The following is a 97,644-nucleotide window of genomic DNA, read 5'->3' on the forward strand; positions in this document are numbered from 1 at the left end:
AGGATCTTCGCCGGGGACGGGACGTTCATCGTCACCGTCCAGTTGCCCGCCCCGCTCACCGACACGTTCAGGTTGTACCGGTCGCCCCACTGCTGACCCGCCGACACGGTCGCGGTGCACCCGGTGCCTCCGCCGCCTCCGCCGCCGCCACCCGAACCGGCGTCACCCAGCGTGATGTTGGAGCTGCCGCTGCTCTGGTATCCCTCCGTGCCGAGGATCATGTAGTTGAAGGTGCCCAGACTCATTCCCGCGCGGGCCCAGGCGTCGAAGTGGTTGCCCGTGGTGATGGTTCCGCCGGTCCGCTTGGACTGCCGGACGCTCCAGTACTGGTTGAAGGTGCGGGTGCCCTCGATGGAGGGGGCGTTGTACCGCGTGGTCTGGTAGATGTCGTACGTGCCGCCGTCGCTGGTGACGGTGCCCTTGAACGTTCCGGTGGGCCGGTAGGTGCCCCAGTTGTCGACGATGTAGTACTCGACGAGCGGATTGGTCGACCATCCGTACAGCGCGAGGTAGGCGTTGCCGGACGGGTTGAAGGTGCCGGAGTAGGTCACGGCCCTGCGGCCGCCGGTGCTCCAGCCCTTGCCGGCGACGAAGTTGCCGGTGTTGCTCCAGGACGTTCCGTAGGTGCCGCCGGAGCCCAGGTTCATGGACACGGTGCCGGGGCTGTCGGTCCAGAACGAGTAGTAGTAGCCGTTGTCGGTCCCGGTCTGGTTGGTCGTGACGACGGTGTCGGCGTGGGCCGAGACCGGCAGCAGCATCGTCACGACGACGGCCAGGGCGACGGCCCAGGCGCTGCGGACGAGCGTGCGGAACCGCCCGCGACTGCGGCTCTGCGGATGGATGAACGCGGTCATGTGCGCGCCTCCTCCTTCGGGGGACGGGGAATGGCGAAAGTGTTGAACTGTCCCCGTCAACAGTCAACTGTTTCGGTAATCATTTCGAAACGTTCGGAGTCCTGGCCGGACCGTTCACAGAGCCGTTCGGGCAGACCAATGACTCTCACCAGGGGAGTCGTCGCGCGTGAGAGAGCCAGAAGGGTCAGGTTGGAGATCCACAGCGGGCTGTGGTTGTGTCCGAAACATTCGACGTGCTTCCGGACATTCTGTCCGAGGTGCTTTTCGGCCGGTCACGGTGGGGAACCCGGCCTCCGCACACATCACCCAGGACGGGGAGGTCCACGTGACGGACGAGCAGCGCAGGCAGCAGGACCCCACCACCCAGCACCCGCGACCCGATTTCTCCTCCCAGGAACAGCCCCATCCCGGGTGGACCGGGGCGATGGATCCGCCGCCCGACCACGGCGAGGAGTCCTACCGCGGTTCCGGCCGACTGGAGGGCCGCAAGGCGGTCATCACGGGCGGGGACTCCGGGATCGGGCGGGCGGTGGCCCTCGCCTTCGCCCGCGAAGGTGCCGACGTGCTGTTCACCCACCTCGCCGAGGAGGAGGACGAGGCGCGCGAGACGTCCCGGCTGGTCGAGGACGCAGGGCGCAAGGCTGTGGCCGTCTCCTGCGACATCCGTGAGGAGAGCCGGTGCCGGGCGCTGATCGACCGGGCGGTGGCCGAGTTCGGGTCGATCGACGTCCTCGTGAACAACGCGGCTTACCAGATGTCCCAGCCGGACGGCATCGAGGCGATCACCACCGAGCAGTTCGACCGGGTTCTGCGGACCAACCTCTACGGCATGTTCTGGCTCACGAAGTTCGCACTGCCGCACATGCGGGCGGGCGCCTGCGTCATCAACTCGACCTCCGTGCAGGCGTACAAGCCCAGTCCGCATCTGCTGGACTACGCGATGACGAAGGGCGCGATCGTCACCTTCACACAGGGGCTGGCGCAGATGGTCGCGGAGCGCGGCATCCGCGTCAACGCGGTCGCGCCGGGCCCGGTGTGGACGCCCCTGATCCCGGCGACGATGCCCGACACGGCCGAGTTCGGCAAGCAGAGCCCTCTGGGCCGTCCGGCGCAGCCGGCCGAACTGGCGCCCGCGTACGTCTATCTCGCCTCGCAGGAAGCCAGTTTCATCACCGCCGAGATCCTCAACGCGACCGGGGGGACACCGCTGCCCTAGCCGGCGGTGGGGCGGGCCGGCCATGCCGCTCGGGTCCGTCGGCGGCCGACGGACTCCAGCCGCCGGGCGCTCAGTCGCGCAACGCCATGTGCAGTCGGACGGTCGTCCCCTCCTCGGGGGTGGAACGGATCTCCACGAGGTCGCAGAGATGGTGGGCCAGCCACAGTCCGCGGCCGCCGACCTGCACCGCATCCGGTCCGGTCCGCCCCGCGAGGAGGTCGTCCAGATAGCCGCGGTCGCGGAACTCGCAGATCATGCGGTCCTCCTCGGCCCAGGCCCTGAGCACTCCCCGTCCGCCGCCGTGCTTGATGCTGTTTCCCGCGATCTCCGTGGCGGCGAGGGTCAGTTCCCTCAGCCGTGAGCCGCCCAGTCCGTGCCGCCGGGCGCACTCGGCGATCCTCCCGCGTACCGCGGCCAGGTCTCCGCGGGCGTAGTGCATCTCCTCGTACGGATCACAGGGCCGGTCGAGGGGTTCGAACGGGTAGGCCGCTTCCGCGTCATACCCGTCGCTCGGCTGCGAGCGGCCGTCCCGACGCACCTCGGGGTGGCAGCGCGTCATCGCCTTCAGGTCGGCGTACGCGCCGTCCGCGTCGTACGGGCACAGCAGCCACCAGGCCGGGCTCCGGGCGAAGGCCTTGTTGAGCAGCCACTCGTAGTACTGCAGTTCGCGTACCTCGGCACGACTGCCGGCAGCCTCCCAGGGCGACTCGCCGATGCCGCGCACGGGCCGGCCCTCGGCGGTGTGCACCGCGATCCACTGCTGCCAGGCCGCGATGAGGCGCCCGGGATGGTGGGCGACGGCGCCGGTGTCGACGAAGCGGACCGCCGACAGCTCGGGAAGTTCCGCGCGCAGCAGCGTCACCTTGTCGTGAGGAACCGCCACGACGACGGCCTCGTCGCCGTCGAGCGCCTCCTGGATGAAGCCAAGGGTGCCGTCGAGGAACTCCTGGTGCCCCCGGTACGGATACAGCTCGTGCCGGTATCCCGTAGGGGCGTCGGACTCTCGCGGAGAAGACATGCTCATGGCACCATCACCACCGGCACCTCCGGTACGGCGAATCCCGAGAGCCCCCAGCTCAGGCGCACGGTCTCGTTGGCGCCCTCGATGATCACCCTGCGCTCCGGCAGGAACCTGGCGGCGTCGGCCAAGGCGCTCATGCCCGCCGCGTCGAAGAACTCCAGGTCGTGACAGATCAGGCGGAGGGTCGCGGAATGGGCGACCATGCTTCGAAGTACCGCGCCGAACGCCGCGGCGCCTTCGGAATCGATCACCCCGCTCACCGTCCAACGGCCCTCTCCGGTTCTGAACACCCGGAACTCAGGCGCTGCGGGTCGACTGCCCACGTGATGCGGATGAACACATCTGACTTGGTCGAGCGTCGGCGGGTCCCATTCCCCGGACCGATACGTGCAGAGCACCATGGCACCGCTGTCCGCTGCGAACTCCTCCAGGTCCAGCTCGCTCTGCAGCATGGTGTCGGGCCGGGAACCACGGTGGTCGGCCGTCACATGTCGCAGGATCCGCAGGGCCCGGAAGCCCTCGCGCCCGGCGCTCGCGGCCTCCCGGCGCACCGCGGCCAGCAGGGAACCATCCAGGCGGGCCGGATCCAGGACCACGCGGGCCGCCGCGTCGGCCAGCTCCGGAGTGGGCCGGCGGTCCGAACCGACGATCACCAGCTTGTCACCGAAGAGCGCACCGTCGGCCACGAAGGCGCGGCTGCGCTCCACGACGTTCTCGGCCGGCTCCAGGAACTGGCAGACGTGGTCGCCGCTCTCCACGTCGTCCAGCGTCGCCAGGCTACGTGCCGCTCTCACCGACGCTCCCCTCGTTCACCCCTTCACCCTACTGGCCGCTCCCGAGCCCGCGGCGGATCCCCGGTCAGGTGCCGAGTGGGCACCAGCGAGGCGCGGAGGCGCCGGAGCACCGGTCCCGCACCGCCCGCGGGCCGTCCCGTGTCCATCCGGTCGGCCGTCAGGACCGGGAGGTCTGCGGTACCCGCGTACACCGTCCGCAAGCCGACCCGGACGGGCCCGACGCGTCCGGCGCCGATACCCGTACGGCGGTCTTCGGCCCGCACCGCGGCCGACCAGGTGGTCGGATCGGTGACGCGGCGAGGTTCACATGCCTGTCGCACCGGGTGCGGGGCATCAGGGCACCGAACACCCCTGACCTGAAGGAGCTGCACAGATGGCGAAGGACCTGACTCCCAAGTACACCGTTCCGGGCATCGAGCGTGAGACGGCCGGCCGTCTCATCGGCGTACTGCGCCTGCGGCTGCATGCCCTCAACGATCTGCACCTCACCCTCAAGCACGTGCACTGGAACGTCGTGGGCCCCCACTTCATCGCCGTGCACGAGATGATCGACCCGCAGGTCGACCGGGTCCGCGAGATGGCGGACGACGTGGCCGAGCGCATCGCGGCCCTGGGCGGCGTCGCGCAGGGCACTCCCGGGGCCCTGGTCGAGGAACGGACGTGGCAGGACTACTCCATCGGCCGGGACGGCGCGATCGCGCACCTCGCGGCCCTGGACCTGGTCTACACCGGCCTGCTCGAGAGCGTACGGGGCGCGATCAAGGAGGTCGGTGACCTCGATCCCGCCACCGAGGACCTGCTGATCGAGCAGTTGCGGGATCTGGAGCAGTTCCAGTGGTTCGTCCGTGCCCATCTCGAGAGCGCGAACGGCACACTGGCGACGGCCGACGCCGGTACCGAGCGGGAGGCCGCGGCGCGCGGCGCCGAACTGGACTGATCCCGGACGGCCGGGACCCGCTCGTACGCCCGCCCGATGAGGCGGCGGCACGCGCACACGACGTCGCGCCGCGCCGCCGCCCAGCCGGACGGTGAGATGCGCCGGACCGGACTTCTCGACCCGCGGCGCGGCCGCAGGTCGAGCTTGTGGGCCGAAAGGTGTGCTGTCGGCCGGGGCGGAGACCGCCGCAACGACGTCTCCGCCGACGGCTCGAGGTGGTCTGACACACGTCCGGTCCGTCACTCGATGGAGTATCCACCGATCTTCGCCCCCCGCGACCCGCCATGCTCTGAGTGCCTGCACGGCGACGGCACCGGGAGATGGGGGAAGCGACATGGCGTATACGACACCGCGTGGTCCTGGGCGGGAGGAGCAGGCCTTGTTGCTGGCCGCGGGTCTGGCGGACCTGGCGGTGCATGCGGTCGGCTCCGCCTTCGGGACGCTGCGCGGGCTGCTGCGCCGGTCCGACACGGCCGACCTGGCGCAGAGCGCTCAGCAGGAGCTCCAGGCCCGCGGCAGACTCGCCCTGGACCGGTACACGAACGTGCCTCCGGCCCACCTGGAGGTACTCGCCCGGCACAAGCTCGCCCGCGAGAAGACCGATTCCGGCGATGTCTGACGACTGGGACGCCGCCGCCTTCCGGTCCCGCGTCGATTCCGTCCTGCGCGCCTGGCTGGCCGAGGAGGCCGACCTGCTGCTGGCGGTCGACGACGAGCTGGAGCCGGTGGCCGAACGGCTGCGGGACGCCGCCGGACACGGCAAACGCCTGCGGGCCGCGTTCTGCTACTGGGGCTGGCGGGCGTCCGGACAGCCCGACAGCGACGCCCTCGTACGGGCCGCCGCCTCCATGGAACTCGTGCACGCCGCCGCGATCGTCCATGACGACCTCATCGACGACAGCCCCCTGCGCCACGGAGGGCCCACCGTCCACCTCGCCTTCGCCACGGCCCTGCGCGGACGCCCCGACGCCCGCCCGGCCGGCCGGTCCCTGGCCATGCTCGTGGGCGACCTCCTGATGTCCCTGGCCGGGCAGCTGTTCGTCACCAGCGGCCTGCCCGCCGCCTACCTCGGCCGCGCCCGCGGCCTGTGGGCGGCGCTCGCCCGCGACCTCGTCGCGGGCGAATGCCTGGAGATCCTGCGCACCGGCGGCCGCCCCGACACCGCCGCCTCCCTCCAGGTGATCCGCCACAAGACCGCCAAGTACACCGTGGAACAGCCCCTGTCGATCGGCGGACTGCTCGGCGGTGCCTCGCCCGCGCTGCGCGAGGGCCTGTCCGCCTACGGGCTGCCGCTGGGCGAGGCCTTTCAGCTCCGCGACGACCTGCTGGGCCTGTTCGGCGACCCGGAGCGCACCGGCAAGGCCGGCCTGGACGACCTGCGCACGCACCGGCCCACCGCCCTGCTCGCCGAGACGTGGAACGCCGCCGACCCGGCGCAACGCGAACGCCTGCGGGGTGTCCTCGGGCGGCGCGACCTGAACGACGGCCACCTGGACGACGTACGGGCGCTGATGCGTGAACTGGGGGCGCCGCGACGGATCGAGCGGATGATCCACACGCGGGTGGAGCAGGCCACGCGCGCCCTGGACGACGCTCCCGTGCCGCCGCGGGCGCGGCGCGTCCTCGACGACCTCGCGCACCGGGCCACCGACCGCCTCCACTGACGCCGATCCGCCCTGCCGCCCTGCCGAGGAGACCTCATGACCTTCACCGAGACGTCGATGGCCGCCCTGCGCGGCAGTGGCGACGAACTGGCCGACGCCGTCGTGGCCACCCTGTTCGAGCGGGGGGAGGTGGGCACCTTCAACACCCTGATGCGCTATGTCTCCACCGCCGGCCAGGAGTTGCCCGACGGACTGCCCGAGGTGGCCCGCGAGTACCTCCACGCCACGAGCACGCCGCCGCACTGGGTGGACTGGGCGGAGATGGAGAAGGCCCGGCTGTTCTTCATCGACAACAACGTGCACATCTCCACGGCGCTGTCCTTCGCGTCCATGCCCGCCTGCTACCTCGTCCCGCACGTGGCCCAGCTCCTGTCCGCCACCCACGGACTGAGCTATCCGTCCAAGCGGATGGCGGAGACCGGCCAGTTCACCGTTCTCCTGATGCGCCCCGATGCCTTCGAGGCCGGCAGCCGGTTCATCCCCGCCGCGCAGAAGGTGCGGCTGCTGCACGCCTCCATCCGGCACCACCTGACGCGCGAGAACCGCTGGGACGCGCGGACGCTCGGGGTGCCGATCTGCCAGGAGGACATGATCGGCGGGCAGATGTTCTTCTCCCTGCTCGTCCTGGACTCCCTGCACCGCCTCGGCATCCACCTGTCCGAGGAGGGCGCGGAGGCGTACTTCTACGCCTGGCGCGTCGTCGGCGCCATGCTCGGCGTCGACCAGGACACCGTGCCCCGGTCCCTGCCGGAGGCCCGCCAGTTCCTCGACCTCTACATGACGCGTCACATGGGTCCGTCCGCCGAGGGCGCGCACCTCACGAGACAGCTCATCGACCTGTACGAGGACGTCGTCCCCGGCACCCTCTTCGACCCGGTCGTGTCCGCCCTGATCCGCTACCTCGTCGGCGACACCTGCGCCGACTGGCTCCAGGTCCCCCGCACCGCCTGGGACACCCTCGTGCGGGCCGTCCCCCACCTCCTGGGTGTCCTGGAGTCGATCGAGGACCGCTCACCGATGGGCGGCTGGGCCCTGGACCGCCTGGGCCACCTCACCACCGTCCTGGAGCTGTCCTCCCTGACCCGCGGCCGCGTCATGCACTACGCCATCCCCGAGCAGCTGAAGAAGGAGTACGGCGTCCCGGAAGGGCCGGCCGGGACGGGTCGCTGGACACCGCCGCCCGCCACCGTCTCCTGACCGCCCTCCGCAAGCCGGGGCGGGGGGGGCCGGGCAAGGAGGGGGCGGGGCGGTGCAGACCTCCCCAGGTGCACCGCCCCGCACCACACGAACCACGTGTGCCCGGGAAACGGCGCGGCACACCCCGCCGGACGTGCCTTGCTCCACGTCGACGCGGTGGACCTCGCCTCGCACGCCACGGTCGACCTCGCCTCGCACGCCACGGTCGGCCTCGCCGCGCTCGGCGCGGACACGCTGGTGTGCTCGCCGTACAAGTTCCTCGGGCCGCACCTGGGCGTCCTGACCGGCCGGGCGGGCCCTGCTGGAGTCGCTGCGCCCGGACGAGCTGCTGCCCTCCACCGACGCCGTGCCCGAGCGCTTCGAGCCGGGCACGCTGCCGTACGAGCTGCCGGCCGGGGTGCGGGCCGGGGTGCGGGCCGTGGTGGACTACCTCGCCGGGTTCGTGTCGGGGACGGGGAGCGACAGCCGCCGGGCGCGGCTGATCACGTCCTTCGCGGCGATCGAGGCGCACGAGGACGCGCTGCGCGAGCGCCTGGAGGCCGGGCTGTGGGAGACCGGCGGGGTGACGTTGTACTCACGGGCCGCCCGGCGCGCGCCGACCCTGCTGTTCACGGTGGCCGGTCACGGCCCGGCGGACGTCTCCCGGTATCTCGCCGGGCACGGGGTGGAAGCGCCGGCCGGTTCGTTCTACGCGCTGGAGGCGTCCCGCCACCTCGGGCTCGGGGACGGGGGCGGCGTACGGGTCGGGCTGGCGCCGTACAGCTCCGCCGAGGACGTCGACCGGCTCCTGGAGTCGCTCGCCGTCCTTGGACGAGACTTCCGCGGGGACGTGCCGAGCGTCCCGGATCGGCGTAGCGTCCTTGATGACAGTCGCGGCATGTCCTGCGGGGGCATGGCGCGCCGGGCGTGGAGCCGACAGCCGCCCGCGAGGCTCCCCCGCGACGCTGGAGGTGCCTCGTGACCGACACGGGTGATCCGGCCGTCGACGGAGACGGCCTGGACGCCGCGTTCGCCGAGACCGTACGCCGCACCGGCGCGTCGGTCGGCGCCCTCTACCTGCTCTCCACCGACGAGCAGGTGCTCTGTCTGGACGTGCTGAGCGGGGCGCCCGCCGAGCTGGCCGAACCGTGGGCGCGAGTGCCGGTGGCGGCTCCGGCGCCGGTGGCCGTCGCGGTCCGCGAGGAGCGCATGGTGTGGGTGGGCAGCCAGAGCGAGATGGCCCGCTCCTATCCCCGCACCGCGATGGCCCTCCCCTATCCGCTGGCGCTGGCCGCCGCGCCGGTCATCGGCGTCCGCCCCTGGGGAGCCCTGCTGCTGATGTGGCCGGCCACCCGTCCGCCGTACATGACGGGGCGTGAGCAGGGGAACATCGCCTCCAGCTGCCGGCGGCTGGCGCGGCTGATCGAGGAGGCCGTCGAGCGCGGCAGGCCGCCGGCCGGCGATGCCCTGCCACGGGTCCTGCCCGCCGGAGCCGGGCGCCGGGACGCCGGACCGGCGATGGCGGCGGCCGACTTCGTCGAACGGCTGCCCGGCGGGAGCTGCGCCCTCGACCTGGCGGGCCGCTTCACCTACCTCAGCTCCGGAGCCTGCACCCTGCTCGGGCGCGATGCGGGCGAGCTGCTGGGCACGCTGCCCTGGCAGTCCCTGCGCTGGCTCGACGACCCCGCCTACGAGGACCGGTACCGCTCCACGGTGCTCAGCCGCGAGCCCGTGTCCTTCACCGCCTGCCGGCCACCTGGCCAGTGGCTGGAGTTCCACCTGTACCCGGACGCCAGCGGCATCAGCGTCCGGATCGTTCCCAGCGGTGCACAGGCCCTGCTGCCGGTGGCCGCGCCCCGCCAGGTCGTGAGCGCTGCCGCGCCGTCCCGGATCGGGCAGCTGTACCAGCTCACGCATCTGGCCGCCGCGCTCACCGAGGTCGTCGGCGTCCAGGACGTCGTCGATCTGATCGCCGACCAGATCATGCCCGCCTTCGGCGCCCAGGGGCTGGTGCTGTCCACCGCCGAGGCGGGCCGGCTGCGGATCATCGGGTACCGCGGCTACTCGCCGCGGACCATCGAGCGCCTCGACGCGCTCCCGCTGGACACGGGGTTCACCCCGGCGGGGCACACCCTGGACAGTGGCATCCCGGGCTTCTTCTCGGACCGGGAGGAGATGCGGCGCATCTACCCCGAGGCCCCGCAGATCAGCGGCAAGCATGCCTGGGCCTTCCTCCCGCTGATCGTCTCGGGCCGCCCGGTCGGCATCTGCGTCCTGTCCTACGAGCATCCGCACGACTTCCCCGCCGCGGAACGCGCCGTCCTGACCTCGCTCGCCGGTCTCATCGCCCAGGCCCTGGACCGCGCCCGGCTGTACGACACCAAGCACGACCTCGCGCACGCCCTCCAGCAGGCGCTGCTGCCGCGCACGCTGCCCGCGATCGACGGACTGCGGGTCGCCGCCCGCTATCTGCCCGCCACCCGCGGCATGGACATCGGCGGGGACTTCTACGACCTGATCCGCCTCGACGACACCGCCGCGGCGGCGGTCATCGGTGACGTCCAGGGGCACAACGTCGCCGCCGCCGCGCTGATGGGGCAGGTCCGCACGGGTGTGCACGCCCACGCCACCTTCGGCACCACCCCGGACCGGGTCCTCGCCGGAACCAACCGGCTCCTCACGGACCTTGGCCTGGACCTGTTCACCAGCTGCCTCTACGCCCGCGTCGACTTCGCCGGGCGACGGGTCGCGCTGGCCAGCGCCGGCCATCCGCCGCCGCTGCTGCGGCTGCCGGGGCGCCCCGCCCGGCCGCTCGACATGCCGCCAGGGCCGCTCCTGGGGATCGACCCCGACGCCGAGTTCCCGGTCACGGAGATCCCGCTCGTACCGGGGCTGATGCTCGCCTTCTACACGGACGGGCTCATCGAGACGCCGGGCGTCGACCTCGACGACTCCATGAACCAGCTCGCCGAGGAGCTCGACCGCGCCGAGGACGGGGACCTGGACGCGCTCGTCGACACCCTGCTGCGGACGTCCGGTACGGCCGGGAAGCGCACCGACGACGTGGCCCTGCTGGTCATCCAGTACACGGACCGCTGAGCGGTCGAATCTTCCGGGTCTCATGGAGAACCGGTCAGAACAGGCGTTCCTGCTCGTGGCCGGTGGCATCGCGTCGGCGGGGCCGGGCGGCCGGGGGACGCCGGGCGGGCACCTCGTCGCCGAAGAGGGGCACCGTCCCGCACTCGTCCGGCTCGGCCGGGACTGCGGCGCCGCCGGTGCGGACGTTCAGCCGCAGCGGTGCGTCCCGGTCGAAGTCCCCCGGTGTCATGGCCGTCCACGCGCACCCCGGCTCCTCACTCACGCACCGCTCCCCTCCCCGGCTCCGCCGACCGGACGCCCCGGTACACATCCTGCCCGACCGGTCCGGCGCCGAGGTGCGCGCGGGCCGGGCCCGGTGGAGTCTGAGAAACGTGCCGCGCAAGGACGTACGGGGGAAGCAGGGGGCCGGGGAGGCCGGGGGCGAGGTGGAGGCGGCGCTCGACGAGCTGTACAGCACCCCGCCCGCCGGATTCGTCTCCCGGCGTGAGGAGCTGGCCCTGCGGGCCCGCACGGACGGGCGTGCGGAGGACGCCCGCCGTATCCACGCCGCCCGCCGGCCCTCCCTGGCGGCCTGGACGGCGAACCTGCTGCGGCGCTCCCTGCCGCAGGAGAGCCGACGGTTCCTGGAACTCGGCGAGGCGCTGCGCGAGGCGTACGGCGCGCTGGACCGGGCCGGGATCAAGGAGCTGTCCGTGCAGCGCCGCAGTGTCGTCGCGGCGCTGTCCGGGCAGGCCGCGCAGCTCGCCGCGGAGGCCGGGCAACGGTTGTCGGCCTCGGTGCGGCAGGAGGTCGAGGCGACGCTCCAGGCGGTGCTGGCCGACCCGGCCGCCGCCGAGCAGTGGGCCGCCGGTCGGCTGGAGACCGCCCTCACCCCGCCGTCGGACCTGCTCCCCGGCAGCGCCCCGCCGGGCAAGGCGGCCCGTACGGCACCCGCGCGACCGGCGACGCGCGCCCCGGCGAAGGACGAACTCGCCGAGCGGCGCCGCGAACGCGAGCGGCAGCTCGCACGGGCCAGAGAGGCGGCGGAGGCGGCCGAGGAGCGGCTGCGCGAGCGCCGTACGGAGTCGGCGGAAGCCGACAGCGAGTCGGGGCGGGCGGGCGAGCGTCTTGACCGGGCGGAGGAGGCGGTGGCCGCCGCGGAACGGCACCTGCACGCCGCGCGGGAGGAGCTCCAGCTCTCCCGGCAGGAGCGGCGGGCGGCCGAGGAGCGGCAGCGGGCGGCCGCCGACGCGCTCGCCCGCGCGGAGCGGGAGGCACGCGAGGCCGCCCGGGAGGCCGAGCGGGCCGAACGGCGCGGTCGCCGCTGAGCGGGGGCGGCGGCCGGGGCCTCGCCCCCTAAGCGTCGTCGCCCGTCGCGCCGAGGTCGACGTTCCAGGTGCGGTCGCCCGCCGCCCTGGCCCGGATCGGTGCGGGGGTGTCCGGCGACTCGGCGTCGAAGTCCGAGGTGAGGGTGTGGGTGACGATGCCGCTGGTCCACGCCGGGGCGTCGCGGTTGAAGGTGCCGGTGTTCCGGGCCACCTTCCAGCGGAAGCTGACGCTGTAGGAGGCCAGCCAGTATCCGGCGGTCAGCTTGGACGTGGTGGAGAAGCCCGGATCGTCGTTGAAGGTGATCGCGTTCCGGTCGCTGACGATGACGGCGTTGCTGTACGGCGGCTTGTACGGCCCGTCCTGCTGCCAGGCTCGCTCGCTGGGGACGCCCTCGGTGCTCCGGGCGGGGATGATCTGGACGTTGCTGTCGGTGACCTCCTGCCAGAAGTGGTAGTTGCTGGCCGGGGACAGCGGGGCGCCGTCGGGATTGTGCAGTGCCGCCGCCTGGGTGAAGCCGATGCTCTGGTCGGCGTCGAGGCGCTGGGTCGCCGGGCCGTCGTAGGCCGAGGTGAAGGTGAGGGTCGGCTTGTCGAGGTCGAAGACCTTCTTGCTGCCTCGGGTGGCGCGGCGGGGCGGCGGGCTGTCGCCGCGTTCGAGGCCGGCCGCGTCCCGGTCGCGTTTGGGGGGCATCCGCTGGACGGTGGTCCCGGCCGGCCCGGAGGCCTGCCAGGGCTGCCGTACCCGGCCGACCGCGCGGGCGACGGCGGCATTGCCCGCGGTCCGCTGGAGCGCCGCCGCGCTCTCGGGGGTGAGGCCCGCCGTGCCGGGGCGCGCCGCGTGTCCGACGGACGCGTGCGGCACGGGGAGGGGGGCGGGGCGTGCGGTCTTCGTGGGTTCCTCGTGCGCGTGCACCGTTCTCCCGTCCGAGCTGCTTGCGGTGGTGGCCCTCGGCCGTCCCGGAGGGCGCCGCACGGCTATCCGACCGAACCTAGTCGGGGCCGGGGAAGGCCCACAACCACCGGCGGGGGCAAGGTTGTCGGGACCGGAGGGCAATCGGGGTGCCCCGCAGGACGCGCCCGGCTCAGGCGCGGACCGGCGGCTGCCACTCGAGCAGAAGGATCGTGGCGTCGTCGCGGAGGCGCCCGGTCTGCGTGCCGAGGATGGAGTGGATGAGGCGCCGCAGGGTCTCGGACGCGAGTTCTCCGGCGGCCGTCGCACGGATGACGTAGTCGGCGAACCGTTCGAGGCCGAAGAGGCTGCCGTCGGGTGTCCGGGCCTCGATGACGCCGTCGGTGTAGAGCAGGACCCGGTCCCCCGGTTGCAGGGCGCACTCGTGGGTCTGGCGCGACCGTCCGGCGAGCAGGGACGGAAGGCCCATGGGCGGCTCCGGTTCGCGTTCCAGCGCGTCGACCATCAGTTGCTGGTCGCGGATGAGCAGCGGGGCGGGATGCCCGCAGTTGCTCCACCGCAGCATGCCGGAGGCGAGGTCCAGCTGTGCCAGTACGGCGGTGCAGAACTGGTCGGGCAGCCAGTCGGCGAGGGCCTGGTCCACACTGTCCACCAGCTCGGGGAGATCGGCGCCGGTGCGCCGGGCGTTGCGGCACGCGGCGAGGGAGACGGCGCTGGTCAGCCCGGAGGCGAGGTCGTGCCCCATGGCGTCGACGACGGTGGCGTGCAGCGTCGTGTCGGTGAGGCAGTGGTCGAAGGCGTCGCCGCCGAGGTCGTACGCGGGTTCCAGGACCGCCGTGGAGACGACGTGGCCGTTGCCGATCGTGCGGGGCGGCAGGAAGGCCCGCAGCAGTTCGGCCGGCAGTCGCATCGGCTCGGTGCGGGTCCGGCGCGCGAAGGAGTCCTTGTACGCCCGCTTGGACGTGATCATCATGCCGAGGAGGGCGACGAGGGCCCTGCCGCTGGTGAGGGACGCCGCGGTGAGAGCGGGGGTGTACACGGCGAGGACGCCCAGGCGTTCGGCCCCGTCCAGCAGCGGGAACCACGCGGTCACCCCGCCCGTGCCGGACTCCTCGACCCGCAGCGACTGCGTGCGGTACGTCCAGCCTGCCAGCGATTCGTCGATGGGCAGGATCGAAGCCACGTCGGTGAGCGGGACGAGGCAGCGCTGTTGCAGGTCGGCGAGGTAGACGACGGCGTGCGTGAGGCCGAGCGCCTTGGCGCAGCGGGCGACGGCGGCGGACAGCTCCAGGGTGGAGTTGACGGGGTCGGCGAGAAAGTCCCGCAGGTGCTCGTCGCTGGCCTCGGCCGACATGATGTCCTCACCCACCGCATGCTCGGGTCGATCGTCTTCGCCGCAAGTCTCACACCGCGCACCGGCCTCCGCAGTTCGGCGAGCGGCGGGACGCGCCTACCCGACGATGTCGGCCAGGTGCGGCACCACGCGGGTCAGCCGGAACACGCCCCACACGATCAGGAGGACTCCCGCGGCCTCGGGGACGAGCCACCAGCCGGTGCGGACGTGCTCGTCGAAGAGGGTGACGCCGAGCAGGAGGCTCACGGTGGCGTCGCCGATGGTCAGCGCGGGTTGCGAGGCGACCAGCGGGCCGGTCTGGAGGGCGTTCTCCAGCAGTAGGAGTGCGCAGACGCCGGCGAGCGCGAAGCCGTACGTCTGCCAGGCGGTCAGGAAGGCGGGGAGGCCTGCGTCGGCGAGGCGGCCGGTGGCGGACTTCATCAGGGCGGCGGTCAGGGCGTTGCCGATCGCGGCGGCCGTCGCCAGCGCCGCCGCCCGGAAGAGGGGTGAGCGGGTGGGGCGGGCGACAGCGACCGCGGCGGCCATCGCGCCCAGGCAGAGCGTCAGCACCGGGATCCAGTGCGTCATGGGCGCCTGGTCGCGGGCGCCGGAGGGAGCCGCCGCCAGCAGGACCAGGGCCAGGCCGGCCACCAGTGCCGCGACCGCCCGCCAGCCGTCGGCGGACAGGCGGCGGTGCAGCAGGGGCACGGCCAGCAGCAGTGCGAAGGGAAGCTCCAGGATGAAGATCGGCTGGACGAGGGCCAGGGGTCCGTTGACCAGGGCGAGGGCCTGGAAGATCGCGGCACCGACGACACCGACGACACCGACGACCCACGCGGGCCGCCTCACCAGGGCGCGCAACAGTCGTAGGCCGCCGCCGCGGGGCACGGTGGCGGCGGCCTTTCTCTGGAACGCCGTCCCCACGGCGTTGCTGGCGGCACCGAGAACGGCGAACAGGACGGCGAGCACGGTCATGTGATCACCATGCCGCGGTCGGCGGGCGGGGCGTGGGAGGCGGATATTGAGAGGAGGGTGTTCCCGTCCCGGGCGGGACGCCGACGGCCGGACACGGAGCGGGAGAGACGGTGGACGCGTCGAGAGAGCCGAGCGGGTCGTCCGCGGCGGGCGGGGAGGGCCGTACGGCCTCGCCGCTGCGCTGGTCGGTCGTCGTGTTCTGGCTCGTCTTCGTCACGGTGGTGCTGGCGGTCATCGGGGTGTTCCTGGGCCGCGAGACCAGGCTCGCCCCGTTTCTCGTGGTGCTGCCCGCGCTGATCGCCGGACGGGGCAGTGTGCGCCAGACCGCGGTCGCCTCCGCCTGGGTGACGGTGATGATCGCCGCCGCCCTGTTCGACACCGCGGAGGACACGATCGGCGCCGCGACGGCCACCGTCGTCTTCGCGGTCTTCTTCAACGGGCTCAGCGTCGCGCGGGCTGCCCAGCGGGTCCGCAGCGAGCACGAGATCGCCCGGCTGCGGTCCGCCGCGGCAGCGCTCCAGCGGCAGTTGCTGCGCCCGTTCCCGCTGATGACGGACCAGCTCATCGTGCACGGCCTCTACCAGCCGGTGGAGGAGGACAGCCGGGTGGGCGGCGACGTGTACGAGGTCGTGTCCTCTCCGTACGGCAGCCGGGTCTTCATAGCCGACGTCCAGGGCAAGGGGCTGCCCGCCATCAGCGCGGCCTTCTCGGTGCTCAGCGCCTTCCGTGAGGCAGCCGTCGCCGAGCCCACCCTGACCGCCGTCGTCGACGCCCTGGAGGACGCGGTGCTGCGGCACAACTCCTTCGCGGCACAGGCCGGCGAGAGCGAGCGGTTCGTGACGGCGCTGGTCCTCGGCATCGGCCCCGACACGGAGGTCCAGGCGATCAACTGCGGGCATGTCGCCCCACTGATGCTGCACGGTGACCGGGACGGTCCGGTGCTGAAGGACGAGCCGTGGGTTCCGCTGGGTCTCGACGCGCTCTCCCCGGAGCCCCGTAAGGTCGAGTGGTTCGCCTTCCCGCAGGGCAGCACGCTGCTGCTGTGCACCGACGGGGTCACCGAGGCACGGGATCCCGCGGGGACGTTCTACCCACTGGAGGAGCGCGCCGCGGCCTGGGACGACGTCCGCCCCGGCGACCTGCCGGCGACGGTCTACCGCGACCTGCGACGCCACGCGGCGGGCCCACCCGGCGACGACACGGCCCTGATGGTGCTGCGGAGACGGCCGCTCGGTGAGGTCGGTTGACGAGCCCCCGCCGTGCTCCCCGGCGGCCGGGACCGCCGCCGTCGCCCGACCGCGCGCCGCTCACACCGGTCAGCGACCACATGCCCGGTATGCGTAGAGTGGTATGTCCCGCGGCCTCACGCCATTCCTTTCCGGAGCCCTCATGCCCGCCCCGTCCGTCGCCCCGGACGGCGGGTCCGACGCACTGTTCGGACTCGACGCCCTTCAGCCACCCCCGTCCCCCGCCGGTCCGTCGTTCCGCGACTCCGACACGGCCCGTCGCCTGCTGCCCGTGCGGGAGATCCACGCCGAACCGGCGGCCGCCGCCTCGGCGCGCGGCCGCCAGATCATCGCCCGCTTCCCCGAGGCCCGGCTGGTCGAGGTCGACTCCCACTGGCGCGTTCCCGGACTGCACGGCAATGAGGGGAACGTCGAACGGTGGGTGCGCGTCAAGGGCGAGACACTCGTGCTGGGCGAGCGGAAGACGCTCGGCACACGCCCCAACGGGCGTTCGGCGGACTGGATCGCCCCCGGCCCCTCCAACGGCTGCGCCCTGGCGTGCGCCTACTGCTATGTGCCGCGCCGCAAGGGCTACGCCAACCCCATCACCGTGTTCACCAACATCGACCGGATCATCGCCCACCTCGGCCGGCACGTCGCGCGGCAGGGTCCCAAACAGCAGCCCAACCAGTGCGATCCGACGGCGTGGGTGTACGATATCGGGGAGAACGGCGACTGCTCGGTCGACGCCCTCGTCTGCGACAACACCGCCGACCTGGTGCGTGCCTTCCGCCACTGGCCGACGGCCAAGGCGTCCTTCGCGACGAAGTTCGTCAATCCCGACCTGCTCGCGCTGGAGCCGCGCGGGCGGACCCGGATCCGCTTCTCCCTGATGCCCGAGACCGACGCCCGTCTCCTGGACGTACGCACCTCACCGGTCGCCGCCCGTGTCGCCGCCGCGGCCGACTTCCTGGACGCCGGTTACGAGGTGCACTTCAACTTCTCCCCCGTCGTCCTGCGGCCGGGCTGGCGGGAGGCCTGGGGCGACCTGCTGCGACATCTGGACGACGTCCTGCCCGAGCGGGTCAAGCGGCAAGCGGCCGCCGAGGTGATCATGCTCACCCACAACCGGGAGCTGCACGAGGTGAACCTGGGCTGGCATCCCCGTGCCGAGCAGGTGCTGTGGCAGCCGGATCTCCAGCAGGCGAAACGTTCCGAGAACGGCGCGTCGAACGTCCGCTACCGCAACGCGATCAAGGCCGATGCGCTGAGCGCCCTGCGGGAGCTGGTCGGCGTCCACGCTCCGTGGCTGCGCATCCGCTACGCCTTCTGAACCGTTCCCGGCCCCGCACGCTCCGCAGGGGCCGGCCGGACGGGGTCAGGACAAGGGCCGGTCGGCCCGGCCTCCGGCCCCGAGCGGACCCGTGGGGCGGAGGGGCTGCTCCGCCTCCAGCCGCGGCAGTTCGCGACGGGACACGCGCAGCACCACAGGTGGCAGCGCGGTCCGGGCGAGCTGCGCGAAGCGCAGCCAGGCGGGCACGTAGACGGCGGTGCTGCGGCGTTCGACGGCGCGGGCGAGGGTCTCGGCGACGGTCTCGACGGGGTGGACCCGCCGGGCGGGCGGCGGCATGTGCGCGCGCAGCTCCCGCAGGACGGCGTGCTGGTCGCCGTCCCGGATCATGTCGGTGTCGATCCAGTTCAGATAGGCGATGCCGACCGCGACACCACGGTGCGCCTCCTCCGCCCCCAGTGCGTGCGCGAAGGCCTCCACACCGGCCTTGGCGGCGCAGTAGGCGCTCATCAGCGGGGCTGCGCCGAGGGAGGCCAGGGAGGCGATCTGGAGGTAGTAGCCCGCCGTCTCCCGCAGGTCGGGCAGGAACGTGTGGGCCGTGAGGGCGCTGCCGGTGAGGTTCACGTCGACGACGCGGCGCCAGGAGGCCATGTCCTCCGTTGAGAAGAGGCCGCCCTGGGCGATGCCGGCGTTGGCGACGACGGCCGACGGTGGGCCCAGTCGGGTGCGGACGGTCTCGGCGGCCTCCCGGAGGGCCCCTTCGTCGGTGACGTCGGTCTCGACGGCGAGGGCCGGGGTGGGCAGCGAGGCGGCGACGGCCTCCAGGGCGGTGCGCTCGTGGCCGAGCAGGGCCAGGCGGGCGCCGCGCCGGGCGAGGGCATGGGCCTGGGCGGCGCCCACCCCCCGGGCGGCGCCCGTGACGACGACGGTGCGGTTCTCCAGAGGGCTGTGCGCCTGCGCCATGCCTGGCTCCGATCGTCGGTCGGCTCCGTCGAGCTCAGGTGGGCCGGGCGTGGCCGGCGCGGTCCCGGTGGGTGAGGGCGCGCTGGAGGCCCGCCAGTCCTGGCGCCCGGTACCGGCGCAGCGCCGCGCGGGCCGCGTTGGCGCCCGGCGCGCCGTGCACGCCGCCACCCGGGTGGGCGCTCGCGGAGGCGAGGAACAGGCCGCGCAGCGGTGTCTCCGGCCGTCCGGTGCCGGGCAGCGGACGGAAGACGAGCTGCTGGTGGATGCCCGCGGTGCCGCCGTTGATGGCGCCCGCGCGGAGGTTGCCGTCGAGTGCCTGGAGGGTGGGCGGGGCGAGGACGCGGCGGGCGCGGATCAGCGCCCGGAAGCCGGGCGCGAACCGTTCGACCTGGCGTTCCACCCGGTCGGCCATGACTTCCTGCTCGTTGTGGTCCCATGCGCCGGTGAGGCCCTCGCCGCCCGCGTCGGAGGCGACCTCGTGCGGCACGTGGGTGTAGGCCCAGGCGGACTCGGTGCCGTGCGGCGAGCGGGACGCGTCGGCCGTCGTCATCTGGCCGAACAGGCAGAACGGGCGGTCGGGGATCTGCCGCATCGCGATCTGGGCGGCGAAGCGGGTGAGTTCGTCGAGGCCGTCGGCCAGGTGGACGGTGCCGGCCCGCGCGGCCGGTTCGGCCCGCCAGGGCACGGGGCCGTCGAGGGCCCAGTCGACCTTGAAGGTGGCGAAGTCCCACTCGAACCGCTTGAGATCGGCCAGGAGCTGGGACGGAAGGTGCTCGGGCTCGACCAGTTCGCCGTAGAGGGCGGGGACGGACACGTCCGCGAGGACGGCGCGGCGGGCGGTGAGCGTCCCGCCGTCGGCGGTGCGCACCCCGACCGCGCGTCCGTCGCGGACGACGACCCGGTCCACGCGCTGCCCGCAGCGCAGGGTGCCGCCGCGCGAGCGCAGCCGGCGGACCAGCGCGTCGGTGAGGGCGCCGGCACCGCCGGCCGGCACGGGGAAGCCGTACGTCTGTCCGAGCATGGACATCAGCCAGCCGAAGCCGCCGCTGCCGGCGGCTTCCGGGGCGAGGTCGGCGTGCAGCGCGTTCCCGGCGAGAAGGAGCCTGCCCCCCTCGCCGCCGAACTCCTCGGCGCCCATGCGGCGCACCGGCAGCAGGAGGGTGCGGGCCAGCCGCAGTCCGCCCGCCGCGCGCAGCCGGACGGCGAGCCGCCCGGTGGCCTTCACGGGCGGGAAGGGGGTGAACAGGGCGTCGACGATGTCGGGGCGCAGCCGTTCCCAGATCTCGTGCAGCCGACGCCAGGCCGCGCCGTCCCCGTCGTGGAAGGCGTCGAGGGAGGCGGCGGTGGTGTCGATCCGCCGGTCCAGGACCGCGCACCTGCCGTCGCTCAGCGGATGTGCGAGGACGTGGGGTGCGTGACTCCACCGCAGTCCGTGGTCCTCCAGGTGCAGGGCCGACACCACCGGGGAGGCGGCGGCCAGCGGGTAGAAGGAGCTGAAGAGGTCGTTGACGAAGTCCGGGTCCACCCCCCGGTCGTGACGCACCGCTCCGCCGGGTCCGGGCTGCTCCTCGAGAACCTCCACGCTCCAGCCGGCGTCGGCCAGCAGATTCGCGGCCACCAGGCCGTTCGGGCCGGCCCCGATCACCACGGCATCAGGCATCGGCGCCGCCGTGCGCCCGGACCGCCACCGGGCCCGGTCCGACGTCCTCGGCCCCGCCCTCGCACACCCCGGCCAGCCGGGCGAGCATCGTCCGGTGACGGAGCTGGATCAGCGCCTCCACGCCCGCGTTGTGCAGGGTTCCGCCCACCCCTTGCAGGGGATGCTCGTCCACGATCACCAGGCAGTGCTCGCCCCAGGGCCGCAGCTCGATGGCGACCCTCGCGGTGCCGAGCGCGCCCGCCCTCGCCTCCAGTTCCAGGGCGACGCCCTCCTCACAGCGCCGTACGACGGTCTCGTTGGTCAGCCGGACGGGCCCGATCCGGACCTCGTAGCCGATCTCCGCGCCGACCTGGGGCCACTGGCCCCGTACCGGGTGGGACTCCGCCGTGCCCACCACCCAGTCCGCGTACCGGTCGCCGTCCGCCAGGACGGCCCAGACACGCTGCGGGGATGTCTTGATCAGTCGATGCCGGACCGCCACGACGACCTCCTGTGCTCGCCTTTCGCTCACCGCCAAGTGCCCCTGTCGCCGATGGCGAACCGGGTGACGACGAACAATTTCCGATACGGCCGTGAAGCCCGCGGTCTCAGCCTTCGCCGGGCAGCTCCCACGGGCGGAGGCCGGTACCGGAGTCCCACGCGCGCAGTCCCTCGGCGTCCACGCACAGGATTCCGCACTGCGTCGCGTACTCGGTGGCGGGTGCCGTGAAGTCGCCGGTGGTGACGACCACGGCGACGTCGGCCTCGTGGACGGTGAAGCAGGTGCCGCCGAAACGCTGCAGATCCTGGGAGCCGACCTTGTGGCCGTCCCCGTAACGCTTGCACTGGAGGACGAGTCGGCGTCCGTCCGGTGCCACAGCGGTGACGTCGGCGCCGAGGTCCCCGGCGCCGCCCACGACTTCGACGTCCGTGCAGCCGTCGCGGGCACACAGGCCGGCTATCGCCTGTTCGAACTCGTCCGGCCCCAGGGACTCGTAGTCCGTGACGTCCGTGACGGCGGCCGTCTCGACGACGAGTGTCTCCTCCACGCTGTCGGCGACGGGCGTCCGGGCCGGGTCGACAACAGCCGCCGGGACGACGTCGACCGGCGTCTCGCCGAGTGCGTCGACCGCTGTCTCGGCCGCTTCCTCGAGGGCCTCGGTGGCGCACCGGACGAGTCTGCGCGCCGACCACCGGCGTCGGCCCCGACAGCAGGCGACGGTGAGGGCGAAGCCGACGACGAGCAGGGTCACGGCCCACGCGGGACGGCGTTCCGCCGCAGCCGCGGCGGTGCGGGCGACCAGTCCTGCGAGAGTCAGGAGGAGGGCGAGAAGAAGGAAGAAGAGGGCCGTCGTCCGCAGGTCGAAGCGACGGCGGCGGCGCACACGGCGGAGCGGGCGGGTGGGTGCGGTCACGGTGGTGGTTCCTCCCAAGCGGCCTTCGACGAAGATCACTTGGGGCGTGTGCCCCGGCTGGGGCGGTTCATCGTGACCGATTGCCCAGGCGTCAACGAGGTCGATCGGATGCGTTCCTCCCCGGCTCCGCGCGGTGGGCCCGGTCCTGCCGGGGTACGTCCCACCGCGCGTGCGCGGCGTCAGATGCGGCCGCCGGTGAGCCGGGTGATCGGGCCGTGGGTGAGACGGCCGGAGCGGCGGCCCGCCGCGTACGACGCGGCCGTCAGCGCGGTCACGCCCGCGCCGACCCCGGCGGCGACCAGCTTGCGGTGGGCGATCACCGTCCAGGCCGTCCTGGCCGTGGTGGCAACCTGCCCGCCGGCCGTTTTGGCGGTGGCCGCGACCTGTCCGGTGGCGGACTTGGCCGTGGCCGCGACCTGTTCGGTGGCGGACTTGGCCGTGGCCGCCACCTGCCCGGTCTTCGCGACAAGAGCCTGGCGGCCCGCCTCCACGCCGCGGGCCGCGCCGTGCGCCGTGTCGCCGATCTTCTCAGCGGAACGCTCGGCCTTGGAACCGGCGGCCGACGCGGTGTCACCCGCCTTGTCGGCGGCGCCCTTCGCCGCCCCTGCGGCGGGCGCGGTCGCCTTGTCGGCCGCGCGACGGGCCTTGGACGCGGTCGCGCGCTTGGCGGCGCGCTCTTCGTTCGTTTCCGTGTTCGGTTCAGTCATGGACTTCGCGTTGCCGCTCGCTCGGGCCGCAAACCCCCGCGGCGCACGCCTGTCATCTACGGTGACGTGAGGGGGCGTTGGGACGGATCGGCACCTGCGGGAGTGCGGCGCGCCGAGGTCGGGGCGTCGGTCCGACGACAGCGACTCCCCACGCGGCCCTTCGCGCACGATAGTTGTTCCGCCCGAAGGTGCCTGCCCTTCACCCGTACGCCCCTTGGCCGTTCGCCCGCACCACCAAGATCATCGGTGTTTTGTCATGCTCCCAATCGAAGGAAGGTCGACGTGGCCGGATCGCTTCCGAGGACTTTCGCCGTGTCCGTCCTCACGGCGTCGCTCGCTCTGACCGCCGCACTTCCCGCCTCCGCCGAGGACGACGGCGCCCTGCCGGCCGTCCTCCCCCGCGTCGAGACGCCTGCCCTGTACGACGACGAGGCGGGCGGCAACTCCGACGCGGACGACCCGGCGATCTGGCGCAACGCCGCCGACCCGGACGCCAGTCTGGTCGTCGCCACCGCGAAGGAGGGCGGCCTCCGGGTGTACGACCTCGGCGCCCGGCTCGTGCAGTCGCTCGCCGCGCCCGCCGGACCGGGTCCCGAGGACGCGCCCGGCCGCTTCAACAACGTGGACGTGGTGCAGGGTCTGAGACTGTCCACCGGGCGTGCCGACCTCGCGGTCACCACCGACCGGGGCAACGACCGGCTGCGGTTCTACCGCATCGACCCGACGTCGCCCGGCCGTCCCCTCTCGGACGTCACGGACCCGGCCGCCGCGCCGGTCTTCTCCGCCGACCAGTCGGAGATCAACGAGCAGCAGACCGCGTACGGCCTCGCCACCTGGACCGACAGGGCGAGCGGCCGCACCTACGCGCTCGTCAGCCGGCGCGAGCGTACGACGATCGCCCTGCTCGAACTGACGCCGACGGCCGACGGCAAGGTCGGCTACCGCAAGGTCCGCACCCTTGCCCTGCCGTCCTCCTTCCGCCTGCCCGACGGCACGTCCTGGTCGCCGTGCGCCGAGCCCGGTGAACTGCCCCAGGTCGAGGGCATGGTCGTCGACCCGGCGAACGGCACCCTGTACGCCGGCCAGGAGGACATCGGCATCTGGCGCGTGCCCGCCACCCTCCGGGGGACGCCGCAACTCGTGGACACCGTGCGGGAGTACGGGGTCCCCGGGACGTACGACGAGGTCACCGAGGAGTGCGTGAACGGCACCGACCCCGGTTACGGCGGGACGCGGATCGCCGCGGACGTCGAGGGCCTGACCCTGGTGGGCGAGGCGGACGGCGACGGCTATCTGCTGGCCTCCAGCCAGGGCGACAACACCTTCGCCGCCTACGACCGCGAGCAGGGCGACGACAACGAGTACGAGGGCGGCTTCCGGGTCGCCGCCACCGCGACGGGCCTCGACGGCTCGGAAGAGTGCGACGGCGCCGCGGCGCTCGAGGCGCCCTTGGGCCGCAGGTTCCCGGGCGGTCTGCTCGTCGTGCAGGACGGGCACGACGACGCCGGGCAGGCCGAGGACCGTACGGCGACGAACTTCAAGTTCGTCGACCTCCGCGAGGTCCTGACCGCGCTCGACGACTGAGGTGACGCGCGGGTGCGGCGGGGAGGACTCCCGCCGCACCCGGGCGGCTCACCGCGTGGCGGGTCCCTCGTGCGGCTCGGTCGGGCGCAGATCGGCGATCAGCCGGGCGCCGGTCACCGCCGCGTCGTCCTTGTGCGATTCCCAGCGTCCGAACGTCTCCGCGGCGGCCTCGGCGAAGCCGGTCGGCAGGCCGACCTGTGCGCAGGCGCGGGCGATCTCGCGCATCTCCGGCTCCCAGCGCCAGGCCTTGCCGCCGGCGCCGGCCAGGCGTTCGGGCGCGGCCAGCGGCGTGTGAGGCAGCGCCCCGGCCGCGAGGTCGGTCAGCTCGTCCAGGACTCCATGACCGTCGGCCAGCGCGCAGGCCTGGGCCGCGAGGGCGTAGGCGATCTTGTTGTAGGACGCGAAGGCCAGCTTCAGCGCCGACGCCCGGCCGATCGGGCCGTCCAGCGCAATGGGCGCGAGCGCGGTACCCGCGAAGAGGCCGGCGACCCGGGCGACGGCCGGGGCGTCACCGGAGAGGTACAGCCGGCTCGTGCCCGCCTCGCGGGGCGGCGGGCCGGTGATCCCGCCGTCCACCACGGTGGCGCCGCTGCCCGCGAGCACCTCGGCGATCCGCGCCATCCGCTCCGGGCTGACCGCGTTGGCGTCGACGTACACCCCGCGGAAGCCGGCCTGTGCCACCTCCTCGGCGACGTCGAGGGCGGCGGCCGGCGGGCACACGCTGAGGACGACCTCACAGCTCTCGGCCAGCTCCCCGAGGTCGGCGGCGGCCCGCAGACCGATCTCGGCCGCCCGCCGCCGGGTCGCCGCCGACCGTCCGAAGGGCAGCCACCAGACCTCGGCACCGCCCATCACGGCCTGCGCGGCCACCCGCGCGCCCATGTCACCGGGATGCAGGATCCCCACGTCTCCACGAACCATGAGCGGACCCTAACCCGGCGGCGGCGGCCACCTGCCCCGGAGTCCGTGGCTCTGGTTCTCACCCGCCCGGTGGCCCCGCTCCGTCGCCCTTGAGGCGTTCGAGGTCGGAGGGGCGGACCTGGATCACGACGACGGCGATCAGGGCGGCCATCAGCGTGCAGACGGCCGCGACCACGAAGCCCGCCGACACGCCCGCCGTGAGGATCTCGTCGGCCCAGGGCGCCGGGAGTTCACCGGTGCGCTGGAAGCGCAGGCGTTCCGCCGGGGTCGCCTGGGACAGGAACGCCGGGATCTGTTTGTCCGCCTCGTTGTTGCTGACCGTGCCGAACACCGTGACCAGGATGGACAGGCCGAGTGAACCACCCACCTGCTGGGTGGCGTTGAGCAGCCCCGAGGCCGCGCCGGTCTCCCGGACGGACACGTTGGACAGTGCCATCAGGGTCAGGGAGACGAACTCCATGCCCATGCCCAGGCTGAACACGAGCATCGGGCCTAGCACGCTGCCCGCGTAGGTGGAGTGGACGTCCGTCAGGGTCAGCCAGCCCAGCCCCGCGGCGGCCAGGACCCCTCCGACCACCATGAACGGTTTGGGACCGTACGTCGGCAGGAAGCGGGAGGCCAGGCCCGCGCCGACGGCGATGACCGCGCTCACCGGGAGGAAGGCGAGTCCGGCCTGGAGGGGGCTGAAGTCCAGCACGTTCTGCACGAACAGGGTGAGGAAGAAGAACATGCCGAACATGCCGGCGGCCAGGCAGAGCATGATGCCGTAGGTGCCCGCGCGGTTGCGGTCGGCGAACATGTGCAGCGGTGTGATCGGCTGCCGGGAGCGCCGCTCCACCAGGATGAACACCGCGAGCAGGACGACGGCCGCGGCGAAGGAGGCCATGGTGAGCGCGTCGCGCCAGCCGTCCTGGGCGGCCCGGATGAAGCCGTACACCAGCAGGACCATGCCCGCGGTGGAGGTCGCCGCGCCGGCGATGTCGAAGTGGCCGGGGTGGCGTTCGGACTCCTTGATCCAGCGGGGGGCCGCGAGGGCGATGAGCAGGCCGATGGGGACGTTGACGAAGAGGACCCAGCGCCAGTTCAGCCACTCGACGAGGATGCCGCCGGCGAGCAGTCCGATCGCGCCGCCGCCCGCCGAGACCGCGGCGAACACGCCGAACGCCCGGTTGCGCTCGGGTCCTTCGCGGAAGGTGGTGCTGATCAGGGCGAGGGAGGTCGGGGAGGCGATGGCCCCGCCGACGCCCTGGAGGGCGCGTGCGGCCAGGAGTTGGCCGGGCCCCTGGGCGAGGCCGCCGAGGAGCGAGGCGAAGACGAACAGCAGCACGCCGAAGACGAAGACCCGCCGCCGGCCGAGGATGTCCCCGGCCCGGCCGCCGAGCAGCAGCAGACCGCCGAAGGTGAGGGTGTAGGCGTTGACCACCCAGGACAGGTTGGCGGTGGAGAAGTCCAGGGAGCGCTGGATCTCGGGGAGAGCGATGTTCACGATGGTGATGTCCAGGACCACCATCAGCTGACATGAGGCGATGACGAACAGCGCCATCGGGTGTCCGCCGCCGCCCGGCGACCGGGCGGAGGTCTGGGACGCTGAAGTGGGCTGCGGAGATGTGCTCATGGCGTGTCGCCCGCACAGGGGCGGGCCCCTGGGAGATTCAGTGAACGGTCACGTCCACTGTCGTGTCACCGTTCGACCGTACGCCGCCGTCCGGACCGTCACCACTCGATCATCGGGGGCGTCGTCGCGGGCCCGTCGGCGGGACCGTCATCGCCCCGTCCTCGCGGGCCGGTCGGCCCGGCTGTCACCCGCTCCGGCGTCGCGGGCGCGTCCGCCGGGCATCGGCGTACCAGGACTCCCCCGTGGTCCTGGCACGCCGCCCGGGTTCCGGCGGTGTCCGCCGGAGGGTCACCAGGATGCGTCGGAGCCGGGGGGCGTGTCGTTGGCGAGGCGTCCACGGTCGGTTGGCGGAGCGTCTCCGGGGGCGTCGGGCCCGGGGTGTTCGCGGGCGCGCAGTTCGCTGGGCGGGAGGCCGTAGGCGGTGCGGAAGGCGCGGGTGAACTCGGCGGCCCGGGGGAAGCCCCAGCGCGCGGCGACGGCGTGGATCGGCGTCGCGCTCCCGGCGGGGTCGAGGAGTTCGCGCCGGGCGTGCTCCAGTCGCTGGTCGCGGATGTACGAGGCCACGGTGAGCCCTTCGGCCTGGAAGAGGCGGTACAGGTGGCTGCGGGAGATGTGGTGGGCGGCGGCGACGGTCGCGGGGGTCAGCCCGGGGTCGGCGAGGTGGCGGCGGACGAACGCCTTGACGCGCAGGGTGAGGGTCCGGTTGTGGCTCTCCGGAGGCAGGCTCAGGTCGGCGTCCAGGGCGTGCGCGAACGCCGCCGAGACCAGGTCGGCGACGACGGTGGCGAGGCGGGGGCCGTCGGAGGGCCGGTAGACGGAGGTGTCCGCGGCGACCTGCCGCAGGAACTGTGCCAGCAGGGCACCGATGCCGTCCGTGGCCGAGATACGCCGTCCCATCACCTGGTCGGCGTGCCGGCCGGGCAGCGGGACCTGGGCGCGGGGGATCTCCAGCCCGACGATGGTGACCGGGTCGGCTCCGGTGTGGATCTCGAAGGGGCGCGAGGAGCTGCTGATGTGGAAGTCGTTCATGGTGTAGACGGCCTGCCGGCTGCTGCCCCAACTGGCCGCGCCCTCTCCCTTGAGGAGCAGGGAGAGGTGGTGGACCTCGGGGTCGGAGGCGCGGATGAGCTTGGGGGTGCGGCGGAAGACGAGCGGGTCGAAGGTCGCCGGCCAGACGGTCACGTCGCCGAGAAGGATGGCGCGTTGGCAGCCGTCGTAGTCCGCCGCGCGCTCGCTGCTCAGCTGCATCGGCGCGTGGGTGCGCCCCATGCGCTGGACCCAGGCCTCGAACCGGTCGGCCGCCGGGAGGTCCTGGGTCCGGAAGACCGACTCGTGCACCACACAGGCAGTCAATCACACCGGTGATCGCGGTGAGTTGGGGGCGGGCACCGGGCCGTGACCGGCGGCGGGGCGGCCCGGAACACCGACCGCCATGTTACTGAACCGTAACCTACCGACCGCTACCCCGGGTAACCCAGTCGCCGTTACCTTCCTGACAGTTCGTCTAAGAACGCTTTCTGTACGGCATGCGGCGGTGGTGGGACGACCGGCGCCGCATGCCGGGCGGTCCGTCCTCACCGGACCGCGCGTCACCCGAGCCGCAGAGGAAGGCTCGGCCTCCCTTCTCCCCCCGGAGGTCCGCCATGCCCGCCCCCACCCGCCTGCCCGCCCCCGCCCGCCTGCTCGCCGCTGCCGTCACGGCCGCCGCCTGCCTCGGCACGACGGCCGTTCCGGCCGGCGCCGCGACACCCACGGAACCCGTGGTCTCCCGCGGGGTCACCATCCCCGCCTTCTACACCCCGCCCGCCTCGCTGCCGGCCGCCGACGGCGCGCTGATCCGCACCGAACGGCTCCCCCTCGCCCTGAGCCTGCCCGGCATCAACGGCCCGCTGCCCGGCCGGGCGACCCGCCTGATGTACCGGTCCACGGACTCGGCGGGCCGGCCGATGGCCGTCACCGGCGCCTACATCGAACCGACGGCCGCCTGGAAGGGCACCGGACCACGGCCGCTGGTCGCCGTGGCCCCGGGGACCATGGGACAGGGCGACCAGTGCGCCGCGTCCCTCGGCCTGGAGCGTCCGCTCCTGCTCAACGGGCAGACGGTGTCGGTCGGTTACGAGGACCTGGCCATCTACCGCCTGCTCGCCCGAGGTGTCGCCGTCGTCGTCACCGACTACACCGGCCTGGGCGCCACGGACCGGCTGCACACCTACGTCAACCGGGTCGACGAGGCCCACGCGGTGCTGGACGCCGTCCGCGCGGCCCGCTCCCTCGACGGGACCTCGCTCACGGACGGTTCGCGGGTGGCGCTGTTCGGCTACAGCCAGGGCGGCGGGGCCACCGCGGCCGCCGCCGAACTCCAGCCGACGTACGCCCCCGACGTGCCGCTCGCCGGCACCTACGCCGGAGCGCCGCCCGCGGACCTCGTCGCCGTCACCGCGGCCATCGACGGCAGTGACCTCGCCGGTGCGCTCGGCTGGTCGGTCAACGGCTTCCTGGAGTCCGACCCGGAGCTGAAGCCGATCGCCGACGCGCACCTCAACGCGGCCGGCCGGGCGGCCCTCAAGGATCTGTCCACCATGTGCGTCGGGGACGCCCTCCTCGCCTACAACTCGGCGCGCAGCACGACCTGGACCACCGACGGCCGCTCCCTCGGCGCCATCATCGAGGGTGAGCCCGCGCTCAAGGCGTTCCTGGCCGATCAGCGCATCGGCAGGCTCAGGCCCGCGTCCCCGGTGCGGGTGGCGACCGGCACCGCCGACAACCTCGTACCGCACGGACAGGCCCGGGACCTCGCCGTCGCGTGGTGCGCGAAGGGGGCGGACGTCACCTACAAGCCGGTCGTCCTGCTGCCGCTGGGCAACGCCCTGCTCAACCACTTCGCCCCGCTGCTCACCGACCAGGGCGACGCCATCTCCTGGCTGACCGACCGGCTCGACGGCAGGCCCGCCCGCTCCAACTGCGCGACCCTTCCCTACAAGCCCTGAGACGGGGGCATGACGACCGCCGTCCACCGTGGGCCGGACGCGACCTAGGGCATGTTTCGAAAGGAGCGTCGTCTGCCCGAAGGGCAGGCCGGGCGGCGTCTGGTGCGTGCGATCGCAAGGCGGAGGGTCGTCCCGATACTGGTTGTATCGGGACGACCCCGACAACGCGGCGAGCGTGCGTGTCAGACGCCGCCCGGCAGACGGGACTTTCGAAACACGCCCCAGGGTGGACGGCATGGTCGAGGTGGAGATCGTGCAGTTGCTGGTGTCGCCCGTGCACCGGTTCTCGGGGCGGCCCGCGGACGGACCGTCGGACGGGCCCGGCGACGAACTCGTGCCGTCGGTGCGGGTCCGCGCCGGTCTCGGGCTGGTCGGCGACCGCTACTTCGGCCGGCCCGCGCACCGGGACCGCCTCGGTGACGGTGATGGCGGCCGAGAGCCTCCCCCGGGACATCGCCCCCGCCGCCGATCTCCGGCACACCCGCCGCAACATCCTGCTGCGGGGCGTCGACATCGACGCCCTCGTCGGCTCGACGGTCGTCCTGGACTCCGGGGGCGGTGCGGTGACCTCTCCGTCAACCGTCCCGCACGGCCGTGCACGTGGCTGGACGTCACCGTCGGACCGGGCGCGCAGCGCGCCCTGCGCGGCAAGGGCGGCGTACGGTGCACTCCCCTGTCGGACGGGGTGCTGACCGTCGGCGGAGCGACGTTCCGCGTCCTCGGCGACGAGACCGCCACTCCGTCCGTCCGACCGCCGCCTACGGGCCGTCGAGCAGCCCCAGCCGGGCGACGATCCGCTTGCCGACCGGCTCCGGCACGACGGCGACGTCCTGGGCCACGGCCATCACGATCTCCAGGCCGTGCTGCCCCACCCTCGTCGGATCCGCCTCGCGCGGCACCGGCAGCGCCGGTTCGCTGTCCCAGACCGCGATCTCCACGGCGGCACCGGCGATGCGCAGATGCAGCAGGACCGGGCCGGGCGCGTGGCGCAGGGCGTTGGTGACGAGTTCACTCACCACGAGCTGCGAAAGATCCATCGTGCGGGCCGAGACCGGCACCCCGTGATCGCGCTGCACGCTCGTGAGGAAATCACCCGTCAGCTCCCGCGCCCCGGCGATGCAGCCGCTCTCCCCGTCCAGGGCCACCGTCGTCTCGACCCGGCGCCGCTCGGGACGCGGGGAACCCTCGTCAGGAGGGACAGGTTCCATGCGGACCGCCTTCGCTACCCCGTTCATGACCGCGCGCATACCCCCGAATCGGGCTCCTACGCCCCAGCCGCACCACTGTCGGAGGGCGCCGGAACGGGCGCCCGTTCCCGGCGTCCGGTGCCGTACCCCGTCCCGGCCGCCGACAGGGCGGTCCCCCGGCTGCGGCTCGGGAGGTGGTGCCGTCGTCGCGAACGCAGTCGAAGGCCGGCGCGGGGAGCAGGAGGAGCGGCAGTCCACGAGGTGCCGGACCGTCTCCCCGGAGCCCCGTCCCGGCAGGCGGGCGGCGGCCACGAGTCCGCGCCGGACCAGGCCTCGCGCAGGGAGGGCTGCACACTTTCGGCCGCCATGAAGTACAGGCCGCCGGCGGCGCGGCGGACCGGCGCAGCAGCCGCACACCCCGCACGGCGGTGCGTCACCTTCCGTCGGCCCCGCCGGTCCGGCGGCGTGGGGTCCGCCGACGCTGGTCGCGGCACCCTCCCACGGCCGGCTGTGACACGGGCCGCAGCCCGCGTCACAGCCATGCCACGGTGCGTCAGCCGATGTGGTAGCTGTCGCCGTACACCTTCCAGTCCAGGGGCGGTTGGAGGTCGAGGTTGCCCTTGCGGAGGAAGACGCGCTGGGCGGTGTCGACGCGGCTGGTGTCGCTGTGCGCCTCCTCCTGCTTCATGGCCCAGACACGTGCGTCGAGGAAGGCGTTGAGGTACGCCGTCTCGTCGCCGCCCTGGGCCGGGGTCTTCGCCCGGGACAGGGCGCGCCGGCGGATGCTGCCGAAGCTCGCGGAGTCGCCGCCGTCGCCGTGCATGACGATGGCGTCGTAGTACGCGAACTGGCCCAGGACGCGCAGGCCGTCGGCCTTGGCGCGGCGCACGGCCGGGTCGAAGTAGACGCGGTCGCGTTCGTCGTTCTGCGCCTGCTGGAACGCCGTGTCCTGGGCCGCCTTGCGCCAGTCCCGCGGGTAGTTCGGGTCGAGGCCCTGGTGGGAGTCGGTGCCGTCGACCGCGCGCAGGGCGGGGAGGTACTTCGCGAGGACGTTGCCGGGTTTGCGGGCGGCGTACAGCTCGACGAGGTCGAGCATGTCACCGGTGCCGGAGCAGAAGCCGATGATGCCGGCGGTGTAGCCGCGGCCGTCGCCTATGTCCTCGATGTACTTGTACTGGGCCTTCCAGTCGAGCGAGGAGTTCTCCGCGCTCGACACCAGCTTCATGGCGATCTCCTTCTTCGCCGGGTCGTCGAGGCCTGCCGCCACGAGGGGCTGGGGGGCCGCGGACGCCTGCGGGGAGGCGAGGAGCGGGACCGCCGTCAGGGCGGCGAAGAGAGCGAGGACCGTGCGGCGGGACGCGGCGTTCGGGTCCTGCGCGCCGGGGGACTTGTGCACCACAGTGACTCCAGTCGAGGAGTGGGGGGTGGATGGAGGTGGATCTGCGGGCGACTCGGCGAACAACTGACAGGAAGGTTTCCTATCAAGGCTGAAGGCAAGAGGTAACCCTTACGAACGCAGGTTCGTACGATCGAACAAGCCCGCCGCGCCCCCACCGCGCCCCTGCTGGGCCGTCAGGGGGTACCGGGCGCGTCTCCCCGCCAGTCGAAGCGGCCGGCGTCCCCGGGCCGCTCTTCGTACAGGGCCCAGCCGCCGGGGCCGTAGCGACCTATCTCGGTGGTCAGCGCCACCTCGCGCAGGTCGCCGCCGGGGCGGTCGGTGACGTCCAGCAGCAGCCCGTCCAGTGGGCCGCCCACCAGTTCCGCGTAATCGCGGTCCGGGCGGGGCGCCGCGTCCTCGTGGTCGGCGCCGTAGACCCGGCCCCGCATGAAGTCAGCCTCGTCCATGACCAGCAGCTTCGCACCCGCCACTGACAACGGCCCGTCGAGCCGCCGCCCACCCTGCCCCACTTCGGCCAAGCCGATGGCCGAAAAGTGCCGAGCAGGGGCATTTCATCACACTGCGGGTAGGTTTCCGTCCCTGGCACATCGCGGTGTACGGGGTGGGGGTGCCGGCTCTGGGGACACGCAGGGAGAAGCGAGCGTCGGCGGGCGGGTCCTGGCGTGCCCGGCGGCGCCGACCCGTGCGCGAGCCGCGCGCGGCGGGCCGGTACGGGCCGGGGCTGCGCGAGGTGCTGCCCGGCCTCGCCGCGCTGGCCCTGGTCGTGTGTGCCGCGACCGCGGCCCTGGCGCTGGCCGGACGCGCCGTCGGCCCATGGGTCCCGGCCCTGGTCCTGGTGACGCTCGGCGTGGTCGCCGTCGTCGCGCTGCGCCGGTCCCGGCGGCCCGCCCGGCGGCGTCAGGGCTACTACACCGCCGAGGAGTTGGCGGATCTCGACCCGTCGGCGCTGGTGGTCGCGGTGGCGCGGATGCTGCGGCGGGACGGCTGGCGGGTGCTGCCGCCGTCCGCCCACGACGCCGTCCATCTCGCCGCCCGCGACCGGCGGGGGCGGCTGCTCGACGTGGCGTTCCGGCCGGTGGCCGAGCCGCTGCCGGACGAGGACGGCGCCTGCTCGTGCCGGGCGCGGTGGCGGTCCGGACGCCCGGTGCGGCTGGTCGTGCACCGCGGCACGTTCTCGCACCGCGACGAGGTGTGGGCCGCGCGCCGGCCGGACACCCATCTGCTGGACGGCGCCCGCCTGTCGCTGTGGGCGGGCGGGACGCCGCTGACCGAGATCACGGCCCTGGGCTGCCCGGCTCCGCCCCGCCGCGCCTGAGTCAGCCGTCCGTCCGTACCGTCCGCAGATAGGCGCCGAGGCGGGCGATCGCCGCCGGGTTGCGGGGGCTCTCCACCAGGTCGACGTAGTCGAGCACGACGATCCGGCGGTGCTTGACGGCCGACACGTCGCGCAACGGGGCGTAGGACAGGAGGAAGTCCTTCTTCTGCTCGGCCCCGACGTCTCCGTAGTCGCAGATCACGATGACGTCCGGGTCGCGTGCGACGACGCTCTCCCAGCCGACGGTGGTCCAGGAATCGGCCACGTCGTGCATGAGGTTGGTGCCGCCGGCCTCGCTGATGATCTGGTCGGGGGCGGCGTACCGGCCGGAGGTGAAGGGCTGGTCCTGGCCGCTGTCGTAGAGGAAGACCGTGGGCCGGGCGCCGCCTGCGGGGATCCCGGCGCGGACGGCGGCGACCTGCTTCTTGAATCCGGCGATCAGGCCGGCCGCGCGCTTCTCGACGCCGAACAGCTTGCCCAGGTTGGTGAGGTCGGCGTAGAGGGCGTCCAGGGGCGGCATGATGCCGCGTGAGCTGTCCGTGCGGCCGTTGCGGCAGGACTCCGTGAGGATGTACGACGGGATGCCGAGCTTCTTCAGGGCGTCCGGGGTGAAGCCGCCTTCTTCGCGGAAGCCGTAGTTCCAGCCGGCGAAGACGAGGTCGGCGCGGGCGTCGAGGACGTTCTCCTTGGTGAGCTGGTCCTTGGACAGCCACTTCACCTTGTCGTAGCCGTCCTTCCAGGGGACACCGGTCAGGTCGCCCTTGTCGTCGGGCATGGCGAAACCGGCCATACGGTCCTCCAGCCCCAGGGCGAACATCAGCTCGGTGATGCCGACGTCGTTGGTGACGACGCGTTCGGGAACCTTGTCGTAGGTGACCTCGCGGCCGCAGTTGGTGAGGGTGACGGCCTTGGCGTCGGTGGTCGCCGTCGGTTCCACGGTGGCGCCGCAGCCGGTGACGGTCAGGGCGAGGGCGGCGGCCAGGACGAGGGGGCGCAGGGCGGGCACGGGATTCCTTACGGGAGGAGGTCGAACAGGAGCTGGACGGTGCCGGTGACGGGATGCCGTACGGGATGGGCGTGGACGCCGAACACGTCCGCGAGCAGGGCCGGTCGGAGCACCTCGGCCGGGGTGCCGGTGTCGACGATGCGGCCGTCGTCGATCACGTACAGCAGATCGCAGTGGGCGGCGGCGAGGTTGAGGTCGTGCAGGGCGGCCAGCGCGGTGAGGCCGCTGCCGCGGACCAGGGAGAGGATCTCCAACTGGTGGGCGATGTCGAGGTGGTTGGTGGGTTCGTCCAGGACGAGCACGCGGGGCTGCTGGGCCAGCGCGCGGGCGATGAGCACACGTTGCCTCTCGCCGCCGGACAGGGCGAGGAACCCGCGGTCGGCGAGGTGGGCCACGCCGGTGCTCTCCATGGCACGGGCGCAGATGTCCCGGTCGGTGCGCGCGGTGCGGTCGCGGTGGGGCAGCCGCCCCATGGCGACCACCTCGGTGACGCTGAAGTCGAACTCCGCGGAGGACTCCTGGGGCAGGGCCGCCAGGACGCGCGCGGCGGCCGCCGGCCGCAGGGTGCGTACGTCGTCCCCGTCGAGGCGGATCACGCCCGCGTCGGGGCGCAGGGCGCGATAGGCGCAGCGCAGGAGCGTCGATTTGCCGCTGCCGTTCGGGCCGACGAGTCCGACGAACGCGCCCTCGGGCACGGCGAGCCGGATGTCGTCGACGATGCGGGCACCCGCCGCCTCGACGGTGACGCCCTCCACATCAAGACGCACGTTCCCCTCCCCGGCCGGACACCATCAGCGGCCCTCCAACGTCTGACCGCCGCACCGCATCAGCGACACAACAGCCGGCACACCGACGGACAACTCGACCCCAATCCGGCAAGACGCCACCGACCACACCCGCCAACCCGACAACGACGCCCTCCACATCAAGACGCACGTTCCCCTCCCCGGCCGGACACCATCAGCGGCCCCCGAACGTGTGACCGCCGCGCCGCATCAGCAGCAGGAAGGCCGGTACTCCGACGACGGCGGTGACGACGCCTACCGGCAGTTCGGCCGGGGCGAGCAGGAGCCGGGACAGCAGGTCCGCCCAGACCAGCAGGACGGCTCCGGCGAGGGGGGCCAGGACCAGTACGCGGCGGTGGTCGGCGCCGACGACCATCCGCACGAGGTGGGGCACCATCAGGCCGACGAAGCCGATCGCGCCGCTCACCGCGACGACGGTCCCGGTCACGGCCGCCGTCACGAGGAACAGTTCCCGGCGCAGCGTGGCCGGTCCGACGCCGAGCGCGGCGGCGGTCTCGTCACCCATCGCGAGGGCGTTGAGTGCCTCGGCCCGCCGGCGCAGCCAGGCCCAGCCGAGGGTGACGGTGACGGCCGCGATCGGCACCTGTGCCCACGTCGCCCCGCCGAGGCTGCCCAGCAGCCACATCATGGCCGAGCGGGCCGCCTCGCCCCGGGCCGCGCCGAACACCATCACGGTCGTCAGGGCCTCGAAGCCGTACGCCAGGGCCGTCCCGGTCAGGATCAGCCGCAGCGGGGTGAGACCGCTCGGGGAGCGGGCCACGGCGTACACCAGTGCCATCGCGGCGAGCGCGGAGCCGAACGCGGACACGGACAGCGCCCACACGCCCAGACCCGCGAAAGCGCCGAGCAGGATGACGGCGTTGGCTCCCACGGCGGCGCCCGAGGAGATGCCCAGCACGAACGGGTCGGCGAGGGCGTTGCGGACCATCGCCTGCACGGCCACGCCGACCGAGGCGAGCCCGGCCCCCACGACGGCGCCGAGCACGACGCGCGGGAGCCTGATCTCCCAGACGATGGTGTACGCGGCGCCGTCCCGGGCGGGCACGGTCCCGCCGGTGAGGCCGGCCCACAGCAGCCGGACCACCTCGCCGCCCCCGAGGCCCGTGGCGCCCAGGGCGACCGCGCCCAGCAGGGAGAGGAGCAGGACGAGGCCCAGTGCGGCGGCCAGGGGCGCGAGGGGCGTACGGCTGCGGCTCGCCGTAGGTCTTCGGAGCACGGGCGGGGCGGTCCTTCACCTCAGGCCGCCTGCTGGACCGTGAGACAGCCCGTACGGCCCGCGGGCCGCGCGGTCCCCCTCTCGCAGTCCTCGGCGAGCAGTCAACGGGTCGCTGCCCACCACGGGCGATCGGGCTCACGTGACGGACCGTCAGGTCGTCGCGCACACCGTTGCGGGTCAGCGCCGGACTCTCACCGGACTTCCCCCGTGGAAAGGCCCCCGGAGCCTAGCAAACGCCCTGCGGCGGCTCCGCGGTGGCCTCAGCCGCGAGGGCTCCGCCGGCGCGGGCGGAACAGGTGGGAGTCGAAGAACTGGGCGGAAAGGGCCGCCAGGACCAGGCCCGCCGCGAGGAGCAGGCCGTGCGGCAGGACGACGCCGGCGATCAGCGCGGCGGTCGCGACGGTGAGCCCGCACCAGCCGCGGACGCGGCGGTACTCGCGGGGCGGGGCCGGCCGCCCCTCGTCCGGCGACCGGGCGCAGCGGGGGTCGTCACGGGCGGTGGAGGCTGCCAGGTCGGTCAGGCGTTCGTCGTCGGTCGCGGACATGACTGTTCCCCTTGGGTCCGGTCGTCGGATCGGGGCGACGGCGACGGCGACGGCGGTTCCGGAGCCGAGGGGTGCTTCCCGGTCACGAGCCGCAGGAGGAGCGAAACGCGGCCCGCGGCGACCGGGCCGAGGACGGCCAGGACGAGGACGTACCCGGCGATGAAGGGGGCGAGGCGCTCGTCGAGGCCCGCACCGGCGGCCATGGCGGCGAGGATCAGCGCGAACTCGCCGCGGGCCAGCAGGGTGGTGGCGATGTTCGCCGCGGGTTCGGGGCCGTAACCGTGCAGGCGGACGGCGATCAGGCCGGCCGCCACGTGCACCGGGGCGCGACTGTGGGCCGTTCGAGTGGTCGCCGTGGGCGCACCGTCGTACCGTCGGTACGGAACCTCCACGGGGCGCTGGGCACAACCCGGGTCCCGAGAACATGCGGGAGCGGTCATGCGCGGACACAGGACGACGAGGACGGCGGCACTGCTCTGTGCGGCGCTGGGACTCACCGCGGCGGTCGGAACGGCCTCGGCCGCACCCACCGCGTCGCCGCCCGCCGACCGGTCCACCGCGCGGCCGACCGCATCGCCCGTCCTGGTCGACTGCCTCTGGCACCCGAAGGTGCGGCCCTCCGCCTTCATCCTGGCCTGCGGCGACGGCAACAGCCGGCTCGCCTCACTGAAGTGGGACCACTGGAACGCCAAGTCTGCGGAGGCCAGGGGCACCAACGTCGTCAACGACTGCAAGCCCTACTGCGCGGCGGGCACCTTCCACTCGTATCCGGTGGTCGTACGGCTGGACAAGGCGCAGCCCTGGACGAAGGACCCGCAGACGCAGCGCTACGACCGGATCGTCCTCGAGTACCCGGCACAGCGGCCCGAGCAGTTCGAGAAGGTCATGACCTACCCCCTGTGGGACTGAGCGGGACACCGGGCGGGGTGGCGGTCTCCCAGCAGCTGTCCAGATCCCGCTGGGCGGGTGGCGCGCCGCCGTGACTCCCGCCATCGTCCGCGGCCTCCCGTGGTAGGCCGCGCCGGGGTCGTCGCCGATCAGGGGCAGGATCTTGTCCAGGTCCGCGATGCAGGCCCCGAGGATCGTGACGTCTTGGTCGTCGAGTCCGCCGTGGAGTTCCCTCTGCACGAGGCCGGCGACGTCCGCGTCGAGCAGGACCAGGTCCGCGCCGTCGAGTCCACAGCGCGGAAACCCGCGGGGAACGGCGCGCGCAGGTGCTCCTCCCACAGCTGAGGGAGCCGGCCGTCGTGGTGGCCTTCACTCACGTCCGTGATCGTCTCCTTCGTGGCGGGGCGGGGCTGGGCTGGGTGGCGGTGCGGCCGGTCACTCCATGAGGCCGGCGGCGGTCGTCGCGCCGAGTTCCCAGCAGGCCTCCACCTCCGCCTTGCCGGGTTCCCCGGTGACCGTGACGGGTTCGGCCGCGCGGCGCCAGCCGAGGCCGGTCGTGAGGGCCTCGATGCCGCGTACGGCGCCGGTGACGTCGTTGCCGCCGTGCACGTAGTAGGCGAAGGGGCGGCCACGGGTGGTGTCGAGGCAGGGATAGTACACCTGGTCGAAGAAGTGCTTGAGAGCACCTGACATGTAGCCGAGGTTGGCCGGTGTGCCCAGCAGGTAGCCGTCGGCGGCCAGGACGTCGGAGGCGGTGGCGGCGAGGGCGGCCCGGCGGACGACGCGGACGCCTTCGATCTCCGGCGCCGTCGCGCCCTGGACGACCGCTTCGAACATCGCCTGACAGTTCGGCGAGGGCGTGTGATGGACGATCAGCAAGGTGGCCACGGCATCGAACCCTGCCCGCTCGGACGGCCGACCGCAAGCGGCGGCGCCGGTGCCGACCGCCGCGCCGGTGGGGCGGCTGGGCGTGCCGGTGGGGCGGCTGGGCGTACCGGTGGGGCGGCTGGGCGTACCGGTGGTCGGCTACGAGTGCCTGATGGGTGACCGCGCGTACCGGTGGGGCGGCCGCGGCGCCGACGGGATTCGAACCCGCGGACGAGTACGGGCAGACCCGCCCGATCCCGTCGATCGTCACGGGGAGGGTCTCCCCCGCGACGGTGCGATGGGCCGCTCTGCCACGGCGCCACGACCTGCCGGGGCCGCGCGACCCCGGTGCACTCAGCCTATATCTGCCTCAACGCCACTCCTCGGAACGGCACTTGACCCGCCGCACGGTTCAGCTTCCGTACCCCGCGTGATCAAAGCGCGGCACTCGTCCACACGTACCGAAGCTCCTTGCGCCGCCAGTCCCGGAAGGTGTCACTCCGCCGAGCGCCCCCTCCGTACGGTTCGGGACGCGAACGGGGCCGGAGGAGCCCGGCCCCGTTCAACCCGCAGAAGGAAGGGGCGCTGGGCGCGGCCGTCGTCGGCCACACCAGCGGCAAGGCGCTCGGCACGCTGGGCGGCGGCAGCGGCAAGGACCTCGACCTGGCGGTCGTCGCCGCGGGCAACACCGACGTGATCCGCGCCAGCCTGCTCACCGGGGAGTCGCCGCACTGCTGGCGCGGCCCGCCGCATCCTGACCGGATGCCTGACCGAACTGATCGCCCTTCAGGACGACTTGCTGGCCGGGCTGCGCCAGCCGGACCCGCCGGTGCCGGCGCCCCACTGCCCTGACGGCCTTCCCGCACGCGCCGGGGCCCGGCCGCCGCGACCTTCGTCGTACGGCGTCCGGGCCCATGGGAGCTGTGTGGATCAGCCGCCGCTCAGTCGGGCGCGCAGAAGATCCTTGCCCATCTCCGCACCCTTGCGGCTGTCCGCCTGGGCCTTGCGGAACAGGTCCGCGACCTCGGTGTCCTTGTCGCGTTCGGCGTCCTGGATATAGGTCTCCAGCCGCAGCGCGTTGTTCAGGCACGCCTCGACGTACCAGATGAGGTTGTAGTCCTTGTCCCGCGTACCGGTCACATCGCCGGTCTCTGCTCCAGTGGCCATGTGGGCCTCCTCCCAGCGTGCTGTCGACGTGGTCGTTTCCGCTGCCGGGTACCCACGGGGGCCACGGGCACACCGGAATGGAGGGGGCGGGGCGCGGGACCCGCCGGGGGGGCGGGCCGTAGGGGGCGAGGCGGACGTCCGACGGGGGGTGGGGGGCGGGCATACGGCCGCCGCCGGCCGGGGGCGCGGGATCCGCCGGGGGGCGGCCCGGAGGGGGACGAGGCGGACGTCGACGCCGGACGGGGGGCGGGCATACGGCCGCCGCCGGATCGGGGGCGGACATCCGGCCGTCGCCGGGTGGCTCGGTCATCCCGGCGAGCGGTGCCGGGCGCTCGACCGACGTGACAGCCCAGCACACGACCGAACAGAGCCGGGCGGCCCTATCCGGCCGCGGCCTGCCGGGCATCCCGGCGACACACAGCCGCTCTGACGACGTGAGCGGCCCTCCGGCCCGCCCCCCTGGGCTCTCACTCCTCGGTGGGCCGAACAATGGCGCGAAGGTCGAACGAACCAGACCCAAACGCCACGGTTCGCCACCCCTTCCACCACTTAGAAATATCTACCAGCATGCATATGCCGAGTCGGCAGGCTGCCGGCCGGCCGGACCCCGGGTCCGGTGGCGCCCGTGTGCGCCCGCCGGTTCCGGGCGGACCTCAGACGGAGCCGGATGATGAGCTATGCGATGTGGGCGCGCGGCGTGGAGTGGCTCGCCGCCGCCGCGACGGACCCGCGGAACTGCAAGCGGGAGTGGGATCAGGGTCACGGCGTCACGCTGCTGGAGGCGGGCCGCTACTGGACCGTGCTGAGCGTGCCCGACCGGCTGGGCCTGCTCACCCTGGACCTGCTGTGGCAGCCGACGCTGCCCGTGCCGGGGCCGACCCTCGTGGACACGGCGGCCCAACGGGTGGGCTTCTTCCTGCCGCCCGATCCGGCGAGCCGTTGGATCGGGGACGGTCTGAGACAGGCGGGCCGGGGCTCCTGGGTCGCGGTTCCCCCGCCGTATCGCCCGGCCCGCTCCCTGGAATGGCTGATCCCGCCGGACGGGACGGGTGCACTGCACTCCCCCGGCACCCTGGAACTGGCGCTGCGCCAGGCCAACGGCACCCTGGCCGTTCTCACACCGCCGCGCGGCGCCTAGCGCCCCACGGGCCCGACGCCCTGGGTGAGCCCGGTGAGCGACACCCACTGCACGTCGGGACGGGCGGGAACGGTCCGGCCGCGGGCGCGCCACTCCGCGACGAGGCGGGCGTAGATGGGTGCGCGGCAGGAGGGGCCCACGGCGGGCTGGGCGTAGAGGAGGCCGGAAGTGCAGTCCCCGGCGGGCGGACGCGGCCGTGCGGGACAGGGTCGGCGGGAAGGTCGGTCCATGCCGGAGCAACGCGACGCCCGCGCCGGTGGTACGCGCCCGCTCCCGCGCTCACCGGGGAGGGTGAACACGGACCCCGTTCGGCGCACTCCACCGTCCGATGATCGGCCCGGCACGTGAGGCTCGACGGGAGCCGTCCGCAGGGAGAGAAGGTGTCCCTGCGGGACGCAAGTCTCATCGGGCCTGATGTCCCAATGAGACATCAGGTCTGCGGGCTACCCCGGCACTACCGACGCGGGCTCCCCCGGCACTGCCGAAGAGTGAGAGCACCATGAGCACCGCCCCCGTCCCCGCGCCCACCGCCGTCACCGACCACGCCTCCGAGTTCTCCGGGAAGACCGCCCTGGTGACGCGCGCCGCCTCCGGCATCGGCTGACGCCGGCGCGGGTGATCGCGCTGGACGTGAGCGAGGACAAGCCGCGGCTGGCGCGCCAAGTGGGCGCGCGCGAGGCGGTGTCGCCGGACGCCGCGGCGGCTGACGCGGTGCGGGCGCTCACCGGCGGCCCGGGGGCCGAGGCGGTCTTCGACTTCGTCGGTGCGGAGCCCACGGTGCGCATCGCGGGGGCCGTCGCGGCGGCGGAGGGTGAGGTGGCGATCGTCGGGATCGGCGGTGGCGTGCCGCCGGTCGGCTTCGGCAGCCTGCCCTTCGAGGTGTCGGTGTACGCCCCGTACCGGGGCAGCCGCAGTGAGCTGTCGGAGGCGCTCGCGCTGGCCCGCGCCGGAGCGGTGTCGGTGCACACCGAGACGTTCTCCCTCGACGAGGCGCCGCTGGCGTACGAGCGGTTGCACGCCGGCGAGACCGACGGGCGCGCGGTGATCCTACCGAACGGCTGACCGGACGGGAGGCGGCACCGGCCACTCGGTGGCCGGGGGTCAACTGGCTTGAGGCGTAAGGCAATTCCGACAGTCGGCGCAGAAGTGAACAGATACCGGGCACTTTCGGCTTGAAGTCTCGCTCGACCGTGCGAGATCGGTCGATGACGGTGTGTACTGTGCTGCGAGTGCCCGGTCCGCACCTCTCGGGCCCACCCCTGCCTCCCCCTTCCCCGGAACGCCGACCTCCCTGGAACCGAATCGATGATCGAACTACCGGACCTGGTGGCCGGTGGCCTCGCCGCCGGCACACTGTCCGCGCTCGCCCTCGGCGGCGGGCTGCTGCGATTACGACGGCAACGGACCAGGCAGCGGGCGGAGATATCCGCCCTGCGCACCCGACTCGACGGCTCCTTACGGGCGTTCACCGCCGAGGTCGAGCATCTCGCGGTACGACGGGTGCCCGCCGCCGCCCAGCAGGTGGCCCATCCGCATCTGGCGGTGCCCGGCCCCCTCCAGCCGCTGACGGTCGGCACCCCGCTCGGCATCGCCCTGGAGAACGTACTCCTGGCGCTCCAGTCCGAAGTCGCCTCGCAGCGCACCCGGGTCGACGCCGCCGCACAGGCCGGCATGCGCGGCGCCACGCGGGAGATCCAGGCGGCCCTCTACCGGCTCCAGGACGCTCTGCGACGACTGCAACAACGTTTCGACGATCCGGAGTTGGCGCAGACCCTGTTCCAGCTCGACCACGAGAACGAGCAGTCGCTGCGGCGCGCCCAGGTCGCCGCCGTGGTGTGCGGGGCCTGGGTGGGGCTCGCGCGCGAGGAGTCACACCTGGTGGACGCGGTCACCGGCGGCCAGGCCCGGCTCGCGGGCTACCAGCGCGTCAAGATCCACAACCACCTGGAGCCCGGCACGGCCCTGGTCTCGCACGCCGTGGAACCGGTCGCCATCATCGTCGCCGAACTCCTCGACAACGCGCTGCGGCACTCCGCGCCCGACACCGACGTCGTGGTGAGCCTGGAACACGTCCACCACGGGGTGTGCGTCACCGTCGACGACGCGGGCCTCGGGATGACCCGCGACGAACGCGACCGCGCCCAGCGGCTGGTGGCCGGCGACGCCCCCATCCTCCTGACCGACCTGGGTGATCCACCGCGCATGGGCCTGGCCGCGATCGGCCGTCTGACCCGCCAGTTCGACCTGGGCGTCGACGTCTCCTCGGCCTCCCCCTACGGCGGGGTGCGCGCGGTACTGCGGGTGGACAGCCACCTGCTGAGCCGCCTCGACCCCGCCGACCGGCCGCCGGCCCCGAGCGCCCCGCGCACCACCCGCAAGTCCGTCCCCGCCGCGCCGGCCCCGTCGCACGCCTACGGCACGGAGGACGCCGTACCGGACGTCCCTGGGCACCACACGCCCACGGACGAGGACCGGGACGGGGACGGGGACGGACTGCCGCAGCGCCGTCGTCGCCGTACCCGACCCGCCGCAGCCGTAGCCGCCGTGCCCGAGACGTCCGCACCGCCCGCGCCACGCCCGGCCCGGCGGCCGGAGGAGGCCGCGGCGGCGCTCGGCGCACTCCAGTCCGGCACCGCGGCGGCGCGCTCGGGGGCCGCACCCGCGGGCAGCACGCGGACGGCGGCGCACGACACCGACCACACCGACGACGAAGAGGGAGCGGCCCGATGACCAGCCGCAACACGGGCGACACGGCATGGGTGCTGGAGCCGATCCTCCAGGTGCCGCACGTGGTGGCCGCCGTCATGCTGACCCGCGACGGCCTCGTGACGGGGTACACCGACGCGCTGTCGCAGCCGTCGGCGGAGCGGGTGGCCGCCATCAGCAGCACCGTGCAGGGGGCGTGCCGCACGGCGGCGGCCGCGTTCGCCGACCGGGACAAGGCCGAGGTGCGCCAGGTCGTCATCGAGTCCGACCACGGCTATGTGCTGATCGTGCCGACGGACCACGGCACCTGCGTCGCCGCGTACGGCGACGGGGAGGTGCGTCTGGACCTGCTGGCGCACCGGGTGCACTCGCAGGTGGCGCGGCTGGGCGAGAAGGCCATGGCGGCCGCGCCCCGAGGAGCCGACGACAACGCCTCCGCATGACCGCTCGTCCGGCCGGCCGTCCCCTGGTTCCCGCGTACCTGTCGACCGGCGGGGTGGCCCGGCCGAGCCGTCCCCACCTGGAGCGGCTGTCCGTGCTCGCCCGCACCGAGAAACGCGTGCCGCCCGGACTGCCCGCCGCCCAACACGCCCTGCTGGACGCCCTGGAGGGCGGCTCGCTGGCGGTGGTGGAGGCGGCGGCACTGCTCGGGCTGCCGGTCTCCGCGCTGTGTGTGCTGGCGGCCGGGCTCGCCGACCGGGACCTGATCCACACCCGCGCGCCGATCCCGCCGGCCGACCGCTTCGACCCCGACCTGCTGAAGAGAGTGGCCGATGGCCTCCGCGCCCTCAAGCACGCCTAGCGCCTGTCGTCACGCCGGCGAACCCGGCGCGATCCACCAGCCCGACACCGCCCGCGACCTGGTGAAGATCCTGGTCGCGGGGCCGTTCGGGGTGGGCAAGACGACCCTGATCGACTCGGTGTCCGAGATCCGGCCGCTGCACACCGAGGAGCACCTCAGCGAGGCGTCCACGCAGGTGGACGACCTGGACGGGGTGCGGGACAAGGCCACGACGACCGTCGCCATCGACTTCGGCCGGATCAGCCTGCCCGGCGGAGTGGTCCTCTACCTGTTCGGCACCCCGGGACAGGAGCGGTTCCGGTCCCTGTGGGACGACATCGCCTACGGGGCGCTCGGCGCGCTCGTCCTGGTGGACAGCCGCCGGCTCGACGCCTCCTTCGACGTGCTGGGCCTGGTGGAGGACAGCGGACTGCCGTACGCCGTCGCCCTGAACGCCTTCCCGGACGCGCCCACGCACCACGGCGAGGAACGGCTGCGGCGGGCCCTGGACCTGGAGCCGTCCACGCCGCTGGTGACCTGCGACGCACGGGACGCGAACTCCTCCGTCGACGCGCTGCTCGCGCTCGTCGACCATCTGATCACCCGCGACCCGGCGGAGGCCCGGTGACCACCCATCCCCCGGACCGGCACGACTTCTCACGCACGGCTCCCGTCCGGCTGTGGGAGGACGGCTTCGCGTCGGACCCGCACCGCTACTACGCCGCTCTCGGCGCCCAAGGACCCATCGGCTGGGCGGAGTTGGCGCCCGGTGTGCCGGCGTACCTGGTCACCGACCGGCGGGCGGCGCTGGACGTGCTGCACGACGAGGAGACGTTCTCGCACGACCCGCGCGCCTGGGAGGGGACCGTCCCGGCCGACTCCCCCGTGCTCGGCATGATGCGGTGGCGGCCCAACGCCCTGTTCGCCGACGGCGCCGCCCACGTCCGCTACCGCACCACCCTCATCGACGTGTTCGACCTGGTGGAGCCGCACGACCTGCGGGCCCGGGTGCACCGCGCGGTACGGCTGCTGGTGGACCGGATCGGGCCGCACGGCGGGGCCGACCTCGTCGCAGACTTCTCCCGGCCGCTGATGGCGCTGGTCTTCAACGACCTGTTCGGGCTGCCGGACAGCGCCGGCGACCGGCTCGAGGCGGGCCTCGGCAAGATGATGGAGGGCGGCGCGCAGGCCGCCGAGGGCGAGGCCGAGTACGGCCGGTACGTCCTGGAACTGATCGCGGCCAAGGCCGAGCGGCCCGGCGACGACCTGCCCAGCCGGCTCCTCGGCCACCCCGCCGGCCTCACCGGCGAGGAGGTCACCTGGCAGGTCTTCCTCACCCTCGGCGCCGGCTACGAACCGACCGCGAACCTGCTGTCCAACACCTTGTCGCGGATCCTGGGCAACCCGCTCTACTACTCCACCCTCACCAGCGGCGCCCGCCCCGTCATGGACGCGGTGGTCGAGGTGCTGCACCACGAGACGCCCCTGTCCAACTACGGCATCTACTACGCCCGCCGGCCCGTCTCCTTCCACGGGGTGTGGCTGCGGGACGCGGTACCCGTGGTGGTGTCGTACGGGGCGCTCGGCCTCCTCGCCGAGCGGGAGGTGACGGCCGGCCGGCATCCGAACGACGCCTCGCACCTGTCGTGGGGCGCCGGACCGCACGCCTGCCCGGTGAAACAGCACACGCTGCTGATCGTCACCGAGGCGATCGAACGGCTCACCCAGTGGCTGCCCGACCTCGACCCGGTGCTGCCCCGCGAGCGGCTCACCTGGCGGCCGGGGCCCTTCCACCGCTCCCTGACCGCGCTGCCCGTCCGCTTCAGCCCTCGTGCCGCCGACCGACCAGGAGTCCCCTCGTGACCACGACCGACCGCATCGTCCTCGACCCGTTCGGCTCCGACCTGCACGCCGAGAGCGCCCGGCTGCGCGCGCTCGGCCCGGTCGTGCCCATCGAGCTGCCCGGCGGCATCCCGGCCTGGGCACCCACCGGGTACGACACCCTGAAGGAGCTGATCCTCGACCCGCAGGTCAGCAAGGACCCGCGCAGACACTGGCGGCTGTGGCCGGAACTCGGCGACCACCCCACCTGGGGCTGGATCCTCGGCTGGGTCGGCGTGGTCAACATGCTCTCCACGTACGGCACCGACCACGCCCGGCTGCGGCGTCTGGTCGCACCGAGCTTCACGCACCGGCGCACCGAGTCGCTGCGGCAGCGGGTGGAGGCGATCACGGCGGAGCTGCTGGACGCCCTCGACCGGGGCGGGGACACGGTCGATCTGAAGGCCGCGTTCGCCCACCCCCTGCCGATGCGGATCATCTGCGAACTGTTCGGCGTGCCCGACGACATGCGGGAGGACCACGTCCGGCTGGTCGCCTCGATCATGGACACCACCGACCCCACCCCGGAGCACGCCGCGCGCGTCCAGGAACGGATCGGCTCGGTCCTCGGCGGGCTCATCGCGTACAAGAGCGAGCACCCCGGCGACGACATGACCACCGAACTGATCCGGGTGCGCGACGAGGAGGGCGACCGGCTCAGCGGCGAGGAGCTGCTGTACACGCTGCTCCTCGTCATCGGCGCCGGGTTCGAGACCACCGTGAACCTCGTCGGGAACGCCGTGGTGGCGCTGCTGGGCGCGCCCGAGCAGCTGGCGGCCGTACGGCGCGGGGACATCGGCTGGGACGCGGTGATCGACGAGACGCTGCGGCTGCACCCGTCGATCGCCACGCTTCCGCTGCGGTTCGCCGTCAGCGACCTGAAGGTGGGCGACGTGACGATCCCGGCCGGGGACGCCATCGTCACGACGTACGCGGCGGCGGGCGTCGACCCGGCCCACTACGGCCCCGACGCGGAGGTCTTCGACGCGGCGCGCCGGGCGGACGACCATCTGTCCTTCGGCATCGGCGTGCACCGGTGCATCGGCGCTCCGCTGGCCCGGATGGAGGCGCTCACCGCGCTGCCCGCGCTGTTCGACCGGTTCCCGGAGCTGCGGCTGGACACGGGCGCCGGGGAGCTGGAGCAGGTGCCGTCGTTCATCGCGAGCGGCTGGCGGACGATCCCGGTCCGGCTGCGCGGCTGACCGCGGTCCAGGTCGCGGTCGCTGTTACGGGGAGGGCTGGCATCGCGGGGGTGCGACCGGTCCCCCGTTCCGGTCGAACCCCCGCGGCTCCTCGAACCTACGTGCCGGGCGGACCGGCTGTGAATCGTGCCGGTGCCCGCTCGCGGGCCGGGAGGACTCACCTGTGCACAGGTGAGTCCGGATGGCCCGATTACGCCTGGCGGACGTCGGGCCGGCCGTCGAGGTGCAGGTCGGGCGGGTCGAGAGCGCCGGTCGCGAGGTGGGCGAGAACCACCTCGTAGAGGTCGCTGCCGGCGGCGAGGAGCCGGCGTTCGAGGACGGGTTCGGCGCCTCGGACGTGCTCGCGGACGGTCTGGGCGTGCACGCCGAGAAGCTGGGCGGCCCGTTCGGCGTTGCCGCCGGCGGCGATCCAGGCGCGCAGGGTGCCGCGCAGGTCGCGGCCGTCGGTGTCGAGGCGGGCGAGCAGGCCGTGCGCCCAGGTGCGCAGGGCGGGCCCGGTGAGCAGGTCGCCGAAGCGGGCGGGGGCCGCGACCGCGGCCGCGCGGATACGGTCCTCCGTGAGGCCGGCCTCGGTGTTCAGGGCGAGATGTACGGCGGCGCGGACGGCCAGGTCGGAGAAGTCCGCGGCGAGGAGGTTCTCGACGCGTTCCATCCGGGCGCGGACGGTGTTGCGGCTGACGCCGAGCACCTTCGCCGCGCTGACGGCGGTGAACTCCAGGCCCAGCCGGGTGGTGGCGAGGAGTTCGGCGCGGGTGTGGTGGGCGAGGGTGTCCAGGGGACGCAGCAGGTGGGTCGCCCAGGCGCGCAGGACGGCGGGGTCCATCAGCCGCTCGGGGTGGGTGCGTTCGGCGTAGACGGCCGTCTTGTCGGGGCGGAAGTGGGCGACGGCGAGGGCGCTGACGGCCTGTCCGTAGGCGGCGGCGGTATGGGCGAGGCTCTGGCGGGCGCTGCCGCCGAGGAAGGTGTCGGGGTGCCGGCGGCACACGTCGCGCAGGTCGGCGCCCGCGGTGTCGCGCGGAGTCACCACGATGACGTGGGCGTCCACGGCCGGGCAGCGCACGACCAGACTCTGTTCGCGGGTGGCCTCGATGCAGGCCTCGGCGAGCCGGTCGCGCTCCTCGGGGGTGCTCTCGACGACGTAGACGCAGGCGGTATCGGTGTCGAGGAGGCCGGGCCAGAGGCCGGCGGCGACCCTGCGGGCCGCGCTGGTGTCCTCGACCATGAGCAGTTGCAGGATGGCGAGGCGCAGGTCGGAGGTGGCGCGGGCGAGCCGGTGTCCGGTGGCGGCGGTGCGCTGGGCGCGCAGCAGGAGTTCGAGGGCGGCGGCCGTATGCGTCACGATGTCGGCGGCGCGCCGGTCGAAGGGCGCGGTCCGCACGACGGCGAGCACGCCCGCCGCTGCGGGTGGCGGCAGTTCCACGCGGATCAGCCGCAGATGGCGGCCGTCGCCCTGCCAGGAGGCGGAGGCGAGGCGGCCGGTCACGATGTCCGTCACCAGGCCCTCGTCGAGCGGTGTCGGCGAACCGGCGAGGGGGGTGCCGTTCTCGTCGCGCAGGGAGACGGCCGCCCCGACGGTGTCGCCGAGCCAGTCGACGACCCTGGCGATGTCCCGTCCGGTGGGCCGCAGATGGTCGAGGAGTTCCTGAGCCCACGCCGAGTCGGCATGGCCCGTCACCGCCACGTCCGTGCGACGCCGCTCGTCGTCCCGGCCGGTCATGTCGGCCCACACTCCTCGTCCCTCACGGCCCTGTCCGGCCGAACCAGTCATATCGGTCGGGGACGTTACCTCACGGACGCCGTCAGGGGTCCGATCCGCGTCCGACGACCGCCGGACCGGGCTGGGCGGACGGGGCCCGGACGGACGCCGACGGCGTCCAGGCCCGACGTGCGTCCTGACCACGCACGCTGACGGCACCGTCCTGAGCGGGGCGCTCAGGACGGTGCCGTTCCGGTGACGGTGATGGCGCACTCGCGCCAGCGGGGGGGGCGAGGCGGGCGATTGGAGGTGGCGGCGCGCTCGGGTCCGTCCCGCCCGTGCGGTACAGGGGGTGGCGGGGCGAGCGGCCGGTGTCAGTGCGCCGAGGCCGGTGGGCAGCCAACACCGCGCCGCCCAGCCAGAACAGACCCGTGGCCACGGAGGCCGCGTGCAGCCCGTTCACGAACGCCCGGCCACTGCCCTCGACGACAGCCCCCACAACTGCGCGGGCATCCTCCCGAAGACGAAGGCGCTCAGACGATCACGCCCCGCTCACATCCGCCCCGCGCGGAGCCGCCGAGACCCGACTGCCAAGCCCGGCCGCAGCCAGCACCGCACCCACCAGGCAGAGCAGGCCCGTCACCACCGAAGCCGCGTGCAGGCCGTTCATGAAGGCCTGGGCACTGCCCTCGACGACGGCCGCCCGGAGCTGCTCGGGCATGCTGCCGGAGACGGGGGCGACGCCCATGGCGACCGCGTCCTTGGCCTCGCCGAGCCCGGCGGCCGTCGCCGCGGGGACTCCGGCCCGGGTCAGTTCGCCGCCGAGCGTGGAGCCGACCCTGGCGCTGATCACGGAGACCAGGACGGAGGTGCCGAGGGCGCCGCCGATCTGGAGTGTGGTGGCCTGGAGGCCGCCCGCGACCCCGCCGTCCTGGACCGGGGCGTTGCCGACGATGGCGTCCGAGGAGGCGGCGAGCACCATGCCGACGCCGAGGCCGAGCGCGACGAACGGCGGCCACATGGTGGCGTAGGAGGAGTCGGTGGACCAGGTGAGCAGGCCGAAGCAGGCGACGCCCTGGAGGACCATGCCGAGCGGCATGCACAGGCGGGCGCCGAACCGGCCGGTGAGGGCCGCGCCGAGCGGGGAGGCGACGAGCGAGGCGAGGCTGAGCGGGAGGGTGCGCACACCGGCCTCGACGGGGGTGTAGCCGCGCACGTTCTGCAGGTACAGCATGATGAAGAAGATCGCCCCGAGCAGCACGAAGAAGTTGAGCGCGGTGATGATCGCGCCGACGGTCAGCGAGCGGTTGCGGAACAGGCGCATCGGCAGCAGCGGGTGCTCGACGCGGGTCTCGTACCAGCCGAAGACGGCGAGGACGAGGAGTCCGGCGAGGACGGCGGCCCAGGTTCCCGCGGAGGTCCAGCCCCAGGTCTCGCCCTTGACGACGCCGAGGACGAGGCTGAGCAGGCCGGCGGCGAGCAGCAGGACCCCGGGGACGTCGAAGCGGCGGTGTCCGGTGGAGTTCCGCGACTGCGGCAGCACGAGCGCGCTGAACGCGAACGCGACGACGCCGATGGGGAGGTTGATGTAGAACACCGACTCCCAGTTGACGTGCTGGACGAGGAGCCCGCCCACGATCGGGCCGAGCGCGGTGGACACGGCGGAGACCATGGCCCAGATGCCGACGGCCATGCCGAACTTCTTCGGCGGGAACACCGCCCGCAGCAGCCCCAGGGTGTTGGGCATGAGCAGGCCGCCGAAGACGCCCTGGAGGGCGCGGAAGACGATGACGCCGGTGATGGAGCCGGACAGTCCGATGGCGACCGAGGAGACGGCGAATCCGACGACGCCGACCAGGTAGAACGTGCGCCGGCCGAAGCGGTCGCCGAGCTTGCCGCCGAGGATGAGGGTGGCGGCCAGGGCCAGCAGGTAGGAGTTGGTGACCCACTGGAGGTCGGCGGTGGAGGCCTTGAGGTCGCGGCCGATCTCGGGGTTGGCGATGGCGACGACGGACGCGTCGAGCTGGACCATGAACAGGCCGAAGGCGACCGCGCAGAGGGTGAGCCAGGCGTTGGAGCGGAAGCGGCCGGTGGCCGGTGGCCGCTCCGCGGTGGACGCGGGCACGGCGGAGTGATCCACGGTGGTGGATGGCATGGAGGAGCCTTGTCTGTGACGTGGTTCTGCGAAGAGGTGACGGCGGCATCCGAGGGCGCGGCACGGCAGGTCCCGGGCAGGGTGAGTCCCGCCGGGGAGCAGGCGGAGAAGGGCCTGCCCCGGTCAGGCCGAGAAAGGTCCCGCCCCGGTCAGGCCGAGAAGGTCCTGCCCCGGTTCAGTGCGCCGCGGCGTGCAGGTGACGCGTGAGGGAGATGAGCGCGCCGACCGCGGAGCCGAGGGCGTCCATCTCGCCGTCGGTGAGGGACAGCAGTGCCTCGGAGAGGTAGCCGGTCTCCAGGTCACGCACCTCGGCGAGGCGCCGTCGGGAGGTCGCCGTCGGATACAGGTGGGCGACGCGCTTGTCGGTGCTGTCCTGTCGGCGCTCCAGCATGCCCCGCTCGGTCATCTGGGAGACCAGGGCGCTGACGTTGTTGGGCTTCATCAGCAGGGCGTCGGCGGCCTCGCGCACGGTGGCGCCCTCTTGCTGCGCGACGAACCTCAGCAGCAGGAGCTGCCCCTCGGGCGGCTTGGGGTGCGGATAGGTGGAACCCACGCGTCGGTCCAGGGCCCGGTGCAGCGCGGGGAGGCAGGCCGCGAGCTCGGAGGCCACGCGGTCGGTGCCCCGGGAGGGCGCGCTGGTGTCGGACATGACAGCCACGATAGGTATCCGTACATACCTATGTCAAAAGCGGTCGGCCGTCCGGCGCCGGACCCACGGGCCGTCCATGGCGACCCGGACCCCGCCGCACGGCATAAGCTCCCCCAATGGCGAAGTACTACGACGTTCACCCCGACAACCCGCAGCCGCGCACCATCGCCCAGGTCGCGGCGGCCATCCGGGCAGACGCGCTGATCGCGTACCCGACGGACTCCTGCTACGCGCTCGGCTGCCGGATCGGCAGCCGCGAGGGCGTCGACCGGATCCGGTCGATCCGCGAGCTGGACGACAAGCACCACTTCACCCTCGTCTGCCAGGACTTCGCGCAGCTCGGCCAGTTCGTGCACGTCGACAACGACGTGTTCCGCGCGATCAAGGCCACGACGCCCGGCAGCTACACCTTCATCCTCCCGGCGACGAAGGAGGTGCCGCGCATGCTCCAGCACCCGAAGAAGAAGACGGTGGGCGTGCGCATCCCCGACCACGTCGTCACCCAGGCACTGCTCGCCGAACTCGGTGAGCCCCTGCTGTCGAGCACGCTGCTGCTGCCGGGCGAGGAGGAGCCGATGACCCAGGGCTGGGAGATCAAGGACCTGCTCGACAACGCGGTGGACGGGGTGCTCGACTCCGGGGACTGCGGCACCGAGCCGACCACGGTCATCGATTTCTCGGAGGGCGAGGCGCAGATCATCCGGTACGGAGCGGGCGACGCCTCACGCTTCGAGTAGGCCGGGGCGAAGGGGGAGCGACAGGCGACAGGTCACCGGGCCCCGCCACCCCCGGCTCGATGGTGCATGCAACGATATCGACGGCCCGGCCTCGCCGCCGGGCCGGTCGACCGCTCGTCGTGTACCGCGCAGAGAGGCACCCCCTCATGATCTCCGTTCAGGGAACAGCCGTGGACGTCCCCACCGAGGACGGCGTCGCGGACGCCCATCTCTCCCACCCCGCCGACGGCGCGCCCCGTCCGGGCGTGCTGCTCTACCAGGACGCGTTCGGTCTGCGGCCGCATCTGCGCGCGATGGCCGACCGGCTGGCCGGCGCCGGGTACACCGTGCTGGTGCCGAACGTCTTCTACCGTCACGGGCGCAGTCCCGTCGTGGAGCTGCCCGGGTTCATCGACCCGGAGGTCCGCCCGGACATCTTCGAGAGGCTGCTCCCGGTGATGCGGTCGCTGACCAACGACCTGGTGACGCGGGACGCCGACGCGTATCTGCGCTGGATGGCGCGGAGCCCACTGGTCGTGGACGGTCCGGTCGCGGTGACCGGGTACTGCATGGGCGCCCGCCTCTCCCTGCTGACCGCGGGCGCCCATCCCGAGCGGGTCGCGGCGGCGGCCGGTTTCCACGGCGGGCGGCTGGCGACCGAGGCGCCGGACAGCCCGCATCTGGTGGCCGACAGGGTCACGGCCGAGCTGTACTTCGGCCACGCCGACGACGACCCCGCACTGCCGCCCGAGGAGCAGGAGCGGCTGGAGGAGGCCCTGACCGCGGCCGGCGTCCGGCACCGCTGCGAGGTCTACCGGGGCGCCCCCCACGGCTTCACCCAGGCCGACACCGCCGCCTACCAGGAGGCCGCCTCCGAGCGACACTGGGCGGCACTGCTGGACCTGCTGGAGCGCACCTTCTGATTCCGGCGCGAGCATCGGCACCCGCACAGGCACGCGCACAGCAGGCGCACAGCACGCGCACCGGCACGCATACCGGTGCACACACCGGCCCACGGCTCCCGCGGTCAGCACCCCGCGGGAGCCTCTTCGTGCACAGTCATTGACATGCTCACACCCTGATGCGACGTTGAGAGCGCTCTCAACAGGTACGGACCAACCCCACAGGCCTACCCGCACGGAGGTGGAGAGTGTTCCGCACACTCAGGTCCCGGCTGACGGCAGCGGCAGGAGCCGCCGCGCTCGTCGGCACATTGCTCACCCTGGGGCCACCGGCCCAGGCCGCCGTCCCCGCCACCGTTCCCCTCAAGATCACCAACAACTCGGGGCGCGGCGAACCCCTCTACGTCTACAACCTCGGCACCCTCCTGACGACGGGTCAGCAGGGCTGGGCCGACGCCAACGGCACCTTCCACGCCTGGCCCGCGGGCGGCAACCCGCCCACACCGGCGCCGGACGCCTCGATCACGGGCCCGGCGGCCGGCCGGTCGGCGACCATCCGGATCCCCAAGTTCTCGGGCCGCATCTACTTCTCGTACGGTCAGAAGCTGGTGTTCAGGCTGACCACGGGCGGGCTCGTGCAGCCGGCCGTGCAGAACCCCAGCGACCCCAACCGGAACATCCTGTTCAACTGGTCGGAGTACACGCTCAACGACTCGGGCCTGTGGCTCAACAGCACCCAGGTCGACATGTTCTCGGCGCCGTACGCGGTCGGGGTGCAGCGCTCCGACGGGACCACGGTCAGCACCGGCCGGCTCAAGGCGGGCGGCTACACCGGCTTCTTCAACGCCCTGCGCGGGCAGCCCGGCGGCTGGGCGAACCTGATCCAGACCCGCTCGGACGGCACCGTCCTGCGGGCGCTGTCCCCGCTGTACGGCGTGGAGACCGGGGCACTGCCCCGTACCGTGCTGGACGACTACATCAACCGCGTGTGGCAGAAGTACGCGACCTCGACGCTGACGGTGACGCCGTTCGCGGACCAGCCGGGCACCAAGTACTACGGCCGGGTCTCCGGCGGCGTCATGAACTTCACCAACAGTTCGGGCGCCGTGGTCACCAGCTTCCAGAAGCCGGACGCGGACAGCGTGTTCGGCTGCCACCGGCTGCTGGACGCCCCCAACGACGCCGTACGCGGGCCGATCTCGCGCACGCTGTGCGCCGGGTTCAACCGGTCCACCCTCCTGACCAATCCCAACCAGCCGGACACCACCTCGGCGGGCTTCTACCAGGACACGGTGACCAACCACTACGCCCGAAAGATCCACGCTCAGATGGCCGACGGGAAGGCGTACGCGTTCGCGTTCGACGACGTCGGCCACCACGAGTCGCTCGTGCACGACGGGTCGCCGCTCCAGGCGTACCTGACGCTCGACCCGCTGAACTGAGAGCGGCGACGTCCCGCACGCGGAGAAGCTCCCGTGCGGGACGTCCGCGCGAGAGGAGCCGGGCGGCCCGCCTGGTCCTGGCCCGGCGTGCCGCGACGAAACACGGCAAAGGCTTGCTTCCCCGACGCATGCGCCGTAGACCTGCTCTCACAACAACCGTCACTCTGGGGGGAGTTCGGTGATGGACGGCACGGTCGACGGGTTCCGGTACGGGTGGGTGACACCCGTCGCGGCGTATGTGATGGCCTGTCTCGGAGGGGCTCTGGGCCTGCGCTGCATCGTGCGCTCGCTGCTCGACGGGCAGTCGTGGCGGCCCGGCTGGCTGGCGCTCGGGGCGGCGTCGATCGGCTGCGGGATCTGGACGATGCACTTCGTCGCCATGATCGGCTTCCAGGTGGAGGAGGCCCGGATCGGCTACGACGCCGGCCTGACCGTCGTCAGTCTCGTGGTCGCCGTCGTCGTGGTGGGGATCGGCGTGTTCATCGTGGGGTATCGCGGAGCCGGCGCCGCGGCACTGTGCCTCGCGGGAGGCGTCACCGGACTCGGTGTCGCGGCCATGCACTACCTGGGCATGGCCGCGATGCACCTCGACGGCAGCATCCGCTACGACCCGTTCACGGTCGCGCTCTCCGTGCTGATCGCGGTCGTCGCCGCGACGGCGGCCCTGTGGGCGGCCGTCACGATCCGCGGGTTCGCGACGAGCCTCGGAGCGAGCCTGGTGATGGGGGTGGCGGTGTCCGGGATGCACTACACGGGCATGGCGGCCGTCAGCGTCCATGTGCACGGCACGGCCCCGTCCTGGGCGGGCGACGCCCCGACCTCACTGCTGCTGCCGATGCTGATCGGACCCGTGATCTTCCTACTGCTGGCCGCGGTGGTGGTGATGTTCGATCCGCTGCTGGTGCTCGGCGAGGGGGACTGGAACCGGAACTCCCGGACCGGGCGGGCCGTCGCCGCCGAGGAGGAGCCGGTGGCCGGCCGATCCGGCCCCCGCCGCTCGTGGAGCGACGGGTGAGCGGTTCGCGCAGGGCCGGCCCGGTGAGCGCCGTGCGGTAGGGCCGCCGGGCCGGACGCGCGCGGGGGAAGCCGTTCCCGCGCACATTGCAGGCTTGTGAAATCCGGTGTCCGGCGCGGCGGACGCGGATGAGACTCGCCGTCCCGGTGGTTGCACCCGGCGTCCGCCAGTCCGCCAGGGACACCGTCCGAGGGAGCGCACATGACCGTCCAGGACATCGACCGCACCGGCTTCGTCCGGGAGTGGGAGCAGTGGCACCGCCGGAAGGAGGAGGTTCTCGCCGGCCCGCACGGTTTCCTCGCGATCACCGGCCTGCACTGGCTGAGCCCCGAGCCGACCCGCTTCGAGGACGCGCCCGGCGCCTGGTCCGGCACGGCCGAGGGAGTCGTCGTCGACCTCTCCGAGGACGAGGAACTGACCGTGGACGGCACGGTGGTGCGCGGCCGGTACGCGTTCGGGGTGATCGCCGAACGCGACAGCGTGTACGTCGCCGCCGGGGACGCGCTGATCGAGGTCGCCAAGCGCGGCGGCCACGACATCCTGCGCCCGCGCCACCCCGGCAACGCCCTGCGCACCGCCTTCTCCCACACCCCCGCCTACGCCCCCGATCCGCGCTGGGTGCGCGAGGGCCGCTTCCTGCCCCACGCGCGGCCCCGGCCGGTGACCGTCGGCGCCGCCGTCGAGGGCCTGGAGCACGTCTACGACTCCCCGGGGCAGGTCGAGTTCGAGCTGGACGGCACGACGTACCGCCTCACCGCGTTCAACGGCGATGCGCCGGGCAGCCTGACGGTGCTGTTCACGGACGCCACCTCGGGGGTGACGACGTACGCCGCGAACCGCTCCCTCCAACTCGCCGCACCGGACGACGAGGGCCGGGTGACGCTGGACTTCAACCGGGCCGGCAATCTGCCCTGCGCCTACACGGACCTGGCGACCTGCCCGCTGCCCCCGGCGGAGAACCGGCTGCCCGTGGCCATCGAGGCCGGCGAGCGGATCCCCCTGGAACGGGGTGGACGGGACTGAACCAGGTCACCCCTCCCCGCCGTCCGGTTCTGGACCGTTGTTACGGTGCACCGGTGTCTGACTCCTCACGCGATACCGCCGAAGGCGCCGGCTGGGGCGCCAACGACCCCGGCACCTACGGGCAGTTGATGTCCGCCGAGGTGGAGAAGATCTCGTGGCTGGACCCCAGGATGCTGTGGGCCGCGCGCAACGGCGTGCTGGCGTCCTGGTTCGGGGACCCCACCGGCCGTACGCGCGGCCGGTGGGTGGACCAGCGGGCGGCGGCCGGGGCACCCGCGGACAAGGTGATCCGGCGCCCGGAACCGGACCGCTTCTCCTTCATGGTGATCGGCGACACGGGCGAGGGCGACGACCCCCAGTACGCCGTCGTGCCAGGCTTCCTGAAGGTGGGTCAGGACACCAGCTTCGCCGTACTGGCGAGCGACGTGATCTATCCCGCGGGCAGCGCGGACGACTACGACGGCAAGTTCTTCCGCCCGTACCGCGACTACCGGGCCCCGATGTACGCGATACCCGGCAACCACGACTGGTACGAGGACCTCGGCGCGTTCATGCGGGTCTTCTGCGACGCCCCGCCGCTCCCGGAGGAGCCCGAGCCCCGGCCGTCCGGCCGGGCCTGGCTACGCTCCCGGCTGTGGCACCGGCCACGCCAGGGAGACGGCCGACGCCTCGACGAGGCACGGGCGTTGCGTTCGCACCCGTCCCAACAGGCCGTGCAGCCGGGCCCGTACTGGGCGATCGACTCCGGACCGGTGCGGATCATCGGCATAGACACCGGCCTGCTGGGCACCCTGGACGCCGAACAGGGCGCCTGGCTGCGGGAGGTGGCGCGGGGGCCGCGCCCGAAGATACTGATCACCGGCTCACCTCTGTACGTGGACGGCGAGCACCAGCCCTGCCCGATCGAGGGCGGCGGCACGGTCGACGAGATCGTGCGCGACCCCGGGCACCGCTTCGTCGCGGCGATCGGCGGCGACATCCACAACTACCAGCGCTATCCGGTGCCTCTGCCGGACGGCCGTACCCTCCAGTACGTCGTCGCGGGCGGCGGCGGGGCCTTCATGCACGCCACGCACACCATCCCGCGCGTCTCCGTGGGCGGGGTCGCGGAGGCCGACTTCCGCTGCTATCCGCTGCGCGGCGACTCCCTCGCCTTCTACAGCCGCCTGTACGGCCGGCGGCTGCGGCTGCGGCGTTTCTTCAGGCTCACCGAGGCCGAGGCGACCGCGGTGATCGCCGAGCGGCTGGGCATCCCGCCGACCCGCGGTCCGGGCGCTCCCGTGCGGATCACCCGGCGGGTCCGGCTGGTCGCCACCCTGCTCGGCACCGCCCGCCGGCCCGACCGCGGGGCGCGGTTCCGGCTGCCCGTGCGCAAGATCTACACGTCGCTGTTCTCGCCGAGTTCGGCGACGTACAGCCCGCCCTTCTTCAAGTGCTTCCTGCGTCTGGACGTCAGCCCGGAGAGCGTGCGGCTGCGCTGTTACGCGGCCACCGGCAACCGCGCACAGGAACTGGACCCGCCGGTCGAGGACGAGGTCACCATCCCGCTGGCCTGACCCGGCCCCCGACCCGACCATGGAAATACCGGTGTACGGCGGTGCCCGCCGTCGACGATGGAGGAACCGATGCCGTCCACCCCACGCCCGCTGCGCAAACTGGGCTTCCTCACCATCGGCCTGTTCGACGAGGCCGACCCGCGCCGCGGGCACGAGACCACGCTGGAGATCATCGAGCTGGGCGAGCGGCTGGGCTTCGACAGCGCCTGGCTGCGCCACCGGCACCTCCAGTACGGCATCTCCTCCCCCGTCGCCGTCCTCGCGGCGGCCTCCCAGCGCACCAGCCGGATCGAGCTGGGCACCGCGGTGATCCCGCTGGGCTGGGAGAACCCGCTGCGGCTGGCGGAGGACCTGGCGACCGTCGACGTGCTGTCCGGGGGCCGGCTCAATCCGGGGGTGAGCGTCGGCCCGCCGATGCACTACGACCGGGTCAGACAGACGCTGTACCCGGACACCGCGGACGCCGAGGACTTCGGATACGGCAGGGCGCGACGGCTGCTCGACCTGGTGCGCGGCGAGCCCGCCACCGGCTTCAGCGGCACCGAGGGCTTCGAGGTGTTCTCCGACCGTGTGCAGCCCCACTCCCCCGGCCTGGGCAGCCGCCTGTGGTACGGCGGCGGCAGCCTCGGCTCGGCGCGCTGGGCCGGGGAGAACGGCATGAACTTCCTGACCAGCAGCGTCGTGAAGGCCGAAGGTCCCGACGGCGCACGGGACTTCGCCGACATCCAGCTCGCCCTGGTGCGTGCCTTCCGCGCCGCGCACCCCGACGGCGACGCGGCCCGCGTCTCCCAGGGCCTCGTCGTCATCCCCACCGACTCCGCCACCCCCGGACAGCGCGCGAAGTACGAGGAGTTCGCCGCCCGGCGCCTGGCCCGCACCACGTCCCCGCAGGGCCCCGGTCGGCTCCTGTTCGCCCCCGACCTGGTCGGCACCTCCGCCGAGCTGGCCGAACGCCTGCGCGCCCATGCCGCGTTCCGCGAGATCGACGAGGTCGCCTTCGCCCTCCCCTTCACCTTCGCCCCCGAGGACTACGTACAGATCCTCACCGACATGGCGACGAGGCTGGGACCGGCGCTGGGGTGGCAGCCGGGGATCTGAGTCGGGCCGGCGTGTCGGCATGACGGCTCGCCTGCGGCCCGTGCAGGCGGCGGGGGCGTGCCAGGCGTCCGCCGCCGGGCGGCCTCACCAGCGGCCGGGCTCGACTCCCGTGACCGGCTCCGACGGCCTGCCGTCCACCCCGACCGGGATGTCTCCCGTGAGCATCACGCGGTGCATGGTGCGGGGGAAGCCGAGGTGGGTGTTGTCGCTGGGGGCGAGGTGGATGGTGGCGCGGTTGTCCCAGAAGGCGACGCTGCCCGGTTCCCAGCGGAAGCGGACCGTGTACTCGGGGCGGGTCGCCTCCTCCAGCAGCAGTTCCAGGATCGCCGCGCTCTCCGCGCGCGAGAGGTCGGTGATCTGCTCGACGTAGTAGCCGTTGACGTACAGGACCCGCTCGCCCGTCTCGGGGTGGACCCGTACCAGCGGGTGCACGGAGGCCACCTGGTGGTCGAGGAGGTGACGGACGTAGGCGTCGTCGCCGGCGCGGGGCTGGTAGCCGACGCCGAGGCGGTGTTCGGCGCGCAGTCCGTCGACGAACCGCCGCAGCGGCGCGGACAGTCCGGCGTACGCGGCGGCCAGGTTGGACCAGGTGGTGTCGCCGCCGTACGGGGGGACGGTCTCGGCGCGCAGGATCGTCGCGGCGGGCGGGTCGACGCGCGCGCCGTGGTCGCAGTGCCAGCCGCGCAGCAGGGTGTGCCGGCGGCGCCTGAGCCACTCCTCGTGGTCCATGCCGAACCGGCCGCCGAGTTCCAGCCGGTCGGCGGTGGTCTCGATCTCGGGGAAGTCCGCCGGGGAGGCGCTGCCGCGCTTGCGCAGGACGACCGGTTCGCCGAACCGGCGGGCGAACGCCACATGCCCGGCGTGGTCCAGCCGCTGCCCGCGGAAGAAGACCACCTTCCAGCGCAGCACCGCCGCCCGGATCGCGGCGACCTGCGCGTCGTCGAGTCCGGCGGCCAGGTCGACGCCCTCGATGTCGGCGCCGATGTGCCCGGCGGCCGGCCGGAGCGTCAGTCCCGCGGCCCGCACACTGTCCTCCACCGCCGCATCCGTCGCCATGTCCCTCGCCTCGCTGTCGAACTCGGTCGTCATGCGCGCTCCGCTCGTCCTCGTCACCGGTACGGCTCCCCGAAGATCGTGTCAGCGAATCGCCGACGTGACGACAGCGCCTCCGCCCTCGTCCCCGCCGCTCCGGTTGATCGATCCCCGGCCTGTCGGTGAGGCTGGAGGGACGACACAGCCGAGGGAAGGCCCGATGGTGAACCACATCCCCGCCCACACGCTCAACGACGGAACGACGCTCCCGGCCGTCGGTCTCGGCACCTGGCCGATGGACGACGCGCAGGCGGAGGAGGCGGTGGCCGGGGCGCTCGGCCGGGGCTACCGCCTGATCGACACGGCGACGAACTACCGCAACGAGACCGGCGTGGGCCGCGGGATCGCCCGCGCGGACGTGCCGCGCGAGGAGATCGTGGTGACCACGAAGCTCCCGGGCCGCCACCACGGCTACGACGAGACCCTGGCCTCCTTCGAGGAGTCCCGCCGGCGGCTCGGCGTCGACCGGGTGGACCTGTACCTGATCCACTGGCCGCTGCCCCGCGTCGACAAGTACGTCGACTCCTGGCGGGCCATGATCAAGCTCCGGGAGGAGGGGCTGGTCCGGTCGATCGGCGTCTCCAACTTCACCGCCGGTCACATCGAGCGGCTGGAGAAGGAGACGGGCGTCCTGCCCGCCGTCAACCAGATCGAGGTGCACCCGCTCTTCCCGCAGGACGCGCTGCGCGCCTTCCACGAGTCGAAGGGCATCGTCACGGAGAGCTGGAGCCCGCTGGGGCGCGGCTCGGCCCTGCTGGACGATCCGGCCGTGATCTCCGTCGCCGAGGCCCACGGCGTCACCCCCGGCCAGGCCGTCCTGCGCTGGCACCTCCAGCTCGGCGCGGTGCCCGTTCCGAAGTCGGCGGACCCGGAGCGGCAGCGGGCCAACCTGGACGTGTTCGGCTTCGAGCTGGGCGCGGCACAGATGGCGGCGATCGCGGACCGTGTGCCCCGGCGGCTGGGCGGTGATCCGGAGGTTCACGAGGAGTTCTGAGCCGGGCCGAGTTCCGTGCCGGGGCCGCGGGTACCCGGCACATCCCGGAAGAAGGACCGGACGGAGGACCGGAAGGGACCGGATGGAGGACCGGATGGAGGACCGAATGGACGAGCGGGCACGGCTCAGCGACTACCGCGGGAAGCGCGACTTCGACCGGACCGGCGAGCCGTCCGGAGACCGGGCGCCCGCCAGGCGCGGGAGGCCCCGGTTCGTCGTGCAGATCCATGACGCGAGCACGCTGCACTTCGACTTCCGGCTCCAGGTGGGTGACGTCCTGAAGTCCTGGTCGGTGCCGAGGGGCCCGTCCGCGCGGCCGAAGGACAAGCGGCTCGCCGTGCCGACGGAGGACCATCCGCTGGACTACGAGGACTTCGAAGGGGTGATCGCGCAGGGCGAGTACGGGGGCGGGACCGTCATCGTGTGGGACCACGGGACGTACGAGCCGCTCGGCCCCGACGCCGACTTCGAGGAGGGCCTGCGCCGAGGGCATGTGTCGTTCCGGCTGCACGGTGCGAAACTGCGGGGCACCTACGCCCTCACCCGGTTCAAGGGCGAGGACGACTGGCTGCTGGTCAAGGCGGGCGGCGGCACCGGACACGGGCACGGCACGCCGAACCCGCGCCGGGCCCGGTCGGTCCGCACCGGGCGGACCCTGGCCCAGGTGGCCGCCGGGGCCTGAGCGGGGGCGTCTTCGGGCAGCGCCGTGCCGTCCGCTCAGAACGACGGCGTCAGCGTCTGCTCGCACCAGATGGTCTTGCCGCGGCCCGTCTGCCGGCTGCCCCAGCGCTGGGTGAGCTGGGCGACCAGCAGCAGGCCGCGTCCTCCCTCGTCGAAGGCGTGGGCGCGGCGCAGGTGCGGGGAGGTGGAACTGCCGTCGGACACCTCGCAGATGAGGGTGCGGTCGCGGATCAGCCGTAGCTGGATGGGGGGTTCGCCGTAGCGGATGGCGTTGGTGACGAGTTCGCTGACGACGAGTTCGGTGACGAACGCCGTCTCCTCCAGTCCCCACGCGGCGAGTTGTTCGGTGGCGGCCTGCCGGGTGGCGGCCACCTGGGCGGGGTCCGGGTCCACGTCCCAGGTGGCGACCTGCTCGGCACCGAGCGCGCGGGTGCGGGCCACCAGCAGGGCCACGTCGTCGCTGGGCTCCTCCGGCAGAACCGCTTTGAGCACCGTGTCGCAGAGGGCGTCGAGGGAGGCGGCGGGCGCGGTCAGCGCGTTGCACAGCTCGGTGGTGGAGCGGTCGATGTCGCGGTCTCGGTCCTCTATCAGACCGTCGGTGTAGAGCGCGACGACGGTGCCCTCGGCCAGTTCCAGCTCGACCGCCTCGAAGGGCAGCCCGCCGACGCCGAGCGGCGGGCCGGGGGACATCCGGACCAGGCCGGCCGTGCCGTCGGGCAGGACGAGGGCGGGTGCGGGATGGCCGGCGGAAGCCAGGGTGAGCCGGCGGGTGACCGGGTCGTAGACGGCGTACAGACAGGTGGCGCCCAGTTCCGCGACGTCCTCGCCGCCGTCGTAGGCCGCGAGGTGGGTGACGAGGTCGTCGAGGTGGGTGAGGAGTTCGTCGGGCGGGAGGTCGACGTCGGCGAGGGTGCGGACGGCCATGCAGAGGCGGCCCATGGTCGCGGCGGACGGGATACCGTGCCCGACGACGTCGCCGACGACGAGGGCGACCCGGCTGCCGGAGAGCGGGATCACGTCGAACCAGTCGCCGCCGATGCCCGCGGTGGAGCCGCTCGGCAGATAGCGGTGGGCGACCTCGACGGCCACCTGGCCGGGCAGGCCGCGCGGGAGCAGGCTGTGCTGGAGGGCGAGGGCGGTGGTGCGTTCGCGGGCGAAGCGGCGGGCGTTGTCGACGCAGACGGCGGCGCGGCTGGCGAGTTCCTCGGCGAAGACGGCGTCGTCGGCCGCGTAGTCGTCCGGCTGGGCGACGCGTACGGCGACGGCGACGCCCAGGGTGGTGCCGCGGGCTCGCAGCGGCACCGCCATCATCGAGTGGACGCCCTCGCGGTGGGGGCGTCCCTTCGGTGCTCGGGCGTTGCGGTCCTCGACCCACCGCATGAACGGCGGCTCGCCCGCCTGACTGACGACCGCACGGCCCTCCCGCAACGCCCGCGCGACCGGGGAGAACACCGGGTAGAGGTCCGCCTCTCCCAGGTGTACGGCCGCTTCCGGGGTGCCCTCGGTGACGGAGCCGTGGGCGACGCGCCGCAGCTCCACCCCCTCGCCGGGCGGCACCGGCGGCGGTTCGTCGGCGCCCAGCACCCAGTCGAACAGGTCCACGCTGGCGAAGTCGGCGAACCGCGGCACCACGACGCCGATCAGTTCCTCGGCCGTGCGCACCACGTCCAGGGTGGTGCCGATGGCGGCCGCGGCCTCGTTCAGGAGCGCCAGCCGCTCCCGCGCCCAGTACTGCTCGGTGCTGTCGAGCGCGGCCAGGGCGGTGCCGAGGATGTTGCCCGCCGCGTCCCGGACCGGCCACATCTCGATGCTCCAGGCGTGTTCCCGGTTCAGGGCCGGGGCGCCGGTGAAGCTCTCGTAGCGGACCGGCCGGCCCGTCTCGCAGACATGGCGCAGGTGCCAGTTGAAGCCGCGGCTGTGCTCGGCGTCCTCCACGGTATCCGGGAAGGGGCGGCCGAGCAGGGCCTCCTCGGGCACGCCCATCACATGGCAGGCGGCGTCGTTGACCCGCAGATAGTGCTGGCCGGGGTCGAAGACCGACATCGACATGGAGGCCTGCTGGAAGGCGCGCTCCCCGACGGTCGGTTCCGGGTCCGGGTCCGGGTCCGGGGACGGCGGTACGGCGGTGAGGGCCAGGCCCGCGGGCTCGCCGCCGGGGCCGAGGACCGGGCAGGCGGTCACGGTGACGGTGACCGGGTGGCCGTCGCGGTGCCGTACGACGACGGGGCCGGTCCAGGCCCCGTCCCCGCGCGCCGGAAGGGCCTCGGCGAGCAGGTCGGCCGCCGGCCGGCCCACCGCGTCCTGGGCCGTGCGGCCGGTCAGCCGGCGGGCTCCCTCGCTCCAGCCCGTCACGATGCCCCGTACATCGACGACAGCCGCAGCGGCGACTTGCTCCATGCCGTCCAGAATGGTCCCTTTGGCCCGCCGCATCAACCGCGGCGGGCCGGGCCCTCCCGTTCTCAGGAGCTGTGGGCGCGCAGCACCTCCAGGGCGCGGTCGGCATGGGTGTTCATGCGCAGCTCGCTGCGCACGGCCGCCAGGACGGTGCGGTCCTGGCCTATCACGAAGGTGACGCGCCTGGTGGGGGCCAGGGAGAAGCCGCGCCTCACGCCGAACCGTTCCCGCACGGTGCCGTCGGCGTCGGACAGCAGGGGCATGCCGAGCGTGTGCCGGCCGGCGAACTCCTGCTGCCGGTCGACGGAGTCGCCGCTGATGCCGACGGGACGCGCGCCCACGGCCGCGAACTCGGCGGCCAGGTCGCGGAAGTGACAGGCCTCCGCGGTGCAGCCGGGGGTGAGGGCGGCGGGATAGAAGAAGAGGACGACGGGTCCTTCGGCGAGCAGCTCGGTGAGCTTGCGGACCGTCCCGGTCTCGTCCGGCAGTGCGAAGTCTTCGACCAGGTCACCGGTCTCGGGTGCCTTGCTCACGAGGCTCCCTCCGTCTTCCGCGCGTTCCGTGCGACGTTGCGGGCCCACAGCACGAGGGGCACCTGAAGGGGCAGCCGGCCTACGGCGGCGGCCCTGAGCGGGGCGGGGTGGTGGCGCCAGTCCGCGGCCATCTTGACGTTGGCGGGGAAGACGCCGACGAAGAACGCGGCCGTCGCCAGCGCTGTCCTCCTGCGGGTCGCGGGAAGGGCGAGACCTGCGGCCAGGGCCAGCTCGACGGCACCGCTCGCGTACGTCCAGTTCCGCGGGGAGCCCGGCAGGGCGCGCGGCACGATCGCGTCGAAGGTGCGCGGCGCGGCGAAGTGGGCGATGCCCGCGGAGGCCAGGAGGCCCGCGAGCAACAGGGGTGAACGGTGGGACCGGGACACGGCTCTCTCCTCTGACGGCCTGGCGCGCGATATTACGGGAGAGTAGGAAACGCTCCGCGGGTGGGGTCCCGGCGGCTCGGCGGGTCCGGGCGGGACCGGCATCGGGGGCCCGGCGCGGTCAGGCGCCGCCCGTCCGTGCTCCGGTCGGCTGCTCGGTGTCCTCGTCGACGGCGTGGGTGAGGAAGTCGTCGACCATGCGGTGGAAGAGGGTGGAGAGCTGGCGCAGTTCCTCCGGGGACCACTCGGCCAGGGCCAGCTGCATGCCGCGGGCGCCCGCGTCACGGACCCGGTCGACCGCCTCGCGGCCGGCGTCGGTGAGCTGGATCCGCTGGGCCCGGCCGTCGTCGGGGTCGGGGACCCGGGTCACGTAGCCGGACTTCTGGAGCTGCTGCACCGTGCGGGTCACGTGCGAGGCCTCCACACCCAGGCGCTGGGCCAGCTCGCCCGGCCGCAGCGGCTCGGAGTCGGCGACCTGCCGCAGCAGGGCGACGGCGGCGCGGTCCAGGGGAACGCCGGCCAGCGCCATCAGCCGGTCGTGCTGACGGGCGCGCGTGCTCAGGTAGGTGATGCGAGTGAGCGCGCGCTCGATCTCGATCACTTCCGGAGAGGCGGGGGCGATGGGAAGCGGTTCGGTGGACATGGGACACACTTTACCATCTTGTTGCGTAACTCAAGTAAATTACTGCGCACGTTTACCGTCAAGTAAATCTGCCACGAACCGGCCGCCTTCGGCGGCACCCTCCGCCAAGCACTCACTTGCTTGACTCAAGTAACCGAGATATGTTTGCCTAACTCAAGCAATAACGGATGGACCTTGCGAGGGACGACCGCACCGACCGGGAGCCCTTTGAGCGGAGGCGGCTCCCCCCGCGCCGGAACCCGTGGGGACGGGGACCCGGCGCGACCCGCGGGCCCGGCCGCCGGCTCACTCCCCCGACCGGCACCGGGCCCGGCGGACACCTCACACCCGCAGTGCCAAGAGAAAGGCTCGCCATGAGCACCATGAAGTCCGTCCGGACCGGCGGCGTCGGCACGATCGACGTCGTGGACACCGAGCGCCCCGTGCCGGGCCCCAAGGACGTCCTGGTCCGCGTCCGCGCCTGCGGCATCTGCGGCACCGACGTCACCCTCCTGCACATGGGCGGCATGCCCGCCCGTGCGCACCTCGGCGGCGACATGGTCCCGGTACCCCTCGGCCACGAGCCGGCCGGCGAGATCGTCGAGGTGGGCGCCGAGGTCGACGGCCTCAAGGCGGGCGACCGCGTCGTCGTCAACCCGCAGGACGCGCCGACCGGCATCATCGGCTGCGGCGGCGTCCACGGCGGGATGAGCGAGTACCTGCTCATCGAGAACGCCGAGGTCGGCAGGAGCGTCGCCGTCTTCCCCGACACCGTGCCGTTCGCCGTCGCCTCGCTGAACGAGCCGATGGCCGTGGCCCGGCACTGCGTCAACCGTTCCGAGGCGAAGCCCGGCGACAAGGTCGTCGTCTTCGGTGCCGGGCCCATCGGCCTCGGTGCCGCGATCTGGCTGAAGCTGCGCGGCGTGGAGCACGTGGTCGTCGCCGACGTCATCCCCTCCCGGCTGGAGAAGGCACTGGCCGTCGGCGCGGACGCCGTCATCGACTCCGCCGGGGAGGACGTGGCCGCGCGGCTCACCGAACTGCACGGGCAGAGCGCCAACGCCCTCGGCCAGCCCCGTCCCGGCACCGACATCTTCATCGACGCCGCCGGTGTCCCGATCGTCTTCAACACCGTGGTCGACTCCGCCAAGTGGGGCGCGAAGCTGGTCATGGTGGCGGTGCAGAAGAAGGGCTCCGAGATCGACCTCGGCGGCATGCTCCGCAGCGAGCTGACCCTCATCGCCTCCCAGGGCTACCCCACCGAGATCTTCGAGGTCACCCCGGAGCTGGTCGAGCACCAGGAGCGCTTCGCCAAGCTGATCAGCCACCGCGTCCCGTTCGCCGAGGCCGAGCGGGCATTCCGGCTCGCCCTCACGCCCGGCGCCGCGGAGAAGGTCGTCGTGACACTGGGCGACGAGGACTGACCCCGCACCGCCGGCCGGGGCGGGCGGCACCCCGCCCATCCCACCCCGTTCCCCTCCCCCGCCCCTCACGAGAGGTACGGCACCCCATGCGTGCGACGCTGCGACAGGCTGCGCGGGCCACGGCTCACCTCGTCCTCGCGGCCGCCATGGCCTTCGGGGCGTACATCTACATCACCGTCCTGCTCATCACCGCCACCGGCGCGCTCGCCGTGGTCGGGATCTGGCTGGTGCCCGAGACCGTGCTGCTCACCCGCCGGATCGCCGGGGCCAAGCGGCGGCTGACCGACTCCTGGACGGGCCGGGACATCCCCGAGGCCTACCAGCCGATCACCGGCACCCTCCGCGAGCGGCTGCGCACCTCGGTCAAGGACCCCGGGACCCTCACCGACCTGCGCTGGCTGTTCGCGTACTTCGCCTACGGCTGGCTGACGGTGCTGGTGCTGCCGCTGTGGCCGGCCGCTCTGCTCGTCGACGGGCCCTGGGCCGGGTTGCTGCGCCGCGCCCCGGTCGTCCTGCCGCTGATCGTCAGGCTCGCCGATCTGGAGGCCCGCTGGTCGGCCGCCCTGCTGCGGCCCTCCCCCGAGGCCCTGCTGGCCGGCCGGGTCGAGCAGCTCACCGCGACCCGCGCCGACGCCGTCGCCGCGCACGGTGCCGAACTGCGCCGCATCGAACGGGACCTGCACGACGGCACGCAGGCCCACCTCGTCGCCCTGTCCATGCGGATCGGGCTGGCCCAGCGGGCGTACCGGGGCGACCCGGAGGCGGCGCGCAAGCTGCTCTCCGACGCGCAGGAGCAGGCCGAGGACGCACTGCTGGAGCTGCGGCACGTGGTGCGCGGCATCCATCCGCCGATCCTCACCGACCGGGGGCTCGTCGGAGCCGCCCGAGCCCTCGCCGCGAGCAGCGGGCTGCGGGTCGGCGTACGGGCCGAAGGTCTCGACGACGGGCCCCGGCCGCCCGCCGCGGTGGAGGCCGCCGCCTACTTCGTGGTCGCGGAGGCCCTCACCAACGCCGCCAAGTACAGCGGCTCGGACCAGGCCGAGGTGCACCTCGCCCGCACCCGCTCGGGGCTCGGCGTGCGGATACGCGACGAGGGCCGCGGGGGCGCCGACGAGAGCGCCGGAACGGGCCTCCTGGGCATGCGCCGCCGGGTCGCCGCGCTCGACGGGACCATGGGGGTGACCAGCCCCGCCGGCGGTCCGACGGTCGTCGAGGTGGACCTGCCCTGCGTGTGGTGACCCTGCCGGAGTCCCCCTCGCGACGGACGGGCGCGGCGGACCGTACTGCCAGGCGAGTACGGCGGATGTGCGGCAACCGCACGACGACACGGGGACGTGACGTCCGGGAGCCTGGAGCGGTACCCGCGTTCCGCCGAGGGAGAGGCCTCCGTTCCATGGCCGTATGCCGCCGCCCCCCCCCCCGGCCGGGGGGGCCGGACCGGACGCGACGGGCCGCCCCCACCACCCGTTCCGCCGTCCGTCACCATGGGACCAGCCCAGTCCCGGACCCTCGGCCATGCCGCCGGCCGGCCCGCGGCACGGGCCCGGCCGGAGACGCCCCTGCGCATCCCCTGGCAGCGCTGCGTGGGCGGCGCCCTCCGGGCCGGACACCCCACCGAGAGCGGCCTCCGGGTCACCGGCCGCCTCCCCCTCCCGCCCCGCGCACCCCGAGAACGGACGCCATGACCATCCGCGTACTGCTCGCCGACGACCAGGCCCTGCTGCGGGCCACCTTCCGGATCCTCATCGACTCCTGCGACGACATGGAGGTCGTCGCCGAGGCCACCGACGGCGCCGATGCGGTCGAGCTGACCCGCCGGCACCGGCCGGACGTCGTCCTGATGGACATCCGCATGCCCGGCACCGACGGTCTCACCGCCACCTCCGCCGTCTGCGCCGACCCGGGCCTGTCGGACACGCGCGTGCTGATCCTGACGACCTTCGAGATCGACGAGTACGTCGCCGCCGCGCTGCGTTCCGGTGCGAGCGGCTTCCTCGGCAAGGACGTCACCGCCGACGCCCTCCTCGACGGCATCCGCGTCGTGGCCGCGGGCGAGTCCCTTCTGTCACCGCTGGCCACCCGGGCCCTGATCACCCGGTTCCTCACCTCCCCCGCCGAGGGTGCCCGGCTGGCCGCACCCGACGACCTGTCCGGGCTCACCGCGCGCGAACGGGAGGTGATGGCCTGGGTGGCCGAGGGCCACTCCAACGGCGAGATCGCCGAGAAGCTGTTCGTGAGCCCGCTGACCGTGCGCACCCACGTCCACCGGGCCATGACCAAGCTGGGCGCCCGCGACCGCGCCCAACTGGTCGTCATCGCCTACCAGACGGGCCTCGTCCAGGCCCCGCCGCTGCCGCCCGGCGCCCCCTTCTGACCGCCGGGTGCGCGCGGCCGCACGGGCCGCTGCCTCCGATCAGGGGAACCCCACCGGCGGCGGGCGTGCCGTGGCGCGGGCCCGGCGACAAGTCACCCGTGACCCTGCCGCTGATCGCCCCCATGCTCGCCACCCCCGGCACCCTGCCGCCCCTGGCCCAGGACGCGCGCTGGGCGTACGAGACCAAGCAGGACGGGCAGCGGGCGGTGGTCTACGTTCCCGGTGACGGCTCCCTCGTGCTGCGCGCCCGCTCCGGCGAGGACATCACCGCGGCCTACCCCGAACTGCGCGCGCTGGGCGCCGCGCTCGGTGCCACCCCCGCCGTGCTCGACGGGGAGATCCTCGCCCTGGACCGGCAGGGCCGTGCCGACTTCCAGCTGCTCCAGTCCCGGATGGGCCTCGCCCAGGCGCCCGCGAAGGCGGCCCGGCTCGCCGCGACCGCCCCCGTCCACCTGGTGCTGTTCGACGTGCTGCACCTGGCGGACGAGTCCCTCCTGCGGGTTCCGTACGCCCGGCGCCGGTCCCGGCTGGAGGAACTCGCCCTGGAGGGGCCCACCTGGTCGACGCCGGGCGCGCTCGTCGGGCACGGCCGCGAGGCCCTGGAAGCGACCCGCGCCCACGGCCTGGAGGGGCTGGTCTGCAAACGGCTGGACTCGCCGTACGAGCCCGGCCTGCGGTCCCGGGCCTGGATCAAGATCCGCAACATGCGTACGGCGGACGTCCTCGTCGGCGGCTGGCTGCCCGGCAAGGGCCGGCTCACCGGTCTGCCGGGCGCGGTCCTGGTCGGCCAGCGCGCCGGGACCGGCCTGCGGTACGTCGGCAGCGTGGGCACCGGCTGGAGCGAGGCCGAGCGCACCGAACTGGCGGCGCTGCTGCGGGACGCCGCGACCGAGGTGTGCCCCTTCGACACCGTTCCGGCGGCGCCGGGCGCCCGCTGGGTCCGGCCCCACCTGGTCGGCGAGGTCCGCTACAGCACCCGGACCCGGGCGGGGATACTGCGCCAGCCGTCCTGGCTCCGGCTGCGCACCGACCTGACGCCCGAGGAGTCGGCGGCCGACCTCCCCGCCCCGCCCATCTCCTGACCCGGTATCAGAAACCGTTTATTGGGCTGCGCTTCACCACCGGGACGCCCGCGACCCCTTGGCGCGGAAGTGAAGATCGGGGAAGCTGAACCCCCCATTCCCCCACAGCCGTTCGGCTGCGCCCGGTCCTGAGGAGGACGCAGTGTCGTCACCCACGTTCAAGAAACACCGCAGGAGATGGCTCACCGGACTCGCCGGTGCCGCCGCGCTCGTCGTCGCCGTCCCCACGGTCGCGTACGCCGCTCCGCCCACCGCCCTTCCGGCCAACGCCGAAGCGGGCGAGCGCACTTATCTGCCGGCGTTCGACTACGACACGGACGGCTGCTACTCCACCCCCGCGATCGGCCCCGACGGGACGGTCAACGGCGGCCTCAACCCGACCGGCGCCCTCAACGGCAACTGCCGGGACGCCTCGGACCTGGACAACACCAACAGCTACTCGCGCTACAAGTGCAACAACGGCTGGTGCGCCTACCTGTACGGCCTGTACTTCGAGAAGGACCAGGCGATAGCGGGCAGCAGCATCGGCGGGCACCGCAACGACTGGGAGCACGTCGTGGTGTGGGTGCAGGACAACGCGGTGAAGTACGTCTCGACGTCCAACCACGGCTCCTTCACCGTCACCGCCGCCTCCGGCGTCCGCTTCGACGGCACGCACGCGAAGGTCGTCTACCACAAGGACGGCATCAGCACGCACTGCTTCCGGCTCGCCAACTCCAACGACGAGCCGCCGGAGAACCACAAGGGCACCTGGCAGTACCCGCCGCTGGTCGGCTGGAACGGCTACCCGGCGGGCGTGCGCGACAAGCTGAGCGCCTACAACTTCGGCAGCGCCAGCTTCGGCCTGAAGGACGCCAACTTCGGCAACCACCTCAACTCGGCGAAGCCGTCCGGCGTCACCTTCGACGCGTACGCGTGACCCGGTGACCGGGGTCGGTCCCGGGAAGTCGTACCCGAGCGCGACGCGGGTCCGGCCCCCGGGACCGACCCCAGGGCCGGTCCGCCCCTGGTGTGATCAGGCCCCGGCGTCCGATGATGACCGTATGGATCTTGCGAAGGAACTGCCGTCCGCCGTCGACACCGAGGGCCTGCTCGCCCTGGCCGAGGGCCACCACGACCGTGCGGCAAGGCCGTTGGGGACCCGGGAGGTGGCCGGCCACCTCGTGAAGGCGTACGCGCTGGAGGCGCCGGGCCGCACGGTCGCCGAGCAGGACGCGGAGGCGGCGCTGCGGATCACCGCGGGCCATCTCGCGCTCGGCCGGGAGCGGGGCTCGCTCGGCCTGTCGGTGCTGCTCGTGCACGCGGGCGGCGACGGCGACTACGTGCTGCTGCACACCTGGATCGAGGGCCACATGGCCGACCTCGCGATCTTCGTGGGCCCGGCGGGACGGCCCGAGGCGCTGCGCCCCGGCCGTGCGGGACTCGCGCCCTGTGTGTGGGAGGCGGTGCTGCTCGCGCACGAGCGGGACGCGTTCGCCCGGCACGTCCTGTCAGGGACCGGCCCGCTGCCCGCCCGTCTCACCGCGTGGAGCGCGGACACCTACGCCGGTGCCGCGCGATGAGCGACGCGCCCGTGGTGCGCCACGCCCGCCCCGACGACCTGCCCCGGGTGGCCGAACTGGCCCGCCTGCACGCCGAGTACGAGCGCGCCGCACCCCCGGCGGCCGACCTCGCCGCACGCCTCGACGCACTGCTGTTCGGCACCTCGGCCCTCCGGTTGCGCTGCCTGGTCGCCGAGGCGCCCGGCGGAGAGGTCGTCGGCTACGCGACCTGCGTGCCCGCGCTGTCCACCTGGGACGGCGTCGAATACCTGCACATGGACTGCCTGTTCCTCGTCCCCGGACAGCGCGGCCTGGGACTCGGCGCGCTCCTGATGGACGCGGTGACCGCCGAGGCCCGCACCCTCGGCCTCACCGAGATCCAGTGGCAGACACCCACCTGGAACGAGGGCGCCGTCCGCTTCTACGACCGTCTCGGCGCCCGCGCCCAGGAGAAGACGCGCTTCACTCTGACTGTGGAACAGTGACCCTCCCGAGGGTCTATCGTGTCCCGCATGTCCGTTCCGGAACTGATCCGCATCGTCTCCCGTGACTCGCCCATGGCCCTCGCCCAGGTGGAGCGCGTCCGCGCGGAGTTGGCCACCCTGCGTCCCGGTCTGCGCACCGAGGTCGTCCCCGTGAGGACGACCGGCGACAAGTGGATGGGGGACCTGTCCCAGGTCGAGGGGAAGGGCGCGTTCACCAAGGAGGTCGACGCGGCGCTGCTGGCCGGCCAGGCCGACCTGGCGGTGCACTGCGTCAAGGACGTCCCGGCGGACCGGCCCCTCCCGGCCGGCACCGTGTTCGCGGCGTTCCTGAAGCGCGACGACATCCGGGACGCCCTCGTCCACCCCGGCGGGCTGACCCTCGACGAACTCCCGGCGGGGACACGGATCGGCACCTCCTCGGTGCGCCGGGTCGCCCAACTGGCCGCGACCCACCCGCACCTGGAGTGCGTGCCGTTCCGCGGCAACGCCAACCGCCGGCTGGCGAAGCTCGCGGCGGGCGAGGCGGACGCGCTGCTGCTCGCGGTGTCGGGCCTGGAGCGCATCGGCCGGACCGACGTGATCAGTGAGGTCCTGTCGCCGGAGACGATGATGCCGCCGATCGGCGCGGGCATCCTCGCCCTCCAGTGCCGTGAGGGCGACAGCGAGCTGATCGACGTCGTCAGCGGGCTCGGTGACCCGGCCACCCATCGGGAGGCCACCGCCGAGCGGATGTTCCTGCACGTCCTGCAGGGTCACTGCAACAGCCCCATCGCCGGGTTCGCCCGGGTGGACCGCGGCGGCGAACTCTCCCTGCGCGCCTGCGTGTTCACTCCGGACGGCAAGACCCGGCTGAACGCCCACGAGTGGGCGGGCCGCCTCGACCCGGCCACGCTCGGCACCTCGGTGGCCGTCGCATTGCTGCGTCAGGGCGCCCGCGAGATCATCGACCGCATCCCGCACTGAGCGGGGCGGGGCGCCGGGCCACACGTCAGGCGGGGCCGGTGCCCTCTTCGGCCTGGTCGCGCAGGAACTTGCTCACCTGGCGGGCCAGGCTGTCGCGGACCGCGGCGGGGGCCCCGGCGGGTCCCTCGGGCAGGCCGACGCCGCCGACCCACATCCGCCGCCCGGCCCACTCCTCGTCGACACGCAGCTGGATCTGCACATCGACCTGGCCGAGCGCGGCCTCGGGTCCGGCGGCGTACAGGACGGCGGTGGCGCGGCGCAGCGGGTAGACGTCGAAGCCCTCGATGAACTGCGAGTTGCGCCAGTCGATGAAGGCGCTCTCGCCTTCGGACCCGATCCGCACGTCGATCTGCCCGTCCTCCAGGTGAACTTCGACGCTCTCCCCGCCACGGTTCTCGACGGTCACCCGGAGGGTGAAGTACGTCAGCCCCTCGGCGGCGTCGTCGCGTCCCCGGGGCGGCTCCGCCTGCTCCAGACGGTGGACGCGGACGCGCAGGCCGGCATGCTCGTCGTACTCGTGCCAGTCCCCGACCACGTTCGGCTCGTACACAGTCCACCTCTCGACTTCTACCGGCTGCTTCCTATCCGTGGGCTCAGCACGCTGTCAAATGAGCGGAATGCGCTGTGGCCAGGGGCTTCATCCCATTTGATCGGCGATCAAGCCGTGCGCAGGAGGAATCCCGATCCGGGCCGGGCGGGCGGCCCGGCGGGCGTGCCGCACATCACGTGGTCGGCAAGATCGGCGGACGTCAGCGGGCGAGCCGGCCGAGCAGTGCGGAGGCGGCCGTGATGCCGAGCCCGGCGGCCAGGACGAGCACCCCGCAGTCGAGCGCCAGGTGCGCGGGCGTACCGACGAGGAGTCCGCGCAGCGCGTCCACCTCGTAGCTGAGGGGGTTGGCCTTGCTGACCGCCTGGAGCCAGCCGGGCATGATCTCCACCGGGTAGAGGGCGTTCGAGGCGAAGAACAGCGGCATGGTGATCGCCTGCCCGAAGCCCATCAGGCGGTCGCGGCTGAGGACGATGCCCGCGATGGTCATCGACAGGCAGGCGAAGAAGGCCGATCCGAGGACGACGATCGCGGCGACGCCGAGCAGTTTCAGCGGGTTCCAGGCGAGGGCGACGCCGAGCACGGCGGCGATGACGATCACGACGACGGCCTGGATCACCGACTTCACCCCGGCCGCGAACGCCTTGCCGGTGATGAGGGCGGCGCGTGGAGTGGGCGTCACCAGCAGCTTGTTGAGGACGCCCGCGTCCCGCTCCCAGATGATGTGGATGCCGTAGAAGATGGCGATGAACATCGCGGACTGGGCGATGATGCCGGGCGCCAGATAGTCGATGTAGGGCACGCCGTCGGTGGGGATGGCCTTGAGGCGGGTGAAGGTCTGACCGAAGATCAGCAGCCACAGGGCGGGCTGGACCGCGCGGGTGTACAGCTCGGTGCGGTCGTGGCGCAGCTTCTGGAGTTCGACGGCGCACATCGCGGTGACGCGGGCCGGGACCAGCCGCCAGCCGGCGCGCGGCGCGGGCGGTCGCAGCAGCAGGTCGATGCCGGGAGCGCGGCCACGGTCAGCCGACGCGGTGGGCGGTGCGGCGGGTGCTTCGGACATCGCGGAAATCTCCTGACCGGTCGTCGAGGCCGCTGCCGGCGACGTCCCGGAAGACGTCCTCCAGGGTGGGCAGCGGGTCGGTGGCCGCCGCGCCCCGGCGTGCGCCGAGTCCCCGGCGCAGCTCCTCGGGGGTACCGAGGGCGCGGATACGGCCGTGGTGCATCAGGCCGACCCGGTCGCAGTACCGGTCGGCCTCGTCCATGGAGTGCGTGGTGACCAGGACGGTCATGCCGGTGGCCGCGCGCACGGCGGTGATGTGCTCCCAGACACTCGTCCGGGCGATCGGGTCGAGTCCGATCGTCGGCTCGTCGAGGATGAGCAGCCGGGGCGCGCTGACCAGCGCCTGGGCGACTTCCAGGCGGCGGATCATGCCGCCGGAGTAGGTGCCGGCGAGCCGGTCGGCGACGTCCCCGAGGTCGACGGCCCCGAGGGCCTGGGCGACGCGTTCGGCGCGTTCCCGGCGGGGGACGTCGAAGACGCGGGCGAAGAGGGAGACGTTCTCCCGGCCGGTGAGGCCGGCGTCGGCGGACAGTTGCTGCGGGACGTATCCGAGGAGCCTGCGGACGCCCATGCGGTCCTTCGCGGCGTCGTGGCCGAAGACGTGGACCGTGCCGGGCGGGACCGGCAGCAGGGTGGTGACGCAGCGGATCGCCGTGGTCTTGCCGGCGCCGTTCGGGCCGAGCAGGCCGAAGACCTCGCCCTCCCGGACGGTCAGGTCGAGCCCGTCGACGGCCTTGGTGTCGCCGAAGGCGTGGGCGAGGTCCGTGCAGGCGACGGCGTCGCCGGTGGTGGTCATGAGTCCTCGGCCTCCTCGTGCAGATGGACGGCGAGCGCGCGCAGGGCCGGGAGTGCGGCGCGCAGCGCCTCCCGGTCGGCGGGGTCGAGCCGTGCGAGGTGACGGCCGACGAGTTCCGCGCGCCGCCGCTTCCAGTCCCCCAGCCGGTCCTCGGCCGCCCCGGTCAGCAGCAGGCGGACGGCACGCCGGTCGGCGGGGTCGGTCTCGCGGACCAGGTAGCCGTCCTTGACCAGGTGGTTGACCAGCGTGGACACGGAGTTGCCCGCGAGGTGCAGCTCCTTGGCGGCGTCGGACACGCCGATGCCGGGGCGGGCCTCGACGAGGCGGAGCAGTTCGACCTCGGCGCCGCGCAGCCGGGGCACGGTCAGCCCGGCCCGCAGCCGCCGCCTGAGCAGCCGCTGGACGCCGACGAGCGCGTCGGCCAGATCCTCCGGGAACGTCTCCTGGTCCACAGGGCCGAGATTAGCTCTGTAACAGAGACATCTGCACCCAAGAGAGAGTCAAGTCGCCCCGGAGCGGAGCTGAGCAGGGGATAAAATGCCCCTAACAGCTTAAATAGGGCTTAAATAGGACTAACTGTTTCAGAAGGGTGCAGAGCGGGAATCTGCTCACAAGTGCTTCGGACAGGAGGCACCTCCGTGGGAACCCGCCGAACGGGCCGGCCCCGGGTACTCCGACAGGTCCGATCGCGCGCTTCCCACGGTGTCCGTCCATCCACCGCACCTGCCTGAGGGAGGCGCGCGCGATGCGTACCACCGTCAGAACGAAGCAACACCCCCACGACGACGCCCCGGACACCGCCGAGTCCTTCGCCCGGCTCGCCGAGCTGCCCGACAGCCCCGAGCGCCAGGCGCTCCGCGACGAACTGGTCCGGCTCTGGCTGCCCATGGCCGAACGCATCGCCGTCCGCTTCCGCGGGCGTGGCGAGTCCCTCGAAGACCTCTACCAGGTGGCGGCCCTCGGGCTGGTGAAGGCCGTCGACCACTACGATCCGGACCGCGGCCGCGCCTTCGAGGCGTACGCGGTGCCGACGATCACCGGCGAGATCAAGCGCCACTTCCGCGACCACATGTGGACGCTGCACGTCCCGCGCCGGGTCCAGGACCTGCGCAACCGGGTACGGCACGCCACGAAGGACCTCTCCCAGACCACGTCGGGGCGCGCCCCGACCCTCGCCGAGATCGCGGAGTACGCGCACCTGACCGAGGACGAGGTCCGCACCGGCATGGAGGCGCTCGAGTGCTTCTCGGCGCTGTCGCTGGAGGCCGAGATGCCCGGCACCGACGGCTACGCGCTGGAGGACGCGCTGGGCGACCCCGACCCCGGATACGACACCGTCGTCGACCGGGTGGCCGTCGCACCGTGCCTGCGGGCCCTGCCGGAACGCGAGCGGACCATCCTGTACCTGCGCTTCTTCGGCGGTATGACGCAGAGCAGCATCGCCGAGCAGCTCGGCATCTCGCAGATGCACGTCTCCCGGCTGCTGAGCAGCTGCTTCGAGCGGCTCCGCGAGGAGATCGGCGCCGGAACGCACTGACACGGGGGGGCGGCGGTCGTCACCCCGTCGGGCGTCACTCAAGCGGCGGCGCGCCGGGAATCTGCGGGGGGCTGTGGCGGTCCACCGCGTCCTCCAGCTCCGCGCGGATCTCCTCGGGGATCCGCCCGCTGCGGCCCCAGAAGAGGATCAGCTCCGCGACGTTGCGGAGTTTGATGTTCGTGTGCTGGGAGACCTCTCTCAGCACCGTCCATCCCTCGTCCGGCGTCATCCGTCCCAGGGCGACGACCACCCCGATCGCCTGGTCCACGACAGCGTGGGAGGCCACGGCGTCCTTGAGCTGACCGACCTCCTGCTGGAGTTCGACGATCCGGTCCGTTTCGTCGCGGGATTCGCGCGGTACTCGTGGCACCCCTCCATCGTGCCACCGGGTCGCTCGGCAGGCGCCGGGGCAGGGTCCGGCAGGACACTGGTGCCAGAGCCACCGGCCGCCGCCGATCGACCAGGAACGCGAGTGCCATGAACCATCACCGCTCTTACGCCGCCTCCGCCGCGAAGGAGGTCGTCTCCACGCACTCCGTGTTCGGGGCGCCCTGCTGGGTGAGCCTCACCAGCCGGGACATGGAGGCCACGCAGAGGTTCTACGGTGCCGTCCTCGGCTGGGAGTGGCGTCGGGGCAGCCTCGGCGACCACTTCCGTACGGCTCTGGTGAACGACGTCCCGGTGGCCGGCATCGCCGCCGTCGCCTCGGTGTGGCAGATGGCGGTGGCCTGGACGCCGTACTTCGCCGTGCCCAGCGCGGACGAGGCGGCCTCCCGCGCGCGAGAGCGCGGCGGCACGGTCGCCGTCGGACCGATCTCGCTGCCGCCCGGCCGGGCGGCGCTGCTGGCCGACCGCGACGGCGCGACCTTCGGCGTCTGGGAGGGCGCGCTGATCGGCAACTGGGAGGCCTGGCGGACGGCCGCTCCCGCCTTCATCCGGCTGCACACCCGCAACGCCTTCGACTCCGCCATCTTCTACGGCGAGATCCTCGACTGGGCGAGCGACCGGCCGGGCTGCTGCGAGGTGCACTACGAGGGCGGCGAGGTCGTGCTGCGCAGCCGGGGCGATGTGGTGGCCAGGATCGAGTCGGGCGCCCTGGAGGCGGCCCCCGATCCGACCATCCGGCCGCACTGGCAGGTCCACTTCGCGGTGCCGGACGTGGCGGCCTGCGCACGGGACGCCGAGCGGCACGGCGGCAGCGTGCTGGTCAAGGGCGCCGACGAGGCCGTACTGCGTGACCCCGACGGCGCCCAGTTCACGGTGACCTCGCGGCCCGCCCGCTGAGCCGCGCCTACTCGGAGCGCCGCGGCGGACGGGTGAGCACGATGAGGCTGCGGGCCTCCACCGTCACCTCGGCGCCCGCCTTGTACTCCGTCTCGTCCGGCCCGCCGTCCGGCTCCACCGTGTCGACGCGGACCGCCCAGCGCTCCCCGTACTCGGCGCCCGGCAACCGGAATACGACGGGCTCCCAGTAGCTGTTGAGCAGCAGCAGGAACGAGTCGTCGACGACGGGCCGGCCCCGCGGATCGGGTTCGGCGATGGCGTCGCCGTTGAGGAACACACCCACGCAGTGCGCGTCGGAGCGCTGCCAGTTGCGGTCGGTCATCTCGCGGGCGTCCGGCAGCAGCCACACCAGGTCGGGCAGCGGCTGACCGGCGTGGGTGACGGTCTCGCCGCGGAAGAAGCGGCGCCGCCGCAGCACGGGGTGGGCCGAGCGCAGCGCGATGAGCCGCCGGGTGAAGTCGACGAGGTCGCGCCGCCCCCGGGTCGGCCGCCAGTCGATCCAGGAGACCTCGTTGTCCTGGCAGTAGGCGTTGTTGTTGCCGCGCTGGGTGCGGCCGAGTTCGTCGCCGTGGCAGATCATCGGGATGCCCTGGGACAGCAGCAGGGTGGCGAGGAGGTTGCGCTGCTGGCGGGCGCGCAGTTCGAGCACGGCCGGGTCGTCGGTGTCGCCCTCTGCCCCGCAGTTCCAGGACCGGTTGCTGCTCTCGCCGTCCCGGTTGCCCTCGCCGTTGGCCTCGTTGTGCTTGTCGTTGTAGGAGACGAGGTCGCGCAGGGTGAACCCGTCGTGCGCGGTGACGAAGTTGACGCTGGCGCGGGGGCGGCGCCGACTGTGGGCGTACAGGTCGGAGGAGCCGGTCAGGCGGGAGGCGAACTCGCCGAGCGAGCCGGGTTCGGTCCGCCAGAAGTCCCGTACGGTGTCGCGGTAGCGGCCGTTCCACTCCGACCACAGGGGCGGGAAGTTGCCCACCTGGTAGCCGCCCTCGCCGACGTCCCACGGCTCGGCGATCAGCTTCACGCGGCTGATCACCGGGTCCTGCTGGATCAGGTCGAAGAACGCCGACAGCCGGGACACCTCGTGGAACTGGCGGGCCAGAGTGGCCGCGAGGTCGAAGCGGAAGCCGTCGACGTGCATCTCGGTCACCCAGTACCGCAGCGAGTCCATGATCAGCTGAAGGACGTAGGGGTGGCGCATCAGCAGGCTGTTGCCGGTGCCGGTGGTGTCGTAGTAATGCGACCAGTCCCCGTCGACCAGGCGGTAGTACGAGGAGTTGTCGATGCCCCGGAAGGAGAGGGTGGGGCCCTTCTCGTTGCCCTCGGCGGTGTGGTTGTAGACGACGTCGAGGATCACTTCGAGACCGGCCGCGTGCAGCTCCTTCACCATCGCCTTGAACTCGGTGACCTGCTGGCCGCGGGTGCCGTGGGCGGCGTAGGCGTTGTGCGGGGCGAAGAAGCCGATGGTGTTGTAGCCCCAGTAGTTGGACAGGCCCCGGTCCGTCAGGACGCCGTCCTGCACGAACTGGTGCACGGGCATCAGCTCGATCGCGGTCACGCCCAGCGAGGTGAGGTGCCCGGTCACCGCGGGGTGGGCGAGGCCGGCGTAGGTGCCGCGCAGCTCGGGCGGGACGTCGGGGTGGGTGCGGGTCATGCCCCGCACATGGGCCTCGTAGATCACCGTGTCGGCGTAGGAGCGCTGCGGCGGCCGGTCCTCGCCCCAGTCGAAGGCCGGGTCGGTGACCACGCCGAGCAGGGTGTGCCCGGCGCTGTCCGCGGGGTCGGGGCGTCCCCCGGCCCGCTCGAACAGCGAGGCGTGGTTGTCGATCTGCCCCTCGACGGCGCGCGCGTAGGGGTCGAGGAGCAGTTTGGCCGGGTTGCAGCGGTGGCCGGCGGCCGGGTCCCAGGGGCCGTGCACCCGGTAGCCGTAGCGCTGTCCGGGGCCGACGCCCGGCAGGTAGGCGTGCCAGACGAAGCCGTCGACCTCGGTCAGGGGCACGCTGCGGCTGCCGCCGTCGTCGTCGAAGAGGATGAGGTCGACGCGGTGCGCGACCTCGCTGAACAGGGCGAAGTTGGTGCCGTTCCCGTCGAAGTCGGCGCCCAACGGGTAGGGGCGCCCGCTCCAGGCGGGCACCCCTGCGTTCCGGTACGTCCGGGAGGTCACCGGGCGCCCTCCAGGACGCCGTGTGTCTGTTCCGCGGCGGCCAGGGCCGCGACGGGCAGTTCGCGCGGCACCTGGAGCATCTCGCTCAGGTCGCCCTCCGGGAGGGTCGGCACGAGCGGGACGCGCTCGCCGGCGCGGGCCCGCTGCGAGAACCAGATGACCTTGCTGCCGGTGTCGGTGGCGCAGCAGCCCCATCCGTCGCTCATGGCGGCGATGCGCTCCAGACAGCTGCGCAGGTCCTGGTCCGGGCGCAGGTCCCGGTCGTCGCCGCCGACTGCCGTGATCAGGTGCTGGCCGTTCCACCACAGCTCGATCGAGGTGTGCTTGTCCGTGGCGTGCTCGTCGATGGCCCTGAGCAGCATCTCGGTTCCGCCGCACACGGGTTCGACGAGTGTTTCGAGGTCCCAGAACTTCAGGTGTGCGGCCAGGATGCGCCTGACCTGTCCGACCCGGTCCGGGCTCACGTCCACGTCGATGTGGTAGTAGCAGGGCACTGCGGTCTTCATCTCGTTCGTCTCCTCACCGGCGAGGCTCCGCTCCTTCTCGGCCCGACGGGCCGAGCCCCGAACACGAAGCGTGAGCGTTGATCGCTCCTGAGTCACAACCACAGTGAGGCTGCTACGCCATTCGTGCAACACGAGGGCACCACAATCAAGATCCAACAGGACGTTGGGTTGTCGGCCGTGCACCATAAGTGAAGGCCTCGGGAGGTTTGACGGTTTCGCACCTCTGCTTACAGGGCCGACCCGCTCGCCGCGGGGCGACGTACCTCTCGACTCCCGGAAGGTGAACAGCGCCATGCTGCTACCAGCGAAGACCGAAGTCGCCAGACGTCTGCGCAGTTACCGGGCCTGGGAACGCGTCATGCTCGCGCGTCCGGGCGACCGCGCGGTGCGGGCCACCTTCGAGGACTGCGGCTACACCCTGTGCGTGCTGATGGGCAAGCGCTGCGCGCGGGAGGCCGCGGACGCCGCCGAGCAGTACCTGCGCGCGGGCGCGGACACCCGTCTGCTGCGCGGCGGGGCGACCCGGAAGAGCCGCGTCGCGCGACTGGCGGCGACCCGGCCGACGCTGCGCATGGCCGCGGAGCGGTAGCGCCCCGGCCGCTTCGGCCGGGGCATCCAACAGCGGGCGACAGAAACCTTTTTCGGTAAGCGGAGGTGCAGCGTGAGGTCCACCAGAGCGATCGGCCGAATCCCGGTGCGGGACGTCCATCCGCGCGTGGAGTGCGGCCGGCGGCCGGCCAAGTCCGTGAGCGGTGAGACGTTCGAGATCACCGCGACGGTGTTTCGCGAGGGCCATGACGCCATCGGCGCGAACGTGGTCCTCAAGAGCCCGGACGGCCGCCGTGGACCTTGGACGCCGATGCGGGAACTCGCGCCGGGCACCGACCGCTGGGGTGCCGAGGTGACGCTCGACGAGGTGGGCCGCTGGACGTACACCGTGGAGGCCTGGAGCGATCCGGTCACCACCTGGCGCCGGCACGCGGAGATCAAGATCCCCGCGGACATCGACACGGGTCTGGTCCTGGAGGAGGGCGGGCACCTGTACGAGCGGGCGGCGGCCCGTGTGCCGCGCGGTCCGGCGCGGGCCGTGGTGCGGGAGGCGGCGCGGCGGCTGCTCGACGACGCGCTGCCGGTGGCCGAGCGGTATGCGGCGGCACTGGCGCCCGAGGTGGACGAGGTCCTGACCCGCCATCCCTTCCGGGAGTTCGTCTCCGCCAGTGCCGCCATGCCGCTCCTGGTGGAGCGGGAGCGGGCGCTGTACGGCTCCTGGTACGAGTTCTTCCCCCGCTCGGAGGGGACACCGGAGCGTCCGCACGGCACGTTCCGCACGGCCGCCCGCCGGCTGCCGGCCATCGCCGCGATGGGCTTCGACGTCGTCTACCTCCCCCCGATCCATCCGATCGGTACGACCTTCCGCAAGGGCCGCAACAACAGCCTCACCCCGGACCGGGACGATGTCGGTGTGCCGTGGGCGATCGGCTCGCCGGAGGGCGGTCACGACGCCGTGCACCCGGAGTTGGGAACCCTGGAGGACTTCGGCTGGTTCGTCGAGCGGGCCCGGGAGGAGGGCCTGGAGGTCGCGCTCGACTTCGCGCTCCAGTGCTCGCCCGACCACCCCTGGGTGCACAAGCATCCCGAGTGGTTCCATCACCGGCCGGACGGGACGATCGCGTACGCCGAGAACCCGCCGAAGAAGTACCAGGACATCTACCCCATCGCCTTCGACGCCGACATGAACGGCATCGTCAAGGAGACGGTCCGGGTGCTGCGGCACTGGATGTCGTACGGCGTGCGGATCTTCCGGGTGGACAACCCGCACACCAAGCCGGTCGTGTTCTGGGAGCGGGTCATCGGGGAGATCAACCGGACCGACCCGGACGTGATCTTCCTGGCCGAGGCGTTCACCCGGCCCGCGATGATGCACACCCTCGGCCAGATCGGTTTCCAGCAGTCGTACACGTACTTCACCTGGCGCAACACCAAGGAGGAGCTGACCGAGTACCTGACGGAGCTGTCCGGTGAGGCGGCCTCCTACATGCGGCCGAACTTCTTCCCCAACACCCCCGACATCCTGCACGCCTACCTCCAGCACGGCGGACGCCCCGCCTTCGAGGCACGGGCCGTGCTCGCCGCGACCCTCTCCCCCAGCTGGGGCATCTACAGCGGCTACGAGCTGTGCGAGAACACCCCGGTGAAGGAAGGCAGCGAGGAGTACCTCGACTCGGAGAAGTACCAGCTCAGGCCGCGGGACTGGGAGGCCGCCGAACGCGAGGGCCGCACCATCGCCCCGCTCGTCACCCGGCTCAACGAGATCCGGCGGGCCCATCCCGCCCTGCACCGGCTCAGGAACCTCCGCTTCCACGGCACGGACAACGACTCCGTCATCGCCTACAGCAAGCGCGCGGGTGAGGACACGGTGCTCGTCGTGGTCAACCTCGACCCGCACCACGCCCAGGAGGCCACCGTCTTCCTGCACATGCCGCATCTCGGCCGGAACCAGGGCGCGGCCCTGACCGTGCACGACGAACTGACAGGCAGGACCTACGCCTGGAGCAGCGACAACTACGTGCGCCTGGAGCCCGGCCGGACGCCGGCCCACGTGTTCCACGTCCGGTGACCCACAGCGCAGATCGGAGACTCCAGAGCGTCATGACCGTCAACTCCCCCGTCCCGGACACCTTCGAGGACACGCCGGCCAAGGACCGCGATCCCGACTGGTTCAAACGAGCCGTCTTCTACGAGGTCCTCGTCCGCTCCTTCCAGGACAGCAACGGCGACGGCGTAGGCGACCTCAAGGGCCTCACCGCCAAACTCGACTACCTCCAGTGGCTGGGCGTCGACTGCCTGTGGCTGCCGCCCTTCTTCAAGTCACCGCTCAAGGACGGCGGCTACGACGTCTCCGACTACACCGCCGTACTGCCCGAGTTCGGCGACCTCGCCGACTTCGTGGAGTTCGCCGACGCCGCCCACCAGCGCGGCATGCGCGTCATCATCGACTTCGTCATGAACCACACCAGCGACCAGCACCCGTGGTTCCAGGAATCCCGGACTGATCCCGACGGGCCGTACGGCGACTACTACATGTGGGCCGACGACGACAAACAGTACGCCGACGCCCGGATCATCTTCGTCGACACCGAGGTCTCCAACTGGACCTACGACCCGGTGCGCAAGCAGTACTTCTTCCACCGCTTCTTCTCCCACCAGCCCGACCTCAACTACGAGAACCCGGCCGTCCAGGAAGAGATCCTGGCCGCCCTCCGCTTCTGGCTCGACCTCGGCATCGACGGCTTCCGTCTCGACGCGGTGCCCTACCTCTACGCCAAGGAAGGGACGAACTGCGAAAACCTTCCGGCGTCCCACGCCTTCCTCAAGCGGGTCCGGAAAGAGATCGACGCGATGTACCCGGACACCGTGCTCCTCGCGGAGGCCAACCAGTGGCCCGAGGACGTCGTCGACTACTTCGGCGACTACGCCTCCGGCGGCGACGAATGCCACATGGCCTTCCACTTCCCCGTCATGCCCCGCATCTTCATGGCCGTCCGGCGGGAATCCCGCTACCCGGTGTCGGAGATCCTCGCCAAGACGCCCGCCATCCCGACGAACTGCCAGTGGGGCATCTTCCTGCGCAACCACGACGAGCTGACCCTCGAGATGGTCACCGACGAAGAGCGCGACTACATGTACGCGGAGTACGCCAAGGACCCGCGCATGCGCGCCAACATCGGCATCCGCCGCCGGCTCGCACCCCTCCTGGACAACGACCGCAACCAGATCGAACTCTTCACCGCGCTGCTGCTGTCGCTGCCCGGCTCGCCGATCCTGTACTACGGCGACGAGATCGGCATGGGCGACAACATCTGGCTCGGCGACCGCGACGCGGTGCGCACCCCCATGCAGTGGACACCGGACCGCAACGCGGGCTTCTCCTCCTCCGATCCGGGACGCCTGTACCTCCCCACGATCATGGACCCCGTCTACGGCTACCAGGTCACCAACGTCGAGGCGTCCATGGCGTCGCCCTCCTCGCTGCTGCACTGGACCCGCCGCATGATCGAGATCCGCAAGCAGAACCCCGCCTTCGGCCTCGGCACCTACACCGAACTGTCCTCCTCCAACCCGGCCGTCCTCGCCTTCCTGCGCGAGTACGAGGACGACCTGGTCCTGTGCGTCCACAACTTCTCCCGCTTCGCCCAGCCCACCGAGCTGGACCTGCGTCGCTTCGACGGCCGCCACCCCGTCGAACTGTTCGGCGGGGTCCGCTTCCCCGCGATCGGTGAACTGCCTTACCTGCTCACCCTCGCGGGACACGGTTTCTACTGGTTCCGGCTCGCCCGAGCCGCATCCCGCGTCGGCCGGCGCCTGTGAGCGTGCGCCGAGGGAAGGACGCGTCACCATGCAGAAGACCGCACCTCTGAGCCCGGGCAGTGTCGTCGGCGTCCGCTCCACCGGGACGCTCGGGGCACTGCTGCGCGAGTGGCTGCCCCGGCAGCGCTGGTTCGCGGGCAAGGACCGGCCCCTCAACGACCTGCGTCTGCTGTCCATGACGGAGCTGTATCCGGGCTGTCTGCATCTGCTGGTACAGACCGGCCAGTCGGGCGTGCCGTCCCCGGGCGGCACTCCCCCGCCCGGCGACTGCTACCAGCTGCTCCTCGGCATCCAGGAGCATCTGTCGCCCCGGCTGGGCCGGGCCCTGATCGGCAGGGTCGAGGAAGGGCCGCTGGCCGGACTCACCGTGCACGACGCGTTGCAGGACCCACGGTCGGCGCATCTGCTGCTGGAGCGCATGCGGCATCCGGGACCGCTCGGCCCGCTGTCCTTCGAGTCCGACCCGTCGGTCCACGTACCGTCCGGGCTGGCTCCCCGGCTGCTGGAGGCCGAGCAGTCGAACACGTCGCTGGTCTACGGGGACGCGTTCATCCTGAAGGTGTTCCGGCGCATCCAGCCCGGGGTGAACCCGGACCTGGAGGTGCCGGTCGCGCTGGCGGGGCAGGGGTGCGGCCGGGTGCCGGCCCCGGTGGCCTGGTACCGCACGACCCATCCGCAGGAGGCGACACTCGGTGTCCTCCAGCCGTTCCTTCCCGACGCCTCCGACGGCTGGACGCTGGCGCTGGACGCCCTGGCCCGCGGGGAGGACTTCACCCCGCAGGCCCACGCACTCGGCGGGGCCACCGCGGAGGTGCACCTCGCGCTGGCCGCGGCCTTCCCGGCCGGACCGCTCGGCGACAACGCCCGGACGGCGGCCGGGATGACCGAGCGGCTGGAGGCCGCCGCCCACCACGTACCGGCGCTGCGCCCGTACGTCCCCGGGCTCACCACCGCCTTCGGCGCGCTCGCCGCCTGCGATCCGGGCCCGCCGGCCCAGCGCATCCACGGCGATCTGCACCTGGGGCAGGTACTGCACGCCGGACGCGAGTGGTTCGTCATCGACTTCGAGGGCGAACCGTCCCGGCCGCTGGCCGAGCGGCGCAGCGCGCAGTCCCCGGTCCGCGACATCGCGGGCATGCTGCGCTCGTTCGACTACGCCGCCCGGCAGCGCCGTCCCTGGCGTCCCGAGTGGGCCCGCCGCTGCCGGGAGGCGTTCTGCGCGGGCTACGCGGACCGGGCCGGCTGGGACCCCCGCAAGAAGCACGCCCTGCTGCGTGCCTACGAAACCGACCGTGCCGTGTACGAGGTGCTGTACGAGGCGCGGCACCGTCCCGACTGGCTACCCGTACCCATGGCGGCGATCGAACGACTCGCCGTCCGAGGAGGCTGACCGATGGCTCTGCGTAACACTTCTCGGCCCGAGTCGGCCGGCCCGCGCCCGCCGGTGGCGCCCGCGCTCGACCCCGCCGACCGGGGCCGCCTGCTGGCGGGCGCGCACCACGACCCGCACGCCCTGCTGGGCGCGCACCCGGTGCCCGGCGGCGTCCTGTTCCGGGCGCTGCGCCCCTTCGCGCGCTCGGTCGCCGTCCTGGTGGACGGCCGGCGCACCCCGCTGGTGTCGGAGGGCGACGGTCTCTTCGCCGCGGTCCTGCCGCTGGCCGAGGTCCCGTCGTACACGCTGCTGGTGGCGTACGAGGGCGACGAGTCCGAGGTGCACGATCCCTACCGTTTCCTGCCGGCGCTGGGCGATCTCGATCTGCACCTCATCCGGGAGGGCCGGCACGAGCAGTTGTGGAAGGCGCTCGGTGCCGAGCCGATGACCCACCAGGGCGTGGCCGGCACCAGGTTCACGGTGTGGGCGCCGAACGCCCAGGGGGTGCGGGTCGCCGCGGACTTCACGTACTGGGACGGCACCGCGTTCCCGATGCGCTCCCTCGGCTCGTCCGGGGTGTGGGAGCTGTTCCTGCCCGGGGTCGGCGAGGGCACCCGGTACAAGTTCGAGATCACCTCGCGCCACGGGCACCGCTTCCTCAAGGCCGACCCGATGGCCCGGTGTGCGGAGGTCCCGCCGGACACCGCGTCGATCGTGCACGCCTCGCACCACGAGTGGGACGACGCCGAGTGGATGGCGCACCGGGGGGACGTGCCGGTGCATGTGGCGCCGTTCTCGGTGTACGAGGTGCATCTGCCCTCCTGGCGACCGGGACTGACGTTTCGTCAGCTGGCCGATGAGCTGCCGGCGTACGTCAACGACCTCGGGTTCACGCATGTGGAGTTCATGCCGGTCGCCCAGCACCCGTTCTCCGGTTCCTGGGGTTACCAGATCACCGGCTTCTACGCCCCGGCCGCGCGGCTCGGCACGCCCGACGACTTCAAGTACCTCGTCGACGCGCTGCACCGGGCGGGCATCGGCGTCATCGTGGACTGGGTGCCGGCGCACTTCCCCAAGGACGACTGGGCGCTGGCCCGATTCGACGGGGACCCGCTGTACGAGCCCGGGAACGCCCAGCGGGCCGAGCACCCGGACTGGGGGACGTTCGAGTTCGACTTCGGGCGCACCGAGGTGCGCAACTTCCTCGTCGCCAACGCCGTGTACTGGTGCGAGGAGTTCCACATCGACGGGCTCCGGGTGGACGCCGTCGCCTCCATGCTCTACCTCGACTACTCGCGGGACTCCGGACAGTGGACGCCGAACGTGTTCGGCGGCCGGGAGGACCTGGACGCGAAGGCGTTCCTCCAGGAGATGAACGCGACGGTCTACCGCCGCAACCCGGGCGTCGTGACCATCGCGGAGGAGTCCACCGCCTGGGAGGGGGTGACCCGGCCGACCGAGAGCGGCGGCCTGGGGTTCGGGCTGAAGTGGAACATGGGCTGGATGCACGACTCGCTGGAGTACATCGCCAAGGAGCCGGTGCACCGCAAGTACCACCACCACGAGATGACCTTCTCCATGGTGTACGCCTACAGCGAGAACTACGTCCTGCCCATCTCGCACGACGAGGTCGTGCACGGCAAGCAGGCCCTGGTGTCGAAGATGCCCGGCGACTGGTGGCAGCGGCGGGCCAACCATCGCGCCTACCTCGCCTTCATGTGGGCCCACCCGGGCAAGCAACTCCTCTTCATGGGGCAGGAGTTCGCCCAGGGCGCGGAGTGGTCCGAGGCGCACGGCCCGGAGTGGTGGCTGCTCGACGAGGGGTACGCCTCCGAGGCCGACCACCGCGGCGTACGGGACCTGGTCCGCGACCTCAACTCGCGCTACCGTGCGACCCCGGCGCTGTGGCAGCGGGACACCGACCCGGGCGGCTTCCGCTGGGTGCTCTGCGACGCGGCCGAGGACAACGTCTTCGCGTTCCTGCGCTACGACGCCGAGGGCGTCCCCCTGCTCGCGGTCAGCAACTTCTCCCCCGTCGTCCGGCACGACTACCGGATGGCCGTACCGGACGACATCCCCGTCTGGTACGAGACCCTCAACACCGACGACATGCGGTACGGCGGCAGCGATGTGCGTCTGCTCGACGGGATCAAGCCGGAGAACGGGGAGATCACGCTCACCCTGCCGCCTCTCGCGACGATGTGGCTGACGCCCACGTCGGTGTGAACCGGTCCCGACGGGGCAGTCGGGTGCGTACCACCTGCCAGAGAAGGGCTGCATCACGTGCGCACCGTCGGAGTGGAGGAGGAACTCCTCCTGGTCGACCCGGAGACCGGAGAACCGCAGGCGCGCTCCGCCGCCGTTCTCGCCCGCGCCGCACGGGACGGGGCGGATGAGCAGGTCTTCGAGAAGGAACTGCACAACCAGATGCTGGAGTTCGCCACCCATCCGCAGTCGGGCATGGACGAACTCGCCGAGGAGATCGTCCGCATACGCGGGGAGGCGGCACGGCACGCCGGGGAGATCGGGTGCACGGTGGCGGCGCTGGCGACGTCGCCGCTGCCGGTGCGCCCCTCCGTCGGCATGAACCGGCGCTACCAGTGGATGGCGGAGCAGTACGGCATCGCCACCCGTGAGCAGCTCGTCTGCGGCTGCCATGTCCATGTGTCGGTGGAGTCGGACGAGGAGGGCGTCGCCGTCGTCGACCGGATCCGGCCGTGGCTGTCGGTGCTGGCGGCGCTGAGTGCCAACTCGCCGTTCTGGCAGGGCAAGGAGACGGGCTACAGCAGTTATCGCAGCCGGGTGTGGCAGCGCTGGCCGTCGGCCGGTCCGACCGAGCTGTTCGGTTCGGCGGAGCGCTACCACCGGCGGGTGGCGGACATGGTGGCCACCGGCACGATCCTCGACGAGGCGATGGTCTACTTCGACGCGCGGCTGTCGGCGCGCTATCCGACGGTGGAGATCCGGGTCGCGGACGTCTGTCTGCACGCGGACACGGCCGTGCTGGTGGCCACGCTGGTGCGCGGGCTCGTGGAGACGGCGGCCCGCGAGTGGAAGGCCGGCGAGGAGCCGGTGGACCACAGTGTGAGTCTGCTACGGCTGGCCGACTGGCGGGCGGCCAAGTCGGGGCTGACCGCCGATCTGCTGCACCCGGCGACCATGCGGCACGCGCCCGCCGAGACGGTGGTGCGGGCCCTGCTCGATCATGTGGCGGAGGCGCTGGCCGACAGCGGGGACCTGGAGCGGGTCCGGGCGGCCTGCTCCGGTCTGCTGCGGCACGGCAACGGTGCCATGGTGCAGCGGGAGACGTGGGAGCGCACGGGGAGCCTGCGCGAGGTCGTCACCGCGTGCGTGCGGCACACGCAGAGCTGACCGGCCCGCGGTCGCCCCGCCCGCGGGCCCCTGGTCAGAAGATGAGGATCAGGGCGTAGGCCAGGAAGAAGGCCGCGACCAGCACGGCGAGGACGAGGATCAGGGTGAGCGGGCCCTTGGCCCAGCCCTTGGGGGGATTGTGGGTCTCCCGGGGTCCGGCCTCGGGCATGCTGCTCTCGGCGGGCGGGGTCTCGCCCGGCGGTACGCCGCCGCCCGGTTCCAGTCCGGTGGTGCGTTCAGGTTCGGGGTCGGGATTGATGTGAGTCATGTTCTCCGAGTCCCCCGAACAGAGGGTTGACCAACAGTCCGCCGCCGAGATCATCAACCCGGAATAGTTATCCGTTCCCGGCCACAAGCGGTCCCGCCTGAGCTACATTCGACCACCGTCGATAACTGTCCTCATCGGCGGAGTCACACCCCGTACCTGTCAGGAGCAGCGCATGCGCGACGTCGCCCTCGCTCCCCCAGCCGCCTCGCCCCTGACCGGAGGGCTCGCCGACAGCGTTTTCGAGACAGCCGCACGCACTCCGACACTGCCGGTGCTCGCGCGCCGGTCCACTCCTTCCGGTCCGTGGCAGGAGGTGACGGCCGTCGAACTGCGCGACGAGGTCGTGGACCTGGCCAAGGGCATGATCGCGTCGGGGATATCGCCGGGCCACCGGGTGGCGGTCATGGCGCGCACCCGCTACGAGTGGACGGTGCTCAGCTACGCCCTCTGGGCGGTGGGCGCCGAGGTCGTACCCGTCTATCCGACGTCCTCCCGCGACCAGGTCGAGTGGATCCTGCGCGACGCGCGCTGCGTGGGTGTGGTCGTGGAGGACGAGCAGAGCGTCATGACGGTGGGCTCGGTGTGCGCGACCCTGCCCGCCCTGCGGCACGTCTGGCAGCTCGACGCTGGGGCGCTCGAACAGCTCGCGCAGCGCGGTGAGGTGATCCCGCAGACCACCGTGGACTCGCTGCGCCGGATCGTGCTGCCGGACTCCACCGCGGTGATCGCGTACACCTCCGGCACCTCGGGCCGCCCCCTGGGCTGCGCGCTCACCCACCGCAGTCTGGCCTCGCCCTGCGACACCCTGCTGGCCGGCTGGGGGAACACCACGGCCCCGCCCGGACAACAGCCGTCGGTCCTCGCCTTCCTGCCGTTCTCCCATGTGTACGGGCTGATGATCCAGGGGCTGTGCCTGCGCGGCGGCATCCTGATGGGCCACGAACCGGACCTGAGCGCGGAGGCCCTCTCCGCGGCGCTGCGGACCTTCCGTCCGACCTATCTGTACGGGGTCCCGTCGGTCTTCGAGAAGATCTACAAGAACTTCCTGCGCGCGGCCCAGGAGGCGGGCCGCGGTGCGCTGTTCGAGCGGGCCGCCGAGACCGCCCGGGACTTCGCGGCGGCCGTCGAACGGCAGCGGCTCGGCCGCGGCTCGGGCCCCGGCTTCGACCTGCGACTCCAGCACGCCGTGTTCGAGCGGACGGTGTACCGCAGACTCCGCGCCGCCCTCGGCGGCCGAGTGCACCGCGGGACCTCGGGCGGCTCACCGCTCCACCCCGACCTGTCCCTCTTCTACGAGGGCATCGGCATCTACATCCACGACGGCTACGGACTGACGGAGACCAGCGGCGGCATCACCATGCAGCCGCTCGGCCGGGAGAAGACGGGGACCGTCGGGCAGGCCCTGCCGGGCACCGAGATCCAGGTGGCCGACGACGGGGAGATCCTGGTCCGCGGCCCGTCGCTGTTCCAGGGCTACGTCAACGACGACGCCTCCACCCGGGCCACGCTGTGGGGCGGCTGGCTGGCCACCGGAGACCTCGGGCACCTGGACCGCGACGGCTATCTGACCATCACCGGCCGCAAGAAGGACGTGATCATCACCAGCGGCGGCAAGAGCGTGGCCCCGACCGCGCTGGAGCAGCGGCTGCGGCTGCACCCGCTCGTCCATCAGGCCGTGGTCGTCGGCGACAACCGGCCCTGTGTCGGCGCGCTCATCACGCTGGACCCGGAGTTCCTGGCGCACTGGCGGCGCAACCTGCCGTCGCTGCACGGGGGCGACAGCTCCAGCCGGGAGGCGCGGGAGGAGAACGCCCTGCGGGAGGAGATCGGGCGGGCGGTGGCCACGGCCAACAGCTCGGTGTCCCGCTCGGAGTCGATCCGGGTCTTCCGGGTGCTGTCGGAGCCGTTCAACCAGTCCAACGGCCTGCTGACGCCGTCGATGAAGCTGCGTCGCGACACGATCGTGCGGCACTACGCGGCCGAGATCGAGGCCATGTACCAGGCCCGCGCGCGGGTGCCCCGGGAGACCGCCACTGCCGAGGTGCTGAGCTGGGACGACTCGGACGACGTGTTCCGCTGACGGGCCGCCGGGTCGCGCACGCCGGGTGGGCGCCCGGTCGCCCCGCGTGGCCGGGCTCGGCCTGCGGGGGCCGGACGCGTAGGCCGCGCCGCCCAGGGAACCCTGTGGAGTGGCAACGAGAGAGCCGCACGAGAAAGGACGACGGTCCCGGCGACAGAGGGCCGCACGACGACATGGCAACCGAGCCCCGTGGTAACGACTCACCGGCCTCCTGGGCGGTCCCGAGCCGCACCGCCCGTTTCGCGGGTGAACCGCAGGACGTGACGGGTGCGCGGCTGGCCGCGGAGGAGTTCCTCCGCGCGCTGACCCGCGCGACCCCGCCCGCGGCGCCCGAGTGCTGGCACGACATCGTGCTGATCGTCACCGAGCTGGCCTCCAACGCGGTCCAGTACGCGCCGGGTCCTTTCGTTCTGCATCTGCGCCCCACCTTCGACGGGGTGCATGTGACGCTGCACGACACCAACCCCACGGCGCCGGCTCCGCGGCCCTTCCACCCCGACGCCGGCGGCGGCGGCATCGGCTGGCATCTGATACACACGCTGTGCAGCCAGGTGAGCGTGGTGTCGGCGGACGAGGGGAAGGACGTGCACGTCTTTCTCCCCTGGTGACCCCGAGGGTGCCGTTGCCGGTCCGGGGGTCCGGGTCAGGGCGCCTCGGTCCTGCCAGGAGACGGTGATCGTCTTCCCGCCCGGGGGCGTCGGCCGATGCAGATACCGCGGGCCCGTCGGACGATCAGCGGCCGGCCGTAGCCGCTGCCGGGCCGGCCTGCCGGGAGGGTGCCGGGGCCGCACGCCGCGTCAGGGGCCACGTCGCGGTGGTCGTGCACCGCCGGCCGGACCCCGTCGCGCGCCGGTGCCGCCTCGAAGCCGGCCGGGCCGCCGTGCCGGACGGCGTCGGCGGCCAGCTCCGAGAGGACGAGCAGCAGATCGGCGACGTCCGTCGACCATCCCGCGGACGTAGGCCCGTGCGGCGGCGGTCGTCACGCGGTCGTGGTCCCGCGCGCGGTGAGCCGCCGGTAGTAGTCGGCGACGGCCGTCAGATAGGCGGGGTCCATGGTCTCGCTGTCGGTCAGGAAGCGGGGCGCGTCCTTGACCTCGTCCACCGTGCAGGAGAGGGATATCCTCCGGCCGGTCCCGTCGACGGAGGTGACGACGCCCACCGGGACGACGGCGCTTCTGCCGAACAGCCAGACGCCCGTGTCGACGACCAGGTGCCACATCCCGTGGTGGCCGTCCTCGCGTTCGACGTGCCCCAGGGTGCCGTCGGTCGCGATCACCCCGTACCCCGTGAGGTCCTGTCCCACGGCATGCCCGCTGCCGGCCGGGTAGGACCAGATTGTGTCGATGGTCACGCTGCTCCCTTCTCGGGTTTTCCCAGCACCTGATACCCGGCCGCCGCGCCCGCATTCGGGGTGCTTCGTGCCGTCGTGGGCCGTGGCTCGTTCACGCCACCGGAATACAGTGGTGCGTCCGTCGCGGCATGAGTCGGGGAAGCGGGGGCAGACGGACTGCGTCATCGAACGGCTCGACGACCCCCGGCAGTTCGGCGGGCCCCGACGAACGGAGTACACGCAATGAAGGCCGTGACGGCTCAGGAACGAACGGCCACTGCAGGGCAGCAGGCCACCGGCGACCTGCTGGAAGGGGTTCCGGTCGTCGAGGTACCCACCGCGGTCAGTCCGCGGGACGCGCGGGAACTGTCCCGCCCCTTCTTCGACCGGCTCGCCGTCCTCGAAGAGGGCACGCACGAGCACCAGTACGTGCGCAACACGCTGATCGAGATGAACCTCTCGCTGGTGCGGTACGCGGCCTCCCGGTTCCGCGGCCGGGGCGACTCGATGGAGGACATCGTCCAGGTCGGCACGATCGGGCTGATCAAGGCGATCGACCGGTTCGAACTGGCCCGTGAGGTCGAGTTCACCTCGTTCGCCGTGCCGTACATCGTGGGCGAGATCAAGCGGTTCTTCCGCGACACCAGCTGGGCGGTCCATGTGCCGCGCCGGCTTCAGGAGGCGCGGGTCGAACTGGCCCGCGCGACCGACGAGTTGCAGACGCGGCTGGGCCGGATGCCCACCACGCGGGAGCTGTCGCAGCTGATGTCGCTGTCGGAGGAAGAGGTCATCGAGGCGCGCAAGGCCTCCAACTGCTACACCTCCGCCTCGCTCGACGCGGCCCTCACCTCCGACGGCGGCCCGGACGGCGAGTCGGTGCTGGCCGACTTCATCGGCGCGGAGGAGCCGGCCCTCGAACTCGTCGAGGACTTCAACTCGTTGGCGCCTCTGATCGCCCAACTGGACGCGCGGGAGCGGCGGATCCTGCATCTGCGGTTCGTCGAGGAGCGGACGCAGGCCGAGATCGGCAAGGAGCTGGGCATCTCACAGATGCATGTCTCACGGCTCATCAGCCGCATGGTGGCGCGGCTGCGGCTGGGTCTGCTGGGCTCCGAAGTCGCCTGAGGGGCGTTTCCTCACAGCGGAGAAAACACTCCGAGTACCCCGTTTCCGACCGTGTATGCACGGTGCGCACCCCGTGAATCTCCTGTGCGCACCACGTGACGCGACACTTTGTTCCGCCGCAGGTTCATGGGTTAGCCTGCGGCGGATTCTCTCATCGCGCACATCCGTGAACTGCGGAAATGCACGCACGACAGGTGGCGCCGTCTCCTCGGGGGCGGCCCGGTTCCGAGCCCCAGCCGGGGGCTCCTGGGGAGCGGAACGAGGGTACGCATGACCAGCAACGTCACCGAGGCCGCCGAAACGGTGCCGGGCGATCAGGAGCTGAGGCAGCTCCTGGCCGGATTGACCGCCGTACGGGACGGCGACTTCGGCACCCGGTTGCCCGCCGACGGCGAAGGCCTCATGGGCGACATCGCGACCGTGTTCAACGGCATGGTCGACCAGTTGTCCGTCTTCACCTCCGAGGTCACGCGCGTGGCTCGCGAGGTGGGCACCGAGGGGACCCTCGGTGGGCAGGCCGAGGTGCCCGGGGTGTCGGGCACCTGGGCCGACCTGACGGACTCCGTGAACGCCATGGCGGGCAACCTGACGACTCAGGTCCGCGACATCGCACAGGTGGCGACGGCGGTGGCCAAGGGCGATCTCTCACAGAAGATCGACGTGCCGGCGCGCGGCGAGATCCTTCAGCTGAAGGAGACCGTCAACACGATGGTCGACCAGCTCTCCGCCTTCGCCGACGAGGTCACCCGCGTCGCCCGCGAAGTGGGCACCGAGGGACGCCTCGGCGGGCAGGCGCAGGTGCCCGGCGTGGCCGGTGTCTGGCGGGACCTCACCGATTCGGTCAATTTCATGGCCGGAAACCTCACCGCTCAGGTGCGCAACGTCGCTCAGGTGACCACGGCGGTCGCCAAGGGCGACCTGTCGCAGAAGATCACCGTCGACGCCCGCGGCGAGATCCTCGAACTCAAGAACACCATCAACACGATGGTCGACCAGCTCTCCGCCTTCGCCGACGAGGTCACCCGCGTCGCCCGCGAAGTGGGCACCGAGGGACGCCTCGGCGGGCAGGCCGACGTCAAGGGCGTCAAGGGCACCTGGCGGGACCTCACCGACTCGGTGAACTTCATGGCGGGCAATCTGACGGCTCAGGTGCGCAACGTCGCCCAGGTGGCCACAGCGGTGGCCGAGGGCGACCTGTCGCAGAAGATCACCGTCGACGCCCGCGGCGAGATCCTCGAACTCAAGAACACCATCAACACGATGGTCGACCAGCTCTCCGCCTT

General features: G+C 72.7%; 92 protein-coding genes, 1 tRNA gene, 3 pseudogenes and 1 riboswitch. Of the genes and pseudogenes, 52 read left to right on the forward strand and 44 right to left on the reverse strand.

Annotation, left to right across the window (positions count from 1 at the left end):
- Nucleotides 1-854 (reverse strand): glycoside hydrolase family 11 protein (locus ACFWJX_RS09740; protein ID WP_383239410.1); only part of this gene is annotated, 854 nt, incomplete at its 3' end.
- 325 nt (nucleotides 855-1,179) lie between these two features.
- On the opposite strand from ACFWJX_RS09740, the gene ACFWJX_RS09745 reads away from it, so the two are divergent.
- A complete protein-coding gene (locus ACFWJX_RS09745; protein WP_383239413.1) occupies nucleotides 1,180-2,070 on the forward strand; it encodes an SDR family oxidoreductase in 891 nt (296 codons plus the stop codon).
- A 70-nt stretch (nucleotides 2,071-2,140) separates the two neighbouring features.
- Here the strand turns inward: ACFWJX_RS09745 and ACFWJX_RS09750 are convergent, their stop codons facing one another.
- Both ACFWJX_RS09750 and ACFWJX_RS09755 read right to left on the reverse strand, forming a co-directional pair.
- Nucleotides 2,141-3,094, reverse strand: a complete 954-nt coding sequence (locus ACFWJX_RS09750; protein WP_383239416.1) for an anti-sigma factor RsbA family regulatory protein — start codon at nucleotides 3,092-3,094, stop codon at nucleotides 2,141-2,143.
- The gene (locus tag ACFWJX_RS09755; protein ID WP_383239419.1) at nucleotides 3,091-3,849 is read right to left on the reverse strand and encodes an MEDS domain-containing protein; all 759 of its coding nucleotides are present in this window, start codon (nucleotides 3,847-3,849) and stop codon (nucleotides 3,091-3,093) included. Before ACFWJX_RS09755 ends, ACFWJX_RS09750 begins: the two co-directional genes overlap by 4 nt.
- 409 nt (nucleotides 3,850-4,258) lie before the next feature.
- Here ACFWJX_RS09755 and ACFWJX_RS09760 point away from each other — a divergent pair, with 409 nt between their 5' ends.
- From ACFWJX_RS09760 to ACFWJX_RS09785, 6 genes and pseudogenes are all read left to right on the forward strand, one after another.
- Complete coding sequence (locus tag ACFWJX_RS09760; protein WP_383239422.1) at nucleotides 4,259-4,822, forward strand: Dps family protein; 564 nt, start codon at nucleotides 4,259-4,261, stop codon at nucleotides 4,820-4,822.
- Between the two features lie 334 nt (nucleotides 4,823-5,156).
- Nucleotides 5,157-5,441, forward strand: coding sequence for a polyprenyl synthetase (locus ACFWJX_RS09765; protein WP_383239425.1), 285 nt, complete (start codon nucleotides 5,157-5,159; stop codon nucleotides 5,439-5,441).
- The gene (locus ACFWJX_RS09770) at nucleotides 5,434-6,486 is read left to right on the forward strand and encodes a polyprenyl synthetase family protein (protein ID WP_383239427.1); all 1,053 of its coding nucleotides are present in this window, start codon (nucleotides 5,434-5,436) and stop codon (nucleotides 6,484-6,486) included. Before ACFWJX_RS09765 ends, ACFWJX_RS09770 begins: the two co-directional genes overlap by 8 nt.
- Nucleotides 6,487-6,522: 36 nt before the next feature.
- Nucleotides 6,523-7,683, forward strand: coding sequence for an oxygenase MpaB family protein (locus ACFWJX_RS09775; protein WP_383239430.1), 1,161 nt, complete (start codon nucleotides 6,523-6,525; stop codon nucleotides 7,681-7,683).
- A gap of 120 nt (nucleotides 7,684-7,803) precedes the next feature.
- Nucleotides 7,804-8,497 (forward strand): annotated as a pseudogene (locus ACFWJX_RS09780) (aminotransferase class V-fold PLP-dependent enzyme); the annotation flags it as partial.
- Nucleotides 8,498-8,640: 143 nt separating this feature from the next.
- Nucleotides 8,641-10,761 carry a SpoIIE family protein phosphatase gene (locus tag ACFWJX_RS09785; RefSeq protein WP_383239433.1) on the forward strand — a complete coding sequence of 707 codons (2,121 nt, stop codon included), beginning with the start codon at nucleotides 8,641-8,643 and terminating at the stop codon, nucleotides 10,759-10,761.
- A 34-nt stretch (nucleotides 10,762-10,795) separates the two neighbouring features.
- Here ACFWJX_RS09785 and ACFWJX_RS09790 read toward each other — a convergent pair whose 3' ends face one another.
- On the reverse strand, nucleotides 10,796-11,023 hold the full coding sequence (locus tag ACFWJX_RS09790) for a hypothetical protein (RefSeq protein WP_383239436.1): 228 nt from the start codon (nucleotides 11,021-11,023) through the stop codon (nucleotides 10,796-10,798).
- Between the two features lie 109 nt (nucleotides 11,024-11,132).
- Here ACFWJX_RS09790 and ACFWJX_RS09795 point away from each other — a divergent pair, with 109 nt between their 5' ends.
- Complete coding sequence (locus ACFWJX_RS09795; RefSeq protein WP_383239439.1) at nucleotides 11,133-12,068, forward strand: hypothetical protein; 936 nt, start codon at nucleotides 11,133-11,135, stop codon at nucleotides 12,066-12,068.
- Nucleotides 12,069-12,096: 28 nt separating this feature from the next.
- Here ACFWJX_RS09795 and ACFWJX_RS09800 read toward each other — a convergent pair whose 3' ends face one another.
- From ACFWJX_RS09800 to ACFWJX_RS09810, 3 genes are all read right to left on the reverse strand, one after another.
- Entirely contained in the window at nucleotides 12,097-12,981 is an 885-nt protein-coding gene (locus tag ACFWJX_RS09800) for a hypothetical protein (RefSeq protein WP_383239441.1), read from the reverse strand.
- A 169-nt stretch (nucleotides 12,982-13,150) separates the two neighbouring features.
- Nucleotides 13,151-14,332, reverse strand: a complete 1,182-nt coding sequence (locus tag ACFWJX_RS09805) for a PP2C family protein-serine/threonine phosphatase (protein ID WP_383239707.1) — start codon at nucleotides 14,330-14,332, stop codon at nucleotides 13,151-13,153.
- 96 nt (nucleotides 14,333-14,428) lie between these two features.
- Entirely contained in the window at nucleotides 14,429-15,286 is an 858-nt protein-coding gene (locus tag ACFWJX_RS09810) for a DMT family transporter (RefSeq protein ID WP_383239444.1), read from the reverse strand.
- Between the two features lie 110 nt (nucleotides 15,287-15,396).
- Here ACFWJX_RS09810 and ACFWJX_RS09815 point away from each other — a divergent pair, with 110 nt between their 5' ends.
- Together ACFWJX_RS09815 and ACFWJX_RS09820 are read left to right on the forward strand one after the other, a co-directional pair.
- On the forward strand, nucleotides 15,397-16,533 hold the full coding sequence (locus ACFWJX_RS09815) for a PP2C family protein-serine/threonine phosphatase (protein WP_383239447.1): 1,137 nt from the start codon (nucleotides 15,397-15,399) through the stop codon (nucleotides 16,531-16,533).
- Between the two features lie 142 nt (nucleotides 16,534-16,675).
- Nucleotides 16,676-17,845, forward strand: a complete 1,170-nt coding sequence (locus ACFWJX_RS09820; protein WP_383239449.1) for a spore photoproduct lyase family protein — start codon at nucleotides 16,676-16,678, stop codon at nucleotides 17,843-17,845.
- Nucleotides 17,846-17,890: 45 nt separating this feature from the next.
- On the opposite strand, the gene ACFWJX_RS09825 is transcribed toward ACFWJX_RS09820, so the two are convergent.
- The 5 genes from ACFWJX_RS09825 to ACFWJX_RS09845 all read right to left on the reverse strand — a co-directional run bounded on the left by ACFWJX_RS09825 (nucleotide 17,891) and on the right by ACFWJX_RS09845 (nucleotide 22,527).
- Nucleotides 17,891-18,766, reverse strand: coding sequence for an SDR family oxidoreductase (locus ACFWJX_RS09825; RefSeq protein ID WP_383239452.1), 876 nt, complete (start codon nucleotides 18,764-18,766; stop codon nucleotides 17,891-17,893).
- A 34-nt stretch (nucleotides 18,767-18,800) separates the two neighbouring features.
- Nucleotides 18,801-20,426, reverse strand: coding sequence for a phytoene desaturase family protein (locus ACFWJX_RS09830; protein WP_383239455.1), 1,626 nt, complete (start codon nucleotides 20,424-20,426; stop codon nucleotides 18,801-18,803).
- Nucleotides 20,419-20,907 (reverse strand): SRPBCC family protein, encoded by a 489-nt coding sequence (locus tag ACFWJX_RS09835; RefSeq protein ID WP_383239458.1) that lies wholly within the window; start codon nucleotides 20,905-20,907, stop codon nucleotides 20,419-20,421. The genes ACFWJX_RS09830 and ACFWJX_RS09835 overlap by 8 nt, the downstream gene beginning before the upstream one ends.
- Nucleotides 20,908-21,013: 106 nt before the next feature.
- Nucleotides 21,014-21,820 (reverse strand): restriction endonuclease, encoded by an 807-nt coding sequence (locus tag ACFWJX_RS09840; RefSeq protein ID WP_383239461.1) that lies wholly within the window; start codon nucleotides 21,818-21,820, stop codon nucleotides 21,014-21,016.
- A 179-nt stretch (nucleotides 21,821-21,999) separates the two neighbouring features.
- Complete coding sequence (locus tag ACFWJX_RS09845; protein ID WP_383239463.1) at nucleotides 22,000-22,527, reverse strand: hypothetical protein; 528 nt, start codon at nucleotides 22,525-22,527, stop codon at nucleotides 22,000-22,002.
- 282 nt (nucleotides 22,528-22,809) lie between these two features.
- On the opposite strand from ACFWJX_RS09845, the gene ACFWJX_RS09850 reads away from it, so the two are divergent.
- The gene (locus ACFWJX_RS09850; RefSeq protein WP_383239466.1) at nucleotides 22,810-24,111 is read left to right on the forward strand and encodes a phytase; all 1,302 of its coding nucleotides are present in this window, start codon (nucleotides 22,810-22,812) and stop codon (nucleotides 24,109-24,111) included.
- Between the two features lie 48 nt (nucleotides 24,112-24,159).
- On the opposite strand, the gene ACFWJX_RS09855 is transcribed toward ACFWJX_RS09850, so the two are convergent.
- The 3 genes from ACFWJX_RS09855 to ACFWJX_RS09865 all read right to left on the reverse strand — a co-directional run bounded on the left by ACFWJX_RS09855 (nucleotide 24,160) and on the right by ACFWJX_RS09865 (nucleotide 27,988).
- Nucleotides 24,160-25,032 carry a DUF1932 domain-containing protein gene (locus ACFWJX_RS09855; RefSeq protein WP_383239469.1) on the reverse strand — a complete coding sequence of 291 codons (873 nt, stop codon included), beginning with the start codon at nucleotides 25,030-25,032 and terminating at the stop codon, nucleotides 24,160-24,162.
- Nucleotides 25,033-25,090: 58 nt separating this feature from the next.
- Nucleotides 25,091-26,647, reverse strand: a complete 1,557-nt coding sequence (locus ACFWJX_RS09860; RefSeq protein ID WP_383239472.1) for an MFS transporter — start codon at nucleotides 26,645-26,647, stop codon at nucleotides 25,091-25,093.
- 288 nt (nucleotides 26,648-26,935) lie between these two features.
- Nucleotides 26,936-27,988 (reverse strand): helix-turn-helix domain-containing protein, encoded by a 1,053-nt coding sequence (locus tag ACFWJX_RS09865; RefSeq protein ID WP_383239475.1) that lies wholly within the window; start codon nucleotides 27,986-27,988, stop codon nucleotides 26,936-26,938.
- A gap of 302 nt (nucleotides 27,989-28,290) precedes the next feature.
- On the opposite strand from ACFWJX_RS09865, the gene ACFWJX_RS09870 reads away from it, so the two are divergent.
- Nucleotides 28,291-29,634, forward strand: coding sequence for a lipase family protein (locus ACFWJX_RS09870; RefSeq protein WP_383239478.1), 1,344 nt, complete (start codon nucleotides 28,291-28,293; stop codon nucleotides 29,632-29,634).
- 758 nt (nucleotides 29,635-30,392) lie between these two features.
- On the opposite strand, the gene ACFWJX_RS09875 is transcribed toward ACFWJX_RS09870, so the two are convergent.
- The 3 genes from ACFWJX_RS09875 to ACFWJX_RS09885 form a co-directional block, all read right to left on the reverse strand.
- Nucleotides 30,393-30,842: an ATP-binding protein gene (locus ACFWJX_RS09875; protein WP_383239481.1), complete on the reverse strand. Its 450-nt coding sequence runs from the start codon at nucleotides 30,840-30,842 to the stop codon at nucleotides 30,393-30,395.
- 532 nt (nucleotides 30,843-31,374) lie between these two features.
- On the reverse strand, nucleotides 31,375-32,217 hold the full coding sequence (locus ACFWJX_RS09880) for a chitosanase (RefSeq protein ID WP_383239484.1): 843 nt from the start codon (nucleotides 32,215-32,217) through the stop codon (nucleotides 31,375-31,377).
- Between the two features lie 176 nt (nucleotides 32,218-32,393).
- Complete coding sequence (locus ACFWJX_RS09885) at nucleotides 32,394-32,666, reverse strand: hypothetical protein (protein WP_383239487.1); 273 nt, start codon at nucleotides 32,664-32,666, stop codon at nucleotides 32,394-32,396.
- A gap of 236 nt (nucleotides 32,667-32,902) precedes the next feature.
- Here ACFWJX_RS09885 and ACFWJX_RS09890 point away from each other — a divergent pair, with 236 nt between their 5' ends.
- Nucleotides 32,903-33,535, forward strand: a complete 633-nt coding sequence (locus ACFWJX_RS09890; RefSeq protein WP_383239490.1) for a hypothetical protein — start codon at nucleotides 32,903-32,905, stop codon at nucleotides 33,533-33,535.
- Between the two features lies 1 nt (nucleotide 33,536).
- Here the strand turns inward: ACFWJX_RS09890 and ACFWJX_RS09895 are convergent, their stop codons facing one another.
- From ACFWJX_RS09895 to ACFWJX_RS09915, 5 genes and pseudogenes are all read right to left on the reverse strand, one after another.
- Entirely contained in the window at nucleotides 33,537-34,532 is a 996-nt protein-coding gene (locus ACFWJX_RS09895) for an ABC transporter substrate-binding protein (RefSeq protein ID WP_383239710.1), read from the reverse strand.
- A 17-nt stretch (nucleotides 34,533-34,549) separates the two neighbouring features.
- Nucleotides 34,550-35,308, reverse strand: coding sequence for an ABC transporter ATP-binding protein (locus ACFWJX_RS09900; protein ID WP_383239492.1), 759 nt, complete (start codon nucleotides 35,306-35,308; stop codon nucleotides 34,550-34,552).
- 193 nt (nucleotides 35,309-35,501) lie between these two features.
- Nucleotides 35,502-36,515: a FecCD family ABC transporter permease gene (locus ACFWJX_RS09905; protein WP_383239712.1), complete on the reverse strand. Its 1,014-nt coding sequence runs from the start codon at nucleotides 36,513-36,515 to the stop codon at nucleotides 35,502-35,504.
- Nucleotides 36,516-36,686: 171 nt separating this feature from the next.
- A riboswitch (cobalamin riboswitch) is annotated at nucleotides 36,687-36,769 on the reverse strand.
- Between the two features lie 54 nt (nucleotides 36,770-36,823).
- Nucleotides 36,824-37,108 (reverse strand): DUF3040 domain-containing protein, encoded by a 285-nt coding sequence (locus ACFWJX_RS09910; protein WP_383239495.1) that lies wholly within the window; start codon nucleotides 37,106-37,108, stop codon nucleotides 36,824-36,826.
- Nucleotides 37,081-37,428: pseudogene (locus tag ACFWJX_RS09915) on the reverse strand (cation/H(+) antiporter); the annotation flags it as partial. The pseudogene ACFWJX_RS09915 and the gene ACFWJX_RS09910, both read right to left, overlap by 28 nt.
- A 118-nt stretch (nucleotides 37,429-37,546) precedes the next feature.
- Between ACFWJX_RS09915 and ACFWJX_RS09920 the strand changes: the two are divergent.
- A complete protein-coding gene (locus tag ACFWJX_RS09920) occupies nucleotides 37,547-38,017 on the forward strand; it encodes a hypothetical protein (RefSeq protein ID WP_383239498.1) in 471 nt (156 codons plus the stop codon).
- 183 nt (nucleotides 38,018-38,200) lie between these two features.
- Nucleotides 38,201-38,341 carry a hypothetical protein gene (locus ACFWJX_RS09925; protein WP_383239501.1) on the forward strand — a complete coding sequence of 47 codons (141 nt, stop codon included), beginning with the start codon at nucleotides 38,201-38,203 and terminating at the stop codon, nucleotides 38,339-38,341.
- A gap of 90 nt (nucleotides 38,342-38,431) precedes the next feature.
- Here the strand turns inward: ACFWJX_RS09925 and ACFWJX_RS09930 are convergent, their stop codons facing one another.
- The 3 genes from ACFWJX_RS09930 to ACFWJX_RS09940 all read right to left on the reverse strand — a co-directional run bounded on the left by ACFWJX_RS09930 (nucleotide 38,432) and on the right by ACFWJX_RS09940 (nucleotide 40,030).
- Nucleotides 38,432-38,884: a flavodoxin family protein gene (locus tag ACFWJX_RS09930; RefSeq protein WP_383239504.1), complete on the reverse strand. Its 453-nt coding sequence runs from the start codon at nucleotides 38,882-38,884 to the stop codon at nucleotides 38,432-38,434.
- 183 nt (nucleotides 38,885-39,067) lie between these two features.
- Nucleotides 39,068-39,184 (reverse strand) — tRNA-Arg (locus ACFWJX_RS09935).
- Between the two features lie 609 nt (nucleotides 39,185-39,793).
- On the reverse strand, nucleotides 39,794-40,030 hold the full coding sequence (locus tag ACFWJX_RS09940) for a hypothetical protein (protein WP_383239506.1): 237 nt from the start codon (nucleotides 40,028-40,030) through the stop codon (nucleotides 39,794-39,796).
- A 670-nt stretch (nucleotides 40,031-40,700) separates the two neighbouring features.
- On the opposite strand from ACFWJX_RS09940, the gene ACFWJX_RS09945 reads away from it, so the two are divergent.
- Nucleotides 40,701-41,168 (forward strand): hypothetical protein, encoded by a 468-nt coding sequence (locus ACFWJX_RS09945; RefSeq protein WP_383239509.1) that lies wholly within the window; start codon nucleotides 40,701-40,703, stop codon nucleotides 41,166-41,168.
- Here ACFWJX_RS09945 and ACFWJX_RS09950 read toward each other — a convergent pair.
- Nucleotides 41,165-41,398, reverse strand: coding sequence for a hypothetical protein (locus ACFWJX_RS09950; RefSeq protein WP_383239512.1), 234 nt, complete (start codon nucleotides 41,396-41,398; stop codon nucleotides 41,165-41,167). The genes ACFWJX_RS09945 and ACFWJX_RS09950 overlap by 4 nt on opposite strands.
- 367 nt (nucleotides 41,399-41,765) lie before the next feature.
- On the opposite strand from ACFWJX_RS09950, the pseudogene ACFWJX_RS09955 reads away from it, so the two are divergent.
- The 7 genes and pseudogenes from ACFWJX_RS09955 to ACFWJX_RS09985 form a co-directional block, all read left to right on the forward strand.
- Nucleotides 41,766-42,230: pseudogene (locus ACFWJX_RS09955) on the forward strand (zinc-binding dehydrogenase); the annotation flags it as partial.
- Between the two features lie 243 nt (nucleotides 42,231-42,473).
- Complete coding sequence (locus ACFWJX_RS09960) at nucleotides 42,474-43,898, forward strand: ATP-binding protein (protein ID WP_383239515.1); 1,425 nt, start codon at nucleotides 42,474-42,476, stop codon at nucleotides 43,896-43,898.
- The gene (locus tag ACFWJX_RS09965) at nucleotides 43,895-44,317 is read left to right on the forward strand and encodes a roadblock/LC7 domain-containing protein (protein WP_383239518.1); all 423 of its coding nucleotides are present in this window, start codon (nucleotides 43,895-43,897) and stop codon (nucleotides 44,315-44,317) included. Before ACFWJX_RS09960 ends, ACFWJX_RS09965 begins: the two co-directional genes overlap by 4 nt.
- On the forward strand, nucleotides 44,314-44,676 hold the full coding sequence (locus ACFWJX_RS09970) for a DUF742 domain-containing protein (protein ID WP_383239521.1): 363 nt from the start codon (nucleotides 44,314-44,316) through the stop codon (nucleotides 44,674-44,676). The genes ACFWJX_RS09965 and ACFWJX_RS09970 overlap by 4 nt, the downstream gene beginning before the upstream one ends.
- On the forward strand, nucleotides 44,648-45,283 hold the full coding sequence (locus tag ACFWJX_RS09975) for an ATP/GTP-binding protein (protein ID WP_383239524.1): 636 nt from the start codon (nucleotides 44,648-44,650) through the stop codon (nucleotides 45,281-45,283). Before ACFWJX_RS09970 ends, ACFWJX_RS09975 begins: the two co-directional genes overlap by 29 nt.
- A complete protein-coding gene (locus ACFWJX_RS09980; RefSeq protein WP_383239527.1) occupies nucleotides 45,280-46,518 on the forward strand; it encodes a cytochrome P450 in 1,239 nt (412 codons plus the stop codon). The genes ACFWJX_RS09975 and ACFWJX_RS09980 overlap by 4 nt, the downstream gene beginning before the upstream one ends.
- Nucleotides 46,515-47,738, forward strand: coding sequence for a cytochrome P450 (locus tag ACFWJX_RS09985; protein WP_383239530.1), 1,224 nt, complete (start codon nucleotides 46,515-46,517; stop codon nucleotides 47,736-47,738). Before ACFWJX_RS09980 ends, ACFWJX_RS09985 begins: the two co-directional genes overlap by 4 nt.
- A gap of 190 nt (nucleotides 47,739-47,928) precedes the next feature.
- Here ACFWJX_RS09985 and ACFWJX_RS09990 read toward each other — a convergent pair whose 3' ends face one another.
- The 3 genes from ACFWJX_RS09990 to ACFWJX_RS10000 all read right to left on the reverse strand — a co-directional run bounded on the left by ACFWJX_RS09990 (nucleotide 47,929) and on the right by ACFWJX_RS10000 (nucleotide 52,238).
- Nucleotides 47,929-49,455, reverse strand: a complete 1,527-nt coding sequence (locus tag ACFWJX_RS09990; protein WP_383239532.1) for a helix-turn-helix domain-containing protein — start codon at nucleotides 49,453-49,455, stop codon at nucleotides 47,929-47,931.
- Nucleotides 49,456-49,975: 520 nt separating this feature from the next.
- Nucleotides 49,976-51,589 carry an MFS transporter gene (locus ACFWJX_RS09995; RefSeq protein WP_383239535.1) on the reverse strand — a complete coding sequence of 538 codons (1,614 nt, stop codon included), beginning with the start codon at nucleotides 51,587-51,589 and terminating at the stop codon, nucleotides 49,976-49,978.
- A 175-nt stretch (nucleotides 51,590-51,764) separates the two neighbouring features.
- Nucleotides 51,765-52,238 carry a MarR family winged helix-turn-helix transcriptional regulator gene (locus ACFWJX_RS10000; RefSeq protein WP_383239538.1) on the reverse strand — a complete coding sequence of 158 codons (474 nt, stop codon included), beginning with the start codon at nucleotides 52,236-52,238 and terminating at the stop codon, nucleotides 51,765-51,767.
- 116 nt (nucleotides 52,239-52,354) lie between these two features.
- Here ACFWJX_RS10000 and ACFWJX_RS10005 point away from each other — a divergent pair, with 116 nt between their 5' ends.
- The 7 genes from ACFWJX_RS10005 to ACFWJX_RS10035 all read left to right on the forward strand — a co-directional run bounded on the left by ACFWJX_RS10005 (nucleotide 52,355) and on the right by ACFWJX_RS10035 (nucleotide 59,990).
- Nucleotides 52,355-52,975 carry an L-threonylcarbamoyladenylate synthase gene (locus tag ACFWJX_RS10005; protein ID WP_383239541.1) on the forward strand — a complete coding sequence of 207 codons (621 nt, stop codon included), beginning with the start codon at nucleotides 52,355-52,357 and terminating at the stop codon, nucleotides 52,973-52,975.
- Nucleotides 52,976-53,121: 146 nt separating this feature from the next.
- Nucleotides 53,122-53,877, forward strand: coding sequence for a dienelactone hydrolase family protein (locus ACFWJX_RS10010; protein WP_383239544.1), 756 nt, complete (start codon nucleotides 53,122-53,124; stop codon nucleotides 53,875-53,877).
- A gap of 227 nt (nucleotides 53,878-54,104) precedes the next feature.
- The gene (locus tag ACFWJX_RS10015; RefSeq protein WP_383239547.1) at nucleotides 54,105-55,298 is read left to right on the forward strand and encodes a glycoside hydrolase family 64 protein; all 1,194 of its coding nucleotides are present in this window, start codon (nucleotides 54,105-54,107) and stop codon (nucleotides 55,296-55,298) included.
- A 181-nt stretch (nucleotides 55,299-55,479) separates the two neighbouring features.
- The gene (locus ACFWJX_RS10020; protein WP_383239550.1) at nucleotides 55,480-56,313 is read left to right on the forward strand and encodes an MHYT domain-containing protein; all 834 of its coding nucleotides are present in this window, start codon (nucleotides 55,480-55,482) and stop codon (nucleotides 56,311-56,313) included.
- A 201-nt stretch (nucleotides 56,314-56,514) separates the two neighbouring features.
- Entirely contained in the window at nucleotides 56,515-57,336 is an 822-nt protein-coding gene (locus tag ACFWJX_RS10025; RefSeq protein WP_383239553.1) for a DUF1684 domain-containing protein, read from the forward strand.
- Between the two features lie 53 nt (nucleotides 57,337-57,389).
- Nucleotides 57,390-58,892, forward strand: a complete 1,503-nt coding sequence (locus ACFWJX_RS10030) for a metallophosphoesterase family protein (RefSeq protein WP_383239556.1) — start codon at nucleotides 57,390-57,392, stop codon at nucleotides 58,890-58,892.
- 69 nt (nucleotides 58,893-58,961) lie between these two features.
- Entirely contained in the window at nucleotides 58,962-59,990 is a 1,029-nt protein-coding gene (locus ACFWJX_RS10035; RefSeq protein ID WP_383239558.1) for an LLM class flavin-dependent oxidoreductase, read from the forward strand.
- 84 nt (nucleotides 59,991-60,074) lie between these two features.
- Here the strand turns inward: ACFWJX_RS10035 and ACFWJX_RS10040 are convergent, their stop codons facing one another.
- On the reverse strand, nucleotides 60,075-61,046 hold the full coding sequence (locus tag ACFWJX_RS10040; protein ID WP_383239715.1) for a TauD/TfdA dioxygenase family protein: 972 nt from the start codon (nucleotides 61,044-61,046) through the stop codon (nucleotides 60,075-60,077).
- Nucleotides 61,047-61,245: 199 nt separating this feature from the next.
- Here ACFWJX_RS10040 and ACFWJX_RS10045 point away from each other — a divergent pair, with 199 nt between their 5' ends.
- Both ACFWJX_RS10045 and ACFWJX_RS10050 read left to right on the forward strand, forming a co-directional pair.
- Nucleotides 61,246-62,076, forward strand: a complete 831-nt coding sequence (locus tag ACFWJX_RS10045) for an aldo/keto reductase (RefSeq protein WP_383239718.1) — start codon at nucleotides 61,246-61,248, stop codon at nucleotides 62,074-62,076.
- A 106-nt stretch (nucleotides 62,077-62,182) separates the two neighbouring features.
- A complete protein-coding gene (locus ACFWJX_RS10050) occupies nucleotides 62,183-62,758 on the forward strand; it encodes a DNA polymerase ligase N-terminal domain-containing protein (RefSeq protein ID WP_383239721.1) in 576 nt (191 codons plus the stop codon).
- A 35-nt stretch (nucleotides 62,759-62,793) separates the two neighbouring features.
- On the opposite strand, the gene ACFWJX_RS10055 is transcribed toward ACFWJX_RS10050, so the two are convergent.
- From ACFWJX_RS10055 to ACFWJX_RS10070, 4 genes are all read right to left on the reverse strand, one after another.
- On the reverse strand, nucleotides 62,794-65,154 hold the full coding sequence (locus tag ACFWJX_RS10055; RefSeq protein WP_383239561.1) for a SpoIIE family protein phosphatase: 2,361 nt from the start codon (nucleotides 65,152-65,154) through the stop codon (nucleotides 62,794-62,796).
- A 62-nt stretch (nucleotides 65,155-65,216) separates the two neighbouring features.
- Complete coding sequence (locus tag ACFWJX_RS10060; RefSeq protein WP_383239564.1) at nucleotides 65,217-65,684, reverse strand: peroxiredoxin; 468 nt, start codon at nucleotides 65,682-65,684, stop codon at nucleotides 65,217-65,219.
- A complete protein-coding gene (locus ACFWJX_RS10065) occupies nucleotides 65,681-66,070 on the reverse strand; it encodes a DoxX family protein (RefSeq protein ID WP_383239567.1) in 390 nt (129 codons plus the stop codon). Before ACFWJX_RS10065 ends, ACFWJX_RS10060 begins: the two co-directional genes overlap by 4 nt.
- A gap of 118 nt (nucleotides 66,071-66,188) precedes the next feature.
- Complete coding sequence (locus tag ACFWJX_RS10070; protein ID WP_383239570.1) at nucleotides 66,189-66,710, reverse strand: MarR family winged helix-turn-helix transcriptional regulator; 522 nt, start codon at nucleotides 66,708-66,710, stop codon at nucleotides 66,189-66,191.
- A gap of 353 nt (nucleotides 66,711-67,063) precedes the next feature.
- Between ACFWJX_RS10070 and ACFWJX_RS10075 the strand changes: the two genes are divergently transcribed.
- The 8 genes from ACFWJX_RS10075 to hemC all read left to right on the forward strand — a co-directional run bounded on the left by ACFWJX_RS10075 (nucleotide 67,064) and on the right by hemC (nucleotide 74,558).
- Nucleotides 67,064-68,113 (forward strand): zinc-binding dehydrogenase, encoded by a 1,050-nt coding sequence (locus tag ACFWJX_RS10075; RefSeq protein ID WP_383239572.1) that lies wholly within the window; start codon nucleotides 67,064-67,066, stop codon nucleotides 68,111-68,113.
- A gap of 86 nt (nucleotides 68,114-68,199) precedes the next feature.
- Complete coding sequence (locus ACFWJX_RS10080) at nucleotides 68,200-69,351, forward strand: histidine kinase (RefSeq protein WP_383239575.1); 1,152 nt, start codon at nucleotides 68,200-68,202, stop codon at nucleotides 69,349-69,351.
- 443 nt (nucleotides 69,352-69,794) lie between these two features.
- On the forward strand, nucleotides 69,795-70,487 hold the full coding sequence (locus ACFWJX_RS10085; RefSeq protein ID WP_383239577.1) for a response regulator: 693 nt from the start codon (nucleotides 69,795-69,797) through the stop codon (nucleotides 70,485-70,487).
- A 98-nt stretch (nucleotides 70,488-70,585) separates the two neighbouring features.
- A complete protein-coding gene (gene ligD, locus ACFWJX_RS10090; protein WP_383239580.1) occupies nucleotides 70,586-71,569 on the forward strand; it encodes a non-homologous end-joining DNA ligase in 984 nt (327 codons plus the stop codon).
- Between the two features lie 142 nt (nucleotides 71,570-71,711).
- Complete coding sequence (locus ACFWJX_RS10095) at nucleotides 71,712-72,488, forward strand: NPP1 family protein (RefSeq protein WP_383239583.1); 777 nt, start codon at nucleotides 71,712-71,714, stop codon at nucleotides 72,486-72,488.
- 124 nt (nucleotides 72,489-72,612) lie between these two features.
- Entirely contained in the window at nucleotides 72,613-73,131 is a 519-nt protein-coding gene (locus tag ACFWJX_RS10100) for a hypothetical protein (protein ID WP_383239585.1), read from the forward strand.
- A complete protein-coding gene (locus ACFWJX_RS10105; protein ID WP_383239588.1) occupies nucleotides 73,128-73,595 on the forward strand; it encodes a GNAT family N-acetyltransferase in 468 nt (155 codons plus the stop codon). Before ACFWJX_RS10100 ends, ACFWJX_RS10105 begins: the two co-directional genes overlap by 4 nt.
- 27 nt (nucleotides 73,596-73,622) lie before the next feature.
- On the forward strand, nucleotides 73,623-74,558 hold the full coding sequence (gene hemC, locus ACFWJX_RS10110; RefSeq protein WP_383239591.1) for a hydroxymethylbilane synthase: 936 nt from the start codon (nucleotides 73,623-73,625) through the stop codon (nucleotides 74,556-74,558).
- 25 nt (nucleotides 74,559-74,583) lie between these two features.
- On the opposite strand, the gene ACFWJX_RS10115 is transcribed toward hemC, so the two are convergent.
- From ACFWJX_RS10115 to ACFWJX_RS10130, 4 genes are all read right to left on the reverse strand, one after another.
- Nucleotides 74,584-75,108, reverse strand: coding sequence for a hypothetical protein (locus ACFWJX_RS10115; RefSeq protein WP_383239594.1), 525 nt, complete (start codon nucleotides 75,106-75,108; stop codon nucleotides 74,584-74,586).
- A 199-nt stretch (nucleotides 75,109-75,307) separates the two neighbouring features.
- Nucleotides 75,308-76,168: an ABC transporter permease gene (locus ACFWJX_RS10120; RefSeq protein ID WP_383239596.1), complete on the reverse strand. Its 861-nt coding sequence runs from the start codon at nucleotides 76,166-76,168 to the stop codon at nucleotides 75,308-75,310.
- On the reverse strand, nucleotides 76,128-76,964 hold the full coding sequence (locus ACFWJX_RS10125; RefSeq protein ID WP_383239599.1) for an ATP-binding cassette domain-containing protein: 837 nt from the start codon (nucleotides 76,962-76,964) through the stop codon (nucleotides 76,128-76,130). The genes ACFWJX_RS10120 and ACFWJX_RS10125 overlap by 41 nt, the downstream gene beginning before the upstream one ends.
- Nucleotides 76,961-77,416, reverse strand: a complete 456-nt coding sequence (locus tag ACFWJX_RS10130; RefSeq protein WP_383239602.1) for a MarR family winged helix-turn-helix transcriptional regulator — start codon at nucleotides 77,414-77,416, stop codon at nucleotides 76,961-76,963. Before ACFWJX_RS10130 ends, ACFWJX_RS10125 begins: the two co-directional genes overlap by 4 nt.
- 293 nt (nucleotides 77,417-77,709) lie before the next feature.
- Here ACFWJX_RS10130 and ACFWJX_RS10135 point away from each other — a divergent pair, with 293 nt between their 5' ends.
- Entirely contained in the window at nucleotides 77,710-78,501 is a 792-nt protein-coding gene (locus ACFWJX_RS10135; RefSeq protein ID WP_383239605.1) for an RNA polymerase sigma factor SigF, read from the forward strand.
- Nucleotides 78,502-78,535: 34 nt separating this feature from the next.
- On the opposite strand, the gene ACFWJX_RS10140 is transcribed toward ACFWJX_RS10135, so the two are convergent.
- Nucleotides 78,536-78,871, reverse strand: coding sequence for an ANTAR domain-containing protein (locus ACFWJX_RS10140; protein ID WP_383239608.1), 336 nt, complete (start codon nucleotides 78,869-78,871; stop codon nucleotides 78,536-78,538).
- 107 nt (nucleotides 78,872-78,978) lie between these two features.
- On the opposite strand from ACFWJX_RS10140, the gene ACFWJX_RS10145 reads away from it, so the two are divergent.
- A complete protein-coding gene (locus ACFWJX_RS10145; protein WP_383239610.1) occupies nucleotides 78,979-79,785 on the forward strand; it encodes a VOC family protein in 807 nt (268 codons plus the stop codon).
- A 7-nt stretch (nucleotides 79,786-79,792) separates the two neighbouring features.
- Here ACFWJX_RS10145 and glgX read toward each other — a convergent pair whose 3' ends face one another.
- Both glgX and ACFWJX_RS10155 read right to left on the reverse strand, forming a co-directional pair.
- Nucleotides 79,793-81,940, reverse strand: a complete 2,148-nt coding sequence (gene glgX, locus ACFWJX_RS10150; protein WP_383239612.1) for a glycogen debranching protein GlgX — start codon at nucleotides 81,938-81,940, stop codon at nucleotides 79,793-79,795.
- Nucleotides 81,937-82,446 (reverse strand): pep a2, encoded by a 510-nt coding sequence (locus ACFWJX_RS10155; protein WP_383239615.1) that lies wholly within the window; start codon nucleotides 82,444-82,446, stop codon nucleotides 81,937-81,939. The genes glgX and ACFWJX_RS10155 overlap by 4 nt, the downstream gene beginning before the upstream one ends.
- Nucleotides 82,447-82,738: 292 nt before the next feature.
- Between ACFWJX_RS10155 and ACFWJX_RS10160 the strand changes: the two genes are divergently transcribed.
- The 6 genes from ACFWJX_RS10160 to ACFWJX_RS10185 all read left to right on the forward strand — a co-directional run bounded on the left by ACFWJX_RS10160 (nucleotide 82,739) and on the right by ACFWJX_RS10185 (nucleotide 91,558).
- A complete protein-coding gene (locus ACFWJX_RS10160) occupies nucleotides 82,739-83,035 on the forward strand; it encodes a DUF5133 domain-containing protein (RefSeq protein WP_383239617.1) in 297 nt (98 codons plus the stop codon).
- 72 nt (nucleotides 83,036-83,107) lie between these two features.
- Entirely contained in the window at nucleotides 83,108-85,063 is a 1,956-nt protein-coding gene (locus tag ACFWJX_RS10165) for a maltotransferase domain-containing protein (protein WP_383239620.1), read from the forward strand.
- A gap of 32 nt (nucleotides 85,064-85,095) precedes the next feature.
- Nucleotides 85,096-86,814, forward strand: coding sequence for a maltose alpha-D-glucosyltransferase (gene treS, locus ACFWJX_RS10170; protein ID WP_383239622.1), 1,719 nt, complete (start codon nucleotides 85,096-85,098; stop codon nucleotides 86,812-86,814).
- Between the two features lie 28 nt (nucleotides 86,815-86,842).
- Nucleotides 86,843-88,204 (forward strand): maltokinase, encoded by a 1,362-nt coding sequence (locus tag ACFWJX_RS10175; RefSeq protein ID WP_383239625.1) that lies wholly within the window; start codon nucleotides 86,843-86,845, stop codon nucleotides 88,202-88,204.
- A 3-nt stretch (nucleotides 88,205-88,207) separates the two neighbouring features.
- The gene (gene glgB / locus ACFWJX_RS10180) at nucleotides 88,208-90,412 is read left to right on the forward strand and encodes a 1,4-alpha-glucan branching enzyme (protein ID WP_383239627.1); all 2,205 of its coding nucleotides are present in this window, start codon (nucleotides 88,208-88,210) and stop codon (nucleotides 90,410-90,412) included.
- A 57-nt stretch (nucleotides 90,413-90,469) separates the two neighbouring features.
- A complete protein-coding gene (locus ACFWJX_RS10185; RefSeq protein WP_383239630.1) occupies nucleotides 90,470-91,558 on the forward strand; it encodes a glutamate--cysteine ligase in 1,089 nt (362 codons plus the stop codon).
- A gap of 34 nt (nucleotides 91,559-91,592) precedes the next feature.
- Here ACFWJX_RS10185 and ACFWJX_RS10190 read toward each other — a convergent pair whose 3' ends face one another.
- Nucleotides 91,593-91,826: a DUF6480 family protein gene (locus tag ACFWJX_RS10190; RefSeq protein ID WP_383239633.1), complete on the reverse strand. Its 234-nt coding sequence runs from the start codon at nucleotides 91,824-91,826 to the stop codon at nucleotides 91,593-91,595.
- Nucleotides 91,827-91,998: 172 nt separating this feature from the next.
- Here ACFWJX_RS10190 and ACFWJX_RS10195 point away from each other — a divergent pair, with 172 nt between their 5' ends.
- Both ACFWJX_RS10195 and ACFWJX_RS10200 read left to right on the forward strand, forming a co-directional pair.
- Entirely contained in the window at nucleotides 91,999-93,906 is a 1,908-nt protein-coding gene (locus ACFWJX_RS10195) for an AMP-dependent synthetase/ligase (protein ID WP_383239636.1), read from the forward strand.
- Between the two features lie 173 nt (nucleotides 93,907-94,079).
- A complete protein-coding gene (locus ACFWJX_RS10200; RefSeq protein WP_383239639.1) occupies nucleotides 94,080-94,514 on the forward strand; it encodes an ATP-binding protein in 435 nt (144 codons plus the stop codon).
- Nucleotides 94,515-94,885: 371 nt separating this feature from the next.
- Here ACFWJX_RS10200 and ACFWJX_RS10205 read toward each other — a convergent pair whose 3' ends face one another.
- Nucleotides 94,886-95,257 (reverse strand): PRC-barrel domain containing protein, encoded by a 372-nt coding sequence (locus tag ACFWJX_RS10205; protein ID WP_383239642.1) that lies wholly within the window; start codon nucleotides 95,255-95,257, stop codon nucleotides 94,886-94,888.
- A gap of 222 nt (nucleotides 95,258-95,479) precedes the next feature.
- Between ACFWJX_RS10205 and ACFWJX_RS10210 the strand changes: the two genes are divergently transcribed.
- Together ACFWJX_RS10210 and ACFWJX_RS10215 are read left to right on the forward strand one after the other, a co-directional pair.
- Nucleotides 95,480-96,361, forward strand: coding sequence for an RNA polymerase sigma factor SigF (locus tag ACFWJX_RS10210; protein ID WP_383239644.1), 882 nt, complete (start codon nucleotides 95,480-95,482; stop codon nucleotides 96,359-96,361).
- Nucleotides 96,362-96,631: 270 nt separating this feature from the next.
- Nucleotides 96,632-97,644 (forward strand): HAMP domain-containing protein (locus ACFWJX_RS10215; protein ID WP_383239647.1); only part of this gene is annotated, 1,013 nt, incomplete at its 3' end.

The sequence above is a fragment of the Streptomyces sp. NPDC058335 genome (assembly GCF_042723915.1).
In the GTDB taxonomy this organism is placed as follows: Bacteria; Actinomycetota; Actinomycetes; order Streptomycetales; family Streptomycetaceae; genus Streptomyces.

Coding starts and splice junctions, on each gene's coding strand:
- ACFWJX_RS09750 (WP_383239416.1), bottom strand. CDS start 3,094: ATGAGCATGTCTTCTCCGCGAGAGTCCGACGCCCCTACGGGATACCGG.
- ACFWJX_RS09760 (WP_383239422.1), top strand. CDS start 4,259: ATGGCGAAGGACCTGACTCCCAAGTACACCGTTCCGGGCATCGAGCGT.
- ACFWJX_RS09765 (WP_383239425.1), top strand. CDS start 5,157: ATGGCGTATACGACACCGCGTGGTCCTGGGCGGGAGGAGCAGGCCTTG.
- ACFWJX_RS09770 (WP_383239427.1), top strand. CDS start 5,434: ATGTCTGACGACTGGGACGCCGCCGCCTTCCGGTCCCGCGTCGATTCC.
- ACFWJX_RS09775 (WP_383239430.1), top strand. CDS start 6,523: ATGACCTTCACCGAGACGTCGATGGCCGCCCTGCGCGGCAGTGGCGAC.
- ACFWJX_RS09805 (WP_383239707.1), bottom strand. CDS start 14,332: ATGTCGGCCGAGGCCAGCGACGAGCACCTGCGGGACTTTCTCGCCGAC.
- ACFWJX_RS09810 (WP_383239444.1), bottom strand. CDS start 15,286: ATGACCGTGCTCGCCGTCCTGTTCGCCGTTCTCGGTGCCGCCAGCAAC.
- ACFWJX_RS09820 (WP_383239449.1), top strand. CDS start 16,676: ATGCCCGCCCCGTCCGTCGCCCCGGACGGCGGGTCCGACGCACTGTTC.
- ACFWJX_RS09825 (WP_383239452.1), bottom strand. CDS start 18,766: ATGGCGCAGGCGCACAGCCCTCTGGAGAACCGCACCGTCGTCGTCACG.
- ACFWJX_RS09830 (WP_383239455.1), bottom strand. CDS start 20,426: ATGCCTGATGCCGTGGTGATCGGGGCCGGCCCGAACGGCCTGGTGGCC.
- ACFWJX_RS09845 (WP_383239463.1), bottom strand. CDS start 22,527: ATGACTGAACCGAACACGGAAACGAACGAAGAGCGCGCCGCCAAGCGC.
- ACFWJX_RS09855 (WP_383239469.1), bottom strand. CDS start 25,032: ATGGTTCGTGGAGACGTGGGGATCCTGCATCCCGGTGACATGGGCGCG.
- ACFWJX_RS09860 (WP_383239472.1), bottom strand. CDS start 26,647: ATGAGCACATCTCCGCAGCCCACTTCAGCGTCCCAGACCTCCGCCCGG.
- ACFWJX_RS09870 (WP_383239478.1), top strand. CDS start 28,291: ATGCCCGCCCCCACCCGCCTGCCCGCCCCCGCCCGCCTGCTCGCCGCT.
- ACFWJX_RS09875 (WP_383239481.1), bottom strand. CDS start 30,842: ATGGAACCTGTCCCTCCTGACGAGGGTTCCCCGCGTCCCGAGCGGCGC.
- ACFWJX_RS09885 (WP_383239487.1), bottom strand. CDS start 32,666: ATGGACGAGGCTGACTTCATGCGGGGCCGGGTCTACGGCGCCGACCAC.
- ACFWJX_RS09910 (WP_383239495.1), bottom strand. CDS start 37,108: ATGTCCGCGACCGACGACGAACGCCTGACCGACCTGGCAGCCTCCACC.
- ACFWJX_RS09920 (WP_383239498.1), top strand. CDS start 37,547: ATGCGCGGACACAGGACGACGAGGACGGCGGCACTGCTCTGTGCGGCG.
- ACFWJX_RS09940 (WP_383239506.1), bottom strand. CDS start 40,030: ATGGCCACTGGAGCAGAGACCGGCGATGTGACCGGTACGCGGGACAAG.
- ACFWJX_RS09945 (WP_383239509.1), top strand. CDS start 40,701: ATGAGCTATGCGATGTGGGCGCGCGGCGTGGAGTGGCTCGCCGCCGCC.
- ACFWJX_RS09950 (WP_383239512.1), bottom strand. CDS start 41,398: ATGGACCGACCTTCCCGCCGACCCTGTCCCGCACGGCCGCGTCCGCCC.
- ACFWJX_RS09960 (WP_383239515.1), top strand. CDS start 42,474: ATGATCGAACTACCGGACCTGGTGGCCGGTGGCCTCGCCGCCGGCACA.
- ACFWJX_RS09965 (WP_383239518.1), top strand. CDS start 43,895: ATGACCAGCCGCAACACGGGCGACACGGCATGGGTGCTGGAGCCGATC.
- ACFWJX_RS09970 (WP_383239521.1), top strand. CDS start 44,314: ATGACCGCTCGTCCGGCCGGCCGTCCCCTGGTTCCCGCGTACCTGTCG.
- ACFWJX_RS09975 (WP_383239524.1), top strand. CDS start 44,648: ATGGCCTCCGCGCCCTCAAGCACGCCTAGCGCCTGTCGTCACGCCGGC.
- ACFWJX_RS09990 (WP_383239532.1), bottom strand. CDS start 49,455: ATGACCGGCCGGGACGACGAGCGGCGTCGCACGGACGTGGCGGTGACG.
- ACFWJX_RS09995 (WP_383239535.1), bottom strand. CDS start 51,589: ATGCCATCCACCACCGTGGATCACTCCGCCGTGCCCGCGTCCACCGCG.
- ACFWJX_RS10000 (WP_383239538.1), bottom strand. CDS start 52,238: ATGTCCGACACCAGCGCGCCCTCCCGGGGCACCGACCGCGTGGCCTCC.
- ACFWJX_RS10005 (WP_383239541.1), top strand. CDS start 52,355: ATGGCGAAGTACTACGACGTTCACCCCGACAACCCGCAGCCGCGCACC.
- ACFWJX_RS10010 (WP_383239544.1), top strand. CDS start 53,122: ATGATCTCCGTTCAGGGAACAGCCGTGGACGTCCCCACCGAGGACGGC.
- ACFWJX_RS10020 (WP_383239550.1), top strand. CDS start 55,480: ATGGACGGCACGGTCGACGGGTTCCGGTACGGGTGGGTGACACCCGTC.
- ACFWJX_RS10025 (WP_383239553.1), top strand. CDS start 56,515: ATGACCGTCCAGGACATCGACCGCACCGGCTTCGTCCGGGAGTGGGAG.
- ACFWJX_RS10035 (WP_383239558.1), top strand. CDS start 58,962: ATGCCGTCCACCCCACGCCCGCTGCGCAAACTGGGCTTCCTCACCATC.
- ACFWJX_RS10040 (WP_383239715.1), bottom strand. CDS start 61,046: ATGGCGACGGATGCGGCGGTGGAGGACAGTGTGCGGGCCGCGGGACTG.
- ACFWJX_RS10050 (WP_383239721.1), top strand. CDS start 62,183: ATGGACGAGCGGGCACGGCTCAGCGACTACCGCGGGAAGCGCGACTTC.
- ACFWJX_RS10055 (WP_383239561.1), bottom strand. CDS start 65,154: ATGGAGCAAGTCGCCGCTGCGGCTGTCGTCGATGTACGGGGCATCGTG.
- ACFWJX_RS10070 (WP_383239570.1), bottom strand. CDS start 66,710: ATGTCCACCGAACCGCTTCCCATCGCCCCCGCCTCTCCGGAAGTGATC.
- ACFWJX_RS10075 (WP_383239572.1), top strand. CDS start 67,064: ATGAGCACCATGAAGTCCGTCCGGACCGGCGGCGTCGGCACGATCGAC.
- ACFWJX_RS10080 (WP_383239575.1), top strand. CDS start 68,200: ATGCGTGCGACGCTGCGACAGGCTGCGCGGGCCACGGCTCACCTCGTC.
- ACFWJX_RS10085 (WP_383239577.1), top strand. CDS start 69,795: ATGACCATCCGCGTACTGCTCGCCGACGACCAGGCCCTGCTGCGGGCC.
- ACFWJX_RS10100 (WP_383239585.1), top strand. CDS start 72,613: ATGGATCTTGCGAAGGAACTGCCGTCCGCCGTCGACACCGAGGGCCTG.
- ACFWJX_RS10105 (WP_383239588.1), top strand. CDS start 73,128: ATGAGCGACGCGCCCGTGGTGCGCCACGCCCGCCCCGACGACCTGCCC.
- hemC (WP_383239591.1), top strand. CDS start 73,623: ATGTCCGTTCCGGAACTGATCCGCATCGTCTCCCGTGACTCGCCCATG.
- ACFWJX_RS10120 (WP_383239596.1), bottom strand. CDS start 76,168: ATGTCCGAAGCACCCGCCGCACCGCCCACCGCGTCGGCTGACCGTGGC.
- ACFWJX_RS10125 (WP_383239599.1), bottom strand. CDS start 76,964: ATGACCACCACCGGCGACGCCGTCGCCTGCACGGACCTCGCCCACGCC.
- ACFWJX_RS10135 (WP_383239605.1), top strand. CDS start 77,710: ATGCGTACCACCGTCAGAACGAAGCAACACCCCCACGACGACGCCCCG.
- ACFWJX_RS10145 (WP_383239610.1), top strand. CDS start 78,979: ATGAACCATCACCGCTCTTACGCCGCCTCCGCCGCGAAGGAGGTCGTC.
- ACFWJX_RS10155 (WP_383239615.1), bottom strand. CDS start 82,446: ATGAAGACCGCAGTGCCCTGCTACTACCACATCGACGTGGACGTGAGC.
- ACFWJX_RS10160 (WP_383239617.1), top strand. CDS start 82,739: ATGCTGCTACCAGCGAAGACCGAAGTCGCCAGACGTCTGCGCAGTTAC.
- treS (WP_383239622.1), top strand. CDS start 85,096: ATGACCGTCAACTCCCCCGTCCCGGACACCTTCGAGGACACGCCGGCC.
- ACFWJX_RS10175 (WP_383239625.1), top strand. CDS start 86,843: ATGCAGAAGACCGCACCTCTGAGCCCGGGCAGTGTCGTCGGCGTCCGC.
- glgB (WP_383239627.1), top strand. CDS start 88,208: ATGGCTCTGCGTAACACTTCTCGGCCCGAGTCGGCCGGCCCGCGCCCG.
- ACFWJX_RS10190 (WP_383239633.1), bottom strand. CDS start 91,826: ATGACTCACATCAATCCCGACCCCGAACCTGAACGCACCACCGGACTG.
- ACFWJX_RS10195 (WP_383239636.1), top strand. CDS start 91,999: ATGCGCGACGTCGCCCTCGCTCCCCCAGCCGCCTCGCCCCTGACCGGA.
- ACFWJX_RS10200 (WP_383239639.1), top strand. CDS start 94,080: ATGGCAACCGAGCCCCGTGGTAACGACTCACCGGCCTCCTGGGCGGTC.
- ACFWJX_RS10210 (WP_383239644.1), top strand. CDS start 95,480: ATGAAGGCCGTGACGGCTCAGGAACGAACGGCCACTGCAGGGCAGCAG.